Source organism: Mycolicibacterium insubricum (assembly GCF_010731615.1).
GTDB lineage: Bacteria > Actinomycetota > Actinomycetes > Mycobacteriales > Mycobacteriaceae > Mycobacterium > Mycobacterium insubricum.
In genome coordinates, this window is record NZ_AP022618.1 from 2622753 (window position 1) to 2738095 (window position 115343).

A 115343-nucleotide genomic window follows, 5' to 3' on the forward strand; every position below is an offset into this window, starting at 1 on the left:
GGTCGAGGTGCACACCGAAGAGGAGGCCGACCGGGCACTGCAGGCCGGTGCGTCGGTCATCGGGGTGAACGCCCGCGACCTGAAAACGCTGACCGTCGACCGTGACTGCTTCGGCAGGATCGCCCCGGGATTGCCCAGTGGGGTCATCCGGGTCGCCGAATCCGGTGTCCGTGGCACCGCCGATCTGCTGGCCTACGCCGGCGCGGGCGCCGACGCGGTGCTGGTCGGGGAGGGCCTGGTCACCAGTGGAGATCCCCGGAGCGCCGTCGCCGATCTGGTGACCGCGGGCGCCCACCCGTCGTGCCCGAAGCCGGTTCGCTGACCGACGATGGATAGCACCCCGGGTCTGCCGCCCGCCAGTACCGGCGTCGCCGAGCCGAGCCGCCACGAACCCGACGCCCGTGGGCATTTCGGTCCCTACGGCGGCAGGTTCGTCGCCGAGGCCCTGATGGCCGTCATCGAAGAGGTCACCGCCGCCTACGAGAAGGCGCGCACGGACCACAGCTTCCTCGCGGAACTGGACAGGCTGCAGGCGGAATACGCCGGCCGGCCGTCTCCGCTGTATGAGGCCCGCCGGTTGTCCGAGCACGCCGGCGGCGCCCGGATCTTCCTCAAGCGCGAGGACCTCAACCACACCGGTTCGCACAAGATCAACAACGTCCTCGGACAGGCGCTGCTGGCGCGGCAGATGGGCAAACGACGGATCATCGCCGAGACCGGCGCCGGACAGCACGGCGTGGCGACGGCCACCGCCTGCGCACTGCTCGGCCTGGAATGCGTGATCTACATGGGTGCGGTCGACACCGCCCGGCAGGCCCTCAACGTCGCCCGCATGCGGCTGCTCGGTGCCACCGTGGTGGCGGTGGAGTCGGGCTCAAAAACCTTGAAGGACGCCATCAATGAGGCGTTCCGCGACTGGGTGACCAACGCCGACGGCACCTACTACTGCTTCGGCACCGCCGCCGGACCGCACCCGTTCCCGATGATGGTGCGGGATTTTCAGCGGGTGATCGGGATGGAGTCCCGCGCGCAGATCATCGAACGGACCGGCGGCCTGCCGGACGCGGTGGTCGCCTGCATCGGCGGTGGCTCCAACGCCATCGGCGCATTCCACGCCTTCATCGACGACCCCTCGGTGCGGCTGGTGGGTTACGAAGCCGCCGGCGACGGGGTCGAGACCGGCCGGCATGCCGCAACTTTCACCGGCGGAACACCCGGTGCGTTTCAGGGCTCGTACTCCTACCTGTTGCAGGACGAGGACGGCCAGACCATCGAATCCCACTCCATTTCAGCGGGTTTGGACTATCCCGGCGTTGGTCCAGAGCACGCCTGGCTCAAGGACACCGGCCGGGCCGACTACCGGCCGATCACCGACATCGAGGCGATGGACGCCTTCGGGCTGCTATGCCGGACCGAGGGCATCATTCCCGCCATCGAGTCCGCGCACGCGGTTGCCGGGGCGCTGAAGCTGGGCGCCGACCTGGGCCCGGGTTCGGTGATCATCTGCAACCTGTCCGGTCGCGGCGACAAAGATGTGGCGACCGCCGCGCAGTGGTTCGGCCTGATCGACGACGGAGGCACCGCGTGAGCGGCTCGCAGGCCGGCCGGCTCGGCCCGATCTTCTCGGCTTGCCGGGAGCAAGACCGAGCGGCGCTGATCGGTTACCTGCCGACCGGGTACCCCGACGTCCCGACGTCCTTCGACGCCATGGTCGCACTGGTCGAATCCGGTTGCGACATAGTCGAAGTCGGCGTCGCCTACTCCGATCCGGGGATGGACGGTCCGACCATCGCGGCGGCGACCGACCTGGCGTTGCAGCGCGGCGTGCGGGTGGCCGACGCCCTGCGCGCGGTCGAGGCCGTCAGTGCCGCCGGCGGCTCGGCGGTGGTGATGACGTACTGGAATCTGGTGCTGCACTACGGCGTCGACGCGTTCGCGCGTGACCTGGCCGCCGCCGGTGGGCTGGGCATGATCACCCCCGACCTGATCCCGGACGAGGCCGACGACTGGCTGGTCGCCTCCGAGCAGCACGACCTGGACCGGATCTTCCTGGTGGCTCCGTCGTCGACCCCGGAACGGCTGGCGATGACCGTGCGGCACTGCCGGGGTTTCGTCTACGCGGCGTCGACCATGGGCGTCACCGGCGCCCGTGACGCGGTCTCGGATGCGGCGCCGGAACTGGTGGCCCGGGTCCGGCAGGTGTCCGATATTCCCGTCGGTGTCGGTCTGGGGGTGCGCTCCGGAGCGCAGGCCGCTGCGATCGGGAGCTACGCCGACGGCGTCATCGTCGGCTCGGCGCTGGTATCGACGTTGGGTGACGACGGCGTTCCGGCGCTGCGTGCACTGACTGCAGAACTCGCCGCCGGAGTGCGGCAGAGGGGATAGGGACCTCTGTGACCACGACGTTGTTGGCGGCCTTTCCGAGTCCACCGCGGGGAGTCTGGTACCTGGGCCCGGTGCCGCTGCGCGCCTACGCGCTTTTCATCATCGCCGGCATCATCGCCGCCCTGGTCATCGGTGATCGACGCTGGGTGGCCCGCGGCGGCGAGCCCGGCGTCATCTACGACATCGCGCTGTGGGCCGTGCCGTTCGGCCTGATCGGCGGTCGGCTCTACCACGTCATGACCGACTGGCGGCTGTACTTCGGCGCCAACGGCAAGGGACTGCTCGCCGCACTGCAGATCTGGGAGGGCGGCCTGGGCATCTGGGGTGCGGTCGCACTCGGTGCCGTCGGCGCGTGGATTGCGTGCCGACGCCGCGGAATCCCGTTGCCCGCCTTCGGGGATGCGATCGCACCCGGAATCATCCTGGCGCAGGCGATCGGCCGGCTCGGCAATTACTTCAACCAGGAGCTCTACGGGCGGCCGACGGACCTTCCGTGGGGCATGGAGATCTTCGACCGGGGAGCCGGCTGTGGCAATGACCAACCGCTCAACGGGGTTTCGACCGGTGAGGTATGCAGCGTCGTCCAGCCGACCTTTCTCTACGAACTGCTGTGGAACCTGCTCGTCTTCGTTGCGCTGATCGTCATCGACCGGCGCTACCGGATCGGCCACGGCCGGCTGTTTGCGCTGTACGTCGCAGGCTACTGCGTGGGCCGGTTCGGGGTGGAGTTGCTGCGCGCCGACCCGGCGCTCACCCAGTTCGACGGCATCCGGATCAACTCGTTCACCTCGACCTTCGTGTTCATCGGGGCGGTGGTGTACTTCATCCTCGCGCCCAAGGGCCGGGAGGATCCGGCGACGCTCTCCGGCGACGAGCCGGTGGAGTCCCTGGCCGACGAGGTGCGGGACTTCGCCGACGAATTCCGCGACGACGTCGTCGCCGCTGCGGCAGGCACGGGTCTGGGCGCTGCAGTCCTGGCCGCAGACGATGCCGAGGACGCCGAAGCCGCCGACGAGGCCGAGTCCGCGGAGGATGCCGAGGCTGCCGAAAAGGCGGCGGGCGAGGGGATTCCCGAGGGTCAGGTGTCGGTCGAGGCGATCGAGGCCGGCGTCGATCCCGCGGCCCAGATGGTCGCCGATATCCCCGAAGGTGAAGCGGCCGCGGACGAAAGCCTCGACGACGACACCCTGGGAGACGACACCCTGGGCGACGAGGCCGGCGGGGCCGAGACTCTGGTGATCGAAACCGTCGTGACCGAAACGGTCGTGGTGGAGGCCGTCGTGGTGGACACGACCGGCGATGAGCCGGAGCCCGAGCCCGATACGGTTGCCGCCGACGCCGAGCTCGCCGTCGCCGAGGTTTCCGCGCCCGATGTCGTGGTGGTCACCGAGGATGAGCTCAGCGGCGCCGACGCCGACGCGGATCTGGAACCCGACGAGGATTCAGGTGAGGACATCGACCCGCTGGACGAGGCCGAGCGGGAAGACCTGGCCGGTGAGTCCGAGCCGGTCGCGACCGCCGCGTCCTCACAGCAGGCCGAGGACACCGCACGCGAGGGTCCTGATTCCGAGGACGCGGACGAGGTCACGGACGAGGTCGACGACGCCGAGATCGACATCGACGTGGCGGCCGTCGCGTCGGAGGAACCCGAGCCGGCCGAGCCCGAGGAGGGTGAGCCCGAGCAGGACGAGCCGGAGCAGGTCGAGGCCGATCAGGACGAGGTCGACGATGACGTCGATCTGCTGGACGAGGCCGACCGCGAGGATCTCGACGACGAGGACGAGCTGGCCGCTCTGGCCGAGGCGCCGGAAAAGGCCGCCGAGCCCGAGACCGAGCCTTCTGCTGACGAACCGAAGCGCGCGGCCGAGGAGCCGGAAACCGTCACCGACGAGCCCGAGCCCGTCGCCGACGAGGCGGCGCCGGCTGACGCCGAGGCCGCCGAACAGCCCGCACGGCGCCGCTGGTTCCGTCGCGGCCGACGGGACTAACCTGGTCCGATGACCAGCCCGCGCACCCGTGCCATCCGGGCCCGTGCGTGGACGATCGCCGGAACCGCCGCGGTAGCCGCCGGAGCGCTGGCCTATACCGGGCTGGTCGATCCGCATCGGACCGGATCGCTGTTTCCGCCGTGCCCGCTGTACACGCTCACGGGCTGGTACTGCCCGGCCTGTGGTGGATTGCGGATGACCCACGATGTGCTGCACGGCGATTTGGCCGCCGCGGTGACCGACAACGTCGTCGCACTGGTGGGTATCCCGCTGCTCGCCCTGTGGCTGCTGGTGCGGCGGCGCCGGGGCAAGCCGGTCGTCGACGCGACCGTGATCATCGTCACGTGCGTGGTGTTCATCGGGTGGGGTGTCCTGCGGAATCTGCCCGGATTTCCGCTGCAGCCGACCCTGCTCGCGCGGTGATGAGCGCCGCCTTTCTTGATCGGTCGAGAAGGTCGCCGTACGCGACTATGCTCGCCTCGTGACCAGACGCGCCAAGATCGTTTGTACGCTCGGCCCCGCCGTCGGCTCCGCGGAGAAAGTCCGGGCACTGGTCGATGCCGGGATGGATGTCGCCCGGCTGAACTTCAGTCACGGCGACTATGACGACCACCGGTCCTACTACGATTGGGTGCGGTCGGCCTCGGACGCCAGCGGCCACGCCGTCGGGTTACTCGCCGACCTGCAGGGGCCCAAGATCCGCCTCGGCCGCTTCGCCGACGGGCCCACCGTCTGGGCCACCGGCGAGACCGTCCGGATCACCGTCGAGGACTGCCCCGGCAACCACGACCGGGTTTCCACCACCTACAAGCACCTGGCGGCCGACGTCGAAGCCGGCGACCGCCTGCTCGTCGACGACGGCAAGGTGGCCCTGGTCGTCGAGCACGTGGACGGCAACGACGTGGTCTGCGAGGTCACCGAGGGCGGGCCGGTCAGCAACAACAAGGGACTGTCCCTGCCCGGGGTGAACGTATCCGCTCCGGCGTTGTCCGAGAAGGACATCGAGGATCTGGAGTTCGCCCTGCGCCTCGGCGTGGACATGGTGGCGCTGTCGTTCGTGCGGTCCCCGGCCGATGTCGAGTTGGTCCACGAGGTGATGGACCGGGTGGGCCGCCGGGTTCCGGTGATCGCCAAGCTGGAGAAGCCCGAGGCGGTCGACAACCTGGAGGCGATCGTGTTGGCGTTCGACGCCATCATGGTCGCCCGCGGCGATCTCGGTGTCGAGCTGCCCCTGGAGGAGGTGCCGCTGGTGCAGAAGCGGGCCATTCAGATGGCCCGGGAGAACGCCAAGCCCGTCATCGTCGCCACCCAGATGCTGGAATCGATGATCGAGAACTCCCGCCCGACTCGCGCCGAGGCATCCGACGTCGCCAACGCCGTCCTCGACGGCGCCGATGCGGTGATGCTGTCGGGCGAGACCTCGGTGGGCATCCACCCGTTCGAGGCCGTGCGCACCATGGCGCGCATCATCGGCGCCATCGGCGACGACGGGTGCTGCGCGCCGCCGCTGACGCACATGCCGCGCACCAAACGCGGTGTCATCTCCTATGCCGCCCGCGAAATCGGCGAACGCCTGGAGGCCAAGGCGCTGGTTGCGTTCACCGAGTCCGGCGACACGGTCAAGCGGCTGGCCCGATTGCACAGTCCGCTGCCGCTGCTTGCCTTTACCGCCATCCCCGCGGTCCGCTCGCAACTGGCGCTGACCTGGGGTACCGAGACGTTCATCGTCGGCAGGATGGAGAGCACCGACGAGATGATCTGCGAGGTCGACAAGGCGCTGCTCGGCCTGGCCCGTTACCGTCGCGGTGATCTGGTGGTTATTGTCGCTGGGACACCCCCGGGCACCACCGGGTCCACCAACATGATCCACGTGCACCGGATCGGCGAAGACGACCACTGAAGAAACGGGGACGGGCTGTGCCGCAGCGCGATTTCGACGAGCTGTTGGCGGTACTCGACCTCCGCGACGGCGGTAATGACGTCTACTTCGGAACGCATCCGAGCAAGAACCCGATCCGCACCTTCGGCGGACAGATGATGGCCCAGGCGTTTGTCGCGGCTTCGCGATCGCTGCCTCGGTATCTGCCGCCCAGCGCCCTGACCATGCATTTCATCGCCGGCGGCGACCCCACCCAGGATCTGGAACTGCGGGTGGTCAGGCTGCGCGACGAGCGGCGGTTCGCCAACCGCCGCGTCGACGTCGTGCAGAACGATCAGCTGCTGGCGACCGGCCTGGTCGCCTACCTGGCCGGCGGGGCGGGCCTGGAGCACGGCGTGGACGCTCCCGACGTGGAACCCCCGCACGACCTGCCGACCATCGACGAACTTCTGATCGGCTACGAGACGACGGTTCCGTTGTTCGTCGAGGCGCTCAAGCCGATCGAGTGGCGCTACACCAACGACCCGGCCTGGGTGATGCGGGCCAAGGGGGAACAGCTGCCGCACAACCGGGTCTGGATGAAGACCATGGGCGTGATGCCCGACGATCCGGTGCTGCACAACGCCGCCCTGGTCTATTCCTCGGACACCACGGTGCTGGACTCGATCATCACCACCCACGGTCTGTCCTGGGGCCACGACCGGATCTTCGCCGCGACGATCAACCACTCGGTGTGGTTCCACCGGCCGGTCCGGTTCGACGAGTGGGTCCTCTACTCCACCTCTTCGCCGGTGGCCGCCGAGTCCCGGGGCATGGGCACCGGGCACTTCTTCGACCTGGCGGGCCGGGCCCTGGCCACCGTCGTCCAGGAGGGCCTGGTCAAGTACTTCCCGGTCAAGTAGCGGTTGGGTTTTCAGTAAGCCGGCCGCGCTGATGCATCCCAAATCGGGATGCACAATGGCAGGCTGGTTCCCGACCCGGCTGCTCGGCAGGACCATCGGTGTTCTGTCCGCTGAACAGGAGCGGCAGTTGGCCGTCTCCGTCGCTCTGGCCTACGACCTGGATGTCCGGCTGTTCTCGGAGTAGTCCGGGGCGGCCTGGGGCGCCGCCGTGATCACCAGCCGCGTGCATTCGAGAGCCCGGTCGTCATCGAGGTGGTGGGTGGCCACGACGACGGTGCGGTCGGCGCCGAACAACCCGTCCGGGGTCAGCAGACCCCGCAGCAGGGGTGCGGCGGCGTCGCGGTCGAGATGCTCGGTCGGCTCGTCGAGCAGCAGCACCGGGGCCGTCGAACACAGCGCGCGGGCCAGCAGTAGCCGCCGCCGTTGACCCGCCGACACCGACGCCGCGCCGCCCTCCAGGACCGTGTCCAGCCCATCGGGCAGACCGGCCAACCAGTCGGCCAACCCCACCCGGTCCAGCGCGCCGCACAGTTCGTCGTCGCCCGCATCGCCGCGAACCACCAGCAGATTGTCTCGCACCGTCGTCGCGAACAGATGCGCGTCCTCAGCGAAATAGCCGATACGGCAACGTAATTGCTCATCCGAGAGCCCGTGCAACGGCACTCCGCCGAGGCGCACGGTGCCGCCCAGCGGCGGGATCAACCCGGCCAGGGTCAGCAGCAGTGCGGTCTTGCCGGCACCGCTGGGCCCGGTGATGGCCAGCCGGTCCCCGGCCTCGATCCGCAACGAGCCGGCGAACCCGGGGGGGGTGAATCCCGCTGGGCGCCCGGCGCCGGGCCTCGTGCTCGCGGAACTACACCGCTCGCCGAACCCGGCGCAGAGATCTTCGGCCGCCAGCGCCGTCCCGACGGGGTCGGGTCCCAGGCCGAGTGCGGGAGCATCGAGGATGTGCGGATCTCCGGTGAGTTCCAGCAGCCGTCGCGCGGCGATACCGGCGCGGGTCAGCGACGTCGCCGCATCCGGCAGGGCCGCCGTCGCCTCGAACGACGACAGCGGCAACAGCATCAGGACCGCCAGCATCGGGGCGGAGGTCTGGTCGGCCAGCCCGATGCCGATGACCGCCGCAGCCAGCACCGCCGCACCCACCGCCAGCGTCTCGACAGCCGACGCGGCCGCCGCCGGGCGAGCCGTCGCATCGAGTGCGGCGCCCCAGCGCCGCTGCCTCTCGCGAGCGTCGTCGATCAACGCCGGCAGCCGCCGGGCGACCCGTAACTCCGGACCGTGCGCCAGGGCCAGCATGGCGGCGACATCACGCTCGGCATGCTCGGCGCGGGCCAGTTCCTCGGCCCCGGCCGCCGCCCGGGCCGACAGCCACGGCGCCACCACCCCGGCGACCAGCAGGCAAAGCGCCAGCACCCCGGCAGCCGCCGGCGAGATCACCGCGATCACCCCAACCGCGGCGACCGAGAGCACCGCGGCAACGGCGATCGGCAGCACCGCCCGCACCAGCACATCGGCGAGTTCGTCGACGTCGCTGCCGACCCGGCCGGCCAGCTCGCCGCCGGGAATCGCGACCGCCACCGGCTCGGTGCCGCGGGCCAGCAGCCGATAGGTCTGCACCCGGGCGGTACCGGCGGCGTGCAACGCCTCGTCGTGGCTGACCAGGCGCTCGCAGTAGTGCAGTACTCCTCGGGAGATCCCGAATGCTCGCACTGCCACGACCGCGACCGACAGATCCAGCACCGGCGGCATCTGAGCGGCCCGGGTGATAAGCCAGGCCGCCGTCGCCGCCAGCGCCAGGGCGCTGCCCAGCGACGCGGCCCCCAGCGCGGTGGCGGCCAGCAGCCGCGGCAATCGCGGGCGCAGCAGCGCCATCGCCCGCCACAACGGATCAGACCCGGACATCACTGCTCACCTCGATGACGTGGTCGGCGCGCTCCAGAATGCGGCGATGATGGCCGACGATCACCACGGTCGCACCCGCGCGGGCCCGAGCCACCAGCGCGTCGAGTACCCGATCGGCGGTATCGGGATCCAGGTGCGCGGTGGGCTCGTCGAGCAGCAGCAGCGGAACGGGCGCGCCGAGGGTGCGGGCCAGGCCCAGACGCTGCCGCTGGCCCAGCGACAGCCCCACCCCGTCGCGGCCCAGCACGGTAGCCGCACCCTCGGGCAACTCGGCGAGAACCGAATCGAAACCGGCTGCCGCGCAGGCGGAATCAACATCCTCAAGGGGACCGAACAGGTTCAGGTTCTCCAGGACCGTACCCGGGATCAGCACCGGGCGCTGCGGCAGCCAGGACAGTTGGGCCCACCACTGCGACAGGTCCAGTTCGGTGATCTGCACTCCGGAGACCCGCACCGAGCCGGCATCCGGTGCGGTCAGACCGGCGAGCACCGTCAGTGCCGTGGATTTCCCCGCGCCGTTGGGACCGGTCAGCACGGTGACCGCACCCGGCGCGATGTCCCCGGACAGATTCGCCGGCGCGAACCCGTCGCGACCGGCGACGCAGAGTGCCGCCAGCTCGATCGTCGCCCCGGACGCCGACACTCGGGCGCCCCCCGGCGGCGTGGCCGCGGGGCCGGCGGCGAGCAGGGCGAAGGCCGCGTCGGCCGCGGTCTTGCCGTCCTGGGCGGCGTGGAACTGGACGCCGACCCGGCGTAACGGCCAGAACACGTCCGGGGCCAGCAGCAGCACGGTCAGCCCGGCCGTCAGCCCCATCTCGCCGTACACCAGCCGCATGCCGACGCTCACGGCCACCACGGCCACCCCCAGGGTGGCAACCAGCTCGAGCACCAGGGTGGACAGGAACGCGATGCGCAGCGTGGCCAGGGCCGAACGGCGGTGTACCGCACCGAGTTCGGCGATACGCCGTTCGGGTCCGGAGGCCCTCCCGAGAGCACGCAGTGTAGGGATCCCGGCGATGAGATCCAGCATCCGGGCCCGCAGCGTCGTCATCGCCGCCAGTGCGGCAGCCGAGCGGTCCCGGGTGGCCAGCCCGATCAGCACCATGAACACCGGGATCAGCCACAACATGGCCGCCACGATCAGCGCCGCGGTGCTGTCGAACACGAACATCACCGCCAGTGCGGCCGGGGTCAGGATTGCCGCCTGCACCAGCGACGGCAGGTAGTTGGTGAAGTACGGCCGCAGCCCGTCGAGCCCGTCGAGAAGCACGGTCGCGGCACTGTCGCGTACCGCGCCCAGTCGCCGGGGGTCGCGGGCGGTCACCGATTGCAGGACGCGAGTGGACAATTCGCCGATGGCGGCGGTGGCGCCGCGCTGGGACAGCCGGGCCTGCGCCCATTGCGCAACGCCTCGTAGCACCCAGACGCCGGCCAGGCCGGCCAGCGCGGGCGCCCAGTGCGCCACTGTGCGCGAGGCCGGATCGGTGATCACCCCGGCGACGATCGCCGCCGTCAGCACCGAGGCGGCCAGCGTCGCGACGCTGACGGTCACCCCGGCGACGGCGTCGGCGACCAGGAACCGGCGGACCGCGGCGGAGACCCGCCACAGTCTGGGGTCGACGGGACCGCGACCGCTCAGCGCGCTACCTCGGCAACCCGGACGGCGCCGGGATCCGGTCGGCCGAAATACGCTGCCGGAACACCCAATACGTCCACGCCTGATAGCAGAGCACCAGGGGTGTGACGACCGCCGCCGCCCACGTCATGATCTTGAGCGTGTACGGGTTCGACGACGCGTTGTAGATCGTCAGGTTCCAGTCCTCGTTGAGGGTGGACGGCACCAGGTTCGGGTAGAGGTCGCCGAACAGCATGACGATGACCAGCACAACCGTCGCCGTCGTCGCCAGGAATGCCCAGCCGTCGCGGTGGCCCTGATGCAGCAGCGACACCGCGGTCAGCAACGTCACCACCGCGGCACCGAATACCATCCAGGTCCAGGTCTTGCCGTGCGCCGACTCGGTCCACAGGCCGAACCCGCCGACGGTCACCACAGCGGGGATCGAGATCAGCCGGGCGGCCGCCAGTGCGTTGTCCCGCACCGAGCCGGTGGTCTTCAGCGCGATGAACGCGGCGCCGTGCAGCAGGAACAGTGCGCAGGTCGCCAGGCCGCCGAGCAGAGTGTAGGCGTTGATCACGTCGGTGAAGGCCAGGTCGTGTACCTGCTGGTCGGCGGCCACCGGCAGGCCCTGGACCAGGATGGCGAAGGCGGCACCCCAGAGGATGGCCGGCAGCCAGGAGCCCGCGGCGATGCCGAAGTCGGCCCAGCGGCGCCACTGCGGGTCGTCGATCTTGCCGCGCCACTCGATGGCCACCACCCGCAGGATCATGCCGAACAGGATGACCAGCAGCGGCAGGTACAGCGCGGAGAAGACGGTGGCGTACCAGCCCGGGAACGCGGCGAACATGGCGCCGCCGGCGGTGATCAGCCAGACCTCGTTGCCGTCCCACACCGGTCCGATGGTGTTCAGGACTGCGCGGCGGTGCTGTTCGGGATCCTCACCGGCGCGGCCGCCGAGCCGGCCCAGGGGTTCCATCAGCATGCCGACGCCGAAGTCGAAGCCCTCCAGGATGAAGAAGCCCAGGAAGAGCACGGTGACGATGATGAACCAGAGTTCTTGCAGTGCCATCGGTCAACTCCTTCCTAGTACGCGAACGACAGTGGGGCGACGTCGTCGTCGGCCGGTGGGGTCGGTGGCGCGGGTTCGCAGTCGTGTTCCTGCGGACCGGTGACGATGTAGCGGCGCAGCAGATAGAACCAGAACACCGCCAGCACCGCGTAGATGGCGGTGAACGTCACCAGCGACACCCACACCATGGCGGCGGAATGGTTGGAGACGCCCTGGGCGACGGTCAGGTGGATGTCCGGGTCACCGGTCGGGTTGGGCGCCACCACCCAGGGCTGGCGGCCCATCTCGGTGAACACCCAGCCGGCAGAGCTCGCCAGGAACGGGGTGGGCAGGGTGATCAGCGCAAACTTGGACAGCCACGGCTGATCCGGGATCCGACGGCGCCGGGTCAGCCACAGCGTGGTCAGGGCGAACAGGACCGGGAACGCCATGAAGCCGATCATGGCCCGGAACGACCAATAGGTGACGAACAGATTCGGCCGGTAGTTGCCGGGTCCGTACTTGTCGACCGCGGCGTTCTGCAGGTCCTCGACGCCGTGCAGGGTCACCCCGGAGAACTTGCCCTCCGCCAAAAACGGCAGCACGAACGGCACCTCGATGGCCCGGGTGATGCTGTCGCAGTTGTTGTGGGTACCCACGGTCAGCACCGAGAACTTGGGGTCGGTTTCGGTGTGGCACAGCGATTCCGCCGACGCCATCTTCATCGGCTGCTGAACGAACATCAGCTTGCCCTGTACATCGCCGGTGCCGATCAGCCCGACGGCCGCGACCAGCGCAATCCAGCAGCCGAGGACGGTTGCGGGCCGGAACATGGACCTCGCGTCGCGGGCCGCGGTGGCGTCGTCGTCGCTGCCGGCGGCGCGCTTGCCGCGGATCATCCACCAGGCGCTGACCGCGGCGACGAAGGTGGCGGCGGTCAGCAGCGACGCCATCACGGCGTGCAGGAACGCCCAGATCGCGGTGTTGTTGGTGAACAGGTCGACGATGCTGTACAGCTCCGCGCGGCCTACTCCCGGAGCTCCGCCGTCGGGGTTGTAGCCGGCGCCGACCGGATGCTGCATGAAGGAGTTGGCGGCGATGATGAAGAACGCCGACGCGTTGACGGCGAACGCGACGATCCAGATGCAGGCCAGGTGTACGGTGCGGGGGAGTCGGCTCCAGCCGAAGATCCACAGCCCGATGAAGGTGGATTCGAAAAAGAAGGCGACCAGGCCCTCCATCGCCAGCGGGGCGCCGAAGATGTCGCCGACGAACCGGGAGTACTCGCTCCAGTTCATGCCGAACTGGAACTCCTGGACGATGCCGGTGGCCACACCGATGGCGAAGTTGATCAGGAACAGCTTGCCGAAGAAGCGGGTCAGCCGGTACCACTCGGTGCGCCCGGTCACCACCCAGATGGTCTGCATGACCGCGATCAGCGGTGCGAGTCCGATGGTCAGCGGGACGAAGATGAAGTGGTAGACGGTGGTGATGCCGAACTGCCACCGCGAGACGTCCAGAGCGTTCATGTGCGCCTTCCCGGAACCGATGATCTGACTACGACGCAGTGTAGTACTACGCGCTGTGGGGCGAGAACCTGCGACTGTCAGTGTGCGGCAAACCGCGCGGCTCGGCCCTGGGAATCGAGGGCAAAAAAACAAGCCGCCGCCCACCGGAGTGGGCGACGGCCTGAGGGGTTCGTTGCGGTTAGACCGGGGACTTGCTGGCTTCCTTGCGCAGCGAGAGCGCGGCGCCGATCTCGAAGGCGCCGAGCACGATCAGCCACCAGCCGACGACCAGGGTGAGGAGTGCGATGGTGCCGAACGGCGAGGCCAGCATGACCATGCCGGCCAGCACGGTGATGATGCCGAAGAAGATCGCCCAGCCGCGGCCCGGCATCGCCTTGTCGCTGACGGCGGTGCCGGTGGTGGCCACACCGCGGAAGATGAAGCCGATGCCGATCCAGATGGACAGCAGCATCACGGCGGTCAGGCCGCCGTCGCCGTCGGTGCGGGAGGTGAAGTCGAAGCTCCTCAGCGCCATGAAGCCCAGCACGATGCTGGCCGCGCCGCTGATGAACATCAACACCCGGCTACCGGCCCCGGCGTCCAGCGCGAATGCGAAGACGATCTGGGCGATACCGCTGATGAACAGGTAGATACCGAAGAGTAGGGCGACGACGAACACCGTCGTCCCCGGCCGGTACAGGATGAGGGCGCCGAGAATGATCGCCAGAAGACCGGAGATCAGCGAGGATTTCCACAGGGGGGCAACCAACGCGGGGACGATGGAGCCGCTGTTCTGGGTGCTTGTAGTCATCTGCGCATCTTGACACGCCCGGTTGACTTTCGAGTGACTAGGACCCGGATCGTTAGCCTCCGGTAACCAAAACCGCACCCGACCCGCAGCATTGGTGCACTATTCGCACGAGCGCACGCCATAGGCTGAGGCACATGCCCGAACCGCCTGAACTGGTCGCGGGCGGCCCCGGCGTCACTCCGGCTCCGCCGGCACTCGCTGCGCTCGCACCAACTCCGCCTGTGCTCGCCGAACCGCCTGAACTGGTCGCGGGCGGCCCCGGCGTCACTCCGGCTCCGCCGGCACTCGCTGCGCTCGCACCAACTCCGCCTGTGCTCGCCGAACCGCCTGAACTGGTCGCGGGCGGCCCCGGCGTCACTCCGGCTCCGCCGGCACTCGCTGCGCTCGCACCAACTCCGCCTGTGCTCGCCGAACCGCCCGGCGCCGCTCGGCTGCCGGATCCGACGACACCGCTGTGGCGCGCCGCGCAGGTGTTTCGGCTGCTCAGCTACATCTATGCGGGCGGGTTCCAGCTGGCCGTCAACCACGACTTCACCCGGCCCCGGTTGGGTTTGGCGCTCTTCGCGGTTTTGTCGGTGTGGACCGCGGCGTGTGCGCTGGCCTATCTGCGCGGTTTCGGCCGGCGACCGGCCTGGGTGATCGCCGAACTGGTGGTCGCGATCCTTCTGCTGTTGTCGACGTGGGCGGTGGCTTCCCCGGAGTGGGTGGCGGCAAACCAGAGCTGGCCGACCACGCTGTGGCTGACCAACGCCACGGTGTCCGCGGCAATCCTGTGGGGGCCCGTGGGCGGGGTGCTGGTCGCCGTCGCGGTGATGGCCTGCTACGCAGTGGAAAAAGGCGGTGTCGACTACAACGTCGGGCACAGCGCCGGGGTGATCATCGAGCTCGCCGTCGGCCTGGCCGTCGGCCTCGCCGCCCGCACGGCCCGACGGGTACAGACCGAGCTGGACCGGGCAGCCCGGCTGACCGCGGCCGCCGAGGAACGGGAACGGCTGGCGCGGCAGATGCACGACGGTGTCATCCAGGTGCTGGCCCTGGTGTCCCGCCGGGGACGGGAAATCGGCGGCCCGGCGGCCGAACTGGCGGATCTGGCCGCCGAGCAGGAACGCGCCCTGCGGCGCTTCATGACGACTGCCCCGGCCGAATCGCCGGCCACAGAACTGGATCTGTGCGCGCTGTTGAACCGCGCCGCCGGTGACGGTGTGGTGCTCAGCATGCCCGGGACCGAGGTGTTGCTGCCCGCGGAGGTGGCACGCGAGTTGTCCGCAGCCGTGCGCAACGCGCTGGACAACGTCGTCCGCCACGCCGGGCCGGACGCCAAAGCGTATGTGCTGGTTGAGGATCTGGACACCGAGGTGACCGTGACGGTGCGCGACGACGGCGTCGGCATTCCCGCGGGTCGGCTCGAACAGGCCCGCGCCGAGGGCCGGATGGGGGTCGACAAGTCCATCGTCGGCCGGCTCGCGGCGCTGTCGGGAACCGCGACGCTGCACAGCGATGCCGACGGGACCGAATGGGAACTGACCGTACCGAGGGAGCAACCATGGTGAGCGATCCCCAGACCGAGACGACGGTGATGGTCGTCGACGACCACCCGATCTGGCGCGACGCGGTCGCCCGCGATCTGGCCGACGAAGGCTTTTCGGTGGTCGCCACCGCCGACGGGGTGGCGTCCGCGCGCCGACGCGCCGCGGTGGTGTTCCCCGATGTGGTGGTGATGGACATGCAGCTGTCCGACGGCGACGGCGTCAAGGCCACCGCTGAGGTGCTCGAGGTCTCCCCGAAGAGCCGGATCCTGGTGCTGTCGGCGTCCGGTGAGCGCGACGACGTGCTGCAGGCGGTAAAGGCCGGTGCCACCGGCTATCTGGTCAAGAGCGCATCGAAAACCGAACTGGCCGAAGCGGTTCGAGCCACCGCTGCCGGCCGCGCGGTGTTCACCCCCGGGCTGGCCGGCTTGATGCTGGGGGAGTACCGACGACTGTCGCGGCACGTGAAGGACGGTGGCCCCACGCTCTCCGAACGCGAAACCGAAGTGCTGCGCTACGTGGCAAAGGGACTGACCGCCAAGCAGATCGCCGCCAAGCTGACGCTGAGCCACCGGACCGTGGAAAACCACGTGCAGGCAACCTTTCGGAAACTGCAGGTGTCGAATCGGGTGGAAGCAACGCGGTACGCCATCGAGCACGGCCTGGACAAGCAACCGTAGGACTACCTAGAAGCCCTCGGGCGAGGATGGATAAATGGACGAAAATCCGCACGCCGTACTGACCCAGCTGTCCGAGGACTTCACCGCGATGTCGGCGCAGATGGCGACCATGGCCGGACGCCTGAGCACCCTCGATCGGCTGCTTGCCGATGCGGCGCTGGACCCCGGTGCCGCCGAATCTGCCGCAGCGCCGGCGCCGGAACCGGCCGCAGATCAGGCGCCGGAGCCGACCCCGCCGTCCCAACGGGCCGCGGCGGCGTTCGTCGCACCGGACGGCCCGGCGCGCGAGGTCCCGTCGTACGCCGCGGCGCCGCAGCCGATGTACGCACCGCAGTACGTGCCGTCGGCCCCGCCGCAGTGGTACCCCAACTCCGCGGCCTATTACCCCGGTGTCTATCCCGGTCCGCCGCAGTACCCCGCTGCGCCGCAGTACCCGGCGGCCGGTCCGGCACCCGCAATGCCGATCCCGGTCCGGGTGCCGCCGCAGAATCTCGTACCGCCGCAGTACCGGATGCCGCCGCAAACCCCGGCCACCGCGCCCAAGGGGGAATCGGGCACCGGCTGGATCGGCAAGCTGCTCGCCGTGGCCGGCGTCGCGGTGACCCTGGTCGGCGTGGTGCTGCTGCTGGTGCTGGCCGCCCAGGCAGGCATCCTGCGCCCGGAGATCCGGGTGGCCGGCGGCGTCGCACTCGCCGCCGGCCTGGTCGGCACCGGGTGGTGGCTGATCCGGCGTCCCGGTGGCCGTATCGGTGCCGTCGCACTCGCCGCGACCGGTATCGCCGCCGGATATCTCGACGTCGTCGCGACGGTTGCCATCTACCACTGGCTTCCGCCGGTGGCCGGTCTCGTCGCCGCGTTCGTTGTGACCGGCGCCGGACTCGTGCTGGCCCGACTCTGGGACTCCGAGGCCCTGAGCCTGCTGGTCCTCATTCCGCTGGCACTGTTGGCCCCGGTGGTCACCGACGGATTCGGGTTGCTGCTGGTCACCTTCTTGCTGATGGCCTCGGCCGCCACCCTGCTGGTGCAACTGGGCAAGGATTGGAACTGGCTGTTCGTCACCCGCACCGCGATCGTCGCCATCCCGACGCTGGTGGCCCTGGTCGCCGCGTCCTGGAACGCAAACCACGACGGTTCCGCGTTGGGCCTGGCGGCCGGCATCGGTGCGGTGCTGGCCATCGCCGGGGCGCTGGTGGTTCTGAGTAGCACCAGCCAGCGGCTGCTGATCGCCCTGTGCGGCGTCCTGGGCGTGCTGCCCGTGCTGGCGTCCCCGATCGCCGCCGACCGGATGGTCACCGTCCCGACGCTGACTGTGATCGCCGCGGCGCTGCTCGGGATCGTTCTTATTGCCCGCCGGTTGCCCGGCGTGGACGGGATCGTCGCGCAGATCTGGGCGGGGCTGTCCGCCGGAACCGCGCTGGTCGCGGCGGTGGTGGCGTTCAGCGGCCCGGTGCGGGCGGCGACGCTGCTGGTGCTGGCCCTGACGGTGGCGATCGCCGGGCGCAGCAGTGCCCTGGCCCGGTGGATCTCGGCGACCTTCACGACGGTCGGCGGGATGTTGTACCTGGTGGCCGCACCCCCGACACACCTGTTCACCGGCACCGCTGTACCCGTGGGATCGGCGGCCGCGACGCTGGGGTGCAGCGTGCTGCTCGTCGCGGTGACCGTGGTACTGCTGCGCACCGCGCCGCGCGGCGGCGACCTCGACGAGACCGTCTTCGGCTTGCTGCTCAGCGTGGCAGCGGTGGTGGTGCTCTATGCGACCACCATGTTCATGGTCACCGCGGGCGTGCTGATCGGTGGCGTCGACGGCGGGTTCCTCGGCGGGCAGATGGCCGCGACGATCTGCTGGGTACTGATGGCCGCGGCCCTGTTCGCGCTTGCGCTGCGCACCCGGCAGGGCACCCGGACCGCGCTGATCGCCGGCGGATTGACGCTGACCGCCGCGGCGATGGCCAAGCTGTTCCTGTTCGACCTGGGCACCCTCAGCGGCATCTTCCGGGTCGCGGTGTTCATCGTCGCGGGACTGCTGCTGCTGGCCATGGGTGCCGGCTACGCGCGCAGCCTGGCCCGCCAGGACGCCGCACGCCCGCAGCCGTGAACGCGCGACCCAGGGAGACGGATTCGCGAGGTAATACTGCAGTGTGTTCCCGGTCAATTACCATGATCGGGTGGCGCAACCAGTAGATCTTCTGCACCATCCCGTCGTGACCGCTGCTATCGGTACCGGCGCGTACGCCTGGGATGGAGCTTCCCTTGCGTACCGGCTGGCGACCAGGGTGCCGGTTTTCGGCTCTCAACTGGAGAGCAGCACCAATGCCCTGTCGCGCCGGGGTGAGGACGCCGTGGCGTCGGGCATTAGCTCGATCCGTCCGCTGGCCACCGCGATCGCCATTCAGGTGGTCCAGCAGACGCTCGCGGAGATGGATCTGACCAAGATGGTCCGCGACCAGGTCGACATCAATGCTCTGGTCAACACCATCAACATCGACGCGATCATCGACCGGATCGACCTGATCGGGCTGGCGAACTCGGTCATCGACGGCGTTGACCTGCCGAAAATCATCCGCGACTCGACCATGTCGGTGACCACCGGCGCCATCGGCAACGTGCGGGCCACCGGCGAGCGGGCGGATGCCATGGTGTCCGGGATCGTCAACCGCGTCCTCGGCCGCAGCGATTCCTCCGAGCCCGCCGAAGTCGCCGATTGATGACGGCCGCGCAGTCCGGCACCATCCGGACGGCAGGCATCGTGAGCCGGTTGGCTGCGGCCGCTATCGACGTGATCCTCGTCGGGGTGCTGCTTTCCGCACTGTATGTGGCCTGGGTGTTTCTGCGTCTGGGCTTCTCACCGTGGGAGTTTCGGTTCCCGGCGCCGTCGGTGGTCTTCTCCACCCTCGGGTTCCTCGGCGTGGCGCTGCTCTACCTCGCCTGCCTCTGGGGGCTGTCGGGCCGGACAGTGGGCGCGGCGCTGATGGGGGTGAAGGTCGTCGCGGCCGACGGGTCCCGGCTCAAACCGCTGCCGGCGTTGCTGCGCGCGGTGGCGTGCGTGATCTTACCGGTCGGGTTGGTCTGGGTGGCCGTCGATGCCGATCGGCGATCGGCCCAGGACCTGCTACTGCGCACCCGGGTGGTGTACGCGGACTGACAGAGGCGGCCGGATCGACGAGCGACGGGAGTGCCCCGCGGTGAATACTGATTGGCGAACCATCCAGGTGGTGCCGGCGCCCAAACACGGCAACGTCGAGGTGTTCGAACGGACCGGGGAGATGCCCGGCGAGTACACGTCGACCTCGCTGTTGCGGCTATTCGGGGTGCTGCTGCAGCAACACGCGAAAACCGGTGAAACCCGGATCGTGCTGGCCGCCGCCGACGACCACGGGCGAATCACCGAACTGATTCCGGGAGTGTCCAAGCGGCGCTTCGTCGGCGTGATGTGGGACGGCGGGACCATGGACCCCGATTCGTTGCTGGCCCGGAGCCTGGACGCCTGGGCGGAGTGGGGCATCGTGCCCGACGACCCGCCGACCGGGCGCGGGTGATGATGGGTGTGTCTGCTTCAAACGAGAGCAAGGGAGCTCGCTGTGGCGGCAAGTGTGGGCGCTCGGCGCTGGATCGGATTGATAGCGGTTGCGCTCGGAGTGGCGCTGATCGTGGTGGACACCACGATCGTGAATGTCATCACGCCCTCGGTGATCGACGACCTCGGCATCGACTCAACTCAGGCCCAGTGGATTCAGGAGGGCTACACGATCATCTTCGCGGCGCTGCTCCTCCTCACCGGTCGCCTGAGCGACCTCTGGGGCGCGAAGAAGCTGTTCCTCTCCGGCGTGATCTTTTTCGGGATCACCAGCGTTCTTGCGGGACTCGCACGGAATGGCGATGTGCTCATCGCCGCGCGGTTCCTCCAGGGCATCGGCGCTGCAGCCGTGCTGCCGACATCGCTGGCGCTGCTGAACCACATGTTCACGGGCAAGGCACGAGGGCAGGCATTCGCAGTCTGGGGCAGCACGATCGGTGCTGCTACAGCGCTCGGTCCGGTGCTAGGCGGATGGCTCTCCGAATACTCCACCTGGCGCTGGGCGTTCGGACTGAACGTGCCGCTGGTCATCGTTATCCTCGTCATCGGTGCGCTCTTCCTCACCGAGTCGGTGAAGTCCACCGGAGGCGTCGACCTATTCGGCGCGATTCTCTCCATTCTCGGCCTCGGCCTGGCCGCCTTCGGCCTGGTCGAAGGACGCACCTACGGATGGCTGACATCCAGGGAAGCCCTCGAATTCTTCGGGGCGAAGTGGGACTCGGGATTGTCTCCCGCTTTCGTCGCGCTGGTGCTGGCTGTCCTCCTGCTGGCCGTGTTCGTATGGCGGCAGGTTCTGATCAGCCGCGGGCACCACAAACATGCTCCGCTCATGGACACGAAGCTTTTCTCGATCAGTTCGTTCCGCAACGGTAACTTCGCCACGATCATCATCGGCTTGGGTGAGTTCGGCATCATCGCCGTCCTGCCACTCTGGCTGCAGTTCACCCTCGACTACACCGCTCTCGAAGCAGGAGCGACGCTTGTCGCCATTGCGGTCGGCAGTTTCGTTGCCAGCGGCTTCAGCTTCCCACTCACCGCCACCGGCAAAGTGACTGCACTCGACCTCGTCCGCGCGGGCCTCGTGCTCGAAGTCGTTGGTCTTACGGCGCTGGGCCTGGTTGCATTGCGTACCGATGCGAACTGGTGGTTCATCGCCATCGCCCTGTTCCTCTACGGCATCGGCGTGGGGTTGGCGACCGCGCAGGTCACCAACGTCGTCCTCGCAGAAATCCCGGAGAATAAGGGAGGACAGGGTTCCGGTATCCAGAGCACCTTCCGCCAGCTCGGCTCCGCGCTCGGCATCGCCGTGCTCACGACGGTCTTTTTCTCCACCCTCGCCGACAAGCTCCACGACTTGCTCCTGGACAAGGGATACTCTGCGGCCGACGCGGTTGACTTCAGCGAAGGAGTCACCAAGAGCGCCGGCCACGCGATCGCCTCGCTCGCGGAGAACCCCGCAACGGTCGCGGTCGCAGAGGCCGGCCGCGATGCGATGACTCACGCCCTCGCATTCGGTTCATTCCTCGCCGCCGGATTTCTCGTTGTCGGGGTGATTGCCACCGTGTCCATCCCAAACCGTCGCGAGGCTGGTGAGGGCACGACCGACGCGCGGGCTCCGATCGCTGGACAGGGTTCGTAGGCGGTCATACCACCACCTGCCCCGGTGGGGTAGCGCTCGCCTCGGCCAACATGCGTGCCAGCAAGTGCCCTCGGTGAGACTCGAACTCACACTGCACGGGTTTTGAATCCGTTTCCTCTGCCAATTGGGATACGAGGGCGCGGCCACCCACTTTAGAGGATGACTCAGCCAGGGTAGGCGTAGGGATTGGCCGGTGCGTCGACGCGGGTCACCGTCGTCGCGGTGAGCGTCGGGACCAGCACCTTGGTGGGATCCGGCGACGCCGGAGTCACCACCCCGACCGCACGCACCCAGGTGTTGTCCGGCCACCCGCCCACCTCGATCGCACCGGGGCACCGCAGATGGATCCGGGCCAACTGGGCGTCGGCCGCGCAGCAGATGATCACCACCCGGCCCAGGTCGGGCCCGGCGGGCTCGTGCAGCACGAACGCCGTCACCGTGATTGTCCGGCCGTCGAGCGAATGCGCCTTGTCGTTGGCGGCGCGCATCACCACATCCGGCAGCGACACCTCCGGTGCCGGGCCGGGCGGCAGGGGAGGGAAGTCCGTCGCCGAGGCCGAAGCGGCGGTACTGATCGACGGGGTGCGGGCACCGGCGCCGATCGGCGGGGGCTTGACGAAGATCAGCACGATCACCGGCACCAGCAGCAGCCAGGCAATACCGCCGCGGTGCCGGTGGCCGTCGTGGTCGTGTCCGCCGTGACCGGGTTCCGGTTCCGGGCGGCCGCGGCGGATGTCCCCGGCCATGGCCAGCACCGCGAGCCCGATCAACACCACCGCCGAGGCGGCCAACCAGACCAGCAATCCTGGTTTGACGTAGCGGGTGTATTCCCCGCCGACGACGATCAGCGCCACGCTGATGCCGACCAACAGCAGCACGATGTTCTCGGTCTCCCGCTTCATCGCGCGCCCAGAAAAACCAGGCCGGTGGCCGTCGCCACGGCGGTGGCGACCAGCAGGGTCGCCGGGGCGAATCGCACCGCGAAGCGGCGGCCGAACATGCCCGACTGCATGGCGAACAGCTTCACGTCGACGGCCGGGCCGACTACCAGGAACACCAGCCGGGGCAACAGCGGCAGCATGGTCATGCTGGCGGCCACGAACGCGTCAGCCTCCGAGCACAGTGCCATTACGACGGCCAGCAGCGCCATCACCATGATCCCGGCGACCAGGTTCGCCGACAGCCGCTCGAACACCGACGCCGGCACCAGTACGTGCAGCGCGGCCGCACCGCCCGCGCCGATCACCAGATAGCTTGCCGCCTGCAGGAAGTCGTGCCGCGCTGCCTCGGTGAAGACCGCCCACCGCGACCGGGCGTGCGTCGGGGCCGGCGGCAGCCGCCGGGTGATCCATTCGGCGCGGCCGAACCGCAACCAGCACCAGCCCATCACCACCGCGGTGATCATCGACGCGGTGACCCGGGCCGCGGCCATCTCCGGCTGCCCCGGGAACGCGACCACGGTGGCCACCACGACCACCGGGTTGACCGCGGGGGCGGCCAGCATGAAGGTCAGCGCAGCGGCGCCCGTCGGCCCGCCGGGACCGAACAGTCGTCGAGCCACCGGAACCGAGCCGCATTCGCAGCCGGGCAGTGCCGCTCCGCCGACACCGGCGGCCAGCACCGCGGCCGCGGGTTGCTGCGGCAGCCAACGCGCCAGCTTCTCCGGCGTGACGAACGTCGCGACCAGCCCGCTGACCAGCACCCCGAGCACCAGGAACGGCACCGCCTGCACGAACACCCCGGTGAACACCGTCGCGGCAGTGGCCCAGCGCGGGTCGGCCACCACCGCCGTGTGCAGTCGCCCACCCGCCAGCGCCAGGGCAACCAGGCCGACGATCAGCATCTCGGTCGACCCGATCGACAGCCGTCGGGTCCGTGCCGGGTTGCTCACCGCGCCAGTATTCCAACATGTACTGAATGCGCGCTGAGACCCGCCGTCGCGCACAAAGTCGCGGGTGCCCTCCCGCCGCGCATGGTCGACCGGGACAATGAACCGATGACCGGTACCAACGCTGAGCCCGCCGCCACTTCCCACCGCGTCCTGATCGCCGAGGACGAGGCGCTGATCCGGCTGGACCTGGCCGAGATGCTCCGCGAAGAGGGCTATCAGGTGGTCGGCGAGGCCGGCGACGGCCAGGAGGCTGTCGAGCTGGCCGAACAACTGCGCCCCGACCTGGTGATCATGGACGTCAAGATGCCGCGGCGCGACGGCCTGGACGCCGCCTCGGAGATCGCCGCCAAACGCATCGCCCCGATCGTCATGCTCACCGCATTCAGCCAGCGTGACCTGGTGGAACGTGCCCGCGACGCCGGCGCCATGGCGTATCTGGTCAAGCCGTTCTCCATCAACGACCTCATCCCGGCGATCGAACTGGCCGTCAGCCGCTTCGGTGAGTTGTCTGCACTGGAGCGGGAGGTCAGCACGCTGTCGGAGCGGCTGGAGACCCGCAAGCTCATCGAACGCGCCAAGGGGCTGCTCCAGGCCAGCCAGAACATGACCGAACCCGAGGCCTTCACCTGGATTCAGCGGGCCGCCATGGACCAGCGCACCACCATGAAACGCGTGGCCGAGGTGATCCTGGAAAGCCTCGACGCCTCGGAAAAACCGGAAAAGTAGCCGTCGGCCGGTGCCGGAGACGATCACCGTCCGGGTCAAACCGGGCAGCCGCAAGGGCCCGCTGGTCGAGACCGATCCCGACGGCTCGCTGACCGTCTACGTCCCCGAACGCGCGGTCGACGGCAAAGCGAACGAGGCGGTCATCCGGCTGCTCGCCGTGCACTTCGGGGTGCCTCGGCGCGACGTCGACCTGATATCCGGTTCCACTGGGCGGACCAAGCGGTTCCGGATCGGCTGAACTGGTTGTAATCCGGGGTAATAATGCGTCCACACGGAGGCGCCGAGGACGGGGTGATGGACATGGGCCGGCATAGCGGTGTGTGCACCCCAGGTCAGGTACGGGTGTGGGTGGTCGACGACCAGGCGGCGTTCCGTCGGGCGACCGTCGCCACCATCGATGCGACCGACGACTTCGTGCTGGCCGGCGAATGCGCCACCGGGGAAAGTGCAGTCGCCCGGATTGCCGCCGACGGCGGTGACATCGTGCTCATGGACATCCACATGCCCGGAATCGACGGCATCGAGGCGGCCCGGCAGATCTGCTCGACGCGCAGTGACGTGATGATCGTGCTGATGTCCACCTATGACGTGACGGACCTGCCCGCCGCAGCCGCTGACTGCGGAGCGGCGTCCTATCTGCACAAGGAGCACCTGAGTCCGGACACTCTGAGGCATCTATGGCAAGCCCACGGCTGAGCCTCGGTTCCGTCTCCAGCGCGATTCCCCGCTGGCAGGCGCCGGCCATTCTGCTGTTCACTGCGGTGCGGTCATCGTCGCTGCTCGGCCACGACCTCATTCAGCGATTCCAGGCCGAACGGTTCCAGGTGTTTCTCGCCGGACATTTCGGCATGTGGTTCGGCTGCGGTGTGCTGCTCCCGACGTGGGAGTACTTCGCGCTATCCCGGTCGTACTGGTTCCTGATTTTCATCGCGAACTCGGCCGCGCATTCCTGCGTGATCGTGTGGGCGATGGTGCTGGCCCGGCAGGAACGCTACGAACTGTCGATCACCGTGGTCTGCATCGGGAACTGGATCGGCGTGCTGGTGACGGTCTGGGTGTCGCCGGCGCTGCTGCCGGTGATGGCGATTCTGGCGGTGCTGCCCGTCGCATTCGCCGAAGCCTACGTCCGGTGGCAGCGGGGCCTGTTGTTCGTCGGGCTCACCGGACTGTGCCTGCTCATTGCCGCCACCATGTCGCGCTTCGTGGACCGGGAGACGTCCAGCGAGATCGGAAACCACTGGGTGGAAACCGGATTCATCATCGGGGGCGTGACCATCGTCGGGCTCAACGTGATGGTGATCGTGTGGAACAACGCCGCGGCGTTGCGCACCTCCGAGGCCTGCCTCGCCGAACACGCCGCCGAACTGGCGGCGTCGCGGACCCGGCTCACCGCCGCCGCCGACGAGGAACGCCGCCGCATCGAGCGCGACCTGCACGACGGCGCTCAACAGCACCTCGTCGCGCTGTCGGTGCTGATTCAACTGGCCCGAAACGCCGAGCCGCAGCGGGCGGCCGCGCTGCTCGACGAGGCCGCCGAGCTGGTCGGCACCGCGATCGTGGAGATGCGCCGCCTGGCCCACGGCATCTATCCGCCACTGCTGGTCAGCGGCGGACTGGCCGAGGCCCTGCCCACGCTCGCGGCCCGCGCACCCGTTCCGGTGCGGGTGGAGATCGGCGCTCTGGACCGTTACCCACCGTCGACGGAGGCCGCGCTGTACTTCTGCTGCAGCGAGGCACTGCAGAACGCCGCCAAACACGGAGACTCCGACACCACCGTCGTGGTGACGGCCGGAAACCACGACGGCCGGCTGCGCCTCACCATCTCCGACGACGGACCGGGCTTCGCCCCCGACACCCAGGGCCGGGGCCTGTCCAATATGACCGACCGGATCGCCGCGCTCGGCGGCGAAGTGACGATCGACAGCGCGCCCGGAGCGGGCACCCGGATCATCGCGATCGTCGACGTGGACGGCAGGAGCGACCTCAGCGCGCGACGATGACCGAGGATCCGTGTCCGAACAGGCCCTGGTTGGCGGTCACACCGACGGTGGCGCCCTCGACCTGACGCCCGGTGGCCTGGCCGCGCAGCTGCCAGGTCAACTCGCAGACCTGCGCTATCGCCTGCGCCGGGATCGCTTCACCGAAGCACGCCAATCCGCCGGACGGGTTGACCGGCACCCGGCCGCCCAGAGTGGTGGCACCGCTGCGCAGCAGTTGCTCGCCCTCGCCCTTGGCGCACAGGCCCAAGTGCTCGTACCAGTCGATCTCCAGCGCCGTAGACAGGTCGTAGACCTCCGCGCAGCTGACGTCCTCGGGCCCGATCCCGGCCTCGGCGTAGGCGGCGTCGAGGATCTGGTCCTTGAACACCCGGTCCGGTGCCGGCACGACGGCGGTGGAATCCGTTGCGATATCCGGCAATTCGGGTAGGTGCTGCGGATAGCGCGGGGTCACCGTGGACACCGCGCGCACCGAAGGCACCCCGTCGAGGGATCCCAGGTGTTTACGCGCGAAGTCCGCGCTGGCCACGATCAGCGCGGCCGCGCCGTCCGAGGTGGCGCAGATGTCGAGCTGGCGCAGCGGGTCGGCGACCACCGGGCTGGCCAAGACGTCGGCGACCTGAGATTCCTTGCGGTAGCGGGCATTCGGGTTGCTCAAGCCGTGCCGCGAGTTCTTCACCTTCACCGCCGCGAAGTCCTCGGCGGTGGCGCCGTAGAGGTCCATCCGCCGTCGGGCCAGCAGCGCGAAGTACACCGGGTTCATCGCGCCGATCAGGTGGAAGCGCTGCCAGTCCGGGTCGTTGCGGCGTTCCCCGCCGACCGGGGCGAACGCGCCCTTGGGCGTGGTGTCGGCGCCGATGACCAGCGCGACGTCGCAGAACCCGGCCAGGATCTGTGCGCGGGCGCTCTGCAGCGCCTGGGAACCGCTGGCGCAGGCCGCGTAGCTGGAGGACACCGGCACGCCGTTCCAGCCCAGCTTCTGGGCGAACGTGGAACCGGCGATGAAGCCCGGGTAGCCGTTGCGGATGGTGTCGGCGCCGGCAACCATCTGGACCTGACGCCAGTCCAGGCCGGCGTCGTTCAGCGCCGCGCGGGCGGCGACCACGCCGTACTCGGTGAAGTCGCGGCCCCACTTGCCCCACGGGTGCATGCCCGCACCCAGGATGTACAGCGGCTCTGTCGGTGTCATAGCCGTCCTCCCACGCGCTCCGGTCCTCGCTCGTTCCTCGCTGCGATCCTCACGCGCTCTCGGCCGGTCATGCGATCCTCCACACATAGGTCAGCCGCTCGAACCCGGCGTCGTCGGTGTACAGCCGCTCCACGCCCAGCTCCAGTTCCATGCCGACGCGCAGGTCGGCGGCCAGGGTGCCCTCGGCGACCTTGGCCAGCACGATGAGACCCTCGGCGGCCAGCTCGACCGCGGCGATGGCGAACGGTTCGAAGGGGTCGGGCGCCGGATAGGGGGCCGGTGGGGGATAGCGGTTCTCGGTGTAGCTCCACACCGTGCCCCGGCGTGACAGCGCGACGGGCTCAAGCACGTCGGAGTCACACGCCGGGTTGGGGCAGTTGTTGGCCCGCGGCGGGAACACGTAGGTCCCGCAGGCGGGGCATTTTCCACCGGTCAGCTGGGGGTTCCCGGCGTCGTCGTACGACCACCATCCCTCGATCGCCGGCAGGCTCTGGGCATCGATTGCTCCTGGCACGGGCATCAGCCTAGCCCCATCCGATGCGGAACTGAAACGTGTTCCAGTTTTGTCGGAACGTGTCCGGGGGCTTCCCGGTGATCCGCGGCGCCCGGCTTGCCTAGAGTTGAGCCCGTGAGTCCCGCCAAGACAGCAGCCGACACCACCGCCAAGGCCGACAGCTCCAGCCGACCGACCCTGATGCTGCTGGACGGCAACTCGCTGGCCTATCGGGCGTTCTTCGCGCTGCCCGCGGAGAACTTCAAGACTCGCGGCGGGCTGACCACCAACGCCGTCTACGGCTTCACCGCCATGCTGATCAACTTGCTGCGCGACGAGGCGCCCAACCACGTCGCGGCAGCGTTCGACGTGTCCCGGCAGACCTTCCGCTCGGAGAAGTTTCCCGAGTACAAGGCCAACCGGTCGAGCACGCCCGACGAATTCCGCGGCCAGATCGACATCACCAAGGAGGTGCTGGCGGCGCTGGGCATCACCGTGCTGGCCGAGCCGGGCTTCGAGGCCGACGACATCATCGCCACCCTGGCAACCCAGGCGCAGGCCGAGGGCTACCGGGTGCTCGTCGTGACCGGCGACCGGGACTCGCTGCAACTGGTCAACGACGACATCACCGTGCTGTACCCGATCAAGGGTGTCAGCGAACTGACCCGGTACACACCCGAGGCGGTGGAGGCCAAATACGGTCTGACCCCTGCCCAGTACCCGGACTTCGCGGCGCTGCGCGGGGACCCGAGCGACAACCTGCCCGGCATCCCGGGTGTGGGGGAGAAGACCGCCACCAAGTGGATCACCGAGTACGGCTCCCTGCAGCAGTTGATCGACCAGGTCGACACCGTGCGCGGCAAGGTCGGGGACTCGCTGCGCGCCAACGTCGGCTCGGTGCTGCTCAACCGCGAACTCACCGAGCTGGTCCGCGACGTCCCGCTGGCCCAGACCCCGGACACCCTGGCGCTGCGTCCGTGGGACCGCGACCATATCCACCGGCTGTTCGACGACCTGGAGTTCCGGGTGCTGCGCGACCGGCTGTTCGACACCTTGTCCACCGTCGAACCCGAGACGGAGGAAGGCTTCGAACTGCGCGGCGGCGCACTGGAACCCGGCGCCGTCGCCGACTGGCTGGCCACCCACGCTTCCGACGGTGGCCGCACCGGGCTGGCGGTCACCGGGACACACCGGGCGTTCGACGGCGACGCCACCGCACTGGCCATCGCGACCCCCGGTGGGGACGCCTGCTACATCGACACCGCGACGCTGACCCCCGACGACGACGCCGCCCTGGCGGCGTGGCTGTCCTCGCAGGCCCGGCCCAAGGCGCTGCACGAGGCCAAGCTGGCCCGCCACGACCTGGCCGGACGCGGCTGGACCCTGGCCGGAGTCACCTCCGACACCGCGCTGGCGGCATATCTGGTGCGACCCGGCCAGCGCAGCTTCGCCCTCGACGACCTGTCGGTGCGCTACCTGGGCCGCGAGTTGCGCGCCGATGATCCACAGCAACAACAGCTTTCGCTGCTCGATGACACCGACGGCATCGACGAGCAGGCCGTCCAGACACTGATGCTGCGGGCCCGCGCCGTCGTCGACCTGGCCGCCGCACTCGACGCCGAACTGGTCCGCATCGACGAGGCCAATCTGCTCACCGAGATGGAACTGCCGGTGCAGACGGTGCTCTCGGAGATGGAGACCGTCGGCATCGCCGTCGACCTGGATCGGCTCAGCGCCCTGCAGTCACAGTTCGCCGACGAGATCCGCGACGCCGCCGAAGCCGCCTATGCGGTGATCGGCAAGCAGATCAACCTCGGATCGCCCAAGCAGTTGCAGGTCGTGCTGTTCGACGAACTCGGCATGCCCAAGACCAAGAAGACCAAGACCGGCTACACCACCGATGCCGACGCGTTGGCGACGCTGTTCGACAAGACCGGCCACCCGTTCCTGCAGCACCTGCTGACCCACCGCGACGTGACCCGGCTCAAGGTCACCGTCGACGGGTTGCTCAACGCGGTGGCCGCCGACGGGCGGATCCATACCACGTTCAACCAGACCGTCGCCGCCACCGGCCGACTGTCCTCGACCGACCCGAACCTGCAGAACATCCCGATCCGCACCGACGCCGGCCGGCAGATCCGCGACGCGTTTGTTGTTGGTCGCCCTTCGGGCTCTGGCGGAGCGGGAGCGGTGTACGTCGAGTTGATGACGGCCGACTACAGCCAGATCGAGATGCGCATCATGGCCCACCTGTCCGGCGACGAGGGCCTCATCGAAGCGTTCAACACCGGTGAGGACCTGCACTCCTTCGTCGGGTCCCGGGCGTTCGGGGTGCCGATCGACGAGGTCACCATCGAACTGCGCCGCCGGGTCAAGGCCATGTCCTACGGGCTGGCCTACGGCCTGAGCGCCTACGGACTGGCTTCCCAGCTCAAGATCTCCACCGAGGAAGCCAAAGACCAGATGGAGGCGTACTTCTCCCGGTTCGGGAGCGTGCGCGACTACCTGCAGGCGGTCGTCGAACAGGCCCGCAAGGACGGCTACACGTCCACCGTGCTGGGCCGCCGCCGCTACCTGCCGGAGCTGAACAGCACCAACCGGCAGGTGCGGGAGGCCGCCGAGCGGGCCGCGCTCAACGCGCCGATCCAGGGCAGTGCCGCCGACATCATCAAGGTCGCCATGATCGAGGTCGACCGGGGACTGCGCGAAGCGGGTCTGGCGTCGCGAATGCTGCTACAGGTGCACGACGAACTCGTGCTGGAAATCGCCGAGGGGGAGCGCGAGCAGGTGGAGTCGCTGGTCCGGGACAAGATGGGCGGGGCCTACCCGCTCGATGTCCCCTTGGAGGTGTCGGTGGGCTACGGACGCAGTTGGGACACTGCGGCGCACTAGCGTCCCGGTTGGCAGCCCGATGACGGATTCCACTCAGCGGCAACAGCTTCACTTCCTGGCGCGACTCGGCGCGACCATGTGTGACGCGAACTATCCCGTTCCTCTGGTTCGGGAACTCATCGACCGGGCCTCTCGCAAATACGGGACCCCGTGCACGTCGAGCGTGCTGCCCGTTCAGGTGCAGGTCACCGGCGCGTGCACCGACACCGGCACGGTGGTCGAGGTCGTCAGGCCGTCGGGTGATTTCCAGTTCGACCAGACCTTTCCGCTGGCAAGCGTGATATCGGAGACACTCAAGGGCCAGTTGTCCGCGGCCGCCGGCGAGGATCGGCTGACGCGGCTGCTGGCCGCACCCCCGCCGTACCCGTGGTGGGTGAAGATATTCGGCTACGGCATGTGGAGCGCCGGGCTGTCGCTGGTGGTCGAACCGTCGAAGATAAACCTACTGGTCGCCGCGGTTCTCGGCCTGGTGGTGGGGGTGCTGTGCCGGATCGGTGACCGCTACCCGTCGCTGGCCAACCTGGTTCCGGTGTTCGCCGCGTTCATCGTGACGGCCGTCTGCGTGGAAGGCGCGCAGATGATCGGCCTGGACCACGTCGGTCTGCGCGCGATCGTGCCGCCGCTGGCGGTGTTCCTGCCGGGCGCGGCGATCACCCTGGCGGTGATCGAACTGACCTCCCGGGATGTGGTGTCCGGGTCGGCCCGGCTGATCGCGGGCATGATGCAGCTGGCCCAGCTGGCGTTCGGAATCCTGGTCGCCACACAGATTTTCGGGGTCGACGACGTCCCGCTGACGGCCAATCCGGCGAACCTGTTGGGGCCGTGGGCGCCGTGGCTGGGGGTGCTGGTCTATGCCGTCGGGGTGATGTTCTTCCTCGGTCCACCGCGGTCATTTTTGCCCTGGCTGCTGGTGGTCGCCTACCTGGCGTTCACCGGGCAGTACTTCGGTGACCGGCTGCTGGGCAGCTACGCGTCCGGCTTTCTCGGCGGCATGGTGTTGATGGTGGCCGCGCTGGTAGTCAGCCGAATGCCCAAGTCGCCGCCGGCGATGACGATGGTGCTGCCCGGTTTCTGGTTGCTGGTCCCCGGCGGCATGGGATTGATCGGGTTCGCCGAGATCTTCGGCGCCGACGGCGATTCCGCCCTGCCGTCGACGCTGATCTCGATGATCGCGGTGTCGCTGGGTATCCAGGCTGGGCTTGCGGTCTGGGCGGTGCTGACCCACCGCGCAAGGTTCGGGATGGAGATGCGTCAGACTGATCCCCATGGTCCACCCGTTTGACGAAGCCCTCGAGCTGGCCGGCACCGATTCGCCGAATCGGCTGACCGGGGCCACCCACCCGGCCTGGGCGAACATGGTCGGCCCGTTCGGCGGCATGACCGCGGCGACGCTGGTCGGGGCCATCGCATCGCACCCGGAGGCACTCGGTGACCCGCTGGCGCTGACCGTCAACTATCTGGCGCCGATCGCCGACGGACCCTTCGAGCTGCTGCTCAATCCGGTACGAACCAATCGCACCAACCAGCACTGGATCGTCGAGCTGTGCCAGGACGGCGAGCCCAAGACCACCGCCACCGCGGTGTTCGGCGTCCACCGGGACACCTGGACCGACGTCGAAGCCGTCATGCCTGTGGTGCCGGCACCGGAGGACGTCGAACGGCGCGGCCAGGATTTCCCGATCTGGCTGTCGCGGTTCGACCTGCGGATGGTCGAGGGTGCGCCGCCGCTGACCGAAGGCGAAGAGTCCCCGTCGTCGACGACGACGCTGTGGGTGCGCGACGCGGCGGGACGCCCGCTGGACTATCCGGGCCTGGCCGCCTGCTCCGACATCTTCTTCCCCCGGATCTACCTGCGCACCGGACGGCTGATCCCGGCGGGGACCATCTCGCTGACGACGTATTTCCACGCCAGCCGCGACGAGCTGGCGGCGCTCGGCGACGACTTCCTATTGTGCACGGCGCGGGCGCTGCGGTTCTCCCGCGGTTTCTTCGACCAGAGCGCGACCCTGTGGGGCCGCGACGGTGTGCTGCTGGCCTCCAGCCACCAGCTGGTGTATTTCAAGGGCTGAATCCCACCTACGCTTGGCCGGTGAGCGAGAACGGCCGTCCGGCGCGGGTCCCGGCAGCACTGCGTCATACGGTGCTGTTCTTCTCGCGCATGCTCGCGGCGCTGCCGGCCCGCTACTCCGACGTGCTGACCGTGGTGATGGCCCGGTTGGCGTACTGGAAGGGTCACGCTCTGCACTCGCAGGTGTTGCAGGACTTCCGCGACAACGTCGACCCGACCGCTCAGCGATCGCTACGTAAATGGCATCCGGTGCGGGCCATGTACCGGGCCTTGGTGCGCAACGCCAACGACGCGCTGTGGTTCCTCACCGCCTCCCCGGAGCGGGCCCGGCGGCGGTTCCGGATCGCCGACCCGCAGCCGCTGGCCGAGGCGCTGGCCGCAGGGCACGGCGTGGTCGTCGTCTTCCCGCACCTGGGCTCCTACGCCTCGCTGCCGGTGGTGCTGGCTTTGAATGGGTTCCCGACGACCATCGTCGCCAACCGGCAGTCCGCCCCGATGCAGTGGGTGATGGAGCGCGGTGCCGGCAAGGCCGGGATCGAACTGGTTGCCGTGGACAAGGAGCGGGGGAGCAGCATCACCGGCGCGATGGCCGACGCGCTGGAACGCGGGCGCATCGTCGCCGTGGCCGGTGACTACTTCCGGGCCCGCGCGGGCGGCGGAACCGGAGTGACCGTCGAACTGGCCGGCACGGAGCGGGTGATCGGGCCGGGCGCCGCGCTGCTGGCGTTGCGTACCGGGGCGCCGATCGTTCCGGCCGCGGTGTACCAGGCCAAACACCGCCGGGAACCGGTCATCGGCCGGCCCATCCCGGTGCCCTCGTTGCCGACGGACGCCGACCCGGCCGAAGTTCAGCAGCTCTGCCAGCAGATCGCCGACGCGATGACGGAGTTCATCGATGCCGAGCCCGAGCAGTGGGTGATGCCCGGGGGACTGGTTTCCGACTCCCTGGGCCGCCGAACGGGTGGCTAGGCGTTCGGTCGATACAGGTCAAAACGGGGGGAGTCCGGGCGGGTTTGTCCAGCGTAGGACCAGTCGAGTAGGCTCACAGGGTGCTCACGCGCGATTTTCGCGTGGGCGCGAACCAAAAATCCATCCCTACGACTAAACCTGTCCGGAGCAACCCACCACATGCCAAGTCCCTCCGTCACCTCGCCGCAAGTAGCCGTCAACGACATCGGCTCGGCCGAGGACTTTCTCGCCGCCATCGACAAGACCATCAAATACTTCAACGATGGGGACATCGTTGAGGGCACCATCGTCAAGGTTGACCGTGACGAAGTCCTGCTCGACATCGGCTACAAGACCGAAGGCGTCATCCCTTCCCGCGAACTGTCCATCAAGCACGACGTCGACCCCCACGAGGTGGTGTCCGTCGGTGATGAGGTGGAAGCGCTCGTCCTCACCAAGGAGGACAAGGAAGGCCGCCTGATCCTGTCCAAGAAGCGCGCTCAGTACGAGCGGGCCTGGGGCACCATCGAAGAGCTCAAGGAAAAGGACGAGGCCGTCAAGGGCACCGTCATCGAGGTCGTCAAGGGCGGCCTGATCCTCGACATCGGCCTGCGCGGCTTCCTGCCCGCGTCCCTGGTCGAGATGCGTCGCGTCCGCGATCTCGCGCCGTACATCGGCAAGGAGATCGAGGCCAAGATCATCGAGCTCGACAAGAACCGCAACAACGTGGTGCTGAGCCGCCGCGCCTGGCTGGAGCAGACCCAGTCCGAGGTGCGCAGCGAGTTCCTCAACCAGCTCACCCGCGGTGCCATCCGCAAGGGTGTGGTGTCCTCGATCGTCAACTTCGGCGCGTTCGTCGATCTCGGCGGCGTCGACGGCCTGGTGCACGTTTCCGAGCTGTCCTGGAAGCACATCGACCACCCGTCCGAGGTTGTCGCCGTCGGCGACGAGGTCACCGTCGAGGTTCTCGACGTGGACATGGACCGCGAGCGGGTTTCGCTGTCGCTCAAGGCCACTCAGGAAGACCCGTGGCGCCACTTCGCCCGCACCCACGCGATTGGGCAGATCGTTCCGGGCAAGGTCACCAAGCTGGTGCCGTTCGGTGCGTTCGTCCGCGTCGAGGAGGGCATCGAGGGCCTGGTGCACATCTCCGAGCTGGCCGAGCGCCACGTGGAGGTTCCGGACCAGGTGGTTGCCGTCGGCGACGACGCGATGGTCAAGGTCATCGACATCGACCTGGATCGCCGCCGGATCTCGCTGAGTCTCAAGCAGGCCAACGAGGACTACACCGAGGAGTTCGACCCGTCGAAGTACGGCATGGCCGACAGCTACGACGAGGCCGGCAACTACATCTTCCCAGAGGGCTTCGATTCCGAGACCAACGAATGGCTCGAGGGCTTCGACTCCCAGCGCACCGAGTGGGAGGCCCGCTACGCCGAGGCCGAGCGTCGCCACAAGATGCACACCGCGCAGATGGAGAAGTTCGCCGCGGCCGAGGCCGAGGAGGCCGCCCGGCCGACCACGAGCAGCTCGCGCTCCGACGAGCCGGTCGGCGGTTCGTTGGCCAGTGACGCCCAGCTCGCCGCTCTGCGCGAGAAGCTGGCGGGCAACGCCTGATAGGTTGCCGCGCAACACGATAACGACGAACTCCCCGGCTCTTCAGGAGCCGGGGAGTTCGTCGCATATCGGCCCTGACAGGATGGGTCCATGCTGCGAATCGGTTTGACCGGCGGGATCGGCGCCGGCAAGTCCACGGTGTCCTCCGCCCTGTCCGACTGCGGGGCCGTCGTCGTCGACGGCGACCTGATCGCCCGGGAGGTCGTCGAACCGGGCACCGAGGGGCTGGCACGCCTGGTCGACGCCTTCGGTCGTGACATCCTGGCGTCCGACGGTGCGCTGAACCGGCCTGCCCTGGCGGCGATCGCCTTCTCCGACGACGAGAAACGGGCCACGCTCAACGGCATCGTGCATCCGCTCGTTGGCGCACGGCGCACCGAGCTGATCGCCGAAGCCCGTGTGGCGCAGCGCAACCCCGTCATCGTCGAGGACATCCCGCTGCTGGTCGAATCGCGCATGGCGCCGATGTTTCCGCTGGTGGTCATCGTGCACGCCGATCCGGAGACCCGGGTGCGTCGGCTCATCGAGTACCGCGGCTTCACCGAAGAGGACGCGCGGGCCCGCATCGCCGCCCAGGCCACCGACGAGCAGCGCCGAGCCGTCGCCGATGTCTGGCTGGATAATTCGGGCGGCGCCGGTGAATTGGTCGAAGCCACCCGGGCGCTGTGGTACGAGCGCATCGAGCCGTTCGCGGAGAACCTGGCCCAGCACCGACCGGCCCGTGCGGGCCTTGCCGTCGTGCCCTATGACCCGAGTTGGCCGGATCAGGCCAGGCGCATCCTCACCCGGCTCAACACCACCTGCGGGCACCGTGCCAGGCGCATCGACCACATCGGCTCGACCGCCGTGCCGGGGATGGACGCCAAGGACATCATCGACATCCAGATCACCGTCGAATCACTCGCCGTCGCCGACGAACTCGCCGAAGAGCTGCTGGCCGCGGGCTATCCGCGGCTGCCCGGCGTCGTCGCCGACGTGGCGCACACCGACGATCCGGCCCAGTGGCAGAAGAGATTCCACGCCTCGGCCGATCCTGGGCGGCCCACCCATCTGCACCTGCGGGTCGACGGCGCACCCAATCAGCAGTTCGCGCTGATGTTCGTCGACTGGCTGGCCGCCAATCCGGCTGCGGCGCAGGACTATCGCGAGCTCAAGCTGGCCGCCGCCGAGCGCACGGCCCATCCCGATCCCGAAACCCACCACGGTGCCTACGCGGAGGCCAAGGAGCCGTGGTTCCTCGACGCGTACAGCCGGGCCCGCGCCTGGGCCGAGGGCACCGGCTGGACCGCCGGATAACTATTCCGTGGTGCCGGTGGGGGATGCGGCGTCCGCGGGGGCCGCGGGGGAGCTGACGGTCGGGTCCACCGGCACGGTCGCCGCGGTATCGGTCACCGGCGCACCGCACAACAGCGCGCCGTAGTCCGGATCGTCCTTGGGCCGGGTCAACCGGGGTGCGACGAAGGTGTCGGCCTGGGCGACCACCTCGTCGTCGACTTCGATCTCGCAGTGCAGATTCGCCGAGTACGGAAGGTCGATGGCCACCCGCATGCCGGCCTTGCTGGGGTGACTGAGCACCGCCTGGGCCTCGAAGACCCGACCGGGCAGCATGCTCGGGTCGGCCGACTGCACCTCGGTGTCGGAGAAGCGGTAGCTGATGGTGGCGCGTCGCGCCAGGCCGTCGATGCGGGCCCGGTAGGTGATGTTGTGCAGCGCTCCCTCGGGCGCCGGGGTCGCCGCGGGCTGATCGGCCGGGGTCGGCTCCGGTTCGGGTTGCGGCTCGGCCAGGGCCGTTCCGGCCGGCGCGGCACACAGCGCGACGACGGCGCAGCAGGCCGCCGCGCCGCGGCGGGCGGTGGTGGAGACGGGCAAGGCAGGCCTCTCGTTGCGCCGGAACCGGCCGATTGCCTGTCGCGAGCATCGCGCATCGGCCGCCATCCAGCGAATCACGTGATTAGCAGTTCTTATTATTGCCTATCTCCACCAGATCGGCATCTCGTTACCGGCAAGCCATTCCCCGAGGTCATGGTCGTGGGCAGCCAGGCCGGCCACCGCGGCCAGGGCGGTCGACAGTGCCCGCTGCGCGATCTCGTCGGGCAGCAGCCCGGCCCGGTGCGCCTCTAGGAATTCGTCGATGTCGAGGACCTCGGTGTGTTCGCCCCGGAACACCACCAGGTCCAGGTAGTGGTCCTCGGTGTGCCACACCTCGCCGTGTTCGCCCTGCTCGACGGTGATGTCCGCGACGTCGAGGTAGTAGTCCTGGGTGCGCTCGTGGCCGGGATTCCAGTCGTAGACCGTGGCGCGCAGCCCGAGCGCGGGCAGCAGCCACGACTGCAGATAGTTGAACTGGGACCGGCCCGGGGCCTCCCGAGCCAGATACAGCCCCCACGGGGCTCGCTCATAGCGATCCACCGCCCGGACGAACCCCTTGTTGTCGGTGTTCGTGCCGGCGGCCACGTCGAAGATCTCGCGCTTGGGTGGGTGAATGCCCGCCAGCCTAGTGTCTCGCCGCAACCCCAACCCGCCGAATGTGAGCCGGAAACAACCCATGCGGCCAGCAGGCGTCACGTTCGTAGCGGGGCGGTCCACCGGTGGTGCCCCCGGACGCGCCGAACGTGGGTCGTAGTCAACCTCGACGGTTGCTACGGCCCACGCTCGGCGGGTGATCCCTGGGTGCATGCCCCGTGCCCGCCCTCGTCGCCGACGGATCTGCACGCGGTGATGCACGATGCGCAGTGCGCCGTGACCTGTGCGCTGTGCGGAGCTGCGTTGTGATCGAGGGAGTCGAACCCTCCGCGCTGCCCTCCGCGCGCCGACAGAGACCGGGCTTGGCCCGCCGGTCTGGGCTTGTGCACGCCTCCGCGACGACTACCTGCTTACACCCGGATCAGTCGAGCAGATCCACCTCCCAGTTGGCGCGCTGGATCCGTACGTCGAGTTCCCGCAGCTCGCGGGAGGCCCGGTCGGCGTCCGCCCGTACCTGCGACACCGGCAGCGCGGCGAACATCTTCAGTTCCGAGCGCAGCTGCCGCGCGTAGCCGGAGTTGTCCGCCCCGGCCGCGGCGTCGGCGGCGGTGGTCAGCAGGTGATGCCGCCAGCGCAGAGCGTCGCGACGGGCCAGCGCGTCGGTGAGGGTGCCGTCGACGCCGATGTTCGCCGCGGCGTTGGTCCGGTTGATCCGGCGGATCAGGGCCTCCCACTCGTCGATCAGACCGTCGGCCTCGGCCATCAGCGCCGCGGCGTCTTCGGATGGGGTCTCACCCTCCTGGTAGCGCGCGTTGGCCTTGACCCGGGTGCGCAGCGCCTCGATCCGCCGCAGGGTGGTGGCCCGCAGCGACAGCGCCTCAGCCAGCTTCATATCTACACCTCCTCCAATCATGCAGTGCGCGAGGGCGTTTCCGAGCCGCGCCGGACAGGTGTTCCATGATGACGAGGATCGGGGGAGTGAGCAACGCATTTTTCGCCGCACTCAGGCACCCCGGCTGATCGTTGCCGACGCAGCCAAGGGAGCGTCAGGCCAGCAAGTCCTCCGGTGTGGAGTAGTGGACGCCTGGAAACAGTCCGTGTTTGGTGGTGAGCCGGACAAAGGTCAGCATCGGCAGCCATGCCAGCCCGACGGTGTCCGCGCCGGACAACTCCCGGTCCAGCCAGGTGCGGCTGGTGTCATGGTGTTCACTGGCTGAATTGACCGCGTACAGAAGCGCATTCGCATCGACGATTTTCATGCTCCGCGACGCTGCCGTCGTATCAGTTCCTCGTCTTCGAGTTCGGCGGCCAGCTGCAGCGCGCGATCCAGGTTGGCCGAGGGCACTCCGAGGTCGGCCACGGCGGTATGGAACGGCTCCGGCGCGGGGCGCAGTTGGGTGCCTGCCCGGATCGCCTCGTTGAGGGCGCGCTTGAAGGAGATGCCGCGTTCGGCCATGCTCCGGCGGAGCACGGTGACGACGTCGTCATCCAAGGTCACCGTGGTACGCATGTGACAGCACAGCATCAGTATGGGTGATGCTTTAGCGTCATAGCTCCCAGCTCACGGTGAACCCGTGCCGCAGCACCAGCCCGGCCAGCACGTCGGGCCGGTCGGCGAGTCTCCAGGACGTTCCGGTGAACGCCTCGCTGCCGAAAAAGGCGACATTCAACGACGATTCCGGTGTGGTGCGGGATCGGTAGACGATCCCGTCGAGGTCTGGCCACCAGCGCCGGGTCGCGTCGGCGAGCTGCTGGCAGGTGCGCCAGACGTCCGGATGCTGACCGGTGCTGATCTGGTCGTCGACGTCGAGCAGATCCAGGTTGCGCTCGGTGCGCAGGTCGAGCACCCGCAACGGCCGGACCGTGGTCAGCCGGACCAGGTGATCAGCGGCGTGATCGGCGGGAATCACCAGGCCGGTTGCCCGGTAGCGCTCCCGGAAGGCCCCGGTGGGCAGCCGCCCGGCGTAGCGGGTGCGGAAGGCGCCCGTGGCGGGATCGAAGCGGTATCGCGGTTCGGGAAAGCCCGCCCAGTCCCAGTCGGCGAACGCGGCGGCCTCCACCCGCCACAGCTGGGTCCCGGCGGCCACCGATCGTCGGCGCAGACCCAGGGGCCGCTGCTCCGGCGGCGGGTGCCGGTACCCGGCCGCGAGCTCAGGCACCGAGGGCGGCCAGCAGGCCCCAGGCGGTCTCGGCGAGATCCGGTCGGCGCAGTGCCGCCGAGATGGACGACCCGCCCAGCTCGTCGTGGGTGATCCGCATGATCCGGTCCGCCGTCATCGCATCTCCGGTGAATCGGGCCAGCAGCTCCAGGATCCGCGGTAGCTCGGGGCGGATCCGGTCGTCATCGAATTGCCATGCGGGAAACCAGGTTTGATTACCGATCGGCGCCCCGACCAACTTGCCCCGGCTACGCAGGCGATGCACGGCCTGCGGCGTGCGCAGCCCGAGTGCCGCCTGCACCGCCGGCGTAGGCAGCGCTCCGTCACGGAATTCCTCGGACAGCGCGGTGCGCCGGGTTCGGTTCAGGTTGGCCGCGGCGATCCTCTCCAGGGTGCCGTCGGGCCGCGTCGGCGCATCGACGAGCAGCTCGAGCACCTGGGCGAACCGGGGATCGCGCTCGGCGCGCTGGGTGATCTCGCGAACCAGCGGGGCGACGGCGGAGGTCATGCCTCCACGATACGCCGGACCTCATTCGATTGAAACAATCGAATCAACCTGGTGCGGGCGTGGTCGAATAGAGACATGCTGTTTCGTCAGCTGGAGTACTTCGTCGCGCTGGCACGAGAACGTCATTTCGCCCGCGCCGCCAGTGCCTGCCACGTCTCGCAACCGGCCCTGTCGGAGGCCATCCGGAAACTGGAGCGCGAGCTGAAGGTCCCGCTCGTCCGCCGCGGTCAGAACTTCGAAAGTCTCACCCCGGAGGGGGAGCGCCTGGTGCTGTGGGCGCGGCGGATCCTCGCCGACCACGACGCGCTCAAACAGGAGGTCGTGGCGCTGCAAACCGGCCTGACCGGCGAACTACGCCTCGGGGTGATACCGGCGGCGTCCAGCACCGTGGCACGGATAACCGACCCGTTCTGCGCCGACCACCCGCTGGTGCGCGTGCAGGTGGAGACGAGTCTGCGCTCGGCCGACATCACCGCCCGCGTCCGACGGTTCGAGCTGGACGCCGGGGTGATCTACCCCGACCCGCAGGATACCGAGGGACTGACGATCACCGAGTTGTACGAGGAGCGCCAAGTACTGCTGGCCGGCGGCGATCTGCTGGCCGGTCGCACGGACAGCATCGGCTGGTCCGATGCGCTGGAACTGCCGATGTGCCTGCTGACTCCGGGCATGCGGGGCCGCAGGCTCATCGACGAAGCGCTCGCCGATCGGGGGCTTGCGGTGATCCCGCGATTGGAGAGCGACTCCGTCGTCGTACTGCTGACGCACGTCGCCACCGGACGATGGGCCACCGTCGTCCCGCAGACCTGGCTCGACGCCTTGCCCCCGCCCGCCGGCGTCCGGGCACTGACCCTCGACGGCCCCCCGGTGACTGCCCGGGTGGTTCTGGTGACCAATGCGGCGCAGCCCGGCTCGGTGCTTGCCCGCGCCCTCATCCAGACCGCGAAAGACATGTCGAGCAGCAAAGGTCCGTAGCTCGATCGGCGCTGCCTATCACCGGATCGGAAACTCGTCTTGGACAGCCTCGGAGCTAGCGGCCGAGACTGAATCCATGGCAAAGATCCTCTGTGTGCTCTACCCCGACCCGGTGACGGGCTACCCACCTGTCTACGCGCGCGATTCGATACCGGAGATCACGTCGTACCCGGGCGGGCAGACCGCGCCGACACCGGAAGCGATCGACTTCATCCCCGGTCAACTCCTCGGCTGCGTGTCCGGCGAACTCGGGCTGCGTCGGTACCTGGAGGCCGCCGGGCACGAACTGGTGGTGACCTCCGATAAGGACGGTCCGAACTCGGTGTTCGAGAAGGAACTCCCCGATGCCGACGTGGTCATCTCCCAGCCGTTCTGGCCGGCCTACCTCACCGCCGAGCGCATCGCCAAGGCGCCCAAGCTGAAACTCGCGCTAACCGCGGGCATCGGATCCGACCATGTCGACCTCGACGCGGCGATCAAGGCCGGCATCACCGTCGCCGAGGTGACCTACTCCAACAGCATCAGCGTGGCCGAACACGCCGTCATGCAGATCCTGATGCTGGTGCGCAACTTCGTGCCGTGCCACGAATGGGTGATCAACGGCGGCTGGAACATCGCCGACTGCGTCTCCCGGGCGTACGACCTGGAGGGGCTGGACGTGGGCGTCATCGCCGCCGGTCGCATCGGCCAGGCGGTGCTGCGGCGGTTGGCGCCGTTCGACGTCCGGTTGCACTACTTCGACACCCGGCGGCTGCCCGCCGCGGTGGAAGAGGAACTGGGCCTCACCTACCACCCGGATGTCCGGTCGCTGGTCGGTGCGGTCGACATCGTCGACATCCACGCACCGCTGCATCCGCAGACCTACCACCTGTTCGACGCCGACCTCATCGGAACCATGCGGCGCGGCTCCTACATCGTCAACACCGCCCGCGCCGAGATCGTGGTGCGCGACGCCATCGTGCAGGCTCTGGAGTCCGGCCGGCTGGCCGGCTACGCCGGTGACGTCTGGTTCCCGCAGCCGGCGCCCGTCGACCATCCGTGGCGCACCATGAAGCACGAGGCCATGACGCCGCACGTCTCGGGCACGACCTTGTCGGCGCAGGCCCGATACGCAGCCGGAACCCGGGAGATCCTGGAGGACTTCTTCGCCGGCCGCGACATCCGCGACGAGTACCTCATCGTCCACGGCGGCAGCCTGGCCGGCACCGGCGCGCAGTCCTACACCGCCGACGGTTCAGGGAGCCCGGGCAGCGACGCCGGGTAGCGAGCTCACTGCCCGACCCGGATGTCGGTGCCCGCGCCTACCCTGGGGATCATGGCATTCGCATCCGAACACCCGGTGGTCGCGCACTCGGAATACCGGCCGGCCGCCGACGCGGTCGAGGGCATCGTGCGCTCCGGCGCCGCATTCGAAGTGGTCAGCGAATACCAACCCGCCGGTGACCAACCGGCTGCCATCGAAGAACTGGAACGACGGGTCAATTCCGGCGAGCGCGACATCGTGCTGCTCGGCGCCACCGGCACCGGCAAATCCGCGACCACGGCCTGGCTGATCGAACGGCTGCAGCGGCCCACCCTGGTGATGGCGCCGAACAAGACCCTGGCCGCCCAGCTCGCCAACGAACTACGGGAGATGCTGCCCAACAACGCCGTCGAGTACTTCGTCTCCTACTACGACTACTACCAACCCGAGGCGTATATCGCCCAGACCGACACCTACATCGAAAAGGACAGCTCGATCAACGACGACGTCGAGCGACTCCGGCACTCGGCGACCTCCAGTCTGCTGTCCCGGCGCGACGTCGTCGTCGTCGCGTCGGTGTCCTGCATCTACGGCCTGGGCACCCCGCAGTCCTACCTGGACCGCTCGGTGGAACTGAAGGTCGGCGACGAGGTGGTCCGGGATCAGCTGCTGCGGTTGCTCGTCGACGTGCAGTACACCCGCAACGACATGTCCTTCACCCGAGGCTCGTTCCGGGTGCGCGGCGACACCGTCGAGATCATCCCGTCGTACGAGGAACTGGCGATCCGCATCGAATTCTTCGGCGACGAGGTGGAGGCGCTGTACTACCTGCACCCGCTGACCGGTGACGTCATCCGCCAGGTCGACGCGCTGCGGATCTTCCCGGCCACCCACTACGTCGCCGGCCCGGAACGGATGGCCGCGGCCATCTCCGGCATCGAGGAGGAACTCGCCGAACGGCTGGCCGAACTGGAGAACAAAGGCAAGCTGCTGGAGGCCCAGCGGCTGCGGATGCGCACCAGCTACGACATCGAGATGATGCGCCAGGTCGGCTTCTGCTCGGGGATCGAGAACTACTCGCGGCACATCGACGGACGGCCCGCCGGATCGGCGCCGGCCACCCTGCTCGACTACTTCCCCGAGGACTTCCTACTGGTCATCGACGAATCGCACGTCACCGTGCCGCAGATCGGCGGCATGTACGAGGGTGATATGTCGCGTAAGCGCAACCTCGTCGACTTCGGTTTCCGGCTGCCGTCGGCGACCGACAACCGGCCGCTGACTTGGGAGGAGTTCGCCGAACGCGTTGGCCAGACGGTGTACCTGTCGGCCACTCCCGGACCCTATGAGCTGGCCCAGGCCGGCGGCGAATTCGTCGAACAGGTCATCCGCCCGACCGGTCTGGTGGACCCGAAGGTGACCGTCAAACCCACCAAGGGCCAGATCGACGACCTGATCGGTGAGATCCGCACCCGCACCGAGCGCGACGAGCGGGTACTGGTCACCACGCTGACCAAGAAGATGGCCGAGGATCTCACCGACTACCTGCTGGAGATGGGCATCCGGGTGCGTTACCTGCACTCCGAGGTCGACACGCTGCGCCGGGTGGAGCTGCTGCGCCAACTGCGCCTCGGTGAGTACGACGTGCTGATCGGCATCAACCTGCTGCGCGAGGGCCTGGACCTGCCGGAGGTGTCGCTGGTCGCGATCCTCGACGCCGACAAGGAAGGGTTCCTGCGGTCCCCGCGCAGCCTCATCCAGACGATCGGCCGGGCGGCACGCAATGTGTCCGGCGAGGTGCACATGTACGCCGACAAGATCACCGACTCGATGAAGGAAGCCATCGACGAGACCGAGCGGCGCCGCGCCAAGCAGATCGCCTACAACGAAGAGCGCGGCATCGACCCGCAACCGCTGCGCAAGAAGATCGCCGACATCCTCGACCAGGTCTACCGGGAGGCTGACGATACCGAGGCGTCCGAATCCGTGCCGGTCGGTGGTTCCGGACGCAACGCTTCGCGGGGACGACGGGCGCAGGGCGAGCCCGGCCGCGCCGTCAGCGCGGGCATCGTCGAGGGCCGCGACACGGCGAGCATGCCGCGCGCGGAGCTGGCCGACCTGATCAAGGACCTCACCGAGCAGATGATGGGCGCCGCTCGGGACCTGCAGTTCGAGCTTGCCGCCCGGCTGCGCGACGAGGTCGCCGACCTGAAGAAGGAACTGCGCGGGATGGACGCCGCCGGGCTGAAATAGCCACGCCGTACGGTGTGATCATGGCCGGCGCCCCGAACTCCGCGGAAGCCGGTCCCGGCACCTGGGGAGAGTTGCTGTCGCGGCGCTACCTCGGCGCCTGCATCGTGCTGGCCGGCGGTGTCGCGCTGTACGCCACCAACGAGTTCCTGACGGTCAGCCTGCTGCCGTCCACCGTCGCCGAGATCGGCGGACAGCGCCTCTACGCTTGGGTCACCTCGGTGTACCTGGTTGCCTCGGTGGCCGCCGCGACGACGGTCGGTGGCCTGCTGGCCCGGTACGGCCCACGCCGCGCCTACCTGATCGCACTGGCCGTTTTCGGTGCCGGCAGCCTGCTGTGCGCCGGAGCGCAGACGATGGAACTGCTGCTGGCCGGGCGCGGACTGCAGGGCATCGGCGGGGGAGTCCTGGCCGGGCTGGGCTACGCGGTGATCAACGCCGCGCTGCCGCCGTCGCTGTGGACCCGGGGATCGGCGCTGGTGTCCGCGATGTGGGGCGTCGGCTGTCTGGTCGGGCCGGCGGCTGGCGGGTTCTTCGCCCAGATCGGCCAGTGGCGGTGGGCCTTCGGTGTTCTGGTGATCCTGACGGTGCTGATGGCGCTGGTGGTGCCGTGGGCGTTGCCCGCCGGCCGGCGCGCCGGGGCCGCTGCGCGCACCGAGATCCCGGTGCGCTCGTTGCTGTTGCTGGGTGTTGCCGCCCTGGCGATCAGCGCGGCGGGGCTGCCCGACCGTGTCGAGGCCACCGCCGCGCTGCTGGCGGTCGGGATGGCGTTGGTGGCGGTGTTCGTGGTGCTGGACCGGCGGGCGCGGGTCTCGGTGCTGCCGGCGACGGCGTTTCGGCCCGGTCCGCTCAAGTGGATGTATCTGACTCTGGGTCTGCTGATGGCCGCCACCATGGTCGACATGTTCGTGCCGCTGTTCGCCCACCGGTTGGCCGGGCTGACCCCGTTGGCCGCGGGATTCCTGGCCGCCGGGCTCTCGGTCGGTTGGACCGGGGGAGAGCTGATCAGCGCCATCGTCGACCGGCGCGCGGTGAGCTCGCGGATCGTCGCGCTGGCTCCGGCGCTGATGGCGCTCGGGCTCACCCTGGCTGCACTGACCCAGCGCGTCGACGCCGGCCCGCGCGATGTCGCGGCGTGGGTGGTCGCGCTGGTGGTGACCGGCGCCGGTGTCGGTATCGCCTGGCCGCATCTGTCGGCGTGGGTGATGGGCGCCGTCGACGATCCCGACGAGCGGACCGTCGCCGCGGCGGCGATCAACACTGTGCAGCTGATCTGCGGGGCATTCGGCGCGGGCCTGGCCGGGGTGGTCGTCAACCTGACCGACGACGGCGGTGCCGCGCCGGCCCGCTGGCTGTTCGGGGTGTTCGCCGTGCTGGCGCTGCTCGGGCTGACGGCATCGGTGCGGGCGGCGCGGCGATAGCAATCACGGTGGGTAAAACGCTGGGCCGGGCCATGTTTCGACGGCAGACTTGCGGGCAACGCGGGTGTGGCTGAGAGGCTAGGCACCGGCCTGCAAAGCCGTTCACACGGGTTCGATTCCCGTCACTCGCTCTCTCGGGCCTCCGGTATACCACCGATCAGGTGCAGCGTGGGCCGGTGCGCAGCGCCGCGGCGAGTGCGTCGTTGGTCGCCGCCGCATCGACGCTCCACTCGGTGGCCGATTGACCACCCGCCCACAGGACGAGTTCAGTGAGCGCGCAATACCCTTGCGCACGAACGAGATAGCCGTGCGCGACGACGTTGTCGGGACCGGTAACGGTGTAGTCCAGCGACGTCCCGTCCGGTCCGGGCCGCACCTGCGCCGTGGCGCACTGGGCGAGCTCGCCCTGCAGTTAGTTGAAGAAGTAGCGGCCGTCGTCGGGACTCTGCGGATCGCTCGGTTCCGGCCTCCAGATGACGATGGTCTGTTGCACCTGCCACTCACCGCTGTCCTGCGCCGGCGACTGGGCGCGCCGGGCTGCCATGCCCTGATTCTCCAGGTGGCCGCGGGATTCCATCACCGTCGAGTGGCACAGCTCTTCGAATCGGAACCGTGGGCTGGTCACCGCCTGCGCGGAGTCGGCCAGGGGTGGCCAGTGGTACTTCGACGACAACGGAATGTCAGCCGACGGCAGCCAGACGGAGTCGGTTCCCGCCACCGCCTGTGCCGACGACACCGGTGCCGACGAGCCGGCGTCGGCCGGGTTGTGCGCCGGAGTGCAGCCCGACAGCAGCACCGCCAGAGCGGCGGCGGCAACAGTCCGTGGGCGCATATCCGAAGACTATGCGGCCGCCGGAGGTGGTCGGATCACCAGTTTCCGCCGTCGCGGTGAGGCGGCTACTTCGGCGCGGTGGGGAATACGGGCACGTCGCTGGGCGGCTTCAGGTTGGTGCCCCAGTCGGACTGGGGATAGACGTTGACCGAGTAGGTCAGCCGGGTGCTCTTGTCGATGGCCTGGCTGCACAGCACGATGGTGTAGCCGCCGCCGTCCTCCGGCCGGTCCTTGCTCAGCGCCCCCTGCAGATCGCATCCGGGCTCGGCGCTGGCCTCTTTGTCGATCTTGAACCCCGCGTCGGTGAGCAGCTGCTGGGCCTGCTGGAAACCATCGGCACCGACGTCGGCGACCCGCAACGTCCACATCTTGCCGGTGGTACCGGGCACGTCGAAGGATTTGCCGGTGACCGTGCCCTTGAGAATCGGGATGTCCTTCGGAAATCCCTCGGGCAGATTGGTCTCGGCGACCGGGCCGCCGGGTGCCGGCGGATTCGCGGTGGTGCTGGCGGCGGTCGCGGACGTCGGCGTCGCGGCACCCTCGTCGGCCTTGTGGCCCGAGCAGCCGGACAGCACCAGCGTTGCGGCGACGGCGGCGACGGACACGATCTTCACCGGGGTGAGTTCTGCAGCCATCCCGGTAGGTTAACGCGCGCGCCGAAATCCCTGTCAGCCCGGCGGATGGGCACTGCCTATGCTGAAATCGAGCGACAACGATCGGCCCCCGGCCAACATTCGACGACGAACGGAACCACCCGTGCACGGCACCAGCGACGGATCGGCCTGAGCATGCTCGGTCCGGGATCCGTGTTCGCCGGTTATCGACTTGAGCGCATCCTGGGCTCCGGGGGGATGGGCACGGTCTACCTGGCCCGCGACCCCGACCTGCCCCGCTGGGATGCCCTCAAGGTGCTGTCGTCGCAACTGAGCCGCGACGCGGACTTCCGGGCCCGGTTTGTTCGGGAGGCCGACGTCGCCGCCGGGCTGAACCACCCCAATATCGTCTCCATCTATGACCGCGGGGACAGCGACGGCCAACTGTGGATCGCCATGCAGTTCGTCGACGGCACCGACGCCGAGAAGGCGCTGAGCGCCGGTACCATGACCCCACGGCGCGCCGTGCACGTCATCGGCGAGGTCGCCCGCGCCCTGGACTACGCCCACCACCGCAACGTGGTGCATCGCGACGTCAAGCCCGCCAACTTCCTGATCGCCAACGACGGCGGTGACACCGAGCGGGTGCTGCTGGCAGATTTCGGTATCGCTCGCGCCCTCGACGAGGGGTCCTCGATCACTGGGGCCGGATCCCTGCTGGCCACCGTCACCTACGCTGCGCCGGAATCGCTGTCCGGGGGGAGCGCCGGCGCCCCCGCCGACATCTACGCCCTGGGCTGTTCGCTGTTCCGGCTGCTGACCGGCCGGGTGCCGTTCGACCCCCGAGGCGGAACCGCCGCGGTCATGCTTGCCCACCTGAACCAGCCGCCGCCGCGGGTCACCGCGGTCCGGCCCGGCCTGCCCCCGGCCCTGGACGCCGTGATCGCCAAGGCCATGGCCAAGGATCCCGCGCAGCGCTACCGCAGCGCCCGGGAGCTGGCGGCCGCCGCCGCCGCGGCCTTCGATCATTCGGCGCCGATGCCCGCGGCGCCCCCGAGCGGGTGGCAGGCGACGCCGACGGCGGGTTGGCCGGTGGCGCCGTCGGGCGGACCGCAGCCCCCTCCCTACACCCCGCCGGGCCTGATGATGGCCCCGCCGGCCACCCCGAAGCCCAAGTCCGGTCGGGGACGGCTCATCGGGGTGCTGGCCGGGGTCGCCGTGCTGGTCGCCGGAACCGTCGGAGCGGTCGTCGTGTTCGGCGGTGACGACGAGGCCGAGGCCGGAGGTGGCGGAACCACGTCATTGCCGTCGTCGAGCGAGTCCGTTCAGGCGGCCAAGCCGTTGAGCATCCATGAGCTGCGCGATCTGCTGCTGCCGCTGGGCGACGTGCAGGAGCTCGCCGGTGGACGGGAACTGGTCGAGAAGGCGATGGTGCCGGCTCCGGTTCCCAATTCCAAGGCCCTGCAGGACAAGGAGTGCGTGGGTGCGTGGGCCCCGGGCGATGAAACGACCTACACCGGAAGCGGATACTCCGGTGCGCAATTCCAGTACAGCTACTACGCTGATGACACGGCAAAGACGCCCAACGTTGTCCAGGGTGTCGTCAATTTCCTCACCGTCGGCACGGCGAAGGCGTTTTTCGATCAGCAGGTAACCGCGTGGAAGGCGTGCAGTGATCGCCGGGTTACGCTGAAGTTCACCGAATCGACGCGCTATCAACGGATCGGGACGCCCGAAGTGACGTCCGACGGAATCTTGACCGTGCTCACCCATTCCGACGACAACAGCCGGGCACTGTGCTCGCACTCGCTGGCGCGCCGCGGCAACGTCATCATCGAGGCCGACATCTGTGGCGACGCTGCCTCCGGTGCGCCTTCGCGGACGCTCGTCAGCCGTATTGCCGAGGGATTGCCGGGTTGACGTTAGCTAGAACACGTGCGATCCCTGCCGTACTGCTTAGCCCCGCCAACCATTCAACTTCCTACGAGATTTCGGCAAGTGTTGTTCGGCGGCGTTGAAGAACGCGTAATACGGTGTCGTCATACGTGTGGTGTCGTTGCCTTGGATTTGAAAGCACACCAAATCGGAGGATACATCGGGCTTCTTCAGCCAACTGCGGTAGATCCAGCGTGACGGCATTCCGCTCTGCGCACCGTGTCGGATCAATGCTTCGCCGAGATACCAGCACGCGCCCTCGACGGAATCGCGATTGGCAGGGTCGGCGAGTTCGGCCACGTCGGTGAACCGCCCGAGGACCATTTCGTCGAGTTGGTCCATGGACTCGGCGGTGAAATCCCACTCCCCGGGGTAGCGACGCGCCCATGCGGGAAACTCGTTCTGCCACGTGGCAAGCCATGCGGTGCGCACCGGCGATGGTCCCGGTGTCGAGAACCCCTCGCCGACGGTGGGCGTATCGGTCTGCTTGGGCGCCCACTCCGGATGCGCCGTGGCGTACCCGGCGACGAAACCGGCCAGCTCCTGATAGGTATCCCGCCATAGGTCGGTGTCCCGGTCGGTGACGCCGGCCAGCAACAGGTGCACCGGGGAGACTGGCGCCAGCCCGAGCGCGGCGTCGGGCAGCACCACCGGAATACCGGCGGGGGTGCCCGCCGGGTTGTCGTCGAAACCGAAATACGTGGACGCAATCGAGGCCAGGGTCACCGGGTCGGTGACCGCGGGCAGCCCGCGCTCGGCGAATCCGGGCTCGTCGTCCCAGTCCCAGTTGCCGCCGCACACCAGCGCGAAGGTTTCCCCCGACAAAATCGATGCGACATCTGGTTTCGCATCGGCGGTCGGTGTCGGCGTTCCGCTATCCCCGGTTCCAGCACCCCCACGGGGTAGCGTGACAGGGTGAATTGGCGTGCGCTCGGGCGGACCGATGACTGATAGCGGACTTCCGCCGGGGTCGGTGTTTGCCGGGTACCAGATCGAGCGGGTGCTCGGGGTCGGCGGCATGGGCACGGTCTACCTGGCGCGCAACCCGTCGCTACCGCGGTCGGACGCCCTGAAGGTTCTATCAGCAGAACTGTCTCGCGACGCCAATTTCCGCGCGCGGTTCGTCCGGGAAGCGGACGTCTCTGCGGGCCTCTCCCACCCCAACATCGTCGGTATCTACCGGCGCGGTGAGGCCGACGGGCAGCTCTGGATCGCCATGCAGTTCGTCGACGGCACGGACGCGGAGAAGGCGCTGCAGGCCGGCACCATGACCCCGCGTCGAGCCGTGCATATCATCGGTGAGGTCGCGAAGGCGCTGGATTATGCGCATCAGCGTCACGTGGTGCACCGGGACGTCAAACCGGCCAACTTCCTGCTCTCGTCCGATGGTGATGAGGGCGAGCGGGTTCTGTTGGCCGATTTCGGGATCGCCCGCGCTCTCGACGATGCCCACTCGCTGACCGCCACGGGATCGGTCATGGCGACGGTCACCTACGCCGCGCCCGAGGCGCTCACCGGCGCGAAGGTCGACGGCCGCGCCGACATCTACGGACTGGGCTGCTCGCTGTTCCGATTGATGACCGGGCGTGCTCCGTACCCCGGCAAGGACATCGCCGCGGTGATGATGGCTCACCTCAACCAGCCGCCGCCGAGACTGTCGAGCGTGCGGCCCGGGCTTCCGCCGGCCCTGGACGACGTACTGGCCAAGGCGATGGCCAAGGATCCCGCCCAGCGCTACGGCACCGCCCGTGAACTGGCCGCCGCCGCCAACGCGGCTCTGACCGGCACCGCCGCGCCACCTGCGGGCACGCCGCCCTGGGGGCTGCCGACAGCCAGCTTCCCTGCACCGGCGAGTGGCCCGGTGCCCGCGAATCCGGTCGGGTTCGTCGGTGCATCGGGTCCGGCCCCGGCGGCCGCGCCGCGGCGCCGCCGCTCCCTCCTCGTTGCCCTGACTGGTGCCGTCGTGCTGGTTGCCGCCATTGCGGGAATTGTGTTGGCCACCCGGCACTCGGCGGAATCGGACGCGGTGGTGGCATCGCCGACCACTCCCGCGCCAGTCGATGACAGTGCTCTGACCGGCTTCCTGCTGGGCGCACAGAAACTCTCGGCGATCACCGGGGTCACCATCGGCACCGACCCCGCCCAATCTCTGTTGGCCTCGGATTACGAACTACTGGTGGACCCGACGTGCTCGGCGGCTTTCGCTCCGGGCCAGATCAACGAGTACCAGGGCAACGGCTGGATTGCTTCGCGCTACCAGGCCTTTCACGAAGTCGGCACGCCGGTCAATTCGATGGGGATTGCACAGTTCGGCCAGCAGGTCGTCGTTACGTTCATCTCGCCTGAAGCTGCTGACGTGTTTGCGAAGAAGCAGGCAGCGCACTGGCAGCAGTGCTCGAACACCCAGCTGAAGCTCCGACCGAGGGATCCGACCAAGTCGACCATCATCATCCAGGTGGGTGAACCCACCACCGCTGACGGGATCCTCAAGCTGTCGCAGAATATGGAAGGCGGCGCCGGAATGGTGTGCGGCCGTGCGCTGACGGCGCGCAACAACGTGGTCGTGGACGTCACCATTTGCGGATTCGAGAATGCGCTGGAGCACACGGTGGAGATGGCGCAGGCAATTCGTGATGGGATACCGGACAAATGACGCGAGTGCGGCACAAGTTGGCTGCGTGCGCACTTGCATCAGCAGCTGTTCTCGCCGCTGGGTGCAGCCAAAGCGTCAGCGGTGCAGGTCATTTCGGCACGGACGGTTCCGGCGACGGACTGGTGTCGGCGAGCGCGATGGCCGCGTTACTGCCCTCGGCCGCGGAGGCTGCCGATGTCGCTCACACCGGACCGCTGGGTGCCCCCCGCACGTATACGACTCTGCCCGCGGCGGTCGCCGGCCCGTCGAGTCCCGCTTGCACGACGACGCTGATGGTCGGCGGAGGATATGGCAACAAGCAGACCGATGTGCGAGGCGAGGCGATGGCCGAGGGCATCGGCGACACACCCAGCACTGTCGACGTGGCGGTGGTGCGGTTCGACGACCGTGCCGGCGCACAGACGTTTCTCGACTCGGTGACGGCGTCGTGGGCCGAGTGTTCGGGAAAAATGATTACCTTCGCCGGTGACACGGTCAACTGGGTCGCGGGCCCACCGAAGATGACCTACGGCGTGCACACCGTCACGCGCGCCAAGGAGGGTGGTCAAGGATTCGGGTGCGCGCGGGCGATCAGTGTGCACGCCAACCTCGTCGTCGACGTCATCAGCTGCAATTCCGATCGGACCATCGTCGGCCGCCGCTCGGCCCAACTCGTGTCGTTCGTGTTGAACAGGATCTAAACGTGTCGGTTGTGTGATCATGAGTCGGGGCTGCCCGGGATCGTGGTGCCAGGTCTGTTGTCATCGGCACGGGTCAACCACGAGAACGGGCCGGCAATGAAGTTTGCTAGGTTAGGTTCGCGGCAGATCGCAAGAGCGGTTTCGTCAGTAAGTCGGAAGGATGCGACCGTGCGTAAGGTTTCAGTTGCCGGGGTTGGCGCAGCAGCGGTGTTTGCCGCGTTCACATTGGGCATCCCGACCGCTCCAGCGGACGACCCCGGTGTGGTGTCGCTGGGTGATCGGGGTGAGTTGACGAACGGCGACCTGGTTCAGGCGTGGACGGTCACTGCGCTCAAGCCCAGTCACGACGCCATCTCCTACGAGCCGAAGGGGACCCTGTGGGAGGCGACGGCGACGGATGAGGCCATTCAGGGGTCGGTTATCCCGATGGTCTCCAACTTCAATGCGCGCGCCGCAAACGGAGACTCCTATCGCGTGCTGTTCGGCATTGCGACTCCCAACGGGATCAACCCGGAAACCCTCGCACCAGGTGAGAAGGTGACGGGAAAGCTCTACTTCGATGTGACGGGCGCGGACCCGGACACCGTGTTCTACCGCAACAACACAGCTGAGCTGATGGCTTGGACGCCCGCGAAGACTCCTGCTGCAGGTGCCCCGGCGCATTCAGCACCCGCACCGGCACGACAGCAGCCCGCCGCGGCCGGACCTTCGCCGAGCCCCTCGCCGTCTCCTTCGCCGAGCCCCTCACCCTCTCCCAGTCCGTCTCCGTCTCCCAGCCCGTCGCCGTCGCCGAGTCCGTCGCCTTCACCTTCGCCGAGCCCGTCGCCCGTGCCGAACCAGGGCACCCCGGCCGGCAGCAGTGAAGGCACTCCCGCCGGTGGTGGGAGCGAAGGAACCCCGGTTGGCGGCGGTGAAGGAACCCCAGCCGGAAATGGTTCGGCGGGTACGCCCGCTGCTGACGTGCCGGGCGGAACTCCGGCGACGGGTACCGAAGGCGGAAGCCAGGGCACCCCGGTCGGCGGCAGCCAGGGGACACCTGTTGGTACCGGTTCTGAGGGGATGCCGGCGACAGCCGGCAATGGCGGCACGCCGGCGAGCGTGAGCCAGGGCACGCCGGTGGAGGGGCAGCCACACGGTGTGGGCTCGGTCCCGGCCAACGGAGTGGTGCAGGACCCTGCTGCCAGCCCGGCGTCGCATGTAGGTGGCGCTGCCAACTGACGGCAAGGGCCTGATCGATGAGCACGCCTCCCATGCCACCGGGTGAGCCGGGGTGGCTGCACAGTCCGGTTCCGCCACCTGCTGGCGCGTCCCCGTCAGTTCCCCCTCAAGGCCCGCCCCCCACACAACCCACACAACCCGTGGGGCCTCAGGTGCCGTATACGGCACCACAACGGTCCGGCCGCGACGAGCATCCGACGGATCCGCGCTTGTCGGCTGGTCCCACGCCACCGGCTCCGCCACCCGGCGGCGGCGAGGGTTGGTGGAATCTTTTCGAGTCGGCGGCTGAACCGCCCCCACCGCCGCCGAAGCCGCGGCGCCGGTTGATCATGATCTCGGGGTCAGTCCTTGCGGTGGCGGTCCTGTGCTTGATCGGCGTTGTGGTGCTGTTCGGCTCACGCGCTCCTCAATCGGATGGGCCCGTTCGCGCAGAACAGACGACAACCGAAGCCCCGAAGCCGGATTCCAAGCTTCTGTCGATGCTGCCGCCCGGAATCGACGGGAATGGGTGCGCGCCGGACACCGCTGGCAGCACCCAACCGAGCATCGTCTGCAAGGGCTCCGGTACGGCCGGAGATCCGAGCCGACTGACACTGACCGGCGCCGGTGACAAGGCCGGGCTCGACGCTGCCTTCAATCAGGTCGTGAACCGCACCAAAGTGGTTCTGTGTCCCGGCAATATTCAGTCACCCGGACCGTGGCGGCGAAGCGCTGCGCCGCAGGTCAGCGCCGGCACCCTGATGTGCGGGTGGCAGGACAAAACACCCGTGGTGGCCTGGACGGACGAATCCCGGCTGCTGGTGGTCGTAGCCGAGGGTGCCCCGGGCGTTGACGCATTGACTGCTCTGTACCGCTGGTGGACCACCCACTCTTAGACGGCAGTCCGAGCAGAGTTCAGGACCGTGCTGCTCCTCGGAGGCGACCGAAATCCTCCGACACCGACGCAGCCAGGTCGAGGTAGGCGTCCATGGTCGCCTGGTTGAGTAACCCGAAATCGACGTCGGCGCCCTCGGAAAGGTGAGGGTCGAAGGGGATCATGTGAACCGACCGGCAGCGGGTCTCGAAGTGCTCGTAGAGCTTATCGATCTTCAGGTTCGCCGAACCTGGGCGTGATGCGCTGAACACCACGTGCGCGTCGCGGACCAAGCCCGAATGTCCGTGCTGCATAAGCCAATCCAAGGTCGCCGAAGCGCTACGTGCCGCATCCATGGCCGGTGCGCTGACCAAGACGATGGTGTGCGCCAGGTCGAGGATCCCGGACATCGCTGAGTGCATGATGCCGGTACCGCAGTCCGTGAGGATGATGTTGTAGTAGTGGCGCAGGATGTCGATGGTCTGCCGGTAGTCGGCGTCTCCGAACACCTCCGAGACGGCCGGCTCCTGCTCGCTGGCGAGCACCTCGAGTCGGCTGGAGGCCATCAGCGTGTGGTTCCGGACATCGGCGTAACTGTGGATATTGGGGTCCGACAATAGATCCCGCACCGTCGACCGGGTCGAGACGTCTCGGACACGTTCGGCCAGAGTACCGCGGTCGGGGTTCGCATCCACGGCAATTACGCGATCATGGCGAACCATCGCCAGCGCCGAGCCCAGGCCTAGTGTGGTCGTGGTCTTTCCGACGCCGCCCTTGATGGAGAGCACCGCAATACGGAAGTCGCCGACGATCGGCTGCCGGATCTGTTCCTGGATCTCCTTGCGCAAGCGCTCGCGCCGTGACGGACCAAGATTCACGTGGCCACCGGTGGCCTTGTGTACCGTACGGCGCCAACCGATTTGGGGTGCGTTCAGACGCGGATCGGCCAACTCGGCATCATCGAGTGGGGGCGGCACCCGGAACGCCTGGGGCTGACGGAAATTTGGTGGTGCGGCGTGTCTCGGAGCCGGTTCGACTGGAGCCGCCGGTTGTGGTGCGGGCTGCTGCGGTGCGGCCTGTTGTGGTGTCGCCTGCGGCGCCGGTGCTTGGCCGGCAACCCAGCCGGGAGGGGGTGGCGGTGGCCGCCACCCCGGCGGCGGGGGCGGCAGCGGACGTCCCGACGGCAGCCGGGGCGGCCAGCCCGCCGGGAGGGGCGGTCCGGGCCGCATCTGAGGTGCAGGTATCGGCGGAGCATCGGTCAGGTTTTGATCCTGGTCGCCCGAAACCGACTCTGACGTCAATGGAGGCTGCACCACGTCCTCGGCGGCGGCGCGCTCAAAACGTCCGGAGAACAGGGACCTGTCATCGGAGACCGACTCATCGGGCCCGAAACGCTCGTATTCCACTGATGCCGCCGCGCCCGGTAGCTGCCAGGGGGGCAGTGCAAGCTTGCGTGCAGCTGCCCGATGAGGCGGCGGCGCGGTCGCATCACCGAAGCCCTCTGCGGCATCTCCGGCGGTGGGGGCATTCTCCCCGAGGGGAGGCACTTCGGGCAGCGACTCGTCTAGTCGCTGATCCCCCCACGGAGACTCCGACTCCGCGATGCCGTAATCGGTGCTCTCCGGGGAGGGCTCGGCAGGTGCCACCGGGAATTCATCTTCCACGGCAACATCGGTGAGGTCGGAAGTCGTTTCAGTGGTCTCTGCGGGCTCCAGGTAGTTGGGTTCCAGGTGACCGACGACGACGGTTTGCTCGTCCACCGCTGCCGCATAGGCCGGCTCTTCGATGGCGGGTTCTGGAACGTCCGTCGGATCGGCGTCTGGCTCCGAGGCATCGAGCTCGGCCCTCTTGGCCTCCATACGCGCCAGGAGAGCCGCTGCGCGCCGTTCGATCTCGTCGGGTTCCCCGGCGGATGTCGGGGAAGCTTCGGCCGGGGTTTCGGCGGTGGGCTGAGGCTCGGGGGCCTGGTCGAAGGCGTCCTCGGGTTCAGGCTGAGGGAGCGGCGTAGGCGGTTGCCAGACTGCTGCGGGTTCGGGCGCCACGACGGGTTCGTCCGGATTGGGCTGCATTATCGGCACCGGGGGTTGCCAGACTGGCTCCGGTTCGGTGGTGATTGGAGGCTCTGCCGCTTCAGCGTGTGGTTCTTCCTCGGGGTCAGCCATTTCGGGCTGCGGATCGTCTTCGTCACCGATTGGCTGATCGTCGTCGGGGGTTTCTGGGAGCGCCCCGACGGCGGCCAACAACGCGGCTGCGCGTCGTTCGATCTCATCGAGCTCGGGGGCGGCGGCCTCCGCTTCGGGCTCGATTGCTTCGGGTTCGGTCGGTGCCGGCTCGATCGGCTCAAGCGGAGCGGCGGCCGCCTCTTCGGCCTCCACCACTGCCTCGGGCTCGAAGGTCTCCACAACGGCCTCGGTCTCGAAGGTCTCCACCAGCGGCTCGGCCATGAAGGTCTCGGCTGATGGCTCGATCTCGAATGTGTCGGCCGGCGGTTGGGTCTCGAAGGTCTCCACGGTCGGATCGATATCGAAGGTGCCGTCCGCCCCTCGCTCGTCGACCTGGTCCCACTCGACATCGGCACCGGGGTCGGCTACCTGCTGGTCGCCGTCACCGACGATGGGTTGCCAGAGGTCTTCATCGACAACGGCAATCGCCGTGAGGTCGCCCGATTCGGTCGGCTCATCGGCAGTGGCGTCGTGATCTTCGAATGCCATGCGGTCGGGAGATACGGATTCGGCCGGAATGGCCGGCTCCGGGGGAGCGTCATCCCAGTTGGGTTCATCGGTCACCTGCAATGCCTCCGGTTCCCGAGAGGTATCTGACTGCACAGATGCGGATTCCAGCCAGGGCCTGTCCGACTCCAACCAGGCCGCGAGCTCCGGCGGTGGGGTAGGGCTCCACGCTAAGTGATTCTCCGGGGCGCGGTGTCGCGCACGGCTGGGCGAGACGTCGATGACGCCTTCGGAATCGTCGATGGACTCAACGAGCTCGCGCTGCGAGTCGCGCGGTCCGGCCGGCGAGGTGTCGGATGCATTGGGGTACAGGTCGTCGTGCTGATCGAGTGGCGGCTGCGCCACGCCCTCTCCAGGGACATCGCCGACGACCTCCGTACCGGTGGCGTCAGCGACGTCGTAGAGGGTGTCCTCGGGCTCGTCGAAGTGACCGTGCCACGAGTCCTGGGACGATTGCATCAGCTCCACGTCGTCGACATCAGCCAGCGACGGCGCAGGGACCATCTCAGCTAGCGCCTGCGGTTCCATGCCTTCCACGAACGGCTCATCGAAGTCATCCTCGAACTGTTCATCGAAGGGTTCGTTCTCGTCGATATCCGGATCGACAAGCTCCAGGTAGCTCTCATCCGCCAGATCCTCGGCTACCTCGTCCGAGTCATTGGGCGACGAGCTGTCCTCGACCTTCGACGATCGGCTACGCCTGCCTGGCCCCGAGTCGCTCTGCTGCTTCTTTTTCTGTTTGCCACGAGCGGGCAACGGCCAGCGTCGTTCCTTTTCCGGTGGTAGCCAGGGCGGACGTGCCAGCAGGGCCTCGTCCGGCTCGACGGCAGGCTTCTTCTTCGACAACGTCCCCCCTTTCCCAGTCGCGGAATTGCGGCAGTAGCCATGGTACGTACTGGTGAGTATGAGTTCCCAATCCGAGCTTGCCATGGTTATCCAGGTCTCGCCGACACTAATCCGCCCTCGATCCACCGAGGTTGGAAGTCACCGCTCGTGTGGTCGCCGTTGAGCGCCGTTCCCGCCAGCGGCGAACGACGACGAAATGACTCCCAGGTTCTTTCCAGGTTGGGTGTTTACGCTTCCGATTTCTGGGAGGGGTGGCAATTGGCACAGGTTCTGGCACTGTCTATCGACGGTCTTCGGTCGGCCGGATTGCGCAGTCGCAGTGACGCCGAGGCGCTGGCCACTCCGGCCGGGGTGGGCTCGTCCCACCCGGGTATCGCGGCGTTTGATTCCGCGGTGACCTCGGCGCGTGCCCGCCAGTCGCGACGGATGTCGGGACATGCCGACAAGGTTGTGACGGCCGCGAACTGCTTCGACCTCACCGACGGCCCGTCGGCCCCGGGTCAGCTGCGTAGCGTGTAATTGCCGTGGCGGCAGTCAGCGGATCCCCGGCACCATCTGCGGGCTCCTCACCAACGGCGGAGACGGGCCTGCCGGCGCGTTCGCAGGTGGAAACCGTCGACACCTCCGACCTCGATGACGCCGCAGTGCGGTGGGTGCAGTTCGCCGACGACTCCGAAGACGTCTGGACCATTCACCGCAGCAACATCGATTCCCCTTCGGGCACCGTGTGGAAGGGTGAGACGAAAGACGCTGCTGTTGAGCGGGTGAGCGCCGATATCTCGGTGGTAGCCTGGCAATGCGACATCGCGCGAGAGGCGGCGGCGATCGCCCGGGAAGCCAGTGCGACACGGCACCTGCTGGCAGGCAAGGTCGTTGACGCCATCGCCGAAGCGGAGGACGACGGGTTCAGCGTCGATGAGGACCTGACGGTGCGTGACACCGGATTCGATCCCGACAACGCGACCGCACGCAAGACCACAGCCACTGAACACGCCGACTACATCCGCTGGCGCGCCGAACAATACGCCCGCGCCGAAACCTCGACCACAGAACAACTACAGGCCAAGGCCCACGAACTGACAGGCGCTCGGTTCAACGGCGAGAGTAACGATGGAACCATCCAGCTCGTCGACAACCGGATTAAGTTAGACCCTCAAGTGCCGACTCCGCCGCCTGACCCGACACCCACGGGCAAGGACGTTGTGAGCGTCTTGAATAAGTTGCCCAAGGGGAATTCGGTGGAGATTCGCGAGGTTCGTTCACTCGAGGAACTCGACAAAGTTTGGAACTGGCTCAAGGAGCACGGAACGCCAGTTCAAAATCCTTATGGCGACCCATCGAAAGGCGCGGAGATAACACTGCCCGACGGTACTCGCGTAGGCCGACGAGTCGTCGGAAACACGACCAACGGTGCCACGTTGGACATCAATGTCCCTGGAGAGGGCTACAACAAGGTTCATGTCAATCCAGATAGGGGTGGCGTTGCTCAGATTCCTGAACCAGCCCGGCCAGCGCCTGCCGAGACGAAGTCGCCCCAGTCCGGTACATCCGAGACCGAACCGTCACAGTCTGAACCAGCAGAAACGGAGGCGGCTCCCAAGGCAGGGCTATCCGAGGGGGTGGAACCGAAGATCGGGCTCCGCGGTATCTTCCTGGGAGGACCAGGCATAGACAACGTCACGCCGCACTTCGTTGAGCCTGGAAGACTAGCTGGGCAACCTGAGTTGCCGGTCATCGGCGACGGGATTCCAGATGAAGAAGGATTCGATGGATCCATTCCGTGATCGAGCGAACAGGGACAGATGCAATGGATGACGGTGCGGCGAATGCTCAGGGGCCTCTCGAGTCAGTTCGCAGGAAACTGCTGGTAAGCGGCCTGTACGACTGGGTTCCGTTGATACAGGTCGAGGACGTGTGTTCCGAGTACGGGTCCACCGCGGGTGGCGGATTGGAACTTGCTTATCGTGCTGTTCGGTCACTGCTGGAAGACGGTCTGATGGAGGTCGGTGACTCCGTTACTGCAACTGGCCAGCTCCGGGCATGGGAGGTTCCGATTGATGAATGTATGCAGCGGGTACGTGAACTCCGCGTTGATCCGAGTACCGACACCCAGGCGTCGATCTTCCGTGTGTGGCTGAGCTTGACGGAGCGTGGTGAGCGGGTTGCCCGACAATTCGAAAAAGAAGAGCAGGCATGATTTGAGTCCGGTTTCAGCCGCCCGAACTGACAGCTATCGGCTTGGGGAACACTAGCGATTCACCGTCGAGATACGGGTTATCGAAGTAGATCGACGCGGTCGGCGTCATCGTCGAGGCCCTCCGAATCCGGCGTCCGGCGTCGCCGGGCGACGGACAAGGCGAGGGCCACACCCATCAGAACCAGGCTGCCCGCGGCCACCGCGAAGATGATCAGCCGGGCGTGCCTGCCAGTGTCGACGACGGCGGGTCGGCCGGGAATCGGCTTGCCGGCCATCACATTCGGTAGTTCGTTGGGCGGAGGCAGGACGTAGGACAGCGCAGCAGTGGGATCGATGACTCCCCAACCGGTCGCGGAATTGGGCCCCGATCCGGGGGTGCGGGCAGATCGCTTGATGAGGTCCATCACCTGGCGCGCGTTCAGCGAGGGGTCACGGGACCGGATGAGCGCTGCCAGCCCCGAGACGAACGGTGCGGCGAAACTGGTGCCGTTGATGGGGGAGAGGGCACCCTGCTGGTCCGGTTCCGCGTTGATCAGGCCGGGACCGTTGGAGTCGAGGGAGGTGATCCGCTCACCGGGTGCCGCAACCGCGATCCATGGTCCGTGCAGGCTGAAATCTGCGGGCAACGCATCCGGGGTGACGGCGCCGACGGCGAGCACATACTTGTCGAACCAGGCCGGGCTCGCGATGGTCTTGACGGTGTCCCAGGCTCTCTCCAGGGGCAGATTCGGGTCGGTCATCTCGTTCTGTACCGAACACAAACTGCCCTGTTTGCTGAGATTACCGGCGGCAGCCACCACGACAACGTTCTGTTCGAACGCGTAGCGCACGGCTCGGCCGAGCGCCCCGTCCTCGGGCGCCGCTCGCACCGGTGTGCAGGCGGCCATCGACAGGTTGATGACGGTCGCACCCAACTGGACGGCTCGGGTGATCGCGTAGGCCAACGTGACGGTGTTGCCGTATCCGGTCGACACGGCATTCGGGTCGTTGTGCTGAGTGCCGCCGGAACCGGCGATTCCGAAGACCGCGCTGTTCTGCCGGATGGATAGGATCGTGGCCTCGGGAGCCACCCCGGAAAACATGTCATACGGGCTGGGAGATCCGGCGATGATCCCGGCGACCAGGGTCCCGTGAGCGTCGCAGTCCTGCAACCCGTCGGTGTTCGAGACGTAGTCGCCCCCGGCCTCCAGCGAGGGCAACCGCGGATGCGGATTGACCCCGGTGTCGATCACGGCCACCTTCTGGCCGGCGCCGCGGGAGAACTTCCAGGCGCTGGTGTAGTCGAGCATGGCTTCGGCGGCGGTTTGTACGGCGAAGTCGGTGTGCGGCAGCACTCCCGTTGCAATTCCGCAAACTGCCTTCTGCTCGGTGGGTTCCGTCGGGCCGACCGGTCCGCTGGGCGGTGGACCGGGCTCGACGACCGGCGGGGGAATCGCGACCGCCATCGGCGGCGAGAAGCTCGCAACAATCGCCCACACGGCAGCGACGGCGGCGAGCCGTCGAGGCACTGTCACCACCACGGACCCAGGTGCCGGTAGACGTCGAGCACCCACAGTGCCAACGGGACGAGCGCACCAACGGCCAGGTAATCCAGATAGGCCAGGGTGTTCGTTCGCCGGTTGCTGGGGACACGGCCTGATCGCGCCGCCAGTCCCAATACGACGGCACCGACAGCGATCACCAACAGCAGTGACACGGCGGCGACCGGAATCGGGAAGCGGCCCGATTGCGCCATCGTGGCGATTGTGATCACCAGGGCGATCGCCGGCAGGGCCGGTGCGATTCGCTCCCCCCACGATCTGAAGTAGCGGCTGCGCAACCCGAGCACAACCGCGCAGTTGAGGGTGAAAGCAGCCACCGCCCAGTCCACTCGGTCGGCGTCGCGCAGCAGCACCACACACGCCGCCACCGCAGTTACCGCGAACCCGAACAGCAGCGCCGACCTCGTCAGCGTCGCCGATCGCACCCGCGCCCACACCTCTTCGGCGGTGGGCATGTTGGTACCGGAGTTGGTGTCGTCCAGGGGCTTTGGCGACTCTGTTGCGGGAAACGGGTTGTCCAGGCTCCATTCATCGGTGGGTTCCGTACCGGGGGCGACCGGTGTTTCGAAGTGCTCACGCCCGGCGGTCAGCCGTGGCACGGCCCCGCACAGGAGAACGGTCACGATCGCCAGCACCAGGCAGACGATGTCGGTGCGGACGCCGACCGCGTGTACAAGTATTGCCACGCCGCATAGCCCGGCGAACAGCGAAGTGGCCAGAAATGGCCAATGACCCGTCCCGATCAGGCGGTAGACCACGTAGTTGACCAGCAACAGCGCCGCGCACGCACCGGCGAGCCCGAAGGTGCCGAGGTGACCCAGCGGCACACCAACTAGCACCGCGGCGACCGGGATCGTCGCAGCGCCCAACGCCATGGCGACATCATCGAGGCCGAAGCTTCGATGGGCGACGGCGGCAAAAGTGGTCAGCCCCACCAGGGCCATCAGACCGAGCCCGGCCATGACTGCCCACTGGATCGTCGGCATGGGCTGAATCAGCAGGAACGCCAGGGCAAACGCGCCCAGGTTCACGCCCACAAACGCCATCCACCGCGCCGAACCCGAATCCCACTCGGCGTAAGCCGCCTTGTTCAGCCGGGCTGCCGCATCGACGACGTCGTCGTAGAGCGTCGGCGGAGACAAGGCACGGTTCGACGTCAGCCGGAGTAATTCCCCGTTGACCACCCCGGCCTCGCGCAGCGTCTGTTCAGGCCGGATGACGGTGGCGTTGTCGAATCGGCTGAGCACCCAGAACGTACGGCGCTCTTCCTTGACGCGCGGATCCTCGTCGAGTGGAACGTCGCGCGAACGGACCAGCTTCGCCAGATCCGGAATGAAGCTGGATACCGGAAGGTCGACGGGCAGGCGGATGTCCAGCTGAGTGCGGCCACCGAAGACCGAGACACGAATGCGCTCGGGTTCGGCAGAGATCACCTGTACGTCGGAGGCGTCGATGTCGTTCACAGGTCAGGCATCTTAGACAGTTGGATCACACCGCTTTTCATCGTGCGTGAGACCAGCATTCCTCTGCCAGGCGGCATCTGGGAAGCCTTGTGTCCGAACAGTGCTCCTTCTTCGCGGGAGCCGCTCATCACCAACGCGTTGCACGACATGTCGCGCAGGCGCCCGATGAACTGGTCCATCATGGCCCGTCCCGCTCCGCCGCTGCGGCGGGTCACGATGACTCGCAAGCCGATGTCGCGTGCCTGCGGCAGGTATTCGACCAGGGGGCCGAGCGGATGGTTCAGCGAGCTGCCGGAGATCAGGTCGTAGTCGTCGATCATCACGAACAGATCCGGTCCGGACCACCAGGACCGTTCCTTCAGCTGTTGCTGCGTGATGTCGCTGGGAGGCAGCCGGTCTTTGAGCAGGGCAGCCAGCTGGCCCATCAGCTCCCCGCAGGACTGGGACGCGGTCGCGTATCCACCCAGGTACTCGTCGTCGACCACACCGAGCAACGAACGCCGGAAATCGACGAGGATGATCTTCGCCTCGTCCGGGGTGGCGTTCTCCATGATGCCGGCGGCGATATTGCGCAGCAGGCCCGACTTTCCGCACTCGATATCCGCGAACGCGACCAGGTGCGGTTGGGCATCGAAATCGATGACGGTCGGCTGCAGGTCCTCCTCGTTGATGCCGATCGCGATGCGGGATTTGCTCAGTGGTCCGATCGCCCGGGCGGCCCGCAGGACGGACTCGCGGTCGACGCTGTGCGGCAACATTCGCACCCGCTGGGCCTGACGGTTGCCATACCGCGCGCGCACCGCCTCCACGGAAGCGGCCACCCCGGTCGGCAGGCTCTCCACGTCGGAGCTCGAGTCCAGCCGCGGCAATGCCACCAGAAGGTGCAGGCGCTCGGCGGTCATACCGCGACCCGGGCGGCCCACCGGGACCAGCTCGGCGAACTTTCGGCCCACGTCGGAGTCGAGTGGATCGCCGAGCCGCAGTTCGATGCGGGTGCCCAGCATGTCCTTGACCGCAGCCCGGATCTCGAACCAGCGGGTTGCCGAGATCACCAGGTGCACACCGTAGGACAGGCCCTGAATCGCCAGCGCCTGCAGCGTGGGCTCCAGCATCTCGAAATCGCTGCGGATCGATGCCCAGCCGTCGATGACCAGGAAAAGGTCACCGAACTTGTCCTGGCTGAGCGGGTCCTGGGCCGCGACCTCCGGCGGCAGCGTGGCCAGGTGTGCCTTGCGCTGCCGGAAGTCCCGCATCGACTCGATGCCCAGATCGCGGAAAAGCAGTTCGCGGGAGCGCAACACCCCGGAAACCTCGGCCACGGTACGGCGGATGCCGTCGGCGTCCATACGGCCCGATACCCCGCCGACGTGTGGCAGGTTGGCCAGGCTGATCAGCGTGCCGCCGCCGAAATCCAGGCAGAAGAACTGGATCTGCTCGGGGGTGTGGGTCGCGGCAGCGGCCATGATCAACGTGCGCAACGCGGTCGACTTGCCCGACTGTGGGCCGCCGACGACGGCCATGTTGCCCTGGGCGCCGGACAGATCCACCGCCAGCACGTCCTGACGCTGGTCGTAGGGCCGGTCGATCAGACCCATCGGCATCCACAGGCGGCCGTTCTGGTTCTCCGGAGCGTCCCACTTGGACACCGGCAGCAACTCGTTGACCGCGGGGCTCTCCTCCAGCGGCGGCAACCAGACTTCGTGGGCCGGCCGGCCGTGCCCGCGCAACCGCGACACCACCATGTCGAGCAGGGTGACCTTGGTCGGAGACGCCGGCAGGTCCGGAGTTTCCGGCTCGAGAATCTCCGTAGGCGCCGGCAACGGTGGTGGGTCGTCCTTCTTCACCGGACTGGCGGTGAACAGCTTCGGCGCCAGCGCGCCGCTGAGTTTCGTCACCCTGCCGGTCTGCGCCGAGCGCCGCGGCCGCACATACTCGCCCGAGACGTAGCAGGTGTTGAACCGGATCGGTTCGGAGGCATCGCATTTGAGGAACGCCGACCCGGGAACGCTCGGCAGGTGATAGGCGTCGGGAACGCCGAGCACGCTGCGTGACTCTCCGGCGGAGAAGGTCTTGAGGCCGATCCGGTACGACAGGTGGGAGTCCAGGCCCCGCAACTTGCCCTCTTCGAGTCGTTGTGAGGCCAGCAGGAGGTGCACGTGCAGCGATCGGCCGAGTCGGCCGATCATCACGAATAGCTCCGCGAAGTCCGGTTTCTGGGAAAGCAATTCGGAGAACTCGTCGACGATGACGAACAGCGCCGGCAGCGGGTCCAGGTCGGCGCCGTTGGCCCGGGCGCGCTCGTATTCGGTGACGTTCGGGAAGTTGCCGGCCTTGCGCAGCAGCTCCTGTCGGCGGTTCAGCTCGCCCGCCAGGGCGTCGCGCATGCGGTCGACGTAGATCAGCTCGTCTTCCAGGTTGGTGATGATCGCGGCGATGTGCGGCACACCCTCGAGGCCGAGAAAGCTTGCACCACCCTTGAAGTCGACTAGCACCAGGTTGAGTTGATCGGGGGAGTGCGAGGTGATCATGGAAAGCACCAGCGTCCGCAGGAATTCGGACTTTCCGGATCCGGTCGCGCCGATGCAGAGCCCGTGCGGGCCCATACCGGCCTCGGCGGACTCCTTGATGTCGATCTCCAGCGGCAGGCCGTTGGGGGTGTAGCCAATCGGAACGCGCAGGCGTTCACGTGGCGTGCGCCGGCGCCATACCTGTTCGGGGACGATTTCCGCGGCATCGGAGATCTTCAGCAGGTTCATCAGACCGGGGTCTTCGGCGCGGGTATCGGACTCCAGGCTGACGATGTGCGCGGCGTTGCCGAGTCGGTACCGGCCGATGCGTCGCGCGGTGGCCTCCGCCTCGGCGACGGTGATCCGGTCCGGGGTCGCGAAGCGTTCGACGCCGACTGCCGTGCGCGCGCCCACGTCGTCCCCCTCGACGACGAGTTGGAACGCTCGGCGGGCCACGGCGCCTTCGGGCGCACCGTTGAGCTGAAGTACCGTCACGCCGTCGAGGCCGGCATCGGTGACCAGCCGCTCGGTGCCGGTGATGTAGCCGTCGTCGAGCACGACGACCAACCGTTTGAGTCCTTGCGGAAGGTCGGAGTTGCGCGAAAACCGGCCCCGTTGAGCCAGGTCGTCGGCCAGCGAACGTTCCAGCAACTCCAGGGTGGGATAGACCATCCGCATAGGCCCCATCCCGTCCCTGGCGGTCGGGTGCTGGGCGTGCGGCAGCCACTTGACCCAACTCCAGTTCTCGCCGTCGGGGTTGGCGGTGACGACGGCCACCTGGACGTGATCGGGTCCGTGGAAAGTGCACAGTTCCAGCAGCATGGAACGCACCAGCTGCTGAGCCAGCTTGCGGTCGCCCTCGAAGGAGATGACCGGGAACGCACGTAGGTTCAGCGCCGTCGGGAGCGCATGAACAACCGAGTGGGTCTTGACGTAGCGTCGGAGCGCCACGGTGGAAACCGGCTCCAGGTCTTCGGGCGGGCCGGTCTCGGGTGCCAGCAGCCGGGTGGCCAGCCGTTGGGTGCCCACCCCCACCCGCACGTGGCAGAAGTCGCTGTCGCTGGGCCGGCGCTCCCACATACGGGGCGACCCGACCACGTCGGCCAGCGCCCGTGGGTCCGGGTGGCTCCACTCCAGGGCGGTGCGCTGTTCGTCACCGGTGGTGTCGGCGTCGTCGCGAAGGTTCGCCAGGTAGCTGAAGTAGTCCTTGCGTTCCTCGTTGAGCTCCGCGGCCGCCTTGCCCTGCCGCTGGCCGCCGCCCATGAACATGCCGGCCATCGACATGATCATCATCATCGGGAAGATCAGGAACATCGGATTCTTGGTCATGTCGCGCCCGCCGACGGTCACCATCAGCGCGATCATCCCGACCACCGCGACGATCATCACGAACGGCATCAGCTTCATCAGCAGATTGCCCGGGATGACGCGGGGCACTTCCGGCGGGGGTTGGAGGTTGACCTCGCCTCCGGGCATGCGGGGCGGCGAAATCCGCTGCCGACGCGAGAATGGCTGGCTGCTCACCTAAATCAATTCACCTAACCCAGTCTGCGACGGTCACTTGCGGCTTCCCTGGGTATTGTCAGCAGGCGAAACATCGTCAGCGGGCGCGAAGACGTCAGCGAGCGGGAACAACACAGCCGGAGGAGGCCGCCGCGTTGACTCTACCGCCATCTCTGTCGGACCTTGAAGCAGAATCCGAGGCCGAACCGGAGCTTAGCCGGATGACGCTGGTGGTGGGCACACTGCGCATCGACGTCGGTTTGCCGCCGAACGTCAGCATCGCCAACTTCATCGACGACGTCATCGACATCGCCAATGACCAGATCAGCGCCCATCCGGAGTTGGCCGGCAGCCAATTCGACACGGCCGAGGACAAGTGGACCCTGGGGCGCCTGGGCGCCGATCCGATCGATCCGAGCAGGTCGCTGGCCGAGGCGAACGTCAGCGACGGCGAGTTGCTGTCGATCCGGGAGATCGGTGAACCGTTCAGCCCCCTGCTGTTCGACGACGTCGAGGATGTCGAGGTGGCTCCGGACCGGGCGAATGTGGCCTGGATGACGTGGTTCGTCGACAACCAGCGGATGATCGGGTACCTGGTGACCGGGCTGGCGGTGGCGACAGCCGCGGCGCTGTTGCTGCCGAGCCATGCCGGTGACCTGGTTCTGGCCGGCACAACGCTGGGCCTCGGCGTATTCGGGGTGATCGTCGCGTGTGTGCTGGCGCTGCGTTCCGGTGGAACCACGCGGCCGCAATGGGTGTCGGTGGTTGCCACCCCGCTGCTGTTCGGCGGTCCGCTCTATGTGATTCCGGAAGGATTCGGCGCCAAAGCGCTGCCGATGGCCTTCGGGCTGACAGCGTTGTCCTCATTGGTGATGCTGCTGATCACCGGCAACGGTCGGGCATTGCACACCACGGTGATCACCCTGTCGGCGCTCGGCGGTGCCAGCACTTCGGCCCAACTGCTCTGGCACCTTCCGCAACGGACCATCGGCGCGGCGGTGGCGACCTTGGCCGTCGTCGTCATCTACGTGTCACCTCGGGTCACCATCGCGCTGTCGAAGCTACCGATCCCTCGGGTGCCCACCGCCGGTGAGCCCCTGGACGACATCGAAACCCAGGGCGGGACCACCGTCGAGGGCGTCAACGCCATCGGCAAGCAGATCATCCCCACCGAAGAGGGGATGATCGGCAGGCTTCGGCGGGCCAACGCGTATCTCACCGGCATGCTGGTGGCAGCCGCCATCACCGCGGCGGTGGGCTGCTACCTGTGTGTCGGCGGCGCCGGCGGGTTCTACTGGCAGGGCACGGCGTTCTCGGTCGCCGTAGCGACGGTGCTCTGCCTGCGCGGCCGCAGCCACCACGACCTCATCCAGTCCGCCACGCTGATCGGGGCCGGACTCGTCATCGCCTTGACGATGATCGTCAGCAACGGACTGCGGGTGCGCGACGGGCAGGTCGACGCCGCGCTGGCGCTGGTCGGCCTTATCGCGCTGATCATCGCCTGCGGCATCGTCGCGCCGCGACTGGAGTTCTCGCCGGTGATGCGCCGCCAGGTCGAGCTCCTGGAGTATCTCGCCATCGCGATGGTCTTCCCGCTGTGTTTCTGGATTGTGCGCCTCTACGCGTTCTTCCGGGAACTGCGGATCTGACCGGCTACTTCTTAGGAGGATCCACCTTCACCCCGGTCGGATCCGCCGGCAGGGCGTCATGCGCCACCAGCGCGGCTTCCTGAGAGAGGTCGGGGCCGGCGGGCAGCAGCGACAGCACCGACCAGGGCGCGGGCTGGGGACGCATCACGTTGGTTTCGGGCTCGATGATCCCGGTCACCCCGAGCGCGGCGGCCGTCGGCAGATCCTTGATGTGGTAGCGCAGTCCGGTGTCGGCGACATAGAACAGCTGCCCGGCCGCTCGGCTGTCCTCGGCGCTCCCGGTCGCCTCCACGTACTCACCGGTCCCGGGTTTCAGGTACACCCAGTCGAGGCCGGGGCCCGTTCCGTCGGCGCTGGCCAGCCGGACCGGAAGAGCGGCGGTGGGGATCGGCAGCCGGTGTCCGACCAGCAGCCGCAGGGTGGCCTGCGCGGCCGTCTTGGCGTGCTGCCAGGACATACACGCGACGCGGTCGGGCTCCAGATTCACGATCTGCGGCGACACCGTCGGATAGTGGTCGACGGGCAGCGTGTGCACGATGGGTGCGTTGCTGACCAGCGACGGTGAAACCTCGCGCACGCCATGCGGATCGTCGGCGGGGTCGCCGTAGCGGATGATGTCGGCGGTGGCGTCGGAAATCTTCTGCAGGCCGTCGCGCAACACCACGTACAGCTGCTCGCCGGTGGAGTCCGACGTCGTGATCATGGAGCCGATCCGGTAGGGGTCGGGCAGGTAGGGCGCCGGGGCGCCCGCGCCGTCGATGCTGACCGATCGGATCGGTTGCTCCAGCGGGAAGGCGTTGAGCAAGCCCGGCGAGATCGGCCGGGGATACACGTCCTGCAGGTGCAGCGCGTTCACCACGACGGTGTCTCGAGGGTCGATCGCGGCCCGCTTCCCGTCGTAGATGAGGTAGACGGTATCTCCGGACATTGCCAGCAGCATCTCGGCCGGAGAAGCCGCCCGGATGTCCTCGCCGAGAACTGGGTCGTTGGCAAGGACCGAGGTTTCCAGCCCGCCGGGTCCGGGACCGTCGCGAACATCCGGCGTGGTCAACTGGTCGCACACCGTCCATGACGACATGTCCATGTTGTCCGGGGCGTGGATGGCCGTCGGTGCGCCCAGGATGCCGACCATCGGGCCGCGGGGCAGCTGATCGAGGAAGCGGTCGTCGACCTGCTTGGGCGCATCCGCGGAACCGGTGATCATCCGGGCGGAGCTGATGTTGAGCACGGGGTGCACCCGGTCGCCGATCCGGACGAACATGCCGGCATTGGATTTGCTGACCAGGATCTGCGCGTTGCCGATGCTGGGGGTCGGTTTGAAGAAGGCCAGCACACCGGCCGCGCCGGTGATCAGAACGGCGATCACCATTCCCACCAGCAACGATCGGATCTGCCCGCGCATCGGGTCGTGGATCATCCGGGAATCGGCACGGATCAGTGCGTGCTCGAGCCGGCGGATCAGGAACCGGTAGCCGTTGACTTGGGCGCGCGTGGTAACTTGCGCTGGCATTACCGCTCCCATCAGCTTCGGTCACGTATCGAAGCCGTCGGTAGCGTACAACAGTGTCACGAGGGTTCCGGCATCTCATCGGGTGCCCCCAAAGCTGATTAGGAAGCTGACTTGCCTGGTCGTCGTGCCGGGGCTCCGCGCCGCCAACGCCGGAAGCCACTCGAGCCGAGCCGCTTGCGGTCAACCGTCGAAATCCGTGCCGAGCGGGTGCTCCCGCTGGCGGACCTGGTGCTGCTCCAGGTCCTGATTGCGATCGGCTTGATGGTCGCGCTGCTCCTCCATGTTCCCGGCTGGCAGGGTGCAGCCGCCGGCTTGGCCCTCGGACTGGTGCTCGTGATCCGCGCCCGCGGTACCACCCTGCCGCGATTGCTCGCCCTGCGTTCGGGATTCCTGCTGGAGCGACGCCGACGCACCCGCGGTCCCGGCCCCGCCGAGCCGTTCGACGCCTCCGCCAGCGATGGCACGCTGATCGGCTTCCGTTGGGACGGGCGGACTCTGCTGTCGCTGTTGAAGATCGAGGAGAACCCGCAGGCGCTGACGGTGATGGAACCCGGTGTCACGGTCTCCGGCGACACCGTGCCGGTCGACGCGTTGGTGGAGTGCCTGCAGCAGTTCGACATCACCCTGGATTCCATCGACGTGATCAGCCAGGGTGCCCGCTCGCACGGCCACACCGAGGTGGCCGCGGTCTATGACGCCGTGCTGGGACCGCTTCCGGCGATCGCGCAGCGCTCGGTGTGGGTGGCCATCCGGTTCGATCCGTCCAAGTGCGCCGACGCGGTACGGCGCCGCGGTGGCGGGCGCGAAGGCATTCTGCGTGCGGCCACTACCGCCACCCGACGGGTTGCCAATCGCTTGACCGAGGCCGGTCTCGGGTCGCGGATCCAGTCCGCCAGCGAGATCAGCCAAGCCGCCAACCAGCTGTCCGACGGCGTCAACCCGCACACCGTGGAGGAAACGTGGCGGACCTGCCAGGAGGGCCGGTTCAAGCTGCGCAGCTTCGGCATCAAACCGGCCATGTTGACGACGGCCGGCGTCGGCCTGGTGTGGACGATCCCCAGTTACTCGACGACGGTTTGTGTGTCGCTTCGGCGCGATCCCAACGAGGTCACCCAGGTGCGCGGCCTGGCCAGGTTCGACACCCACAACCGGGCCAGGATTCATCTGCGCGGCCTTACTCACCTGCGCGGATACCAGTACTCGGCGCTGGCCTCCAGCCTGCCGGTCCCCGAGCCCACGCGCCAGATCGACACCTGGGCGTACGCCGCTCAGGAGCAGGACTTCCAGAACATGGCGGTTCCGGCGTCGGGATGCGGGCAGGTCATCGGCGCCGACGAGAACGGCCGCGCAGTCGCGCTGCCGCTGTTCGGACCGCAGATCAGCAGGGTGGAGATTATCGGCACCTTGCATCTCGCGCAGCAGGCGGTGCTGCGATCGCTGGCCCTCGGCGCGCGGGTCCGGGTACACAGCCAGCGTCCCCGCCTCTGGCGGGGGATGGTCGAGGAGGTCGACGACCACGACCTGCTGTGGGTGGCAGATCCCAACCGCCGGACCATGCAGGCAGGCGCCGATCGCAACTTCACCGTCGAGGTGTTCGATGGTGTCGCCGAGCAGTCGGTGCGCGTCGGCGTCACGGCGATGGTGGTGGTCCCGCCGGATTCAGCGCCCAGCCCGAACGCGGACGTAGCGCTGGAATTGCTCGACACCGAGACCGACACGGTGAAGGTGAGCACACGGGCAGGATCCTCGGTGGTCACCATGGTCGCCACCGATGAGGAAATGCGCTACATCCGCGATTCGTTCGATGCCGAGGGCTAACATCCGGGTGCGTTAGCGTGGACCGAAGGCCCCCACCGGGCCCGGCAATGCAGGAGGTGGCATGTCCTATCCGTCCGGAAACCAGGGGTACTACTCCGCCGGGTTCGACGACGGTGCCGATCCGGACGAGAAACCGACGTTGCCGCGCTACCTGGCGATTGCCGTATTGGCGCTCGGTATCGCTTCCTATCTGGCGAGCTTCGGTCCGATGCCCGACGGCAACGTCGGGGCCTGGGGAGTCCGGTTTGCCGTCCTCGCCGGGTTGCTCGCGGGCTTCGGCCTGATTCATCGCCAGAGCTCGGGCCACGTGGTGGTAGCTGCGCTGGCGGTGGCCGGATTTCTCGATGCGCTGGCGGCGGTCATCACGGCGTCCGGCGTCGGCTGGGCGCTCATCCTGATCGTCGTGCTCAATGGGATTCAGTCGGTGGCCGCGATCATCGCGTTGCTTCAGGCGCACCCCACCGATGACGCGGAGGCCCTCTCGACATATCAGGCCTACGCCGATTACTGGGCCCAGATGCAGTACTACGGGCAGTATCCGGAGGCGGCCGAGGCACCCGAGGCCGTTCAGCGTGCCGGCCAGGGCCAGGCGGTGGGACAGTCGGCCGGACTCGCTGCGGGACAAGCGGTTGCCCAGGTCAACGCCCGGCCGGCGCGGTCGGCGGAAGCTCAGGCCGCGGGCTACGGTGACTTCGTCGGGAACCAGGATCCTGAGCGTACGGCGATCATCGATCGCATCCCGGCGCAGCCGCAGCAACAACCGGGCCAGGCGGGTTTGCCGAACGCCGCCCGGGCACAAGCCCAGGCTCCGTCGCAGCAGCAGGGTGTACCGCCGGGGGCAGCGGAGATACGCCAGTCCGGCGCGTCGTAGCACCGCAGAACTTTGTGCGCGTCGACTGCGCAACCACCTGCTAGTCTCGGTTTTGCTAAGACCCGTCAATGGGGAGGGTCCGGCGGAACTCCTCCGGTCCGCAAACGCCGATCACCGGCCGGGTTCCGGCGGTACAACATGAAATGCATGGGAAGGACGACATGGACATCACGGCAGCTGGTAGCGCCACATCATCCGGCAATCTCGACAATGACAGTGGCCTGGCTGTGAGCCCGGCCGAAGCGCTGGCCGCCTTCCAGGTCGCCCGCCAGCACGGTGAGAACGCGCACCGCATCTTCCAGGGGATCGAGGAGGAGCAGCGCGCGATGGCCTCGAACTGGGGCGGTAGCAGCCACGGCTCGTACATGAACGCCGCGCTGTCCTACAACGACGAGGCGTCCGAGATCACCAAGGGCCTCTTCAATTTCATCACCACCGCCGAAGAGGGCGTCAAGCAGCTCCAGTCGTTCGACGACGCCTAGCCACCAGACCACAACGGAACTTCGAAGGAGACGACAATGGCCGACTCAATTCAGTACGGCAAGGCCGCCTACAACAACCTTGATGAACTGGCCGGTGCGGGCACCAAGCTCGACGCCGCAACCCAGGAACTGCGTGACGCGTTCCGCACCCTCTACGGTGTTTTCGCCGGTCAGGGCGCCGCGGCCGTTGCCGAGGTGGAGACCGCCGTGGGACTGAACCTGCAGGACTGGATCTCCCGCCACGGTCAGCAGACCCGCAACGCCGTCGACCAGCACGACGCGATGCACGCCCAGGACGCCGCAGTCCGCGACGCCGTGGCCGGCAGCTACGGTGGTGGCCGCAGCCTGTAGGCCGCGCACGCCTGCAACGGTCGTTGCATCCGGGACCTTTCGGTCCGGGTGCGACGACCGTTCGCGTTATGCGAGGTCAGTGCACCAGGCGTTTGCACAGCTCACTCATGCTGTGCGCGGCGCTTCGGGCGGTGGCGATGGCGTCGCCGCTGGACTCGTCGAAATCTCGGTAGGCGGTGGACAGGGCCACGAGGGACGCCACCGCGGTCAGCGACGTCTGGGTGAGGATATCGGTGGCGCCGGGCGTGATCGCTTGCCGCAATGCGTCGCCGGCCTTCAGAAACAGCTCGCTGGAGTGCTGGACTGCAGCCACCCGCTCGGTATCGTCGCGCACCGCGGGATCCAGAATGCTGGTTCCCTCCGGAATGACCGACAGGGCATCGGCCGCCTCGTTGATCAGCTTGCCTGAGGCATCCCAGCCGCCGCAGGTCTGACGGTCGGCCCGATCGGTGGGCTGTGCCTGTGCCGTGGCAGACGGGCTCGCGCTGACCGTGACAGTGGTGCTGGTCGACGATGTCCGGTCCGTGGTCAGGGTCATTGCACCGGCTCCGATACCTCCGCCCACCAGCGCGCCGGCTGCTGCGACGCCGACCATCGCCGGCCAGCGCCGGGGTGCCCGGTACAGCCTGCCCGTGGTCACCGGTGGTAGTCCTGTCCGCTGACCGGGTCGGCGGCCTCCGACCGCTTCGCAGGGTGTGCGAACCCGTCGGCGACGGTGGCAGCCAGCTCCAGGAAAGCCTGGCGGGCCGTCCACCCCACCAGATCAAGGGTCACCTCGGAACCTTGGGCGAGGTGGTCGTCGAACGGAACGACGTGCACCGCACGCACCCGGGTCAGGAACTGGTTCGCCAGTAGGTCGATGTCCACTGACATCTTGCCCGGGCGCGCGGCGCTGACCACGACGACGGCTCCGGGCACCAAGTGGGCGTAGCCATTCTTCGACAACCAGTCGAGGGTGGCCAGGCCGCTGCGCGCCGCATCGATGGCGGGGGAGACGACCAGGACTAGCGAATCGGCCTCGTCGAGCACCCCGGCCATGGCCGAGTGCACCAGACCGGTGCCGCAATCGGTCAGGATGATGTTGTAGAACCGCTGCAGCAGCTGCATGACGGTCCGGTAGTCGCCCTCGGAGAACGACTCCGAGGTTGCCGGGTCACGTTCGGAGGCGAGGATCTCCAACCGGCTGGAGTTCTGCGAGGTGTGCTGCCGAATATCGGAATACCGGGCGATTCCCTCGTCATACAGCAGATTCCGCACCGTGGAACGACTCTGATTCGGGCCGCGCTGGGCCAGCGTGCCGAAGTCGGGGTTCGCGTCGACGGCGATCACCCGATCGCCGCGGATGGCGGCGAAGGTCGACCCCAGACCGACCGTGGTCGTCGTCTTTCCCACACCGCCCTTGAGCGAGAGCACCGCAATGCTGTAGTCGCCGCGCACCGGCTGGTTCACCCGCGCGATCAGCCGCTTGTGGCTGTTTTCCTTGTCGGATTCGCCCGGATTGAGACCGGTGACCCGGTGCACGGCCTTGCGCCAACCGGTTTGTGGTGCCGGCTTGGCGCGCCGGATCAATCCGAGTTCGTTCTGGGACGGCAGTTGCGGCTGCCGTGAATCCTGTGGGCCCGGCAGGGTTCCGTGCGGCGCGGTGGTGAACGGCGTGGCCACCGGCGTGAACGACGGCGGTGGGGGAATGTTCCGGACCACCGGTGTTGTGGACTCCGACGACGGGACCGGCTCCGACGACGGGATCGGCGCAGAAGCCTCCGGCTGCGGCGGGGCGATGATCGGCAACGGCGAGGTGTCCGCTTCGTCCGTCTCCGGCACAGGGGTCTGCACCCAGGGTTCGTCCGGCCGGCCCATTTCAGTCCCGGCTCAGCATCGCCAGCGCGTTCTTGAGCGCGGCTCGCATGTCGACGGCCTCGATGCGCATCAGCTCCGCCTCGTCGAGATCCTCCAGCACCGCGCCGTGATTCTCGGCGAGCCGGTACTCGCGTTCCTCCTCGGCCGCTTCGATCACATTGCGGACGAAGCGGCCGTTACCGGCGAGGTCGATATCGCGGTGGGTCTGTCCGGACGCCTTGTCGGTGGACGTGGACTCGTACAACCCCTTGCATGCCTCTACCAGCTCGTCGTAGGCGCCTTCGGACAACTCCGAGTCGCGCCGCTGCGCGATCAGCCGGCCGATGTCGCCGAGCTCGGTCGGGCTGTAGGAATCGAACCGGATGCGTTTGGTGAACCGGGAGGCCAGACCCTCGTTGGAGGCCAGGAAACGGTTGATCTCGTCGTCGTACCCGGCGATGATCACCACGAGGCGATCCCGGTCGTTCTCCATGCGGGCCAGCAGGGTGTCCACGGCCTCCCGGCCGAACGCATCCCCGCCTTGGAGTCCGGTCTGGATCAGCGTGTACGCCTCGTCGATGAACAGCACGCCGTCCATCGCCGAGTCGATCAGCGCCGATGTCTTGATGGCGGTGCTGCCCAGATGCTCGCCGACCAAATCGCTGCGCTTGGCCTCGACGACGTTCGGCGTCTTCAGCCGGCCCAGGCCGCAGTACATCTGCGCGACGACCCGGGCGATGGTGGTCTTGCCGGTACCGGGCGGTCCGGTAAAGATCAGGTGGAGGCTCCGCGACGCCGAGGTCAGGCCCTTGTCATCGCGGACCTTCGCCAATGTTGCCGCCGACCGGAGCTTCGCGACCTGCAGCTTGACGTTGTCGAGGCCGATCTGGCGGTCGAGTTCCTCCTGGGCGGCGCGCAGGTGGGCGTTGCCGCGGTCGGAGGCGTCGTCGTCCTCATCGGCGTCGCGAGCGGTGCTCGGATCCCACTTGTCGGTGCGGGAGTCGATCGATTCCTTGGTGCTGATCATCAGCCGGAACTTCGGATCCTGCAACGCGGTCGCGTTGGCTTCGAAGCCGGGATCCTCGCTGTAGAGCCGCTCGAAGATGACCCGTGCCTCTGGCTCTTTGCCCATTTCGCGAAGGGTCAGCCCCTTGCAGAGTTCGGCGGCCTGGCGGGCGCCTGGGATCGGGCCCTCGATCGCCAGGTCGAGGCGCCGGATACCCTCGGCGAAAAGTCCCATCTGCGCGCAGGCGGAACCGACCATCAGGTGGGCGCCGGCGGCTAGGTACTCGTCGGTGAACGACGCGGAATTGGCCAGCGTCGTGAGCACATCCGGCCAGCGCAGGGTGGTGAAGTACAAGGTCGCGCGGACATACGCGTAGATCTCGGCGTTCCCGGCGTCGCCGCCGGGCATCGCCCGCCGCATCACCTCGAGCTCGTCGAGTACCTTCTCGGCCTCGTCGTAGTCGGCGCCCTGGATGACCCCGGCGGCGTAGGCGAGCCAGACCTCCGTCAGCGAGCTCAAGGTGTAGTCCAAGTACAACCCGGTCTCGAATCGCCCGGCCAGCTCGTTGCGCGCCAGCCCGAGCCGGCGCTGCTCCCGTCCCAGGTTCGCCTTACTGGTGCGGTACAGGTGATAGAGCACCTCGGGAGTGCCTTCACCGGCCGCCGCGCGCCCGAGCCAGGCGTCGCACATCTCCGGGTCGTATTCGGTGGCCCGCTTGAAAGCCAGGCCGGCGTACTGCACGTCGCGTTCGACTTCCATGCCGTTGAGCGGAATTCCCAGCGACAGAACGCCCGCGTCGAATACCCGTTGGGCTTCCCTGGAGCCACTCATCGCCTTGGTCATCCTCACGTCGTCGCTGAAGTTCCGTGACAGAGCGGCACTCGAATCGGCCTTGCAGCCGGATTTCCGTGGTTCCCGCCCTACTTTGCCGTTCGCACGGCTTCATGCAGTGTACTAACTTTGGGCCTATGCCAACCCACAACCTCACGCCGCCACCGGAGGCCGGTGCGTTGCCCGCATTCGCCCAGGGCCGCCAGGGTGCGGTGCGATCCCCGAGCGGGAGCATTTCGGTAGTGACGACGGAACGCGGCCTGCCGATTGCGCTCAAGATCGACCCCCGGGAGCTCAAGAAGTCACCGCAGCACCTGGCCGACCAGATTCTGGGGCTCTGTCGGTTGTCGGCTATGCGTGCGCAGGTCGAACACCGCAAGGAGATGAAGGCCCAGGGGCATGATCCCGGAACCATCGAGGCAATGCGGCTGGCCACCGAGTCCGAACTGGCCGCCGCCGAGGACGCGATGTTCGGCGATTCGGATCTGCCGGAGAGCTGGATGAGGCCGGTATGAACGCGCCCGGATACACCCCTGGGAGCACCAGCTTGGCTCGTTCGCTGATCGAGCGCGTGAAACAGCAGCGGGACCTGATGCAGTCGCTGGCCGAGCACACGGCGGCGGTGAGCGTGCGGGTCACCAGCCGCGACCAGTCGGTCAGCGCCGAGGTCGATGCGAACGGTGCGCTGAGCGGGTTGTGGCTGGGTCCGTCTGCGGCCCGAATGGGTGCCGATGCGCTGGCAAAGCTGATCGTGGAGACCTCACAGGAAGCCGCGCGACACGCCTCGGAGCGCCACGACTTCCTTTTCCAGGAGTTCAACACGCGCATGGAGGCGCTGAATAAGACGCCGTTGACCTGCTGGGATGGCAGTATCTTCGTGCCCGGCGAGGTGCGTGAGAGCGCAGAAGTTGCCCAGGACACGCAGCGTCCGTCAAAGTAACGTTTCGAGCAACACGCGGCAACGGTTATCGTTGCTGTCAGCAATGCCGGACTTGACCCGCGATCGGTACGTCGGGAGGGAAACATGAGTAACGAGGACTTTGCGGCGCAACCCGCCTACATGTCGGCCATGCAGATGGCGCAGGATGGCGCGTTCACGGGCATCACCACTGCATTTTCGGTGATCACGCCGGCGCAGTTGTCGAGCTTCGCGACTGCCATCGGGCCGCTGGGCGTGGTCAACGTGATCCCGGCGTTCTTCGCATCGACTGGGAACAACGTCGCCAGTGGCCTCGCCACCGGGGTCAACCACGCTCTGCTGGGGGCGTCCACCGAGGTGGCCCAGGCCGGCTACGTCAAGGTCGATGAGGCAACCGGTTCGGGTATGCCGAGCGCCGGATCGTCGGGCGATGGATCGCCCGGCGCTCGTGAGTACCTGAGCGGCCGGGATTCCGCCGACGGCGGTTCCGCGGCGACCAGCGTCTAGTCGGGCACGAGCATGGCAGCGAGGAATCCCGGGGGGCCGGTCGCTCCGAGTCCGGCGCCGCCCGCGGCTGCGGGCTCACCGGCTATCGTCGCCGGCAGCCCGCCGGTGTCCGGTACCAGCATGTTCGATCCGACGCCGCACATCAACGCCGTCGAGCACGGTCTGCAGGACTGGCTCAACAAGCCGACCCGCGACCTCCTGGATCAGTTGGGTGTCGATCCGAACACCAAGGCCGACGACCGGGCGCTGGAGGATGCGGCGGCCGTCGACGCAGGCGCCGGCGGTGGTGACATGGTCGCCGGCCTGATGTCGCCGATGCTGCAGATGCTCGGCACCTTGGGTACCGGGCTCTTTCAGGGCCTGAATCCGTCGCAGATGTTCCAGCCGATCACCCAGGCCTTCCAGCAGGGGGCCCAGAGCCTGCAGGGTCTGATGAGCCAGATGGGTCAGGGCAGCAGCAGCGGCTGGTCAGGTCTGGGCGCGACGGGTACGGTGGCCAAGACCGCGGAAACCGTCGCCAACGGGGCGGCAGTATCGGCGCAGGGCGCCGCCCTGGGCACTCAGGGTACGACGGCCGGGGCCGACACGGGCCAGGCGCATGCTCGGCTGGTGGAACTCATCGCCGAGACCCAACACCGGCTGGACGCGCTGTCCGGGGCGCTGCCGTGGTCGGCGCCGGCGATGGGCGAGACCGCCGGAGAGGCGACCGGGCGCGCGCTCGATATCATCGGAGAGCTTGAGGCAGCGCTGACCGCGCAGGCCGGGACCATGACCGCCACCGGCGCAGCTGTTCCCGTCGCCGAGGCGCCTACCCAGATGATGTCCATGCTGGGCCCGATGATGCAGATCGCCATGAGCATGATCGGCCCCGGCATCCAGATGGCCACCATGCCGCTGACCATGGGAAGTCAGCTGCTGACCCAGGGCGTGCAGGCCGGTACCCAGGCGGCCACCAGCATGGCTCAGGCCGTGGGCAAGGGCGGGGCCGGCGCGGCGGTGCCCAAGGGCATCGCCGCAAGCGGGACGTCTTCGCTGGGTGGCGCGGCCGCTCCCAAGGTGGGGGGCGCCGGGATTGGCAGCGGTGGTGGTGGCGGCGGGACGATCGCCGCGCGCGCATTGCCCACTGCGGCGCCGGCCAACATGGCAGCGGTCAGCGAATCGACCTCGGCCGCATCCGGTGCCGGCGTGCGCGCCGGAGTCGGTGGGACGGGTGCCGGTCCTGGGATGATGGGTGGCGCCCCCATGGCCGGAGCCGGGCAGCGTGGAGCAGGCGCGGGCAGCGGCGATCACACCGCGTCCACGTTCCTGCACACCACGGACCAGGGCGGCGAGATCGTCGGCGATCTGGGCAATGTCGCCCCGCCGGTGATCGGCGCAGACGACCCGAATGCCGATGTCGACATCGACCTGCGTATTTAACCGAACCGAACCAACCAAGGAGCGACGAGATGGCCGAGATCAACGACATCAGAATTCAGCCGGGCGAGGTCGGCGACGTCATCAAGCAGCTTGATGACCTGGCCAACCGGGTTCAGCACGTGCTGACCACCGAGGCGCCGAATCTCACGGTGGTGGCGTCCGGCACCGATGAGGTGTCGCAGCGCATCGCGCAGACCTCCAACGCCGTGCACGAGTCCTACGCCAAGGCCGCCACGCTGGGCACCGGTGAGATCCAGGAAGTCGCCGCGACGCTGCGGGCGCATTCGGGAAAGATTCAGGAAACGGACCTGGCCTGATCTCCGCGGGGAGCGGCCACAACGACGAACTAGGGACGGAGAGGAGGTCACGTCATGGGATTTACCAATGTGGTGTGGGAGTCGCGTAGCGCCGAGCAGTTGGCACGTGACCTGGTCAACGGTCCCGGCCCGGGATCGACCGGTGAAGCCGGAGCGGCCTGGGTGCGTGTCGCCAACGAACTGGGCAAGGTGTCGGCGGACTTCGACCGGATCGTCGAGCGGTTCAAGGCATCCTGGAACAGCGACGGCTCCGACGCGGTGTCGAAGAAGCTGACCGAGTTCGGCCGCTGGCTGCAGGCCCTTGCGCTGAACGCCGCCGGAAACGGCGAGAAGATCGAACAGGCCGCGGTGGCCAACACGGTGGCGATTCTGTCCATGCCCGACGTCGCCGAGGTCATCGAGGCCAAGGCCAGCGCGGATATGATGGCCTCCCTCGGTGCCTACAACGGCGCGATTCTCGATGGTCGGTTCGCCGAGTTCGAGGAAGCGGCGAACGCCCAGCAGGTCGACGCCGCGACGGTGATGCTCCGCTATGAGGATGCGGTTGCCGAATTCGCCCAGCCGTGGGAGCAGTTGCCGCCGCCGCAGGTGGTCAAGGGCGACGCGCTCAAGGCCGAGAAGGAGGGCAAGTCCGAGGGTAAGGGCGGCGGGCACGGTGGCGGGGGCGGCGCCGCGCGACCCCTGTCCCCGATGGCGGCAACCCCGATCAAGAACAGCGACGCGGCCAAGGACCTCAAGAAGACCCAGTTCAACGGGGGTCAGGGCGGCAACAACGGCGGTATGGGCCGGGGTGCCTACGGCCCGATGGGTGCGATGGGCCGTGGCGGTGGCCACGACCGTGAGCACGAGTCGATTCGTCCCGCGGAGTCCCTGGAGGGCGGCGGTGAGCCCGGTGCGCGGCTGTCGGAGATCGGCGGTCAGTCCTGGCTGCCGGCCGCGCAGCAGAGCGACGCGCCGTTCACCGTCGCCAACGTGAGTTGGGGTCCCAGCACCGCGGTGTTCGACGAGCTGGCCGCTCCGCAACCGACTCCGGACGCCTATGCCGACGAACCTGCCCGAACCCTGCAGCAGGTCTCTGATCGTTGGGTGGCCCCGCCGGTGATCGGTGCGGATCAGGAGCCGGTGCGATGACGACGGCGATGGTCGATGATCGCTTCTGCCTCACCGACGACGAGTTACAGGCCGCGGCGGCGCGGGTCGGCGTGCAGGGGTTCCCCGCCGTGCTGGCCATCCGCCCGCGCTACGGTACGCAGGAGACGCTGACCGAGGCGATGGATCGGGCGACCGCAACACTGGTGTCCCGTGATCTGGTCAACGACGGGGTGGTGGCGCCCGAGCTGGTCGGCTTGCTGCAGGCTATGCAGCGGCCGGACCGCGAGCTGGCGATGCGGCTGGTCACCCCCGACGGCATTTCGCGGGTCTCGGTGATCCGTCGTGGTCTTCTGCTGATGTCGGCCAGGCGGATCGGCAATGACATCGAACTGCGCCGGATCCCCGGCGAGAGTGGGCTGGCCGCAGCTACGGCCGCGCTGATCGCCGAGCTGCCGCGGTCCGAAGCCGCCCACATCACGCCGGTGGGCGCCCCGCTGCAGGACATGGGGGAGCGGCTCACCGGAACGCACGACCCGATGCAGCTGGCCGACGGCATCCGCGCGCTGGGTGCCGACACCAAGACCGCGATGCTGCTCGGCTCGGCTCTGGCTTCGCGCGCCGCGTTCGGCGAGGTGGTCTACTACGCCCTCTCCAGTGACGACGACCGGATCACCCGGGCGCCGGCGGCAGTGGGGATTTTCTATACCAAGCGCGGCCGCATTGTCGGGGCGCCGAGTGCCTCACCGAGCGGACAGATCTGGTCAACGCTCAAGCCGGGTTCGGATCATACGATTGGGCAGGCGGTACGCCAGTTGGTGGAATTGTCCGATGACGGATGGGGGGCAACGTAAGCCGCTGTGGTGCATCATTTCGCACGTCATAACACGTAATAGACTGACAACCAATCACTGACTACTAGGAGGAGCCAATGACCCCAACAAGCGCAATGAAGCTTACGCTTCCGGAGGCTGTTGCGGCGCTCGGCCAGATCGTTGACCATACGAAGTCGTTCAAGCTGCACATGCAGAATGCGGAAGACACACTGGCCACAATCGTGAACGACCCGAACAAGTCTTCCGGCGAGTTCGTGAAAGAGTTCGCCCGGCGGTGGATCGCCAACGCCCAAACCTTTGGCGAAGGATATGCCCGGATGAACGCGGCGGGTAGCGCGGCGCGTGACAAATTCAACGGTCATGCGCAGGTCGCCCATACAGGCAGCGTCCCGCATATGGAGTTCGACACGCAACCGCCGAACTTCGGTGACGCGATCACTCCTCCGGGTGACAGCGAGCATATTGCGATGGACTATGCCGCGGTGGCCCAGGGCCTTGAGGACGTGACGCACGTTCTTGGTCAAGTTGAATCCGCGGTTGGCGACCTCCAAGCAGCGCTGTCCAGCCTGACCCAATTCGATACGGGCGACTCGTCTGATGCGTTCCAGCAGGATGCAAAGGCATCGGTTGAGAAGGTTAGTCAGGCACAGCAAGACCTGCGCGGCGGGCTGTCGTTGATGGACGACAAGATGGGCGAGTTTTCCGCCGTGGAAGCCTCGGCGATTGCTGCCTTCGGTAACTACGGCGGCTGACACAGCCTAGTCCCGTTGGAATTGCGGGTGCCCCTGGCGTGACCCACGTAATTAGCAACCGTGGGTCACGCCAGGGGCGCGCTCGTTATAGAGAGTTGGTAGTCGCCGTCGCTGTCGGTGATTTCGCCCTGTAGCGGGCTGTGGGTGTGGATGGTGATGACCGGTCGCTTGAGGCGACGGGCTGCGGCGGGGTCTCGGATGATGTCCAGCTCCGAGTAGGGCTGCGCTCGGTGCCACAGGGTGTCCAGGTCGTTGTTGAGCGCGGCGGGCGCGGTTATCAGATAGCGCTGCCCGTCGGGCACGTCTTGCCAAACGGGCGTCGTGAATTCGCCGAGTTCGATGTCGAGGAATGTCGTCCAGTCGGTGATGGTGGCGACGGCTGTCGCTCGGGCGTCTTCGACGCCTTGGCGGGTCAGGCCGTCGAGGTGGGGTTTGTTCGGGTAGACGATGGGGGTTCGTTCGTCGGCGGGTGCCAGCGGCCAGTTGCGATCGCCGACGGTGCCCGGCCATCTGGCCGAGTAGTAGCGGCAGTAGTAGATAGGGCTGGTGATCACCAGGCGGGCGTGGTGCGGTTCGATGTCGTCGAGGCGTGGTTGGTGTTCTCGGATGCCGAGGCGAAAGTCGTAGGGCCCGGTTTCGAGGTCTCGTGGCCACAGTGGTCGGATCGGGATGAATGGGTACTGGGTGGCCAGGGCGGGTACGACGCGCTGGGCGAGGTATTTGTTGTCGATTGCGCCGCGCGCAAGGGTGATGTAGCTGGTCAAGTAGGCGCCGTTGGGGTCGCCGGTGGCCTCAAGCAGTGCTTTATGGCCGCCGATTGCGGCGGTGTGGGTTTGCTGGGTGAGCCAGGAGTTGACGGGTTCGATACCGGCGCGTGCGAGGATCGCGACGATGTCGCGCAGCAGTTGGATCTCGAAAACGGAGACGGAGTTGGCCTGTTGCCAGGTGAGCCAGTGCCTGCGTGAGACAGTGCCGTTGGCGCAGCCGGGATGATCGATTGGCGGGATGGGGTATTCGGGGCCGCGTCGCAGTCCGGCGACCAGCTGTGCCCGCAGCCATTCGCTCATCGAGTACTCGGCCCACAGCGGCATACCTGAGCATAGACAGCCGCCATGGTTGCCTACCGCCTGAGGATCGCGGCGGCGTCCAACTGCGCGACGGCTTCGGCGACGTCGAACTCGGCGGGTACGTCGTGGACGAACAGGGCGCGCAGGTCGGCCTCGGACACCGCATGGTTGTCGGCAGCGCCGACAAGGCGAAGGGCGACGTCCGGGTCGGGATTCAGTTCAGCGCGGTCTACCTGGCCGGCAGCGAGGACGACGTTCACCAGCGAAGCAGTGCTCTCAACAGTCCACACGCCGGGGACAGCATCGTCGATCTCTTGGGTGACGCTCCAGGGTGCTGGGTCGGTCGTCAGGTTGGATGTCTCCGGGAGTGCCGAACGCCACCAACTGGTGCCGTCCCACCAATAGCAGAAGGACAGCATGCCGCGGCCCGCGCGAGGGTCCAGGTAGAGGTCGTGCACCCATGCTGGGGCCCCGCGGTAGAGGTTGGGCCACGGGATGAAACCTTTGTACGCGGCGGACAGCAGTCGAGAAGACGCGCCGCCGCCGGACAGTACGGCGCGACCGCCGGGCAACTTCGCCAGGGTGCAGCCGCCGTTGTCGGTGACGTAGAACTCGAATGCCGGGTCGCACCGGAGATGCACCGGAGCCCGCACACCGCGACTGATGGCAGTCAGGATCGCGATGCGTGCCCACAGCACAGGTAGCGCGGGGATCTCCCTGTCGGCGTTGAACACCTCATCCACGCCGAATCCTGCGTCCCGGCGGGCCGTGGCGGCGCTACGCATCTGCTGGCCCTCATTGCCGATATGCGCCAGCAGCCAGACGGGGACGTTCTGACGCGGGAAGCTTTCGAGGTCTTGCAGATAGGCCCCTCCGGATAGAAGCTGGTCAGGCGGAATTTCGATGTCGCCGTAGTCGAAGGCGACAGACAAGTTGCCGGCTCGGTCGCAGTCGAACAGCAGGCGCAGCCACGGTCCTTGCGCACCGGCGGTGAGGCTGCGGTGCATCCGGATAGGGTCCAGGGCGGCCGCCGAGGTACGGATCTCTTTGTTGCCGCTGGGGGTGACGGCCACCAGCTGTGCGATCTCATCGGCCCCCGCCATGCTGATCGCACCGTGCAGCATCTCCCAGTCGGGTGGGCAGTTGCGTGCAACCGACTCGACGTAGCGTTTCACCAGTTCACGGTGGTCCTGAATGCCGGCATATTGGTCTTCGGCGCTCAGCGGCCCCTCGCTACGGTCAACGGTGACAGGAACCCCCGCCTTCATGAGTTCCTCGGCCGCGTATCCGAGCGGGTCATTCGGACCGGCGCCGGTCATCGCCGAGCCCGTTCGTTCCGCAGCAGGAGGTACGGACTGGTGCTGAGCAATCGGACTCCTCGAAGTGCGTGGTCGGCTGGGTGCAGGATAGCAATTGCCCCCTCTCGGTCGTTCGACTCCAGGTGGTGGAGGGACCTTGACTAATGTTGAGTGCCATGGAGGAGTGGCGGGTGTTCGATGGGGTGCCGTTGAGCACCGAACTCGAGAGTTCCGGACCGTTGACGGCGGCCCGCGCGGTGGCACTGATTGCGCAGATAGCGGTGGAGCTCGACGGCATGGCCGCCGACGGTGGCTTGCGCTCTGACATTGTCGATCCAGTCAACATCCTTGTGGGTACTGATGGTTCGGTTTTACTGGCGGGGCCGGGGACGGCGCTGGAAGCGAATGTCGCCTATCTGGCGCCGGAGCGGGTAGCGCGGACGGGCGCGGTGAGCGCCGCTACCGACGTTTATGCGTTGGCGTGTGTCTTGTACGAATGCCTGACGGGCCGGCCGCCACATGCTGATGGTGAGGAGGCCGTCGCCGAGAACATTGATGCCTCGATTCCACCGGGATTCGATGCTGTTCTGGTTCGTGGGCTGGCTGCGGATCCCGGTGATCGTTTCCCCAGCGCGGGGGCCTTCGCAGTGGCAGCACGCAAAGCCCTGCGAGAAAGTGAACCGGACAGCGCACCGTTGATGCTCTTGCCGCCACCGGTTCAACAGAACTACCCGCAACTCCCCGGTCTGAGTGAATACGCGCGCGCGGTACTTGCCAATCCACAGATCACATTGCCCCCGGCCACCGGGTACCGCAGCGTCACCGAGAAGCCACGGCCGGTCGGTATGGGCACGCGGTTGCTACCGGCAGCGGTGGTGGCGGCGGTACTGCTTCTGGCCGGCGTATCGATCTTGGTGGCGCACAGCGTGGCTGGTGTTGAGGGTACTGCGACTGGTCCGAAATCCGTGGATGATCAGCTGGCATTCCGCTCGGTAAAGATCGCTACAGACAGAGTCGGAAGTGTCTATATCGCTGGTGAGGAGTGGGCCGAACTTAGGTACGGGATATGGAAGTTCGCTCCCGATTCGAGGGAACCGATGAAGCTGCCGTTCCCTGACGACGTGTTCGCCGCGGGGCTGGCGGTGGATCAGGAAGGACGGGTCTATGTGACCACATCTCGCGGAGATGTTGCGGTGTTGGCGCCAGATACCGGAGAGGTCCGCAGTTACACCGTTCCGGATCAGGGGAACCTGGGGAACATCGCGGTGGACGGTTCCGGGAATGTATTCGGAGTGGGCGGTCGCGGCAGTGTGTGGTGGGTCTGGGCACTCAATACCGGGACCGGTGCTGTGAACAGGCTGCCGTTCCCAGAGTCGGGCGCCGAGTATCACGTCGCTGTCGGACCGTCGGGTGAGGTTTACGCAGCATCGGGTTGCAAAGCGGTCGACGGCAAGTTTCTCCATACTGACTGGATCTGGAAGTTGGAGGTAGGCGCTTCCCAACCGGTGAAAATTCCCCTGGCATTGCGGTGTCCCAAGCTGTTGGCCGCTGATTCGGCAGGTAACCTTTACGTCCTGAACTCGGATGCCCCGCCGACTCTGAGGATGGTCCCGAAGGGCTGGACCGACAGCTTAACGCTGCCGATGCGCCATCTGCCCGACACGTATGCACTCTCGGTGGGCCAGGCTGGACACGTCTACGCTGTGAGCGTTGGCGCGGGCTCCCAGACTGCCACGCTGGAGAAGCTCACGATCGAGCCATAGGATCTTGGGTGGACCCTGGACCCTGGACCCTGCGAGTGCGTCGCGCTCGTCTGCTGCTGGAATCCAGTGGGCCGCTATACTGTGAGATCGGAGACCGCTGTTAGCGGGCATCCGCATAGTCTGGACACTGCAGGAGGTAGGGGTGGGCAAGAACGACTCGGATATCAACCGACTCGCCAGCGCTCTCAAAGGTCAACCGCGGTTGAATCTGACCGATTCGGCCGCCACTGACGCAAGGGATTCCGTCACCTCCCTTGCTAACTCATATTCGCATAACGACCTTTCCGTGGGGACTGGAACACCCCCGACAGATCCGCCGATCAAATCGGGCGTCCAAGTCGCAAAGGACCTGAAGGTCGATGGAGAAATGGCCGTGGATAAGTTCAAAGCGATGGTGACAGTTTTGGAAGCAACAGACTCTTCGATTGCGGGTGTAACACAAACGTTGAAGAATATTTCTAATACCCTTCCGGGCTAGTCGACGTATGAGTGATGATGATGACACCCCCAAGGGTACGGGCGATTTTTCCATCAACGATCTTCGTTGGGCGACCGACGGCGCTAATCTCAACGAAACGACTGGTGACGCGAACAAGAGCCGAGAGAAACTTCAGGGTTTGCTGATAGGTAACCACGGGAGTTATGAGGGTAAGCCTGGGACTTCAAATGGACCGATAGGGCCAAACAATTTCGATATGAATAGATTGTTTAACGGTCTATATCCTGGCCTCAGCGGCGACTACAAGGTAAAGGATGGGGAGCTTAACGAGGCTTTTATCGAAAAAATCCCCCCGCCGGACGATTCACTCGACAATATCGATATTCAGAAGCTATTCGAAGCGTTCGCGGGTGTCGATCTGCCGAGCACCGAGATGATCGCCAATTGGAAGACGGTAGGAACCCACTTGGCGACAGCGGGCGACACGCTCCAAGCTTGGCTCGCGAGGGCAAAAAGACTTGCGGAGAGTGATAATAGCGAGGGTTGGGCGGGCTCAACGGGCGACGCTGTGCGCGGATACCTTGGCCAGTTTGAGGGGCTCACGAAGGACCTCGCGGCGTGCGCGAAGAATATGCACTACGCGTATCAGGCCTACTACGATGCGCTTAATTTAAAGGGGCCGATAAAACGATTTCACGATGTCTACATACAAATTTTGGAAAGGTGGAAGGCGGCCCTCTATCAAGACCATAAAGATGTGTATGACAACTGGAAAAAGGACTTAGATAATCAGTATCGGGATATTGTCAAAACTCTAACGGCTGCCTATCACCAAAGGATTGCTGAGGCTTCAAAACATCCGGCTTTCAATAAGGTAACTCTTCCTGAGGCGCCTGCGAATGTGGGCGGGCCTCCGGGATCGGGGTCTCCGGGATCGGGGTCTCCGGGGACCGGTCCGGGCGGTCCGGGCTCGGGGGTGCCCAAGACGCCGACAACGCCGGACCTCAGTAAACTCCTCAACAACAAGACCACGCCCGACCCATCGAAAACCACTAACCCAGCGAACAGCATTCAGCCGCTTACCGATGCTGCACAGAGTGGTCTGCAGGGCCTTGGCGATGCGGCCAGCCAGGCCGCCAACGCGGGGCAGGAGGCCCTCCAATCTGGATTGGACGGCGCCAAGCAACTAGCCGACAGTTTGATGAACGGTAATCCAGCCGGGCTCAACGAAGGCGCCCTGAATCTGGGGCCTGGCGCGTTGGGCAAGCTTGGCGGCGCGGCCGCTGGTGCTGGAAAGGCCGGCGGGGGCGGCGGTGCGGGCATGCGTGCACCGGCAATGCCCAAGACCACTGGCGTGCAGATGGCCGAGGCGTCCAAGGCGGCCACCGGGACGCCGGCAGCAAGCCGTGCAGGTCTTGCCTCAGGCGCGGCTGGATCGCCCGGCGCCGGGGCTCCCGCTGCGGGGCGCGGCGCGGGTGCCGATGGAGGCAAAGAGCACAAGGCGTCAAAGGCGTTGCGGACGAAAGCCAACGGAGAGGTGGTTGCCGGCGTCGCTGAGACGAACGCGGTACTGCCGGTAGTAGGCGGGGAACCCGAGCCGACCCCACCGCCCGTTCAACCTGCCAAGCGGTTAAGTTGACTCGTCGGCGAGGCGCATAGCATGGCCCCATGCGGTCAATGCTAAAGAAGGGTTGTGGCTGATGGAGCAGTTGAATGGTGACGTGACACGCATTGGTAGCATGACACCGCTCGATTTAAGCATGCTAGCAGAGTTCGTCGGAATGGAGGATCTGCCATTTCCATTTTGGGGACCCTATGGCCAGACTTTCCGCAGTGTCGACGAATACCGTGCACATAGAGATTCGGTGATCAACTCCTATCGGAGTAGTCCAGAGAGTAAATGTGTAAATCGGTGGTTCACGAGTTATCGCCACGCCGATATCTGGGTTGAATGTAAGCCTTTGTCGCTTCCGATGATTGCACACCGCCAGGGACAAACAGGCTACTTAGCCGTTCAGAGAGTCGACGACCTGGTAATCGACGTGTTTGCAATTTCTCCCTACCATCTAGGTTCGGCGATCGCTGCAACAGCTAGATTGACCAAGCCGGGACGAAAGGACCGGATCGTACTTCCGGGGATGCCGATACCGTCACTGGTGGAAACGCCGATGGTTGATTCTGACAATTTCGCCATTTCGCACCGAGTGACATCACCGCTGGCCTCCGTGCTGACGGAGTCCCATTGGGTATCGACGGTTCAAAGTAGGCATCAACCAACGCGCGAACGAGGGTTCGATCTCTTGCGTCCCTGGGTTAAATGGGTTTCCGTCGAAGATGACGGCGACTACATCGCGGAGCCCGAAGGTAAATTCTTCACTCCGATGAGCCGTCAGACGTTGGCCCGGCGTATCGATGCGCTCATCGCCGCCGATGTGAAGGCCGTGCGGGCCGCGCGCGGGCTTGACTGACGCGTCGGTTTCCGGCACGGGCGCAGACGGCGTTAGGCGTCGTGACGCACCGGTATGGTCTGGCATACTGAAACGGCTGTAGCTGGCACGGACTAGCAAGGAGGATCGATTCGTGGACAATGACGAGCTTCGTCACGAGGTCGATCAGCTGCTGGCGACTGCCCAGGAACAGATCGCGGATCTGGCCAAGATTCAGGAGAAGCAAGCTGCCATGTCGACGACGGCCAGTGCTGCCGACGGGATGGTGAAGGTCACCGTCGACGCTCACGGCAACCTGGTCAGCACTGAGATCGACGAGGACTACCTGGACGATTTCGAGTTCACCGAGTTGGCTGAGCATGTGACCGAGGCCGCCCGCGAGGCGACTCGCGAAGCGGCGACCAAGCTCGCCGAGTTGTTCGCACCGTTGAACGAACGCAGCACGTCAGCGATGTCCTCGGCACCCGGGATCGCCGATATTCCAGATTTTACGGCCATGATCGGCCAGTTGTTCGAATTGGCCAAGCCTGAGACGGGCGTGGGGGCACCGAACGACGTCGCCGATGATGACCCGTTCAACTTTCCGAAGGTGAGGGGCTAGGCGCATGGCACGGGAGCGTTTCGTCTCGCGGACGCCGCAGATTCTGGCGGCGGCTACCGGGGTCGAGGACATCGGCCACAAGTATGTGCAGGCCATCCTGTCCACTGCGGAAAAGGCAGACGCCCTTGGCCGCCCCTGGGGCGACGGCGCAGACGGCCAGCCCATGGAGCAGAATTATCTACCCCAGGAGAAGACACTGATCGAAACGGCTCACTCGCAGGCTGAAGCCGTCAAGGGCTTGGGAACCTCGATGCGTGATTTCGCCAAGAAAATGGACGATATCAGCAGGAGCACGTAGGTCGGACCTGCACTATCCACTAGTTGCCAGGGGTTGATGGTTGACTATCCAGTTTCCCAGCTGGCTGCAGTGGGCCGCATACATCGCCGGAGCGGATGGCTGGCCAAAGGGCGACGAGGACCGCCTATACGACCTTGGCAAGATTTGGCAAGAAGGCGCCAAGGACGTTCTTGATCTCGTTGATGATCTGAAAGCCGCACGCTCGGCTGCGATGAGCGCCTTGGAGGGCGAGGCCGCTGCCGAGTTCGACAAACAATTCCAAAAGATTTTCGGTGGAGACGCGTCTGCCGAAAAGATCGCTGCGGTGATGAAGGCACTCGGCGAGACCGCCAGAACCACCGGCCGCGACGTCGAACATACCAAATTGATCATCCTCGGGATGCTCGCACTCGCGGTGATCCAGATCGCGTGGCTGCTGGGGTCGTTGTTTGGCGCTGCCCTCGTGGGGGCGGTAGCGACGGCGTTCCGATACGGCATCACGCGTGCCATTCTCCAACTGATCGAGCAGGTCGCAGCTCGGGTAGCAGAACTCATCGCGAAGAACGCGCTCAAAAAGCTGGTCCTCGGCAAGCTCACGTTCACCGCGGTCGCCAAGACCGCCGGCACCTACGCGGCCGTAGGCGCAGGGCTTGGTGGGGGCCTGGAATTCGGTATCCAGGCCTACCAAAACGGATTCGGAAACCGAGATGGCTACGACCTCAAGGAGATCGCACTCGCTGCTGGGACGGGCCTGGTTGGTGGTGCGCTGACGGGAGCGGTGGGCGCACCGCTGAAAGGCATGCTGGGTAAAGGCACCGCGGTGATGGCGACGAGGTTCGGCGCTACGCCGGGCGCAGTGGTCAACCTGGGCGTTAGGGCCGTCGGTGGTTATTCGGCTGCAGCTTTGGGCAACACTGCTGGAGCGCTGTCACCGTGGGCGGCTGCCAAACTGGGAGTACCCGAAAACTGGATGCCTGAAGGTGCTTCACAGCTTCACTTGAGTGCCGCGTCCATATTCGGCGGGGCGACGATGGGCGTGATGGATGTTGGCCCCGGGGTGCATGGCACGGAGGTTTCAGCTGCCAGTGCGCCAGAAGCCGCATCGGGGGGCGCATCCCTTACGCAAGGCTTGTCCAACTCGTCGACCGCGCTACTGCCGGACGTCGGAGGCCACGGGGGCAAGGGATTCGAGGCCCAGGTTGACGTCGGCGGAAACGGGTACACGAGCCGGCATCCAGAAATAGATGTGGCGGGCGGACAGCCCCGTGGAGAACTGAGCAACCTGGGTGGCCAACAACCGGCGGCGCCGCCCGCCGGCGCCGGACCCTCAGTGCCGCCCCAAGGCGCGGCGGCCCCGACTCAGGGAGGGCCGGCGAGTACTGGGCCTGCGCCGCAACAACATTCGGCCGGCCTCACTCAGCAGCCGCCAGCGACCGGCCGGGAAGCAGGTGTCCAAGGCCCGATTCGCCAAGCCGGCCTGCCCGCCGCCCGCGTCATGGAGGGTGCGGTCACGCCCGAAGTGGCCCGCACCGGTGAAAGTGCGACAGGTTCCGAACCCACCGGTGAGCGGGTGGTCGCCAAGAACGACTCCGCCACAACAGATCCGGCCCTCGCCGAGCAACGGACCCAGACTGGCGAACAACTCGACGGCCTCGGCACGAAGCACGAGGGCCCCGACGTCGTTGCGGATGACGCAACTGTCAAGCGGAATCGCGACGTTGAGAGCACATCCGAAGTGGTTCGTGAGCCCGGATCGACGACCCGCCCCGAGCCGGAGGCGAAAGCCGAGATCACCGGCGACCAGACCCCCGTTCCCCGCGGCGGCGACCCGGTACGCCCAGAGGATGTGACGCATCCCGCGGGCCAGGAGCATCCGGCGGGCCAGGAACATCCCGTCGACCGCGACCCGGCCGGCGACGCGGATGCGGCCACCCACACCAGCGATGCCGCCGAGGCCGCGGTATCTCAGTTGGAGCAACACCGCACCGACGCGAGCAACGGCGACGTCCACGAGGTCCGCGCGCACGCTGAGGAGGTTCATCGGACCTGGTCTGAGTTGGAGGACACCACTCAGCAACACGTCGTCGAGCAGGGTACGCAACCGGGCACGCATACCGATCTGGGCTCCCTCGACGGGTTGCCGGCTTGGGCCCGTGATGTGTTCAATCGGCACAATCTGGTCGAGGACATGGTTGCGTGCTATCCGGCGCACGGTCCGATGATCCGCGAATGGGCACGGGCCGTCGATGACTACCGGCGTGATCCCGCCAACGTCGAGCCGCCTCGTATGTCGGATCTCGAGGCCAAGCACAACAAGACTTTCCCGGACACCGTCGGGCCTAAAGGGCTGCGGGAGACGTTGGCCGATATGTTCCGTCCCAAGTTCGAGCGCAACGTCGAGCGGACGTGGGAGCAGGCCTACCGAGTGCCGGAAGAGGGCCGTACGCGCCAGCTGTACGCCTACGACCCACGCGCGCACGGCGGCGACGGACGCCTGTTGATGTCGGTCGGCAACCTCGATACCGCTGACTCGATCATGGTGCGCACCCCCGGAGTGACGAGCACAATGCGCAGCATTGGCGCGAACATCGACGCCGCGGAGAATCACCAAGTCTGGGCAAAGGCCAACGTCCGCGATCTTGAGACTGCGGTGCTGGTGAACCTGGGCTACGACGCGCCGGCGGGGTTGCGACTGCCGTTTGAAGCGGGCACCGCTCGGCTCGCCGCGCTCGGCGGTGACCAGCTGGCCCATGACGTGGCGGGGTTGCACACCATCCGCGACGGCGACGCCGCGATCCATCTGTGGGGTCACTCCTACGGTTCCGTGGTCACCGCGTTCGCCGGCGCGGATGCGCGGGTGGCGCCGTTTGTGGACACCGTGCAGCTCGTCGGTTCCCCGGGCGCCGGGCCGATGGCCCACGCAAGCGATTTCGGGAAGGGCGTTGACGTCTACGTCGCGGCCGCCAGCGGCGATCCGATCACCCGCTTCGGCAGTACAACGCCGGGGACGGGACAGATACTTGGCAAGTTCGGACTGGGCATTGATCCAGCGACGGAGGCCTTTGGCGCCAAACGTTACGCGGCAGAAATTGAGGCGTCCAAACTCAAGGGTGGCTTCCTCGGGATCAAGTCGCATGTGAACTATTCGTCGACCGAACACATCGGCGCGGACGGGCACCCGACGCGGCTGCGTGACGATGCGGATGTCCGGGTGACCGAAGCGCTGGACAATGCGACCCACATCCTCACGGGTAAACCGCATCTGCTCAAACTTGAGTCCGCGTGGCGAGAGCCCGATGGCTTGATGAGCCGGCTGCTGCACCGCGACGACCCGGCGTCCACCCACCCGGCAACACCCGTCGGCGGGCCGCGGGCTCATGAATTTGCCCGCGACACGATTGACGGATTCAACGAGCGACACCCGGACAACCCGATCCGGCAACTGGACGAACCGAATGCCGGGCTGGAATCGTTTGCGAAAGCGTGGAATAGCGAGTTCCGGCCCACGGATCTAGACCACGTTCTCGCCGAGGTCAGCCGGGGCAAGTCCGCGATCCTGACCGTTATGTACGACGCTGAGGCTTTGCCTGAAGGGCATCCCGGCTGGCGCAGCTTCGAGATCGAGCCGGACCCCGCTCACCCGTCGACGCCGCGCGTGTACGAGGGCGACACCCTGGCCGGGTGGCCGCCGCGCCACGAATACCCGGTCTCGCGCATGGAAATGGCAACCTTCGAACCCGATGGGCGCCCGACGCACCCCCTTGATCATGGTGGGCTGCCCGACGACGGTGGAGCACAACCGGTCGCGCGTGGCGGCGATCTCGATGCTGACGGCGGCCGGCCGTCCGTGATCGACGCGGTCATGCCGGTGCTGGACCGCCATGGCGTGACGCTTGGGGAGTTTGTCCGGTGGAACGAGCTGGCGGCCACGGTCGGCCGCGATCATCTGGCCGAACATTTCACTCCCGAACAGCTGCAGGTGATGTTCGAAGTGCGCATGGCTCACCCGCATCCGGATACCGGCACCGTCATGCAGAAGGTTCTTGATGCCAATTCCTTGGCGCCGATCCTGAAGCAGATCGGCGAACCGGGCTCGGAATATCAGGGTGGTGGCCGGTACAAAGCCAACGACATCGGCGGGTGCATGTCCGCAAAGGCTGATGCCGTCGGGCTGAAGACGCCGCCCGAGATATTGCGCGGTCTGCGTCTGGACTATGGGCCGACGTCACCGTTTAACGAATTCACCAGATCCGACCACGTTTACGTTGTCGAGGGGCACCTGGCTGACGGGTCTGAGGTTCGAGTTCCCAATGGCCGGATCGCCGAACAACTCGGTATCGATCACCCGATGGTCCGCGACCTCAGAACGGGCGACCCGCCGCACACCGGCACGGGCTACACCGGTGCGGACAAGGGGCTGAATCCCGAGTACGAGGTCAGAAAGGGCAAGTGGGAGCCCGGCGCGACGGTGTACCGCATCGATGCCGACGGTTCCCGTCATCCGGTGGCTCGGCTGGCGGACGGCGACACATGGGTGTCGGTCAAAGATCCCGCAGACCGGGTGGTCGATGGGTGGCCGAAGCACGAAGGCACCGAGCGGGTATTTCGAACGCCCGAAGAAATGCAGCACGACGCGGGTACCGGCGCTCACCGCCAAACGGACGGGGAGAATGGCGTCCGCAGTAACGAGCCGCCCCCCGTGCCGGTCGAAGGCCCCGCTGCGGTGCGGGCCTTCGGAGACGTGGCATCCGAGACCAATGCGGGTGCGTCGTTCTTCGATCCCGCGGACTCGGCCATGCACACGACCGCTGACGCGGTTCCACGGGTACCGGGAGAGTACGTCGTAGACGTGCACGGGAACCGAGACTGTGTGATCCTCCGCGACGGGGCGGGCAACGAATACCGGCTGTCGGCGCGCGAATTCGCGGAGGTGATTCGCACCCGCACCGATTGGGATGGGCACAGTCCGATTCGGTTGATGTCCTGCGACACCGGCGCGGGGCCGTTCGCCCGGGAACTGTCTCGGGAGTTGGGTGTTGAAGTGACGGCGCCGGATCGCCCGGTCTGGGCCTATGCCGACGGCCGTGAGCCTGTGGTGTCGAGTTTTGATCGTGGACCTGGGCCCAAGTACGAATTGCGGCCGCGGGTACCACCGGACGGGAGCTGGATCCGATTCACGCCCGATGGCCGGGTGGAACCGGTGTTGCCGCGCGGTAACACCGGCGATGCGGCATCGGTTCCCAGGTCGCATCCCGAGGATATCGGCGCCGACGATTCAGCCGTTCATCCTCATGGGCGTGAGGGTATGGATTCGGATGTACCGGCGCTGCTGGGGTTGCCCGATTACTCGCCGCACAGTCTTTCCAACGCGGAGACCCGGACGGTCTATGCCCACGGTGAGTTGCGGATGCAGGGGTTGGACAAGCGTTGGGCGGCCGAAGGCATGTCGGTCGAGGAACGTGCTCATCGGATGTTCGAGACGCGTAATGAGTTGCGGCAGTGGGCTCGGACGTTGATGGCTGATCGGGAAGCCGCCGCGCATCTGAATGCCAACGAGAAGATGATGACCTGGGATCGGTTGGTGGAGAAGACCGAGGCCAAGGGCTTCTCCGGTGACGAGGTGTTCCAGGAGATCATCGACAGTTCGACGCGCAGCCGGCCCGGCGTCAACGCCGACCTGGGTATCGATCCGCACAACCCACCACCCTTGCCGCCGCATCACGGACCCGATGCCGAGGCGAGGGCGCACCCTTCACCACGTGGTGGCGACGACGCGGCATCCGCGCGCGGGCCGCATCCCGACGACGTCAGCGGCGGCGATTCAGCCGTTCATCCCCGTGGGCTCGAGGGCGCCGATCTGCCGACTCGACTGCCAGAAGACCCCGTTTTGCGCGACCAGGTGCTCAACGAGGCGCTGCAGATGCGTAAGGATCGCCTGGCGCACGCGGAAGAGGCCGTTCGGTCACTGGAGCAGAAAGTCGAGGGAGCAAAGGCCGACAAAGAAGCACTTACTACAGAGCGCAAGCAGAAAGAGAGCGAACTCGCCAAGAGGCACAGCGATGCGTTGGAGCACGAGGTATCTGACCTCAAGCGTCGTGAGGCTGAGGCCGAGGCGGAATTGAAGCGCGTGCAAGCGGCGATCAAAGATCCGCTGAAAGACGCCATCAATCGTGTTCATCAAGGGCGGGAACTGGTTAGGGCAGCTGGCGAACTGGAGCATTTGCAGGAGCAGCGGCGCGTCGAAGCCACCCGGGAACCGACCGACGGCACGCAACTTGAGGCGTTGAGGCAGCAACTCGACGAAGCCCGGCCGGTGTCGGAAGACAGGGTTGCCGAGGTCCACCGGTTGATGCGTGACGCCGAGCGCTTCGAGGCTGAGCGTCTGAGCGCGGAAAATGCCGGCGATCACGAGTTGGCCCGCGATCGGGCTGCGGCGCGTGACGCCGCGAAGGATTCGTTGGAGGAGGCGACCAGAAGTCTCAACAAAGCGGACATCGAAACGGTCAAAGCCAGTATCCTTGAGCGCAAGGCGTCCTGGGAGCACCTGCCGCAGCGTGTCCGCGACGAGCGTCTGGCCGAGCAGATCACCGAGGCAGAGCGTCGGATGTCGGACCGCTATAGGGAGTTTGTCGCCGGCGAACGTGCTTGGGACAGGGTGGATCGGGCGCGCACCGAGGGGCGCCCAGAAACACTGGAGCAACTGCGCAGTACGCAGGAAGTTGCGGAGGCGGCGCGACGGCGTGATTTCGAAATCGAGAACCGTTCTCGCTACGAGGATCTGGCCCGCCAGGATCTTGAATCACGGTTGCGTGCCAACCCTGGGGACCCGTGGTTACGCCGTGCGTTGATGTCGCTAGCGGAACGAATCGAGCAGCGCTGGCGAATTTTCGATCTCGAGCACGCGCGGCAATCAATCTCCGATCGCCGCGGGGCGGAGGCCGTGGAGTGGCAGTTCTGGCGTCAGGCGCTTGGGCTGTCCCGCTGCACCGCTGACGAAGTGGTCGAAGCGTTGACGCAGCGTCGCGCCCTCGGGTTGGAGCCATCGCGTCAAGACAATGCACACGTTCGGGTGTCGTTCATGGACATTCGGCGCGATGAGCTGAGTGCGGTCGCCAAACGGCTGGAGGATGCGGGGCGCATCACTGATACGGAACAGTTTATCGCCGAGCAGATCTCGTATGAGATGTCACAGCTGGCGGCGCTGCACGAGCAGGACTACTTCATGGCCGGCGTCGACTTCATCGGCCGTCTGCTGGGCTACCCGGTGCTTGGCGACAGTGCCATCAACTCCTCACTGGGATCGGTGTGGAAGACCAAGGTCGACTTCAACGGGAGTAGGCTTCCGTTGTGGAAGGCCGTCCTTGAGGCCGCCAAGGCCCAGAGTGCAGCCGAGCGGGGCGGGGAACCGCTGGATGTGTGGTTCACCAACCTGCGCTAGTGACCCGCGTGGAATCCCGTTAGCCCACTATGGAGGATCGATTTTCGGTGTTTTCAGTGTTCGCAGGCGGGTCAGTTCGGTAGTGGCCTCGGCGAGGATCGCGTTCTCGGCACGCATATCGCCTCGTAGCTGCCGGGGTGGGTCGAAGCTGTAGATGGTGTTGTGGGTGGTTCGGCCGAGCCGGCCGACGATGCGTTCGAACATGTTCTCCTGGAACGGTTCATCGGTGCCCGGCATGTAGGTTGAGGTCTGGGTGAACATCCGCCGCGGCAACTCCAGGAAAGCTTCCATCTCTCTGTCGAGCCACTCCGTGGTCAAGATCGGTATTGGGGAGCTGAGCAAGATCATCGATACTGCAGGCGCTACCGTGAGTGTCTGGCCCAGGCCGGGTTTGAAGCAGTAGATATCTCCGTAGGCCGTGCGGAAGATGGGGATTTGGGTGCCGGTGTAGGGCTCGGGAATGTCGAGTCCGTCGAGCCAGGTGTTCACGATGGGTTGCCAGGTGTGGGGGTCGCAGATCCATAGCAGGCCGTCGCCGAAGCCGGCGAATCCGATCTCGCGCCACAGGTCGAGCATCGTCTCGGGCAGCAGATCGGCGTACTCCTCGAAATACGAGTCCGCCACGGTGACCGGGGCGATGGGCTCACCCCAGGCGGAGATGAACCGGAGAAATTCCACCCGCACGATAACCACTCCCTACGTTCAAGCCCGATCCCTCGGGTCACCCTCAGACACTACCGTGCCGCGGGGACACATCGGCCGGCGTCGACATCATCGACCGCCTACTTGGTGGCCGTGCGAAGGTAAATGCGAGGTTGCGATATATGTATCGCGCTCTTCAAGTAGGTCCCTGTGTGACGGGTATGCCTGTTTGAGAATAAATGACCGTCGATGTGCTGCGATACTGGTTGCAGAGATATCTTCTAATTAATCCAATGTCACTGGTTCGGGGATGCATGTTCGACTATTGAATGAGCAGTGTGTTTCTCCGGTGGAAGGATGTTAGGATGCCTTTGAAGTTTTGCAGCTGACGCTCGGCCTAAGGGTGGTGTAGTGACTCAGGTGTTGTCGATTTGGCGGCCTGATCCGGGTGCTGCTGACGGGGTGGCGCCGGATGAATCGTTACCGCGATTGTCCGCCGAGACGGCTGCGCGGGTGGCTGATTATCTGGATGCGGGTGCGGTGCTCGCCCGCACGACGATGCGGTTGCCCGATGCCTGGTCGGGTAGCTCTGCCCCGGTGGTGGGGTTGACCAAACGCACCGATGGAGTGTGGCGCTGGGATGACGCCGTGTCCCACTACGTGCGACGGTATGGGCTCAGTCCTGGCGCTGATTTTCTGGCCTATCTGCAGGATCGCGACTATCATGTGCCGCAGGTCAGTGCTGCTGAAGTCAGCGCCGTCATCGACGAGATCGTTGGCGCCCCCGATGCGGCACCGGAGGACCACGCGATCCGGTTGGACGGGTCCCAGCTTCTGGTGTCGGCGTACTACGCGCGGTATCAGGGTCGGGTGTTTCGTTGTGAGTTCGGGGAGTCCACGGTTGATTTGATGGTTGAACCGGGGCAGGCGATTCCCGATGGCTCCAAGGCCAGGCATCAGCCCGAGTCAGGGGATCGGTCGATCGCCGTCAAGCGAGTGCCGAAGACCGAAGTTGAGGCGCTGCACCAGGCAATCACGACGTGCCAGTACAAGGGGGCGCCGTTTTCGATTCGGCGTATCGATGGTCCCCGGTTCGTCGTCAGTATCGGCGGAGGTCGGAGGGTCAAGCCGAGCCAGGAACCGCCGAGCCCTTCCATGCAGGAGTGGACACAGTTTCCCAACGTCGAGGTGCTCGGTCTTGATGATCTGTGGGCGGACCTCGATGTGGTGGAGGCAGCACAGGTGACGATGGCCGTTGTCCCGTATCAGCTAGTCGATGGGCGTTTGCGGCCGGTGCATGACCCGTCGGGGTACGGGGTGGCGGTACCGAAGCCTGATGAGATTTTCTACTTTCCGTCTCCGGGTGCCAGCCCGTTCCTGCCGCGGGCAGAGGCGCTGGTGGCTTTGCGGGCCTACCTGGATCGGCACAACCTGACCACGCCGGGTGCTGAGGTGACGCCGTTGAGATTGCGCGACGGATGGTTGATGAATCCGTCGAGTTCGGTGTCGAAGATCTATTGCGTCGCCGATGACGCTGTTGTGCTCGCGGCCTCTGGTTCCGCACCGGTCAGCCAGATCAGCAGCCACCTGTCGGCGCAGTTCCATCAGCGTCACCCGATCGTGGATCCGCCACCAGCGAACGACAGCGGTACCGAGTACTTCGACTGAGGGTTGTTTTGCTGGTCAGTGCTGCAGTCGCAGCGAGGCGTCGTAACATGTGGCACGGTCGGGGAAACGGGAGGGACCACACGCGCATGGCCAGGTATTCACTCGAACCGGTGACTCGCGAGCAAGCCGTCGCGGCAAAGAATGCAGCGTTCGCAAAGTTCAGGTGGCCGATTTCGTTGATCGCGGTCGGCACTCTCGGCTTGGTCATCGCCGGCTACAACGTGGTAAACGATCCGGGGACAGAGGCCTTTTGGGTGGCCGCGGGTATCTGTCTGGCGGTCGTGGCGGCGGCCATGTTCTGGCTCAAGACGCTCGCCAAGCGGTGGTCGTATCGCATCACTCGTCGCAACACCGGACTTGGCTGGGTGATTGCCATCCCGGCGGCGTTTGGTGCCTTTGTTTTGATCGGTTGGGGTTCGACCGAGGGGCTGCAGGCACTCGGTGTGCAGATCCCGCGGATTGTTGCGATCATCATTTTGATCGTCAGCATTTTCGCTGCGATGGTCGTGGCAGCCGCGTACTGGGGTGCGACCCTGTTGTTCAAAGGCGATGCCGAGGGGTTGATGCCCATGTGCCGTACGCATCACGACGGTTCGTGGGAGACCATCGACGGGGTGGTCGTCACCACGGGCCTCGGCACCGTCGAGATCGGGTTGATCCTTGCGCCCGGAGTGGAGGTGAAGCCGGCGAAGGTGAAACGGGGAGAGGTGCTGACCGACCTACCGGTGCGGGTACTGGTACCGGATACCAGGTTTGACTTGGAAGGGATGAAATGGGCGCTGAATCAGTCCGGTCGCACCGACGTTCCCCTGATCGAGCGCACACCCGAGGGGCACAGACTCCTCGGGTACTCCAACCGTTGGAACGAGTCCACCGGCTCGAGGTGACCTGCCCACCGGACCACACTGCATGGGCTCGCAATGAATGCGTGTGTCATGTCGACTGAAGCGCTGACGCAGCGCGCTCAGGCTGCCTACTGAGGTGGTGGCGGTGATCGCTGAAGCGGCCGTCGCCAGAGACCCGTCGTCGAAAGTCGCCGAGTTCGAGCAGAAGGCTTAACTGGCGGGATAGCATCCCGGAGTGTCTGTGCCAGGCGGTGGCCGGTCCGGCCTCTACCTCGTTGATGGTGACGGGGAGGAGCCTTTCGCGGTCAGAATTTGGGATCACGGTGAGTGTCGGGTTGCGGTGGAAAAGACGACGGTCTACGGCACTTATGGTGGCGGGTACCGCGTACCCATCGACGATGTCCGCCGACAGGTTGCCGATCGCGTGCTCACTCAACAGCAGGTACCTCTCGAAGACGACCGTGCGGCTATTGGGTAGCCGACGTGGATCTTGATGTCGAAGCGGTACGTCGGGCCGCCGACCGGATAGCCACTCTGGGCGACGCCGTCGGGGAAGTGGTGCTGGTCGCGGGCAATGCTTCCGGGCCACTGGGCACCGCAGATTTCTGTAGCAATGTCGCATCCTTGGGCAATGTCGGCGCCAAATACCGGGACGTCTTCGACGAATTTGCGGCGAGCGCGGATGTCCTATCGCCGACCATACAGCGAGCATTGAACAAGATGGAAAAATCTGTCAAGGTGTTTTCTGATGACTTGCACAGTTTTGTCACTAATGTCAAAATTACCGACGAAAGTGCCGCCGAGCAATTGCGCGCAGGCTGGACTGATCGGTGAAACTGACCCGGACCTGGATCGTCAACGGGACTTTCAATACTTTCTATGCTGATCTGAATACGAGTGCCCAGTATCACGCGAAGAAGGGCACGGTGCTGGGTCAGCTCCATTCGAATCTCACCGCGCAAACCGACAATCCCCAGAGCAAGGGGGAGTGGCACGGCCTGGCCCAGGTCGCCGCCCACCAGTGGGCTGATCACCTCGGGAAGTGTTCTGACACGATGTCGGGTCGATTCGATGCGATCTCGTCGGTCCTGACCCAGTTCGCCAACGACGTGGTCGCCTACGGTGGCGCGATCAAGACCGCGATCAATGACATTGAGGAGAAGGATCTGGCGGTGCCATTCGTCGTCACCGAGGCTTTGGTGGTCACCGATCCCAACCGCGCGGTTGCGTTGAAGAACGCTGCTGATCCCGAACAGATGCGCCAGACCCGCGACCGTGATATGCGGAATGCGCAGGCAACGATCAATGACAATAAGACCTACCTCCAAACCGCGGTCACCACGGCGGTCGCGGGTTTGAAGAACGCCGCCGACGGAGCCGATGGAGACGTCCCCGCCAATGATCGGGTCAACCAGCGCGTCAAGCATTCAATTCTGGACGGCAGCGCGGGGTTGCCCAGCGACCCCACCGAGATGCGTTCTGTCTGGGACAGTTTGACCACCGAGGAACGGGACCATCTTTACGATTTGCATCACGACCTCGGTAACCACGGCGGTATCCCCTTTGTCGACAGTGGCGACGGCCGTGGCCGTGACTACTACAACCGGCGACACCTCGGCGAGATTCTTGCCGACCCGAACCTCAGCGATGACACTCGGCACAAGTACCAAGAACTCCAAGCTGCCGCCGACGGGCAGGGGCGTTTGCTCGGTTACGTCGATGAGCACGGTCGAGGAGCCGTGTCGATCAACAATCCGGACACCGCCAAGCGGGTTGCCACGTTGGTACCGGGTACCGGCCAGGACCTCGGGGCTATCAACGGGGCGATGCAGAAGTCGGAGCGGATGTACTGGGCGGCGCGGGACGCCGACCCCGACCTCAAGGCTTCGGATGTCTCGGTCACAACGTGGATGGGCTACACCCCGCCGATGAATATCCCGGAGGCCGCATCGACGAGCTACGCCCACAATGGGGCGGCCGCGCTCGACCAATTCCAGGCGGGGATCCGTGCATCCCACGATGACGTGGTGGCGGGTGGACCGTCCATCAACACGGTCATCGGCCACAGTTACGGTTCAACGCTTGCCGGCGCGGCCGCAACGGACGGCTATCTCGACGCCAACAATTTCGTCGCTGTCGGCAGCCCGGGCGTACTGGCCCAACACGCCAGCGACCTCAGCCTCGCCCCTGGCGCCCATGTGTTCGCCACTCGCGCGCAAAACGACGTGATCACCTGGGCCACGGGTTTGACACTCGGCCCCGACCCGGTAGGCGACGGTTTCGGTGCGACCCAGTTCCAGGCGGCACCGGGTAAGCACGGCAACCTCTTTGGGTGGCAGACTCCCGACTGGATGCACCTGACCTCCGTCGATGCGCACAGCAGCTATTGGGATCAGAACAATCCGGCACTGGACAACCTCGGCAGGATCATCGCAGGAAGGGTTGATGTGACGGGCCCATGACTTCAGCCATCTCTCGTAAGCGAATCGTCGCCGCCCTGCTGGCGTTGGGCGTCGTGTCGTGTTCGGCGCCTGCATCGGGGCCGCTGGGTCCACCGACGCCTTCGGGTGACGCAGATATTGGAGGTAACAAAATGTCCGACATGCCCAGGCCCTCGGCGCCCAAGGTTCCGCAGAGCCAGCAGGAAGCTCAAGATACGGTTTTCGGCTACCTGCAACGCACCGTGGATGCCCTTCCTGCCGGTACGAAACTCGATAGCACGGACTTTCGGGGCGGGGGGAATTTCAATTGTGACGATGAGCCGGCGCAACCGGGGACATCGCCGGTTGCCTATGACTATTGGACGCACGCGATCGTCCCGCCTGGAGTTAGTGCCGATGACCTTGTCGAGGCGGCCGGCAAGGCGTGGCAGAGCTGGGGGATGAGAGTCTTGGAGCGAGACGAGTTCCGGAAGCCGAATCGGTTCGGCTATCCCGCTGACGGATACTCGCTGCAAATCAAGGGCCCGAGCAAGCCGGGGTATCCGCCGACGGTCATCGTGTCCTCGCCGTGTTTCCCGGCCGAGCATGCCCGCGACGGTCTACCCGCCCCCACGATCTTCACTCAGGGACGCTAAAAGCTCTTCATGGACGCGGCGCTCGTCGGCGGATGCTGTCCTGTGCATTGTCAATTCAACGGCCGGGTGCGGAAGTGATGGCCCAGCCACCGACCGGCGTGGGTGCTGGTACCGAGTTCGACCTGTCTCGGGTCCCTATGGGCTTTTGACGGCCAGGCAGCTGTAGTGGATTGCCGACTTCTCATCTGGGGCGCCGGGCAGGTAGACGTAGAGCTCCGAGTAGATGTTGGGTTCGTCGTCGGCGATCACCACGTCCTTGCGATCCTCCGGTAGGTCGTAGTAGACGCCGGGGTCGGAGATGATCCGCGCAGGCTTGCCCCGTAACCCCTTCGCGTCATACGGCAACGCCTGATAACCCGGGGGAATGTCGGTCATACACGGATTCTTGCGCATGGCTCAGGGCATGTGCAATCGACATATGCGCCGTCACCCGGGCCATACCATCTCATCTCGACTCACCGCTGGCCGGTTCACCCCGGCATCTGGTGTGCGGGATGATCGTCGCCATGACACCGCAGACTGATAGTCGCGATGAGATGGCCGCCGATTGTTTGGCGTTTTGGACGCAGGTGCAGTCCGATCTTGGGGCATCGACATCGATGACGGTGGATGCGTTGCTGGAGTTGGCGGCGACGCGGCAGGCTCCCGGGGACCGGGAGCGGGCAATGCTCGGACTGGCCAGTGCAATCGAGAGACTCGCTGAGAGCACGGGTGCCCAGAATCCCGAGGTGTTGCGGCTGGCGTGGCGCCTGTTGCGCTGGCGCATCGCCGCGAAGGATCCTGAGATTGTCGCCGCCCTCCGGATGCTTGCACCGGTGCTGGCAGATGTGCTCGGGGAGGGTGATCCCGAGGTGCTGTCCGCATTTTTGTCGGCTCCGGCTGAATCCTGAGCAGCCTGCTCCGGCTGAGTAGTGAGCAGGTTTACGGGGTTGAGTTTGCCTGACGATCGGCTTCCACGGAGGGCAGTGTGTCGATCGCGGTGTGTTTGATGCGGTAGCTGGAGCCTTTGAGCGCGATGACGTCGGCGTGGTGGACGATCCGGTCGATCATCGCCGAGGCGATGGTGGCTTCGCCGAAGACTTGACCCCAGCGGGAGAACGGCAGGTTGGAGGTCAAGATGATCGAGGATTTCTCATACCGGGTGGAGACCAGCTGGAAGAACAGGTTGGCCGCTTCGGTGTCGAACGGGATGTAGCCGACTTCGTCGATCACGATGAGCCCGAAGCGGAAGATCTTGCGCAGTTCGGCGTCGAGGCGGTTGGTGCGGTGGGCTTCGGCCAAGCGGGTGATCCAGCCGGTGGCTGGCGCGAACGCGACGCGGTGTCCGGCATGGGCCGCGGCGATCGCCAATGCGGTGGCCAGATGCGTTTTCCCGGTTCCTGGTGGGCCGAGCAGGACGACGTTGCGGGCTTCGGCCAGCCAGCCACCGGCTTCCAAGCGTGCGATCTGCGCGCGATCGACGCCGGGTTGGGCGGTGAAGTCGAAGTCGGTGATGGTCTTGATCGCCGAGAAGCCGGCGTATCGGATGCGTTGGTGGGCGCCGGATTGGGCGCGGGCATTGGACTCCACCGCGAGCACAGCGCCGAGGTAGTCCTCCAATGTCCAGCCGGCTTCACGGCCCTGTTCAGCGAGCCGGTGGTAGTGCTCGGCGATGCGCGGGGCCTTGAGTAGGCGGGATTGGTAGGCGATGAGCTTGTCGGCCTCACCGGGTGCCGACGGGGAACGCTTGGCGGGCATCAGGCGACCTCCCCGGTCCCGAACCGCGCGTCATAGGCGTTCAGATCGGCGACCTCGACCTCGACCTCGACGCTCAGATGCGCCCCGACGGCCGGGCGTGTGCGGAACTGCTCCCGCAACCCGGCCGCGGCCGCCAGATGGATCGGGTCGGTGACCAGCCCGGCGCTGCCCCAGAGCCGTTGGTGGTCAGCGACTAGTCGGTCACCGCAGACGGCGGTGACCCGGTCCAGGCTCGTGATCACGGTGATCATCCGTCCGATCACCTCCGGGTGCACCGAGTAGGCGTTGCCGCCGGAGCTGACGTAGTAGTCACGGCCCAACCGTGTCGTGATCACCGTGCCGGTCATCGGAGCCACCGGCGGCAACGCGGTCATCGCCGCGCGATCGGTCGCTAGCGCCTCTGCCGGGATCAGGCCGGTGCCGGCGTGGGTGCGACGGTTGGCGATCCCGGCCAGCCACGCCCACAACTGAGCGTTGAAGTCCTGCGGCGAGGTGAACGTGCGACCAGGCAGAAACGAGGTCTGCAGGTAACCGTTGGCCCGCTCCACCAGCCCTTTGGACTCAGGGTCATAGGGTCGGGTCTGGATCAATCGGGTGGCCAGCACGCCGCAGAACCCAGCCACTCCGTCAGCCAGCCGACCGCGTTGGACGATACCGGACTCGTTGTCCCACAACAGTGTTCGAGGAACCGCGCCAATGTCCTGGATCAGCTGCCACATCCCGGCCAGCAGATCCCCACTCACCCGCGACGGGATCATCATCGCGGCGATGAACCGCGAATAGGCGGCCACCATCACCAACACCGGGAACGACCGCAACACCCCGCAGTGACCAGGGGTCACCGCACCGGGGAACCACAGGTCGCACTGCACCTGCTCACCGGGCAGATGCGCCAGACGGTCACACGGATCCGCCGGGGCGTACTCCGGGCGGATCCTGGCGACGTTCTCAGCGAACCAGGAATGCCCACCCGCCCAGCCCACCCGCTGCGCCAGGACCGTGGCCGGCATCGTCGGGAACTCACTGAGCAACGCCCGCACCGCCAACTCGACCTGCGCCCACCCCGACGTCGTCGACGGCGCGCGTTCATAACGCGGCGGCGAATCGGTGCTGATCGCCTTGGCCACGGTGTTCCGCGACAGCGACAACCTCCGCGCAATCGCAGCCTGCGACAGCTTCTCCGACCGATGCAGCCGACGAATCTCCGCCCAATCCTCCACAGTGATCACTCTCCAAACATTGAAGGGTGCTCACTTTTCAACCGGAACTACCTGCTCACTTTTCGACCGAAGCCGACAATTTTATGAGCTGGCGGTGGCAGAGGACCGGGTGGATACCCCCGCGAACCGGATGCTGCGGTGGGTGCAACTGTGCGCGGCCTGCCGGCGCGGGCTGGGCTACTGGCACGCGATGACGATGTCGGCGTCTCACGGCGTGGCGCAAGCGCGTTACGAACTCGGTGACCTGTTCGGCGCGGCCAACGAGGCGCTCACCGTCTGTAACCACCGCACGACTGCTCTCGGCGAGCGTCATATCGACACCCTCACCAGTCGGCTGTGCGCGGTCATGTGGCAGGCCGAGGCGGCGGGCCTGCAGGCGCACACGCTGGAAAATCTGGACTTTCTCATCGGTGCCCTGGACTCCGTGGTCGGTCCAGACCATCCGAGTACGTTGGTGGCTCGGTTTGCGCGCGTGGCGTGGGCGCCGGGCGATGACATCGGAGACATCGACCTTCTCTCCGAGTGGGAGGTCCTGCCCGAGGATTTGGCGCTTGTTCGCGGACCCGATGACCCATTGACGCTGACCGCCGAAGAGCAGCGCGAAGTGGCTCGTGGCAAGTGGCGCAACAATGTCGCGGAAATCCGCCAGATCGCCTACGACCTCTACATCGACATGGAATCCGAAGACGACGACTATGAGGAAGAAGATGAGGACGAGGGCGGCGTCTGGACGCCGGGCAACCTCGATGAGGACACCCTGGAGATGGTTGCCGACAACGCCGACGAACAGGCGTCCTTAGTGAACGACCGGTTCAGAACCGTCGTCGCCGTCAAGAGGGCGTATTTGCGATCTGCCCGCTCCTCCGGAGCCGAGAGCCTGGAGGCTCTGCAGTGGCGCTACTACCTGGCATGGCTGCTGTATGGCGGGCAAGAGTGGGAATCAGCAGCCCGGCGTGCAACGGCCCTGGCCAACGACTGCGGACGTCTGTTGGAGGATGGACATCCGCTGGCTGCGTCATGTCGCGAACTGGCGCAGTACGCCGAATCCCACAGTCGCGATCCACTACCGGCCTACTGGCAGGGCGACCCGGGCGAAGACTGACAGCGTGCCTCGCTAGCCCTGCACGTGGCTATGGACGGGGTGCAGGGGATTGGTCGTGCAGTAGAAAATCTGCAGGTCACCGCCACGGCCAAGGATGAGACCAGTGGTGTCGTCGAGACCGAGGTCGCTGATGTCGGGAGGATCCCAGTGGCCGACCCCGTCGTCGCGTTCATAGGTGCCGAAGGCAATAAGCAGGTCGAGCTGGCGCCCGCAGGCCACGCATGGCATCGGGTAGGGGTCGAACGAGTGCCAGCGCGGCCAACCACCGGCCTTGGTACCGGGCGCCACGGACAGATCAGACAAATAGGCCACGCCGTCGTCGCCGCAGTTCCAGCCCTGGTCCTCGGCAACGTCAATCCGATTCCAGAGCTCCTGCGGTAGGTCGATCGGATACTCGTCGACCTGCTCGGGGTGCAGCGCACAAGGCGCTGCGACCAGTTCGTCCTCGGCGTCGAAGGGGAGCGGGTGGTCTGTGGCGGCTCCAAGCAGGGTGGTCGAATCGCGCCACTTGACAAGCACCGCGGGGGAGTATGCATCCTCCTCGCCGGGCAGCTGCGCATGCGTCACCGGACACCAAAGGACTTGCAGCAGATCGGCTCTCGGTGGATACGTGAGATTGGGCGCGTCTCGCGCGAACAGCTGCAGCACCGGTACCAGCGGGTTGGGATGCGTGTGTGGACGCGCCTCGTCGGGTTGTGCCGCTGAATCGTCGAGATCCCAGTAGAACCAGGGGTTCTCGCACGTGGGCCATGACTCACTTGCGGGCCACAGCATCGGGCCGCCGATGGAACTCGTCCACGGGCCGGGCGCGCCGCGTCGAGGGTGCAGCCGAGTCGTCACCCTCCGATAGTCCGCCAGCTGGGGCACCCATTGAGTCACATCGACGGGGCGAGGAGGCGTCACCGGATTATTTGTCACGTGGACAATGGTCCATCATGCCCGACCATTGCGTGTTGAAGTTTTCGTGCGCTCTCGCCACCGTCCGGGCGGGTAGCCTTGCGACGGCACGGGTGCCAGCATCCAACACATCCATCTACCGGGGGCAACGACCTACATGGAATCCGACTTCAGCGACGACCAGGATGGCTCGACCGGGGACCGCTTCGAGACTGTGCGTCGACTGGCGATCGAGGTCCTGGCCCAGCGTGGGATCACCGTCGCGCCGGGGGACAATGACGCTCGCGGCGATGATCACCTGGTCGATCGGGACGGGTACGAGTATTGGCTCTACAACGTGCAGAAAAAATGCGCACTGCTGCAACCGCATGAGTGGGCGCACGCGGTGCACGAGCACTTCGACCATATTCTTCAGGGGCGCAACGCTGCGCCGGTGACGATGTTGAGCGATAACGATCTTCAGCGTCAGATCCGGACCCGGCTCAATCCGCCGATTCCGCCGGAAAAGATGACTTCCACCTACGCCCGCCCGGCGTTCGACGGTCTGGTGGTTGAGCTCAACCGCGACCTGCCGACCTCGGTGCAGACGATCGTCGACCAACAGCTCGACGGGCACGACGTCGACCTGCTGTTCCAGATCGGACAACGCAACACCGACGCCGAACCGATGGACATCGAACGGATGGATCACGGCGTGGTGGTTCTGATGGGGGACTCGTTCTTCATCGCGTCCAAGGTGCTCAACATGCCCGCACTCATCGACACGGTCTTCGGTGGCTCTGCGCCGTTGGGGGTCATCTTCTCGGTCCCGCAACGCAGCCTGGTCCTGCTGCACGCAGTCGGCCCACAGGTGATGGAGGCCCTGCAATGGATCGTGCCCGTCACCATCGGGCAGGCCAGCGAAGCCGCCGGGCCGATCAGCCCCGATACCTACTACTGGCACAACGGACGAGTCCAGCGCATCACCCAGCGCAATGTCGACGGCGATGCCACCGGCATACTCATCGAGGGCCCCTTTGCCGACGCGATCGACCGGGTGGCCGCCCAAGCTCAGGGGTAGCCGTACGGCCGACCAGGAGGCAGAAAGCCTCGATCTGCCCCGTTCAGGACTGAGGGAGACCGGCAATCCGCCAGCGGTAACGTTACCCAGCGCCATCGGCCCCGCCTGTATACAATGAGATACATGCCGGCGCGAAATCCCCAGGTAGCGGAACGCACCCAGGCGTGGTTATCCGAGCTCGGCGGTCAGCTCCGCGACCGTCGGCGAGCGCTCGGCCTCAGCGCTGCAACCACCGCTGAGTCGGCGGGAATGTCACGGGTTACCCTGCATCGCATCGAGGCGGGATCCGCGGCGGTGACCATCGGCGCCTACCTGAACGCGGCCGTCGCCCTGGGGCTGCGGTTGACACTTGAAGACGGCCTGACGAACCGGGTGCACGCGGGCCCGCAAACGCCGGATGAGCAACCACCGCCGGAGACCGTCCGGGTTGGGGATTTTCCGCAGCTTCGGGCGATCGCATGGCAGCTGCGCGCCGAGACTACGTTGTCCGGCGTGGAAGCGCTGCAGCTGTATGAACGGAACTGGCGGCACGTCGACCAGAGCGCCATGGCCGACGCGGAACGCGCGCTCGTTCGCCAGCTCGCCCACGCCTACAGCAGGGGAACGCTCCTTGTTTAAGCGGGCGCACCACCTACAGATCGCCGTTGTCCTCGATGCTCTCGATTCGGACTTGCTGGCGGAGTCGAGCTGCTACTTCGGCGGTGGTACCGCGATCGCACTGCGCTACGGCGAGTACCGGGAATCTGTCGATATCGACTTCCTCGTCTCCGACAAGTCCGGGTACGGCCAGTTGCGCGAGTTGGTTCGTCGGCCGAAAGGGTTCAATGCGCTTACCAGAAAGCCGATTTCAGCAATTCGGCCCGTGGTTGCGGACCGGTACGGCATCAGAACTCTGCTAGATGTGGAGGGTGCGCCGATCAGATTTGAGATCGTCGCGGAAGGCCGGATTGAGCTCGAGCCGCCGAGCCCTGGCGACAACATCTGTGGCGTTGCGACTTTGACCAACCTTGACATGGCGACCACCAAGCTGCTCGCCAACTCTGACCGGTGGGCTGATCAATCGGTGTTCAGCCGGGACATCATCGACCTCGCCATGATGGCCCCTGACTCAACCGTGATGACACGGGCCATTGGCAAAGCGGAAACCGCCTATCGGTCGGCGGTCGTCGGCGACCTGCGCAACGCCATCGAATACTTGCGGGATAACCCACATCGCTTGGACGACTGCATTCGTGAGCTGCACATGTCCGGCATCTCCAAGGCGGAGCTGTGGAATCGCATCAAACGGCTCAACCCGTAGCCGTTGCTAGCAGCTTCCGGACACGTTGGAGGTCACGGCTTCCCGGTGTGTTCCCGGTGTTTGCACCCCGGCCAGCAACACGGCCGTCGTTTGCCCTCCTCGAGTTCCTCGCGGGTCCGACGGATCCGCCGGGCCCGGGTGGCCGGCTGCTTGGCGTCCTCGACCCAGCAGATGAACTCGTTGCGGGCCAGCACCGTGATGTCACACCAGGCGGCCAGCACCGCCGGATCGGTCAGCAACTCGGCGCGCAGATCTTCGGGCAGTTCGTGGACGACGCCTCCGGGTACCTGCTCTCCAGTCACAGTCCCAGGGTAGGTGCGGTGGTGTCGGATGCGGCGCTACCCGCGGATGAGCTCGGAGATCGCCCAGCTCACCAGGGACAGCACGATGGCACCCCAGATCGCCTGCCACCAGAACGGGTATACGTGCAGTCCCCAATGGGTGGTGTTGTCGGTGATCCACGAGGTGATCCACAGCATCAGCGCGTTGATCACCACGTGCACCAGACCCAGCGTCAGGATGTACAGCGGAATCGCCAGCACCTGCACGATCGGTTTGATCACCGCGTTGACCAGCCCGAACAGCACGGCCACCACGAAGATGATGCCGATGCGCTTGAGCGTGTCGCCCTCGCCGCCGACGATTTTCACGCCCGGAACGATCAACGTCACGACCCAGAGTGCGAACCCCACCAGCGACGTGCGGATCAGGAATGCGGTCATGGGTTCATCATGGCACCGACGTGGCGCGGCCGACATTTTTTGCTGCCGGAATCGCCGGTCACCGTTGTCATTGCGACGGCCGTCACGTGTCAGCAAGGTCACGTCGATGTAGTTTCACCGACGAATGTGCTGTTCGGCGCGCTGATCGCGGGAAATCGGCGGCGTGGCGCAGTTGCGAAATCCCCCCCGATCCGTGGCTCGGCGGACTAATGTCGGGGATTGGCTGTGCAAACACTGCAACCGAATCTTTTGGAGGATATGGATGAGCGGCTACAAGACCGTGCTGGTCGGCACGGACGGCTCGGACTCGTCGCTGAAGGCCGTCGACCGCGCGGGTTCGCTCGCCTCGGGGCCCGACGCCAAGGTCGTCGTGGCCACCGCCTACTTCCCGTCGCACGAGGACTCCCGCGCCGCCGACATCCTCAAGGACGAGGGCTACAAGATGGCCGGCAACGCACCGATCTACGCGATCCTGCAGGAGGCCAGCGAGCGGGCGAAGGCCGCCGGTGCGACCAACGTCGTCGAGCGCGCCATCGTCGGCGCCCCGGTCGACGCCCTGGTCGAACTGTCGGAGGAGATCGACGCCGACCTGCTGATCATCGGCAACGTGGGCCTGAGCACCATCGCCGGGCGGCTGCTGGGCTCGGTGCCGGCGAACGTGGCCCGCAAGGCCAAGTGCGACGTCCTGATCGTCCACACCACCAACTGAAGACCGCGCAACGCCCCGCCTCCCACAAGGACCGGCGGGGCGTTGTCATGCCCGGAACATCCGCGCGTGGCGCCGGGATCGACGCGGTGGCCACCGGCGGCTACCAGCCGCGGGCCCGCCACTCGGCCAGATGCGGCCGCTCGGCGCCCAGCGTGGTGTCATCGCCGTGCCCCGGGTAGATCACCGCGTCGTCGTCGTAGCGGTCGAACAGCTTGGTCGAGACGTCACCGAGCAGCCGCTCGAAGTCCCCGTCGGCCCAGGTTTTGCCCACCCCGCCCGGGAAAAGGCAATCGCCGGAAAAGATCTGGGTGACTCCGCCGGTGGCGTCGCCGTCGAGCGCCAGGGCGATCGAGCCCTCGGTGTGGCCGCGCAGGTGGATGGCGGTGAAGTGCAGGTCACCGATGTCGATGGTGTCGCCGTCGGCGATGAGGCGGTCCGGTCGCACCGGCAGCGGATCGGCGTCCAACTCGTGCGAGGCCGTCGGGGCGCCGGTCATCTCGGCGATCGGAACCAGTGCCTGCCAGTGGTCCAGGTGCTGGTGGCTGGTCAAGATCAGCGCGACGTCGGGGGTGTGCTCGGTGATCAGCTGGGCGAGCGTATCGGCGTCGTTGGCGGCGTCGATGAGCAATGTCTTTCCGGTGTTGGTGCAGGTCACCAGGTAGGCGTTGTTGTCCATCGGGCCGACCGACGCCTTGATGATGGTGGCGCCGGGCAGCCTGCGCACCGCAGCGGTGCCGGATTCGACGTGGCCGGTGTAGCTCTCCGAGACGACGGTCATGGGCATTGAGATTACTGTGAGCGCGACCTGAGCCGCCGGTAGGTACGTTCCACCTGTCGGTGCCCGGGCATAGCGTGCGGATATGCCGTCGAGCCTGCACGAAGTGGTGGTGGCGCTGATGCGTCAGGTGCCTGGCTTCGCGATGGGACTGGCGAGGAGGGGCGGGAGCTCAGCTGCGCAGAATCTAACGGCGCGGGAGGGGGCACCG

The 115343-nt window shown here is 66.7% G+C and carries 106 protein-coding genes, 2 tRNA genes and 3 pseudogenes (2 of these 111 cut by a window edge); 71 read left to right on the top strand and 40 right to left on the bottom strand.

Annotated features, from left to right (window positions below; translation table 11 throughout):
• The 8 genes in view from trpC to G6N16_RS21970 are tightly spaced (at most 58 nt apart) and all read left to right on the top strand, a layout consistent with a single transcriptional unit that may run on beyond the window.
• Positions 1-322 carry the end of an indole-3-glycerol phosphate synthase TrpC gene (gene trpC / locus G6N16_RS12510; RefSeq protein WP_083030241.1) on the top strand. Its footprint begins 497 nt before the window's first position, so only the last 322 of its 819 coding nucleotides appear in the window; its start codon lies off the left edge, out of view; the stop codon is at positions 320-322.
• A 6-nt stretch (positions 323-328) separates the two neighbouring features.
• Positions 329-1588, top strand: a complete 1260-nt coding sequence (gene trpB, locus G6N16_RS12515; RefSeq protein ID WP_083030242.1) for a tryptophan synthase subunit beta — start codon at positions 329-331, stop codon at positions 1586-1588.
• Positions 1585-2385 (top strand): tryptophan synthase subunit alpha, encoded by an 801-nt coding sequence (gene trpA / locus G6N16_RS12520; protein ID WP_083030243.1) that lies wholly within the window; start codon positions 1585-1587, stop codon positions 2383-2385. The genes trpB and trpA overlap by 4 nt, the downstream gene beginning before the upstream one ends.
• An 8-nt stretch (positions 2386-2393) precedes the next feature.
• Positions 2394-4373: a prolipoprotein diacylglyceryl transferase gene (gene lgt / locus G6N16_RS12525; RefSeq protein WP_083030244.1), complete on the top strand. Its 1980-nt coding sequence runs from the start codon at positions 2394-2396 to the stop codon at positions 4371-4373.
• A gap of 9 nt (positions 4374-4382) precedes the next feature.
• The gene (locus G6N16_RS12530; protein WP_083030245.1) at positions 4383-4796 is read left to right on the top strand and encodes a DUF2752 domain-containing protein; all 414 of its coding nucleotides are present in this window, start codon (positions 4383-4385) and stop codon (positions 4794-4796) included.
• 58 nt (positions 4797-4854) lie between these two features.
• Positions 4855-6273 carry a pyruvate kinase gene (gene pyk / locus G6N16_RS12535; protein ID WP_083030246.1) on the top strand — a complete coding sequence of 473 codons (1419 nt, stop codon included), beginning with the start codon at positions 4855-4857 and terminating at the stop codon, positions 6271-6273.
• A 17-nt stretch (positions 6274-6290) separates the two neighbouring features.
• Entirely contained in the window at positions 6291-7154 is an 864-nt protein-coding gene (locus G6N16_RS12540) for an acyl-CoA thioesterase (RefSeq protein WP_083030247.1), read from the top strand.
• 55 nt (positions 7155-7209) lie between these two features.
• Positions 7210-7338 carry a hypothetical protein gene (locus tag G6N16_RS21970; protein ID WP_268948352.1) on the top strand — a complete coding sequence of 43 codons (129 nt, stop codon included), beginning with the start codon at positions 7210-7212 and terminating at the stop codon, positions 7336-7338.
• On the opposite strand, the gene cydC is transcribed toward G6N16_RS21970, so the two are convergent.
• The 5 genes from cydC to G6N16_RS12565 all read right to left on the bottom strand — a co-directional run bounded on the left by cydC (position 7305) and on the right by G6N16_RS12565 (position 14044).
• Positions 7305-9059, bottom strand: a complete 1755-nt coding sequence (gene cydC, locus G6N16_RS12545; RefSeq protein ID WP_083030248.1) for a thiol reductant ABC exporter subunit CydC — start codon at positions 9057-9059, stop codon at positions 7305-7307. The two genes, G6N16_RS21970 and cydC, sit on opposite strands and share 34 nt — an antisense overlap.
• Positions 9046-10668 (bottom strand): thiol reductant ABC exporter subunit CydD, encoded by a 1623-nt coding sequence (gene cydD / locus G6N16_RS12550; protein ID WP_179961255.1) that lies wholly within the window; start codon positions 10666-10668, stop codon positions 9046-9048. The genes cydC and cydD overlap by 14 nt, the downstream gene beginning before the upstream one ends.
• A gap of 34 nt (positions 10669-10702) precedes the next feature.
• Entirely contained in the window at positions 10703-11746 is a 1044-nt protein-coding gene (gene cydB, locus G6N16_RS12555) for a cytochrome d ubiquinol oxidase subunit II (protein WP_083030250.1), read from the bottom strand.
• A 14-nt stretch (positions 11747-11760) separates the two neighbouring features.
• Positions 11761-13254 carry a cytochrome ubiquinol oxidase subunit I gene (locus G6N16_RS12560; protein WP_083030251.1) on the bottom strand — a complete coding sequence of 498 codons (1494 nt, stop codon included), beginning with the start codon at positions 13252-13254 and terminating at the stop codon, positions 11761-11763.
• Positions 13255-13432: 178 nt separating this feature from the next.
• Complete coding sequence (locus G6N16_RS12565; RefSeq protein WP_083030252.1) at positions 13433-14044, bottom strand: HdeD family acid-resistance protein; 612 nt, start codon at positions 14042-14044, stop codon at positions 13433-13435.
• Positions 14045-14445: 401 nt separating this feature from the next.
• Between G6N16_RS12565 and macS the strand changes: the two genes are divergently transcribed.
• The 7 genes from macS to G6N16_RS12600 are packed head-to-tail and all read left to right on the top strand — an operon-like array spanning position 14446 to position 21466.
• Positions 14446-15594, top strand: coding sequence for a MacS family sensor histidine kinase (gene macS / locus G6N16_RS12570; RefSeq protein WP_163787867.1), 1149 nt, complete (start codon positions 14446-14448; stop codon positions 15592-15594).
• Positions 15558-16250, top strand: a complete 693-nt coding sequence (locus G6N16_RS12575; protein ID WP_083030254.1) for a response regulator — start codon at positions 15558-15560, stop codon at positions 16248-16250. Before macS ends, G6N16_RS12575 begins: the two co-directional genes overlap by 37 nt.
• A gap of 34 nt (positions 16251-16284) precedes the next feature.
• Positions 16285-18348, top strand: coding sequence for a DUF2339 domain-containing protein (locus tag G6N16_RS12580; protein ID WP_083030255.1), 2064 nt, complete (start codon positions 16285-16287; stop codon positions 18346-18348).
• A 43-nt stretch (positions 18349-18391) separates the two neighbouring features.
• Positions 18392-18958: a hypothetical protein gene (locus tag G6N16_RS12585; RefSeq protein WP_234805790.1), complete on the top strand. Its 567-nt coding sequence runs from the start codon at positions 18392-18394 to the stop codon at positions 18956-18958.
• Positions 18958-19395, top strand: a complete 438-nt coding sequence (locus tag G6N16_RS12590) for an RDD family protein (protein WP_083030256.1) — start codon at positions 18958-18960, stop codon at positions 19393-19395. Before G6N16_RS12585 ends, G6N16_RS12590 begins: the two co-directional genes overlap by 1 nt.
• Before the next feature lie 40 nt (positions 19396-19435).
• Entirely contained in the window at positions 19436-19789 is a 354-nt protein-coding gene (locus G6N16_RS12595) for a hypothetical protein (RefSeq protein ID WP_133052912.1), read from the top strand.
• A 42-nt stretch (positions 19790-19831) separates the two neighbouring features.
• Positions 19832-21466 (top strand): MFS transporter, encoded by a 1635-nt coding sequence (locus G6N16_RS12600; protein WP_083030258.1) that lies wholly within the window; start codon positions 19832-19834, stop codon positions 21464-21466.
• A gap of 65 nt (positions 21467-21531) precedes the next feature.
• On the opposite strand, the gene G6N16_RS12605 is transcribed toward G6N16_RS12600, so the two are convergent.
• The 3 genes from G6N16_RS12605 to G6N16_RS12615 form a co-directional block, all read right to left on the bottom strand.
• Positions 21532-21605 (bottom strand) — tRNA-Leu (locus G6N16_RS12605).
• Between the two features lie 25 nt (positions 21606-21630).
• Entirely contained in the window at positions 21631-22368 is a 738-nt protein-coding gene (locus G6N16_RS12610; protein ID WP_083030259.1) for a TIGR03943 family putative permease subunit, read from the bottom strand.
• On the bottom strand, positions 22365-23309 hold the full coding sequence (locus G6N16_RS12615) for a permease (RefSeq protein ID WP_083030286.1): 945 nt from the start codon (positions 23307-23309) through the stop codon (positions 22365-22367). The genes G6N16_RS12610 and G6N16_RS12615 overlap by 4 nt, the downstream gene beginning before the upstream one ends.
• A gap of 153 nt (positions 23310-23462) precedes the next feature.
• Here G6N16_RS12615 and G6N16_RS12620 point away from each other — a divergent pair, with 153 nt between their 5' ends.
• From G6N16_RS12620 to G6N16_RS12635, 4 genes are read left to right on the top strand one after another with little or no spacing between them, the layout of a single operon-like run.
• The gene (locus tag G6N16_RS12620) at positions 23463-24083 is read left to right on the top strand and encodes a two-component system response regulator PdtaR (protein WP_083030287.1); all 621 of its coding nucleotides are present in this window, start codon (positions 23463-23465) and stop codon (positions 24081-24083) included.
• 10 nt (positions 24084-24093) lie between these two features.
• A complete protein-coding gene (locus G6N16_RS12625; protein WP_083030260.1) occupies positions 24094-24321 on the top strand; it encodes a DUF167 domain-containing protein in 228 nt (75 codons plus the stop codon).
• A 23-nt stretch (positions 24322-24344) separates the two neighbouring features.
• A complete protein-coding gene (locus G6N16_RS12630) occupies positions 24345-24779 on the top strand; it encodes a response regulator (RefSeq protein ID WP_083030261.1) in 435 nt (144 codons plus the stop codon).
• Positions 24761-26083: a sensor histidine kinase gene (locus G6N16_RS12635; RefSeq protein ID WP_083030262.1), complete on the top strand. Its 1323-nt coding sequence runs from the start codon at positions 24761-24763 to the stop codon at positions 26081-26083. Before G6N16_RS12630 ends, G6N16_RS12635 begins: the two co-directional genes overlap by 19 nt.
• Here the strand turns inward: G6N16_RS12635 and G6N16_RS12640 are convergent.
• The gene (locus G6N16_RS12640) at positions 26067-27269 is read right to left on the bottom strand and encodes a lipid-transfer protein (RefSeq protein ID WP_083030263.1); all 1203 of its coding nucleotides are present in this window, start codon (positions 27267-27269) and stop codon (positions 26067-26069) included. The two genes, G6N16_RS12635 and G6N16_RS12640, sit on opposite strands and share 17 nt — an antisense overlap.
• Before the next feature lie 67 nt (positions 27270-27336).
• Positions 27337-27789 (bottom strand): Zn-ribbon domain-containing OB-fold protein, encoded by a 453-nt coding sequence (locus G6N16_RS12645; protein ID WP_179961202.1) that lies wholly within the window; start codon positions 27787-27789, stop codon positions 27337-27339.
• 174 nt (positions 27790-27963) lie between these two features.
• Between G6N16_RS12645 and polA the strand changes: the two genes are divergently transcribed.
• The 6 genes from polA (at position 27964) to coaE (ending at position 36583) form a co-directional block, all read left to right on the top strand.
• Positions 27964-30654: a DNA polymerase I gene (gene polA, locus G6N16_RS12650; RefSeq protein WP_083030289.1), complete on the top strand. Its 2691-nt coding sequence runs from the start codon at positions 27964-27966 to the stop codon at positions 30652-30654.
• A gap of 19 nt (positions 30655-30673) precedes the next feature.
• On the top strand, positions 30674-31936 hold the full coding sequence (locus G6N16_RS12655) for a threonine/serine exporter family protein (protein WP_083030264.1): 1263 nt from the start codon (positions 30674-30676) through the stop codon (positions 31934-31936).
• The gene (locus G6N16_RS12660) at positions 31914-32723 is read left to right on the top strand and encodes an acyl-CoA thioesterase (RefSeq protein ID WP_234805795.1); all 810 of its coding nucleotides are present in this window, start codon (positions 31914-31916) and stop codon (positions 32721-32723) included. Before G6N16_RS12655 ends, G6N16_RS12660 begins: the two co-directional genes overlap by 23 nt.
• A gap of 20 nt (positions 32724-32743) precedes the next feature.
• Positions 32744-33691 (top strand): lysophospholipid acyltransferase family protein, encoded by a 948-nt coding sequence (locus tag G6N16_RS12665; protein ID WP_133052913.1) that lies wholly within the window; start codon positions 32744-32746, stop codon positions 33689-33691.
• 159 nt (positions 33692-33850) lie between these two features.
• On the top strand, positions 33851-35287 hold the full coding sequence (rpsA, locus tag G6N16_RS12670; RefSeq protein ID WP_083030267.1) for a 30S ribosomal protein S1: 1437 nt from the start codon (positions 33851-33853) through the stop codon (positions 35285-35287).
• Positions 35288-35377: 90 nt separating this feature from the next.
• A complete protein-coding gene (gene coaE, locus G6N16_RS12675) occupies positions 35378-36583 on the top strand; it encodes a dephospho-CoA kinase (RefSeq protein WP_083030268.1) in 1206 nt (401 codons plus the stop codon).
• Here coaE and G6N16_RS12680 read toward each other — a convergent pair whose 3' ends face one another.
• From G6N16_RS12680 to G6N16_RS12710, 7 genes and pseudogenes are all read right to left on the bottom strand, one after another.
• Positions 36584-37156, bottom strand: a complete 573-nt coding sequence (locus G6N16_RS12680) for a hypothetical protein (RefSeq protein ID WP_179961203.1) — start codon at positions 37154-37156, stop codon at positions 36584-36586.
• A gap of 102 nt (positions 37157-37258) precedes the next feature.
• Complete coding sequence (locus tag G6N16_RS12685) at positions 37259-37771, bottom strand: ribonuclease FAU-1 family protein (protein ID WP_083030291.1); 513 nt, start codon at positions 37769-37771, stop codon at positions 37259-37261.
• A gap of 400 nt (positions 37772-38171) precedes the next feature.
• Positions 38172-38642 (bottom strand): DIP1984 family protein, encoded by a 471-nt coding sequence (locus tag G6N16_RS12690; protein ID WP_083030269.1) that lies wholly within the window; start codon positions 38640-38642, stop codon positions 38172-38174.
• A 193-nt stretch (positions 38643-38835) separates the two neighbouring features.
• Positions 38836-39009, bottom strand: a pseudogene (locus G6N16_RS12695) (type II toxin-antitoxin system VapC family toxin); the annotation flags it as partial.
• Positions 39006-39260, bottom strand: coding sequence for an antitoxin (locus tag G6N16_RS12700; protein ID WP_083030270.1), 255 nt, complete (start codon positions 39258-39260; stop codon positions 39006-39008). The pseudogene G6N16_RS12695 and the gene G6N16_RS12700, both read right to left, overlap by 4 nt.
• A gap of 37 nt (positions 39261-39297) precedes the next feature.
• The gene (locus tag G6N16_RS12705; RefSeq protein WP_083030271.1) at positions 39298-39909 is read right to left on the bottom strand and encodes an RES family NAD+ phosphorylase; all 612 of its coding nucleotides are present in this window, start codon (positions 39907-39909) and stop codon (positions 39298-39300) included.
• Positions 39902-40417, bottom strand: a complete 516-nt coding sequence (locus G6N16_RS12710; RefSeq protein WP_083030272.1) for a hypothetical protein — start codon at positions 40415-40417, stop codon at positions 39902-39904. Before G6N16_RS12710 ends, G6N16_RS12705 begins: the two co-directional genes overlap by 8 nt.
• 75 nt (positions 40418-40492) lie before the next feature.
• On the opposite strand from G6N16_RS12710, the gene G6N16_RS12715 reads away from it, so the two are divergent.
• From G6N16_RS12715 to G6N16_RS12735, 5 genes are all read left to right on the top strand, one after another.
• On the top strand, positions 40493-41392 hold the full coding sequence (locus G6N16_RS12715; protein WP_083030273.1) for a LysR family transcriptional regulator: 900 nt from the start codon (positions 40493-40495) through the stop codon (positions 41390-41392).
• A gap of 76 nt (positions 41393-41468) precedes the next feature.
• Positions 41469-42656, top strand: coding sequence for an NAD-dependent formate dehydrogenase (locus G6N16_RS12720; RefSeq protein WP_083030274.1), 1188 nt, complete (start codon positions 41469-41471; stop codon positions 42654-42656).
• A gap of 51 nt (positions 42657-42707) precedes the next feature.
• A complete protein-coding gene (gene uvrB, locus G6N16_RS12725) occupies positions 42708-44888 on the top strand; it encodes an excinuclease ABC subunit UvrB (protein ID WP_083030292.1) in 2181 nt (726 codons plus the stop codon).
• 20 nt (positions 44889-44908) lie between these two features.
• Positions 44909-46306 carry an MFS transporter gene (locus G6N16_RS12730; protein ID WP_083030293.1) on the top strand — a complete coding sequence of 466 codons (1398 nt, stop codon included), beginning with the start codon at positions 44909-44911 and terminating at the stop codon, positions 46304-46306.
• A gap of 60 nt (positions 46307-46366) precedes the next feature.
• A tRNA-Cys gene (locus G6N16_RS12735) sits at positions 46367-46437 on the top strand.
• Positions 46438-46463: 26 nt separating this feature from the next.
• Here G6N16_RS12735 and G6N16_RS12740 read toward each other — a convergent pair.
• The 3 genes from G6N16_RS12740 to G6N16_RS12750 all read right to left on the bottom strand — a co-directional run bounded on the left by G6N16_RS12740 (position 46464) and on the right by G6N16_RS12750 (position 47773).
• Positions 46464-46682, bottom strand: a complete 219-nt coding sequence (locus G6N16_RS12740) for a hypothetical protein (RefSeq protein ID WP_083030275.1) — start codon at positions 46680-46682, stop codon at positions 46464-46466.
• A 36-nt stretch (positions 46683-46718) separates the two neighbouring features.
• Complete coding sequence (locus G6N16_RS12745; RefSeq protein ID WP_133052914.1) at positions 46719-47138, bottom strand: hypothetical protein; 420 nt, start codon at positions 47136-47138, stop codon at positions 46719-46721.
• A 65-nt stretch (positions 47139-47203) separates the two neighbouring features.
• Positions 47204-47773, bottom strand: a complete 570-nt coding sequence (locus G6N16_RS12750; protein ID WP_163787868.1) for a hypothetical protein — start codon at positions 47771-47773, stop codon at positions 47204-47206.
• Between the two features lie 153 nt (positions 47774-47926).
• Between G6N16_RS12750 and G6N16_RS12755 the strand changes: the two genes are divergently transcribed.
• Entirely contained in the window at positions 47927-49651 is a 1725-nt protein-coding gene (locus G6N16_RS12755) for a serine/threonine-protein kinase PknH/PknJ (protein WP_163787869.1), read from the top strand.
• 36 nt (positions 49652-49687) lie between these two features.
• Here the strand turns inward: G6N16_RS12755 and G6N16_RS12760 are convergent, their stop codons facing one another.
• On the bottom strand, positions 49688-50686 hold the full coding sequence (locus tag G6N16_RS12760; protein ID WP_163787870.1) for a hypothetical protein: 999 nt from the start codon (positions 50684-50686) through the stop codon (positions 49688-49690).
• On the opposite strand from G6N16_RS12760, the gene G6N16_RS12765 reads away from it, so the two are divergent.
• The 5 genes and pseudogenes from G6N16_RS12765 (at position 50685) to G6N16_RS12780 (ending at position 55092) form a co-directional block, all read left to right on the top strand.
• On the top strand, positions 50685-52319 hold the full coding sequence (locus G6N16_RS12765) for a serine/threonine-protein kinase PknH/PknJ (RefSeq protein WP_234805791.1): 1635 nt from the start codon (positions 50685-50687) through the stop codon (positions 52317-52319). The two genes, G6N16_RS12760 and G6N16_RS12765, sit on opposite strands and share 2 nt — an antisense overlap.
• Complete coding sequence (locus tag G6N16_RS12770) at positions 52316-52999, top strand: sensor domain-containing protein (protein ID WP_083030279.1); 684 nt, start codon at positions 52316-52318, stop codon at positions 52997-52999. Before G6N16_RS12765 ends, G6N16_RS12770 begins: the two co-directional genes overlap by 4 nt.
• 96 nt (positions 53000-53095) lie before the next feature.
• A pseudogene (locus G6N16_RS22135) lies at positions 53096-53563 on the top strand (MPT63 family protein); the annotation flags it as partial.
• A 56-nt stretch (positions 53564-53619) separates the two neighbouring features.
• Positions 53620-53862, top strand: coding sequence for a hypothetical protein (locus tag G6N16_RS21810; protein WP_234805792.1), 243 nt, complete (start codon positions 53620-53622; stop codon positions 53860-53862).
• A 678-nt stretch (positions 53863-54540) separates the two neighbouring features.
• Positions 54541-55092 carry a hypothetical protein gene (locus G6N16_RS12780; protein WP_133052916.1) on the top strand — a complete coding sequence of 184 codons (552 nt, stop codon included), beginning with the start codon at positions 54541-54543 and terminating at the stop codon, positions 55090-55092.
• Between the two features lie 19 nt (positions 55093-55111).
• Here G6N16_RS12780 and G6N16_RS12785 read toward each other — a convergent pair whose 3' ends face one another.
• Positions 55112-58645 (bottom strand): nucleotide-binding protein, encoded by a 3534-nt coding sequence (locus G6N16_RS12785; protein ID WP_235674070.1) that lies wholly within the window; start codon positions 58643-58645, stop codon positions 55112-55114.
• A gap of 258 nt (positions 58646-58903) precedes the next feature.
• Between G6N16_RS12785 and G6N16_RS12790 the strand changes: the two genes are divergently transcribed.
• The 3 genes from G6N16_RS12790 to G6N16_RS12800 all read left to right on the top strand — a co-directional run bounded on the left by G6N16_RS12790 (position 58904) and on the right by G6N16_RS12800 (position 60842).
• A complete protein-coding gene (locus G6N16_RS12790) occupies positions 58904-59164 on the top strand; it encodes a hypothetical protein (protein ID WP_083031386.1) in 261 nt (86 codons plus the stop codon).
• Positions 59165-59250: 86 nt separating this feature from the next.
• A complete protein-coding gene (locus tag G6N16_RS12795; RefSeq protein ID WP_133052941.1) occupies positions 59251-60429 on the top strand; it encodes a hypothetical protein in 1179 nt (392 codons plus the stop codon).
• Positions 60426-60842, top strand: coding sequence for a hypothetical protein (locus G6N16_RS12800; RefSeq protein WP_133052940.1), 417 nt, complete (start codon positions 60426-60428; stop codon positions 60840-60842). Before G6N16_RS12795 ends, G6N16_RS12800 begins: the two co-directional genes overlap by 4 nt.
• Before the next feature lie 77 nt (positions 60843-60919).
• Here the strand turns inward: G6N16_RS12800 and mycP are convergent, their stop codons facing one another.
• The 3 genes from mycP to eccCa form a co-directional block, all read right to left on the bottom strand.
• Positions 60920-62287 carry a type VII secretion-associated serine protease mycosin gene (mycP, locus tag G6N16_RS12805; protein WP_083031385.1) on the bottom strand — a complete coding sequence of 456 codons (1368 nt, stop codon included), beginning with the start codon at positions 62285-62287 and terminating at the stop codon, positions 60920-60922.
• A gap of 65 nt (positions 62288-62352) precedes the next feature.
• The gene (gene eccD / locus G6N16_RS12810; protein ID WP_083031384.1) at positions 62353-63846 is read right to left on the bottom strand and encodes a type VII secretion integral membrane protein EccD; all 1494 of its coding nucleotides are present in this window, start codon (positions 63844-63846) and stop codon (positions 62353-62355) included.
• Complete coding sequence (gene eccCa / locus G6N16_RS12815) at positions 63843-67829, bottom strand: type VII secretion protein EccCa (RefSeq protein WP_083031383.1); 3987 nt, start codon at positions 67827-67829, stop codon at positions 63843-63845. The genes eccD (G6N16_RS12810) and eccCa overlap by 4 nt, the downstream gene beginning before the upstream one ends.
• A 248-nt stretch (positions 67830-68077) precedes the next feature.
• Here eccCa and eccD (G6N16_RS12820) point away from each other — a divergent pair, with 248 nt between their 5' ends.
• Positions 68078-69505, top strand: a complete 1428-nt coding sequence (gene eccD / locus G6N16_RS12820; protein WP_234805878.1) for a type VII secretion integral membrane protein EccD — start codon at positions 68078-68080, stop codon at positions 69503-69505.
• Positions 69506-69509: 4 nt separating this feature from the next.
• On the opposite strand, the gene eccB is transcribed toward eccD (G6N16_RS12820), so the two are convergent.
• Positions 69510-71015 carry a type VII secretion protein EccB gene (gene eccB, locus G6N16_RS12825; protein ID WP_083031381.1) on the bottom strand — a complete coding sequence of 502 codons (1506 nt, stop codon included), beginning with the start codon at positions 71013-71015 and terminating at the stop codon, positions 69510-69512.
• Between the two features lie 174 nt (positions 71016-71189).
• Here eccB and eccE point away from each other — a divergent pair, with 174 nt between their 5' ends.
• The 4 genes from eccE to G6N16_RS12845 all read left to right on the top strand — a co-directional run bounded on the left by eccE (position 71190) and on the right by G6N16_RS12845 (position 74537).
• A complete protein-coding gene (gene eccE, locus G6N16_RS12830) occupies positions 71190-72833 on the top strand; it encodes a type VII secretion protein EccE (RefSeq protein ID WP_083031380.1) in 1644 nt (547 codons plus the stop codon).
• Positions 72834-72894: 61 nt separating this feature from the next.
• The gene (locus G6N16_RS12835) at positions 72895-73704 is read left to right on the top strand and encodes a DUF5336 domain-containing protein (protein WP_083031379.1); all 810 of its coding nucleotides are present in this window, start codon (positions 72895-72897) and stop codon (positions 73702-73704) included.
• Between the two features lie 161 nt (positions 73705-73865).
• Positions 73866-74186, top strand: coding sequence for a hypothetical protein (locus G6N16_RS12840; RefSeq protein WP_083031401.1), 321 nt, complete (start codon positions 73866-73868; stop codon positions 74184-74186).
• 36 nt (positions 74187-74222) lie between these two features.
• Positions 74223-74537 (top strand): hypothetical protein, encoded by a 315-nt coding sequence (locus G6N16_RS12845; RefSeq protein ID WP_083031378.1) that lies wholly within the window; start codon positions 74223-74225, stop codon positions 74535-74537.
• 76 nt (positions 74538-74613) lie between these two features.
• Here G6N16_RS12845 and G6N16_RS12850 read toward each other — a convergent pair whose 3' ends face one another.
• The 3 genes and pseudogenes from G6N16_RS12850 to eccA all read right to left on the bottom strand — a co-directional run bounded on the left by G6N16_RS12850 (position 74614) and on the right by eccA (position 78210).
• Positions 74614-75075 (bottom strand): hypothetical protein, encoded by a 462-nt coding sequence (locus tag G6N16_RS12850; protein WP_234805877.1) that lies wholly within the window; start codon positions 75073-75075, stop codon positions 74614-74616.
• A gap of 98 nt (positions 75076-75173) precedes the next feature.
• Positions 75174-76376: pseudogene (locus tag G6N16_RS12855) on the bottom strand (MinD/ParA family ATP-binding protein); the annotation flags it as partial.
• A 19-nt stretch (positions 76377-76395) separates the two neighbouring features.
• Complete coding sequence (eccA, locus tag G6N16_RS12860) at positions 76396-78210, bottom strand: type VII secretion AAA-ATPase EccA (RefSeq protein WP_083031398.1); 1815 nt, start codon at positions 78208-78210, stop codon at positions 76396-76398.
• Positions 78211-78347: 137 nt separating this feature from the next.
• On the opposite strand from eccA, the gene G6N16_RS12865 reads away from it, so the two are divergent.
• From G6N16_RS12865 to G6N16_RS12875, 3 genes are all read left to right on the top strand, one after another.
• Complete coding sequence (locus G6N16_RS12865; protein WP_234805876.1) at positions 78348-78725, top strand: DUF2694 domain-containing protein; 378 nt, start codon at positions 78348-78350, stop codon at positions 78723-78725.
• 32 nt (positions 78726-78757) lie between these two features.
• Positions 78758-79150 carry a YbaB/EbfC family nucleoid-associated protein gene (locus G6N16_RS12870; protein WP_234805875.1) on the top strand — a complete coding sequence of 131 codons (393 nt, stop codon included), beginning with the start codon at positions 78758-78760 and terminating at the stop codon, positions 79148-79150.
• An 84-nt stretch (positions 79151-79234) separates the two neighbouring features.
• Complete coding sequence (locus G6N16_RS12875) at positions 79235-79636, top strand: hypothetical protein (protein ID WP_234805874.1); 402 nt, start codon at positions 79235-79237, stop codon at positions 79634-79636.
• On the opposite strand, the gene G6N16_RS21975 is transcribed toward G6N16_RS12875, so the two are convergent.
• Complete coding sequence (locus tag G6N16_RS21975) at positions 79633-79758, bottom strand: hypothetical protein (RefSeq protein WP_268948361.1); 126 nt, start codon at positions 79756-79758, stop codon at positions 79633-79635. The two genes, G6N16_RS12875 and G6N16_RS21975, sit on opposite strands and share 4 nt — an antisense overlap.
• Between G6N16_RS21975 and G6N16_RS12880 the strand changes: the two genes are divergently transcribed.
• From G6N16_RS12880 to G6N16_RS12900, 5 genes are all read left to right on the top strand, one after another.
• On the top strand, positions 79757-81055 hold the full coding sequence (locus tag G6N16_RS12880; RefSeq protein ID WP_083031376.1) for a hypothetical protein: 1299 nt from the start codon (positions 79757-79759) through the stop codon (positions 81053-81055). The two genes, G6N16_RS21975 and G6N16_RS12880, sit on opposite strands and share 2 nt — an antisense overlap.
• A gap of 29 nt (positions 81056-81084) precedes the next feature.
• Positions 81085-81372 carry a PE domain-containing protein gene (locus G6N16_RS12885; protein ID WP_083031375.1) on the top strand — a complete coding sequence of 96 codons (288 nt, stop codon included), beginning with the start codon at positions 81085-81087 and terminating at the stop codon, positions 81370-81372.
• 54 nt (positions 81373-81426) lie between these two features.
• Positions 81427-82503, top strand: coding sequence for a PPE domain-containing protein (locus tag G6N16_RS12890; RefSeq protein WP_083031373.1), 1077 nt, complete (start codon positions 81427-81429; stop codon positions 82501-82503).
• Entirely contained in the window at positions 82500-83315 is an 816-nt protein-coding gene (locus tag G6N16_RS12895; protein ID WP_083031372.1) for an ESX secretion-associated protein EspG, read from the top strand. Before G6N16_RS12890 ends, G6N16_RS12895 begins: the two co-directional genes overlap by 4 nt.
• A gap of 77 nt (positions 83316-83392) precedes the next feature.
• On the top strand, positions 83393-84049 hold the full coding sequence (locus G6N16_RS12900) for a WXG100 family type VII secretion target (protein WP_234805873.1): 657 nt from the start codon (positions 83393-83395) through the stop codon (positions 84047-84049).
• Positions 84050-84114: 65 nt separating this feature from the next.
• On the opposite strand, the gene G6N16_RS12905 is transcribed toward G6N16_RS12900, so the two are convergent.
• Both G6N16_RS12905 and G6N16_RS12910 read right to left on the bottom strand, forming a co-directional pair.
• On the bottom strand, positions 84115-85140 hold the full coding sequence (locus G6N16_RS12905) for a hypothetical protein (RefSeq protein ID WP_083031369.1): 1026 nt from the start codon (positions 85138-85140) through the stop codon (positions 84115-84117).
• 29 nt (positions 85141-85169) lie between these two features.
• Positions 85170-86435 carry a hypothetical protein gene (locus G6N16_RS12910; protein ID WP_083031367.1) on the bottom strand — a complete coding sequence of 422 codons (1266 nt, stop codon included), beginning with the start codon at positions 86433-86435 and terminating at the stop codon, positions 85170-85172.
• Positions 86436-86590: 155 nt separating this feature from the next.
• On the opposite strand from G6N16_RS12910, the gene G6N16_RS12915 reads away from it, so the two are divergent.
• The 7 genes from G6N16_RS12915 (at position 86591) to G6N16_RS12945 (ending at position 99379) form a co-directional block, all read left to right on the top strand.
• Positions 86591-88177, top strand: coding sequence for a histidine kinase (locus G6N16_RS12915; RefSeq protein ID WP_083031393.1), 1587 nt, complete (start codon positions 86591-86593; stop codon positions 88175-88177).
• A gap of 142 nt (positions 88178-88319) precedes the next feature.
• Complete coding sequence (locus G6N16_RS12920) at positions 88320-88655, top strand: hypothetical protein (RefSeq protein WP_133052939.1); 336 nt, start codon at positions 88320-88322, stop codon at positions 88653-88655.
• A 7-nt stretch (positions 88656-88662) separates the two neighbouring features.
• A complete protein-coding gene (locus G6N16_RS12925) occupies positions 88663-90255 on the top strand; it encodes a hypothetical protein (protein WP_083031366.1) in 1593 nt (530 codons plus the stop codon).
• A gap of 61 nt (positions 90256-90316) precedes the next feature.
• On the top strand, positions 90317-91084 hold the full coding sequence (locus G6N16_RS21815; RefSeq protein WP_234805872.1) for an ESX secretion-associated protein EspG: 768 nt from the start codon (positions 90317-90319) through the stop codon (positions 91082-91084).
• Positions 91085-91196: 112 nt separating this feature from the next.
• Positions 91197-91664, top strand: coding sequence for a YbaB/EbfC family nucleoid-associated protein (locus tag G6N16_RS12935; protein WP_083031363.1), 468 nt, complete (start codon positions 91197-91199; stop codon positions 91662-91664).
• Between the two features lie 4 nt (positions 91665-91668).
• On the top strand, positions 91669-91962 hold the full coding sequence (locus tag G6N16_RS12940) for a hypothetical protein (RefSeq protein ID WP_234805871.1): 294 nt from the start codon (positions 91669-91671) through the stop codon (positions 91960-91962).
• A gap of 40 nt (positions 91963-92002) precedes the next feature.
• Positions 92003-99379 (top strand): DUF8616 domain-containing protein, encoded by a 7377-nt coding sequence (locus G6N16_RS12945; protein ID WP_083031361.1) that lies wholly within the window; start codon positions 92003-92005, stop codon positions 99377-99379.
• 27 nt (positions 99380-99406) lie between these two features.
• Here G6N16_RS12945 and G6N16_RS12950 read toward each other — a convergent pair whose 3' ends face one another.
• Entirely contained in the window at positions 99407-100057 is a 651-nt protein-coding gene (locus tag G6N16_RS12950) for a GAD-like domain-containing protein (protein WP_163787875.1), read from the bottom strand.
• Positions 100058-100432: 375 nt separating this feature from the next.
• On the opposite strand from G6N16_RS12950, the gene G6N16_RS12955 reads away from it, so the two are divergent.
• The 5 genes from G6N16_RS12955 to G6N16_RS12975 all read left to right on the top strand — a co-directional run bounded on the left by G6N16_RS12955 (position 100433) and on the right by G6N16_RS12975 (position 105610).
• On the top strand, positions 100433-101689 hold the full coding sequence (locus G6N16_RS12955) for a hypothetical protein (protein WP_083031358.1): 1257 nt from the start codon (positions 100433-100435) through the stop codon (positions 101687-101689).
• Between the two features lie 110 nt (positions 101690-101799).
• A complete protein-coding gene (locus tag G6N16_RS12960; RefSeq protein WP_234805870.1) occupies positions 101800-102576 on the top strand; it encodes a hypothetical protein in 777 nt (258 codons plus the stop codon).
• 441 nt (positions 102577-103017) lie between these two features.
• A complete protein-coding gene (locus G6N16_RS12965; RefSeq protein WP_133052938.1) occupies positions 103018-103368 on the top strand; it encodes a hypothetical protein in 351 nt (116 codons plus the stop codon).
• The gene (locus G6N16_RS12970) at positions 103365-104996 is read left to right on the top strand and encodes an alpha/beta hydrolase (RefSeq protein WP_234805869.1); all 1632 of its coding nucleotides are present in this window, start codon (positions 103365-103367) and stop codon (positions 104994-104996) included. The genes G6N16_RS12965 and G6N16_RS12970 overlap by 4 nt, the downstream gene beginning before the upstream one ends.
• Positions 104997-105127: 131 nt before the next feature.
• Positions 105128-105610: a hypothetical protein gene (locus G6N16_RS12975; protein ID WP_083031357.1), complete on the top strand. Its 483-nt coding sequence runs from the start codon at positions 105128-105130 to the stop codon at positions 105608-105610.
• 135 nt (positions 105611-105745) lie between these two features.
• On the opposite strand, the gene G6N16_RS12980 is transcribed toward G6N16_RS12975, so the two are convergent.
• Positions 105746-105985, bottom strand: coding sequence for a DUF7161 family protein (locus G6N16_RS12980; protein ID WP_083031387.1), 240 nt, complete (start codon positions 105983-105985; stop codon positions 105746-105748).
• Between the two features lie 119 nt (positions 105986-106104).
• Between G6N16_RS12980 and G6N16_RS12985 the strand changes: the two genes are divergently transcribed.
• Entirely contained in the window at positions 106105-106500 is a 396-nt protein-coding gene (locus tag G6N16_RS12985) for a hypothetical protein (RefSeq protein WP_083031356.1), read from the top strand.
• A gap of 31 nt (positions 106501-106531) precedes the next feature.
• Here G6N16_RS12985 and istB read toward each other — a convergent pair whose 3' ends face one another.
• Positions 106532-107347: an IS21-like element helper ATPase IstB gene (gene istB, locus G6N16_RS12990; protein ID WP_163787876.1), complete on the bottom strand. Its 816-nt coding sequence runs from the start codon at positions 107345-107347 to the stop codon at positions 106532-106534.
• Positions 107347-108567, bottom strand: a complete 1221-nt coding sequence (gene istA / locus G6N16_RS12995; RefSeq protein ID WP_163787973.1) for an IS21 family transposase — start codon at positions 108565-108567, stop codon at positions 107347-107349. Before istA ends, istB begins: the two co-directional genes overlap by 1 nt.
• Between istA and G6N16_RS13000 the strand changes: the two genes are divergently transcribed.
• A complete protein-coding gene (locus G6N16_RS13000) occupies positions 108455-109669 on the top strand; it encodes a hypothetical protein (RefSeq protein ID WP_163787702.1) in 1215 nt (404 codons plus the stop codon). The two genes, istA and G6N16_RS13000, sit on opposite strands and share 113 nt — an antisense overlap.
• 12 nt (positions 109670-109681) lie before the next feature.
• Here G6N16_RS13000 and G6N16_RS13005 read toward each other — a convergent pair whose 3' ends face one another.
• Positions 109682-110509: a hypothetical protein gene (locus G6N16_RS13005; protein ID WP_234805849.1), complete on the bottom strand. Its 828-nt coding sequence runs from the start codon at positions 110507-110509 to the stop codon at positions 109682-109684.
• Positions 110510-110723: 214 nt separating this feature from the next.
• Here G6N16_RS13005 and G6N16_RS13010 point away from each other — a divergent pair, with 214 nt between their 5' ends.
• The 3 genes from G6N16_RS13010 (at position 110724) to G6N16_RS13020 (ending at position 112926) form a co-directional block, all read left to right on the top strand.
• Positions 110724-111626 carry a hypothetical protein gene (locus tag G6N16_RS13010; RefSeq protein WP_083030994.1) on the top strand — a complete coding sequence of 301 codons (903 nt, stop codon included), beginning with the start codon at positions 110724-110726 and terminating at the stop codon, positions 111624-111626.
• A gap of 123 nt (positions 111627-111749) precedes the next feature.
• The gene (locus tag G6N16_RS13015) at positions 111750-112244 is read left to right on the top strand and encodes a helix-turn-helix domain-containing protein (RefSeq protein ID WP_083031009.1); all 495 of its coding nucleotides are present in this window, start codon (positions 111750-111752) and stop codon (positions 112242-112244) included.
• Positions 112237-112926 carry a nucleotidyl transferase AbiEii/AbiGii toxin family protein gene (locus tag G6N16_RS13020; protein WP_083030992.1) on the top strand — a complete coding sequence of 230 codons (690 nt, stop codon included), beginning with the start codon at positions 112237-112239 and terminating at the stop codon, positions 112924-112926. Before G6N16_RS13015 ends, G6N16_RS13020 begins: the two co-directional genes overlap by 8 nt.
• 32 nt (positions 112927-112958) lie before the next feature.
• On the opposite strand, the gene G6N16_RS13025 is transcribed toward G6N16_RS13020, so the two are convergent.
• Both G6N16_RS13025 and G6N16_RS13030 read right to left on the bottom strand, forming a co-directional pair.
• Positions 112959-113228 carry a YdeI/OmpD-associated family protein gene (locus G6N16_RS13025; protein ID WP_083030990.1) on the bottom strand — a complete coding sequence of 90 codons (270 nt, stop codon included), beginning with the start codon at positions 113226-113228 and terminating at the stop codon, positions 112959-112961.
• Positions 113229-113264: 36 nt separating this feature from the next.
• Positions 113265-113648: a phage holin family protein gene (locus tag G6N16_RS13030; RefSeq protein ID WP_083030989.1), complete on the bottom strand. Its 384-nt coding sequence runs from the start codon at positions 113646-113648 to the stop codon at positions 113265-113267.
• A gap of 262 nt (positions 113649-113910) precedes the next feature.
• Between G6N16_RS13030 and G6N16_RS13035 the strand changes: the two genes are divergently transcribed.
• Positions 113911-114357, top strand: coding sequence for a universal stress protein (locus G6N16_RS13035; protein WP_083030987.1), 447 nt, complete (start codon positions 113911-113913; stop codon positions 114355-114357).
• A gap of 100 nt (positions 114358-114457) precedes the next feature.
• On the opposite strand, the gene G6N16_RS13040 is transcribed toward G6N16_RS13035, so the two are convergent.
• Positions 114458-115135, bottom strand: coding sequence for an MBL fold metallo-hydrolase (locus G6N16_RS13040; RefSeq protein ID WP_083030986.1), 678 nt, complete (start codon positions 115133-115135; stop codon positions 114458-114460).
• Positions 115136-115217: 82 nt separating this feature from the next.
• Between G6N16_RS13040 and G6N16_RS13045 the strand changes: the two genes are divergently transcribed.
• Positions 115218-115343: the beginning of a hypothetical protein gene (locus G6N16_RS13045; RefSeq protein ID WP_083030984.1), read on the top strand. It continues 705 nt past the right edge of the window; only the first 126 of its 831 coding nucleotides appear in the window; its start codon is at positions 115218-115220; its stop codon lies off the right edge, out of view.

Coding starts and splice junctions, on each gene's coding strand:
- trpB (WP_083030242.1), top strand. CDS start 329: ATGGATAGCACCCCGGGTCTGCCGCCCGCCAGTACCGGCGTCGCCGAG.
- G6N16_RS12530 (WP_083030245.1), top strand. CDS start 4,383: ATGACCAGCCCGCGCACCCGTGCCATCCGGGCCCGTGCGTGGACGATC.
- G6N16_RS21970 (WP_268948352.1), top strand. CDS start 7,210: ATGGCAGGCTGGTTCCCGACCCGGCTGCTCGGCAGGACCATCGGTGTT.
- cydC (WP_083030248.1), bottom strand. CDS start 9,059: ATGTCCGGGTCTGATCCGTTGTGGCGGGCGATGGCGCTGCTGCGCCCG.
- cydB (WP_083030250.1), bottom strand. CDS start 11,746: ATGGCACTGCAAGAACTCTGGTTCATCATCGTCACCGTGCTCTTCCTG.
- G6N16_RS12560 (WP_083030251.1), bottom strand. CDS start 13,254: ATGAACGCTCTGGACGTCTCGCGGTGGCAGTTCGGCATCACCACCGTC.
- G6N16_RS12565 (WP_083030252.1), bottom strand. CDS start 14,044: ATGACTACAAGCACCCAGAACAGCGGCTCCATCGTCCCCGCGTTGGTT.
- G6N16_RS12575 (WP_083030254.1), top strand. CDS start 15,558: ATGGGAACTGACCGTACCGAGGGAGCAACCATGGTGAGCGATCCCCAG.
- G6N16_RS12580 (WP_083030255.1), top strand. CDS start 16,285: ATGGACGAAAATCCGCACGCCGTACTGACCCAGCTGTCCGAGGACTTC.
- G6N16_RS12590 (WP_083030256.1), top strand. CDS start 18,958: ATGACGGCCGCGCAGTCCGGCACCATCCGGACGGCAGGCATCGTGAGC.
- G6N16_RS12610 (WP_083030259.1), bottom strand. CDS start 22,368: ATGAAGCGGGAGACCGAGAACATCGTGCTGCTGTTGGTCGGCATCAGC.
- G6N16_RS12615 (WP_083030286.1), bottom strand. CDS start 23,309: ATGCTGATCGTCGGCCTGGTTGCCCTGGCGCTGGCGGGTGGGCGACTG.
- G6N16_RS12620 (WP_083030287.1), top strand. CDS start 23,463: ATGACCGGTACCAACGCTGAGCCCGCCGCCACTTCCCACCGCGTCCTG.
- G6N16_RS12630 (WP_083030261.1), top strand. CDS start 24,345: ATGCGTCCACACGGAGGCGCCGAGGACGGGGTGATGGACATGGGCCGG.
- G6N16_RS12635 (WP_083030262.1), top strand. CDS start 24,761: ATGGCAAGCCCACGGCTGAGCCTCGGTTCCGTCTCCAGCGCGATTCCC.
- G6N16_RS12640 (WP_083030263.1), bottom strand. CDS start 27,269: ATGACACCGACAGAGCCGCTGTACATCCTGGGTGCGGGCATGCACCCG.
- G6N16_RS12645 (WP_179961202.1), bottom strand. CDS start 27,789: ATGCCCGTGCCAGGAGCAATCGATGCCCAGAGCCTGCCGGCGATCGAG.
- polA (WP_083030289.1), top strand. CDS start 27,964: ATGCTGCTGGACGGCAACTCGCTGGCCTATCGGGCGTTCTTCGCGCTG.
- G6N16_RS12655 (WP_083030264.1), top strand. CDS start 30,674: ATGACGGATTCCACTCAGCGGCAACAGCTTCACTTCCTGGCGCGACTC.
- rpsA (WP_083030267.1), top strand. CDS start 33,851: ATGCCAAGTCCCTCCGTCACCTCGCCGCAAGTAGCCGTCAACGACATC.
- coaE (WP_083030268.1), top strand. CDS start 35,378: ATGCTGCGAATCGGTTTGACCGGCGGGATCGGCGCCGGCAAGTCCACG.
- G6N16_RS12690 (WP_083030269.1), bottom strand. CDS start 38,642: ATGAAGCTGGCTGAGGCGCTGTCGCTGCGGGCCACCACCCTGCGGCGG.
- G6N16_RS12700 (WP_083030270.1), bottom strand. CDS start 39,260: ATGCGTACCACGGTGACCTTGGATGACGACGTCGTCACCGTGCTCCGC.
- G6N16_RS12710 (WP_083030272.1), bottom strand. CDS start 40,417: ATGACCTCCGCCGTCGCCCCGCTGGTTCGCGAGATCACCCAGCGCGCC.
- G6N16_RS12715 (WP_083030273.1), top strand. CDS start 40,493: ATGCTGTTTCGTCAGCTGGAGTACTTCGTCGCGCTGGCACGAGAACGT.
- G6N16_RS12720 (WP_083030274.1), top strand. CDS start 41,469: ATGGCAAAGATCCTCTGTGTGCTCTACCCCGACCCGGTGACGGGCTAC.
- uvrB (WP_083030292.1), top strand. CDS start 42,708: ATGGCATTCGCATCCGAACACCCGGTGGTCGCGCACTCGGAATACCGG.
- G6N16_RS12730 (WP_083030293.1), top strand. CDS start 44,909: ATGGCCGGCGCCCCGAACTCCGCGGAAGCCGGTCCCGGCACCTGGGGA.
- G6N16_RS12745 (WP_133052914.1), bottom strand. CDS start 47,138: ATGCGCCCACGGACTGTTGCCGCCGCCGCTCTGGCGGTGCTGCTGTCG.
- G6N16_RS12750 (WP_163787868.1), bottom strand. CDS start 47,773: ATGGCTGCAGAACTCACCCCGGTGAAGATCGTGTCCGTCGCCGCCGTC.
- G6N16_RS12755 (WP_163787869.1), top strand. CDS start 47,927: ATGCTCGGTCCGGGATCCGTGTTCGCCGGTTATCGACTTGAGCGCATC.
- G6N16_RS12765 (WP_234805791.1), top strand. CDS start 50,685: ATGGGCACGGTCTACCTGGCGCGCAACCCGTCGCTACCGCGGTCGGAC.
- G6N16_RS12760 (WP_163787870.1), bottom strand. CDS start 50,686: ATGCCGCCGACCCCGAGCACCCGCTCGATCTGGTACCCGGCAAACACC.
- G6N16_RS12770 (WP_083030279.1), top strand. CDS start 52,316: ATGACGCGAGTGCGGCACAAGTTGGCTGCGTGCGCACTTGCATCAGCA.
- mycP (WP_083031385.1), bottom strand. CDS start 62,287: ATGGCGGTCGCGATTCCCCCGCCGGTCGTCGAGCCCGGTCCACCGCCC.
- eccCa (WP_083031383.1), bottom strand. CDS start 67,829: ATGCCCGGAGGCGAGGTCAACCTCCAACCCCCGCCGGAAGTGCCCCGC.
- eccD (WP_234805878.1), top strand. CDS start 68,078: ATGACGCTGGTGGTGGGCACACTGCGCATCGACGTCGGTTTGCCGCCG.
- eccB (WP_083031381.1), bottom strand. CDS start 71,015: ATGCCAGCGCAAGTTACCACGCGCGCCCAAGTCAACGGCTACCGGTTC.
- G6N16_RS12835 (WP_083031379.1), top strand. CDS start 72,895: ATGTCCTATCCGTCCGGAAACCAGGGGTACTACTCCGCCGGGTTCGAC.
- G6N16_RS12840 (WP_083031401.1), top strand. CDS start 73,866: ATGGACATCACGGCAGCTGGTAGCGCCACATCATCCGGCAATCTCGAC.
- G6N16_RS12845 (WP_083031378.1), top strand. CDS start 74,223: ATGGCCGACTCAATTCAGTACGGCAAGGCCGCCTACAACAACCTTGAT.
- G6N16_RS12850 (WP_234805877.1), bottom strand. CDS start 75,075: ATGACCCTGACCACGGACCGGACATCGTCGACCAGCACCACTGTCACG.
- eccA (WP_083031398.1), bottom strand. CDS start 78,210: ATGAGTGGCTCCAGGGAAGCCCAACGGGTATTCGACGCGGGCGTTCTG.
- G6N16_RS12865 (WP_234805876.1), top strand. CDS start 78,348: ATGCCAACCCACAACCTCACGCCGCCACCGGAGGCCGGTGCGTTGCCC.
- G6N16_RS12875 (WP_234805874.1), top strand. CDS start 79,235: ATGAGTAACGAGGACTTTGCGGCGCAACCCGCCTACATGTCGGCCATG.
- G6N16_RS12880 (WP_083031376.1), top strand. CDS start 79,757: ATGTTCGATCCGACGCCGCACATCAACGCCGTCGAGCACGGTCTGCAG.
- G6N16_RS21975 (WP_268948361.1), bottom strand. CDS start 79,758: ATGCTGGTACCGGACACCGGCGGGCTGCCGGCGACGATAGCCGGTGAG.
- G6N16_RS12885 (WP_083031375.1), top strand. CDS start 81,085: ATGGCCGAGATCAACGACATCAGAATTCAGCCGGGCGAGGTCGGCGAC.
- G6N16_RS12890 (WP_083031373.1), top strand. CDS start 81,427: ATGGGATTTACCAATGTGGTGTGGGAGTCGCGTAGCGCCGAGCAGTTG.
- G6N16_RS12895 (WP_083031372.1), top strand. CDS start 82,500: ATGACGACGGCGATGGTCGATGATCGCTTCTGCCTCACCGACGACGAG.
- G6N16_RS12900 (WP_234805873.1), top strand. CDS start 83,393: ATGACCCCAACAAGCGCAATGAAGCTTACGCTTCCGGAGGCTGTTGCG.
- G6N16_RS12905 (WP_083031369.1), bottom strand. CDS start 85,140: ATGCCGCTGTGGGCCGAGTACTCGATGAGCGAATGGCTGCGGGCACAG.
- G6N16_RS12910 (WP_083031367.1), bottom strand. CDS start 86,435: ATGACCGGCGCCGGTCCGAATGACCCGCTCGGATACGCGGCCGAGGAA.
- G6N16_RS12915 (WP_083031393.1), top strand. CDS start 86,591: ATGGAGGAGTGGCGGGTGTTCGATGGGGTGCCGTTGAGCACCGAACTC.
- G6N16_RS12925 (WP_083031366.1), top strand. CDS start 88,663: ATGAGTGATGATGATGACACCCCCAAGGGTACGGGCGATTTTTCCATC.
- G6N16_RS21815 (WP_234805872.1), top strand. CDS start 90,317: ATGGAGCAGTTGAATGGTGACGTGACACGCATTGGTAGCATGACACCG.
- G6N16_RS12940 (WP_234805871.1), top strand. CDS start 91,669: ATGGCACGGGAGCGTTTCGTCTCGCGGACGCCGCAGATTCTGGCGGCG.
- G6N16_RS12975 (WP_083031357.1), top strand. CDS start 105,128: ATGTCCGACATGCCCAGGCCCTCGGCGCCCAAGGTTCCGCAGAGCCAG.
- G6N16_RS12980 (WP_083031387.1), bottom strand. CDS start 105,985: ATGACCGACATTCCCCCGGGTTATCAGGCGTTGCCGTATGACGCGAAG.
- G6N16_RS12985 (WP_083031356.1), top strand. CDS start 106,105: ATGATCGTCGCCATGACACCGCAGACTGATAGTCGCGATGAGATGGCC.
- istB (WP_163787876.1), bottom strand. CDS start 107,347: ATGCCCGCCAAGCGTTCCCCGTCGGCACCCGGTGAGGCCGACAAGCTC.
- G6N16_RS13010 (WP_083030994.1), top strand. CDS start 110,724: ATGGAATCCGACTTCAGCGACGACCAGGATGGCTCGACCGGGGACCGC.
- G6N16_RS13015 (WP_083031009.1), top strand. CDS start 111,750: ATGCCGGCGCGAAATCCCCAGGTAGCGGAACGCACCCAGGCGTGGTTA.
- G6N16_RS13030 (WP_083030989.1), bottom strand. CDS start 113,648: ATGACCGCATTCCTGATCCGCACGTCGCTGGTGGGGTTCGCACTCTGG.
- G6N16_RS13035 (WP_083030987.1), top strand. CDS start 113,911: ATGAGCGGCTACAAGACCGTGCTGGTCGGCACGGACGGCTCGGACTCG.
- G6N16_RS13040 (WP_083030986.1), bottom strand. CDS start 115,135: ATGACCGTCGTCTCGGAGAGCTACACCGGCCACGTCGAATCCGGCACC.